Origin of the sequence: Arthrobacter tumbae, from assembly GCF_016907495.1 — a bacterium.
Classification (GTDB): Bacteria; Actinomycetota; Actinomycetes; order Actinomycetales; family Micrococcaceae; genus Arthrobacter_D; species Arthrobacter_D tumbae.
In genome coordinates this window covers 1,823,191-1,936,053 of the sequence record NZ_JAFBCC010000001.1, presented here as the reverse complement: position 1 = coordinate 1,936,053, position 112,863 = coordinate 1,823,191, and the positions used below count along the sequence as shown (strand labels likewise).

The 112,863-nt window shown below is 64.1% G+C and carries 114 protein-coding genes, 1 pseudogene and 2 riboswitches (2 of these 117 cut by a window edge); of the genes and pseudogenes, 52 read left to right on the top strand and 63 right to left on the bottom strand.

Going from position 1 to position 112,863, the window contains the following annotated elements:
• Both JOD47_RS09360 and JOD47_RS09355 read right to left on the bottom strand, forming a co-directional pair.
• A protein-coding gene (locus tag JOD47_RS09360) for an ABC transporter permease (RefSeq protein ID WP_239548056.1) crosses the window boundary here: on the bottom strand, positions 1-403 show its beginning. The gene continues 716 nt to the left of window position 1, outside the view; only the first 403 of its 1,119 coding nucleotides appear in the window; its start codon is at positions 401-403; its stop codon lies off the left edge, out of view.
• Positions 404-408: 5 nt separating this feature from the next.
• Complete coding sequence (locus tag JOD47_RS09355; RefSeq protein WP_204533789.1) at positions 409-1,341, bottom strand: ABC transporter ATP-binding protein; 933 nt, start codon at positions 1,339-1,341, stop codon at positions 409-411.
• 123 nt (positions 1,342-1,464) lie between these two features.
• Here JOD47_RS09355 and JOD47_RS09350 point away from each other — a divergent pair, with 123 nt between their 5' ends.
• Complete coding sequence (locus JOD47_RS09350; RefSeq protein ID WP_204533788.1) at positions 1,465-2,751, top strand: aspartate kinase; 1,287 nt, start codon at positions 1,465-1,467, stop codon at positions 2,749-2,751.
• A gap of 66 nt (positions 2,752-2,817) precedes the next feature.
• Here JOD47_RS09350 and JOD47_RS09345 read toward each other — a convergent pair whose 3' ends face one another.
• Together JOD47_RS09345 and JOD47_RS09340 are read right to left on the bottom strand one after the other, a co-directional pair.
• Positions 2,818-3,096 carry a hypothetical protein gene (locus JOD47_RS09345; RefSeq protein WP_239548055.1) on the bottom strand — a complete coding sequence of 93 codons (279 nt, stop codon included), beginning with the start codon at positions 3,094-3,096 and terminating at the stop codon, positions 2,818-2,820.
• Between the two features lie 138 nt (positions 3,097-3,234).
• Positions 3,235-6,309 carry a S8 family serine peptidase gene (locus tag JOD47_RS09340; RefSeq protein WP_204533787.1) on the bottom strand — a complete coding sequence of 1,025 codons (3,075 nt, stop codon included), beginning with the start codon at positions 6,307-6,309 and terminating at the stop codon, positions 3,235-3,237.
• Between the two features lie 353 nt (positions 6,310-6,662).
• Here JOD47_RS09340 and JOD47_RS09335 point away from each other — a divergent pair, with 353 nt between their 5' ends.
• The 6 genes and pseudogenes from JOD47_RS09335 to JOD47_RS09310 all read left to right on the top strand — a co-directional run.
• On the top strand, positions 6,663-7,589 hold the full coding sequence (locus tag JOD47_RS09335) for a 3-methyladenine DNA glycosylase (protein ID WP_307836249.1): 927 nt from the start codon (positions 6,663-6,665) through the stop codon (positions 7,587-7,589).
• A 52-nt stretch (positions 7,590-7,641) separates the two neighbouring features.
• Positions 7,642-8,223 (top strand): SSI family serine proteinase inhibitor, encoded by a 582-nt coding sequence (locus tag JOD47_RS09330; RefSeq protein WP_204533783.1) that lies wholly within the window; start codon positions 7,642-7,644, stop codon positions 8,221-8,223.
• Between the two features lie 172 nt (positions 8,224-8,395).
• On the top strand, positions 8,396-8,653 hold the full coding sequence (purS, locus tag JOD47_RS09325; RefSeq protein WP_204533782.1) for a phosphoribosylformylglycinamidine synthase subunit PurS: 258 nt from the start codon (positions 8,396-8,398) through the stop codon (positions 8,651-8,653).
• On the top strand, positions 8,650-9,426 hold the full coding sequence (gene purQ, locus JOD47_RS09320; protein ID WP_204533781.1) for a phosphoribosylformylglycinamidine synthase subunit PurQ: 777 nt from the start codon (positions 8,650-8,652) through the stop codon (positions 9,424-9,426). Before purS ends, purQ begins: the two co-directional genes overlap by 4 nt.
• A complete protein-coding gene (gene purL / locus JOD47_RS09315) occupies positions 9,423-11,711 on the top strand; it encodes a phosphoribosylformylglycinamidine synthase subunit PurL (RefSeq protein ID WP_204533780.1) in 2,289 nt (762 codons plus the stop codon). The genes purQ and purL overlap by 4 nt, the downstream gene beginning before the upstream one ends.
• 210 nt (positions 11,712-11,921) lie before the next feature.
• A pseudogene (locus JOD47_RS09310) lies at positions 11,922-12,212 on the top strand (DUF1304 family protein); the annotation flags it as partial.
• Here JOD47_RS09310 and JOD47_RS09305 read toward each other — a convergent pair.
• Both JOD47_RS09305 and JOD47_RS09300 read right to left on the bottom strand, forming a co-directional pair.
• A complete protein-coding gene (locus JOD47_RS09305; RefSeq protein WP_204533778.1) occupies positions 12,180-12,770 on the bottom strand; it encodes a DUF1990 domain-containing protein in 591 nt (196 codons plus the stop codon). The pseudogene JOD47_RS09310 and the gene JOD47_RS09305 sit on opposite strands and share 33 nt — an antisense overlap.
• Positions 12,763-13,158, bottom strand: a complete 396-nt coding sequence (locus JOD47_RS09300; RefSeq protein WP_204533777.1) for an MmcQ/YjbR family DNA-binding protein — start codon at positions 13,156-13,158, stop codon at positions 12,763-12,765. Before JOD47_RS09300 ends, JOD47_RS09305 begins: the two co-directional genes overlap by 8 nt.
• 58 nt (positions 13,159-13,216) lie before the next feature.
• Here JOD47_RS09300 and JOD47_RS09295 point away from each other — a divergent pair, with 58 nt between their 5' ends.
• Positions 13,217-14,041, top strand: a complete 825-nt coding sequence (locus JOD47_RS09295; RefSeq protein WP_204533775.1) for a DUF1206 domain-containing protein — start codon at positions 13,217-13,219, stop codon at positions 14,039-14,041.
• A 16-nt stretch (positions 14,042-14,057) separates the two neighbouring features.
• Here the strand turns inward: JOD47_RS09295 and JOD47_RS09290 are convergent, their stop codons facing one another.
• Genes JOD47_RS09290 through JOD47_RS09275 form a run of 4 tightly spaced genes read right to left on the bottom strand, consistent with a single transcriptional unit; the run spans position 14,058 to position 17,278 of the window.
• Positions 14,058-14,474, bottom strand: coding sequence for a CoA-binding protein (locus JOD47_RS09290; protein WP_204533774.1), 417 nt, complete (start codon positions 14,472-14,474; stop codon positions 14,058-14,060).
• A gap of 13 nt (positions 14,475-14,487) precedes the next feature.
• Positions 14,488-15,486, bottom strand: coding sequence for a GlxA family transcriptional regulator (locus JOD47_RS09285; protein ID WP_204533773.1), 999 nt, complete (start codon positions 15,484-15,486; stop codon positions 14,488-14,490).
• A 47-nt stretch (positions 15,487-15,533) separates the two neighbouring features.
• A complete protein-coding gene (locus tag JOD47_RS09280) occupies positions 15,534-16,313 on the bottom strand; it encodes an alpha/beta fold hydrolase (RefSeq protein WP_307836248.1) in 780 nt (259 codons plus the stop codon).
• Positions 16,314-16,324: 11 nt separating this feature from the next.
• The gene (locus JOD47_RS09275; RefSeq protein ID WP_307836247.1) at positions 16,325-17,278 is read right to left on the bottom strand and encodes an aldo/keto reductase; all 954 of its coding nucleotides are present in this window, start codon (positions 17,276-17,278) and stop codon (positions 16,325-16,327) included.
• Positions 17,279-18,240: 962 nt separating this feature from the next.
• On the opposite strand from JOD47_RS09275, the gene JOD47_RS09270 reads away from it, so the two are divergent.
• Positions 18,241-19,287 (top strand): D-2-hydroxyacid dehydrogenase, encoded by a 1,047-nt coding sequence (locus tag JOD47_RS09270; protein WP_204533772.1) that lies wholly within the window; start codon positions 18,241-18,243, stop codon positions 19,285-19,287.
• A gap of 24 nt (positions 19,288-19,311) precedes the next feature.
• On the opposite strand, the gene corA is transcribed toward JOD47_RS09270, so the two are convergent.
• From corA to JOD47_RS09250, 4 genes are all read right to left on the bottom strand, one after another.
• A complete protein-coding gene (gene corA / locus JOD47_RS09265; protein WP_204533771.1) occupies positions 19,312-20,328 on the bottom strand; it encodes a magnesium/cobalt transporter CorA in 1,017 nt (338 codons plus the stop codon).
• 114 nt (positions 20,329-20,442) lie between these two features.
• A complete protein-coding gene (locus JOD47_RS09260) occupies positions 20,443-20,715 on the bottom strand; it encodes a helix-turn-helix domain-containing protein (protein WP_204533770.1) in 273 nt (90 codons plus the stop codon).
• On the bottom strand, positions 20,715-21,206 hold the full coding sequence (locus JOD47_RS09255; protein ID WP_204533769.1) for a DUF2975 domain-containing protein: 492 nt from the start codon (positions 21,204-21,206) through the stop codon (positions 20,715-20,717). The genes JOD47_RS09260 and JOD47_RS09255 overlap by 1 nt, the downstream gene beginning before the upstream one ends.
• A 163-nt stretch (positions 21,207-21,369) precedes the next feature.
• Complete coding sequence (locus JOD47_RS09250) at positions 21,370-22,008, bottom strand: nucleoside/nucleotide kinase family protein (RefSeq protein ID WP_307836246.1); 639 nt, start codon at positions 22,006-22,008, stop codon at positions 21,370-21,372.
• Between the two features lie 59 nt (positions 22,009-22,067).
• On the opposite strand from JOD47_RS09250, the gene JOD47_RS09245 reads away from it, so the two are divergent.
• A complete protein-coding gene (locus JOD47_RS09245) occupies positions 22,068-22,736 on the top strand; it encodes a ThuA domain-containing protein (protein ID WP_204533768.1) in 669 nt (222 codons plus the stop codon).
• On the opposite strand, the gene map is transcribed toward JOD47_RS09245, so the two are convergent.
• Positions 22,733-23,509, bottom strand: a complete 777-nt coding sequence (gene map, locus JOD47_RS09240; RefSeq protein WP_204533766.1) for a type I methionyl aminopeptidase — start codon at positions 23,507-23,509, stop codon at positions 22,733-22,735. The two genes, JOD47_RS09245 and map, sit on opposite strands and share 4 nt — an antisense overlap.
• 96 nt (positions 23,510-23,605) lie before the next feature.
• Positions 23,606-23,703: riboswitch (SAM riboswitch) on the top strand.
• A 5-nt stretch (positions 23,704-23,708) separates the two neighbouring features.
• Between map and JOD47_RS09235 the strand changes: the two genes are divergently transcribed.
• The 12 genes from JOD47_RS09235 to JOD47_RS09180 all read left to right on the top strand — a co-directional run bounded on the left by JOD47_RS09235 (position 23,709) and on the right by JOD47_RS09180 (position 34,154).
• Positions 23,709-24,533, top strand: coding sequence for an ABC transporter ATP-binding protein (locus JOD47_RS09235; RefSeq protein ID WP_204533764.1), 825 nt, complete (start codon positions 23,709-23,711; stop codon positions 24,531-24,533).
• 127 nt (positions 24,534-24,660) lie between these two features.
• Complete coding sequence (locus tag JOD47_RS09230) at positions 24,661-25,689, top strand: aliphatic sulfonate ABC transporter substrate-binding protein (RefSeq protein ID WP_204533762.1); 1,029 nt, start codon at positions 24,661-24,663, stop codon at positions 25,687-25,689.
• Positions 25,689-26,600, top strand: a complete 912-nt coding sequence (locus JOD47_RS09225; RefSeq protein ID WP_204533759.1) for an ABC transporter permease — start codon at positions 25,689-25,691, stop codon at positions 26,598-26,600. Before JOD47_RS09230 ends, JOD47_RS09225 begins: the two co-directional genes overlap by 1 nt.
• Positions 26,591-28,525, top strand: coding sequence for an acetate--CoA ligase (gene acs, locus JOD47_RS09220; protein WP_204533757.1), 1,935 nt, complete (start codon positions 26,591-26,593; stop codon positions 28,523-28,525). Before JOD47_RS09225 ends, acs begins: the two co-directional genes overlap by 10 nt.
• A 171-nt stretch (positions 28,526-28,696) precedes the next feature.
• Entirely contained in the window at positions 28,697-29,455 is a 759-nt protein-coding gene (locus tag JOD47_RS09215) for a helix-turn-helix domain-containing protein (protein WP_204533755.1), read from the top strand.
• 135 nt (positions 29,456-29,590) lie between these two features.
• Positions 29,591-30,160: a small multidrug efflux protein gene (locus tag JOD47_RS09210; protein WP_204533753.1), complete on the top strand. Its 570-nt coding sequence runs from the start codon at positions 29,591-29,593 to the stop codon at positions 30,158-30,160.
• Positions 30,161-30,315: 155 nt separating this feature from the next.
• Positions 30,316-30,417, top strand: a riboswitch (SAM riboswitch).
• A gap of 4 nt (positions 30,418-30,421) precedes the next feature.
• Entirely contained in the window at positions 30,422-31,783 is a 1,362-nt protein-coding gene (locus tag JOD47_RS09205; protein WP_204533751.1) for an O-acetylhomoserine aminocarboxypropyltransferase/cysteine synthase family protein, read from the top strand.
• Positions 31,780-32,274: a CoA-binding protein gene (locus JOD47_RS09200; RefSeq protein WP_204533749.1), complete on the top strand. Its 495-nt coding sequence runs from the start codon at positions 31,780-31,782 to the stop codon at positions 32,272-32,274. Before JOD47_RS09205 ends, JOD47_RS09200 begins: the two co-directional genes overlap by 4 nt.
• Positions 32,275-32,374: 100 nt before the next feature.
• Positions 32,375-32,551, top strand: a complete 177-nt coding sequence (locus JOD47_RS09195; RefSeq protein ID WP_204533747.1) for a hypothetical protein — start codon at positions 32,375-32,377, stop codon at positions 32,549-32,551.
• Positions 32,552-32,554: 3 nt separating this feature from the next.
• Entirely contained in the window at positions 32,555-32,758 is a 204-nt protein-coding gene (locus JOD47_RS09190; protein ID WP_204533744.1) for a hypothetical protein, read from the top strand.
• A 128-nt stretch (positions 32,759-32,886) separates the two neighbouring features.
• Complete coding sequence (locus JOD47_RS09185; RefSeq protein WP_204533742.1) at positions 32,887-33,657, top strand: ATP-binding cassette domain-containing protein; 771 nt, start codon at positions 32,887-32,889, stop codon at positions 33,655-33,657.
• 98 nt (positions 33,658-33,755) lie between these two features.
• Positions 33,756-34,154 (top strand): hypothetical protein, encoded by a 399-nt coding sequence (locus JOD47_RS09180; protein WP_204533740.1) that lies wholly within the window; start codon positions 33,756-33,758, stop codon positions 34,152-34,154.
• Between the two features lie 450 nt (positions 34,155-34,604).
• Here the strand turns inward: JOD47_RS09180 and JOD47_RS09175 are convergent, their stop codons facing one another.
• On the bottom strand, positions 34,605-34,841 hold the full coding sequence (locus JOD47_RS09175) for a hypothetical protein (protein WP_204533738.1): 237 nt from the start codon (positions 34,839-34,841) through the stop codon (positions 34,605-34,607).
• Positions 34,842-34,909: 68 nt separating this feature from the next.
• Between JOD47_RS09175 and JOD47_RS09170 the strand changes: the two genes are divergently transcribed.
• Positions 34,910-35,197 carry a hypothetical protein gene (locus JOD47_RS09170; protein WP_204533736.1) on the top strand — a complete coding sequence of 96 codons (288 nt, stop codon included), beginning with the start codon at positions 34,910-34,912 and terminating at the stop codon, positions 35,195-35,197.
• On the opposite strand, the gene JOD47_RS09165 is transcribed toward JOD47_RS09170, so the two are convergent.
• The 3 genes from JOD47_RS09165 to JOD47_RS09155 all read right to left on the bottom strand — a co-directional run bounded on the left by JOD47_RS09165 (position 35,184) and on the right by JOD47_RS09155 (position 38,764).
• A complete protein-coding gene (locus JOD47_RS09165) occupies positions 35,184-36,443 on the bottom strand; it encodes an FAD-binding protein (protein ID WP_204533734.1) in 1,260 nt (419 codons plus the stop codon). The genes JOD47_RS09170 and JOD47_RS09165 overlap by 14 nt on opposite strands.
• Before the next feature lie 78 nt (positions 36,444-36,521).
• Positions 36,522-38,036 carry an L-arabinose isomerase gene (araA, locus tag JOD47_RS09160; RefSeq protein WP_204533732.1) on the bottom strand — a complete coding sequence of 505 codons (1,515 nt, stop codon included), beginning with the start codon at positions 38,034-38,036 and terminating at the stop codon, positions 36,522-36,524.
• Complete coding sequence (locus JOD47_RS09155) at positions 38,033-38,764, bottom strand: L-ribulose-5-phosphate 4-epimerase (RefSeq protein WP_204533730.1); 732 nt, start codon at positions 38,762-38,764, stop codon at positions 38,033-38,035. The genes araA and JOD47_RS09155 overlap by 4 nt, the downstream gene beginning before the upstream one ends.
• A gap of 176 nt (positions 38,765-38,940) precedes the next feature.
• On the opposite strand from JOD47_RS09155, the gene JOD47_RS09150 reads away from it, so the two are divergent.
• Positions 38,941-40,575 (top strand): xylulokinase, encoded by a 1,635-nt coding sequence (locus JOD47_RS09150; RefSeq protein ID WP_204533729.1) that lies wholly within the window; start codon positions 38,941-38,943, stop codon positions 40,573-40,575.
• A 29-nt stretch (positions 40,576-40,604) separates the two neighbouring features.
• Here JOD47_RS09150 and JOD47_RS09145 read toward each other — a convergent pair whose 3' ends face one another.
• A complete protein-coding gene (locus tag JOD47_RS09145; RefSeq protein ID WP_307836245.1) occupies positions 40,605-41,654 on the bottom strand; it encodes a LacI family DNA-binding transcriptional regulator in 1,050 nt (349 codons plus the stop codon).
• Positions 41,655-42,316: 662 nt separating this feature from the next.
• Between JOD47_RS09145 and JOD47_RS09140 the strand changes: the two genes are divergently transcribed.
• Positions 42,317-42,766 (top strand): GreA/GreB family elongation factor, encoded by a 450-nt coding sequence (locus tag JOD47_RS09140; protein ID WP_204533727.1) that lies wholly within the window; start codon positions 42,317-42,319, stop codon positions 42,764-42,766.
• Here JOD47_RS09140 and JOD47_RS09135 read toward each other — a convergent pair.
• Positions 42,763-43,419, bottom strand: coding sequence for a cyclodeaminase/cyclohydrolase family protein (locus tag JOD47_RS09135; RefSeq protein ID WP_204533725.1), 657 nt, complete (start codon positions 43,417-43,419; stop codon positions 42,763-42,765). The genes JOD47_RS09140 and JOD47_RS09135 overlap by 4 nt on opposite strands.
• A 75-nt stretch (positions 43,420-43,494) precedes the next feature.
• On the opposite strand from JOD47_RS09135, the gene JOD47_RS09130 reads away from it, so the two are divergent.
• Positions 43,495-43,953: a hypothetical protein gene (locus JOD47_RS09130; RefSeq protein WP_204533724.1), complete on the top strand. Its 459-nt coding sequence runs from the start codon at positions 43,495-43,497 to the stop codon at positions 43,951-43,953.
• On the opposite strand, the gene JOD47_RS09125 is transcribed toward JOD47_RS09130, so the two are convergent.
• The 5 genes from JOD47_RS09125 to JOD47_RS09105 all read right to left on the bottom strand — a co-directional run bounded on the left by JOD47_RS09125 (position 43,889) and on the right by JOD47_RS09105 (position 49,902).
• Entirely contained in the window at positions 43,889-44,875 is a 987-nt protein-coding gene (locus tag JOD47_RS09125) for an AEC family transporter (RefSeq protein WP_204533723.1), read from the bottom strand. The genes JOD47_RS09130 and JOD47_RS09125 overlap by 65 nt on opposite strands.
• A 40-nt stretch (positions 44,876-44,915) precedes the next feature.
• On the bottom strand, positions 44,916-46,244 hold the full coding sequence (locus JOD47_RS09120; protein ID WP_204533722.1) for an enolase C-terminal domain-like protein: 1,329 nt from the start codon (positions 46,242-46,244) through the stop codon (positions 44,916-44,918).
• The gene (locus JOD47_RS09115; RefSeq protein ID WP_204533721.1) at positions 46,241-47,887 is read right to left on the bottom strand and encodes an aldehyde dehydrogenase (NADP(+)); all 1,647 of its coding nucleotides are present in this window, start codon (positions 47,885-47,887) and stop codon (positions 46,241-46,243) included. The genes JOD47_RS09120 and JOD47_RS09115 overlap by 4 nt, the downstream gene beginning before the upstream one ends.
• Positions 47,888-47,937: 50 nt before the next feature.
• A complete protein-coding gene (gene kdgD, locus JOD47_RS09110; protein ID WP_204533720.1) occupies positions 47,938-48,885 on the bottom strand; it encodes a 5-dehydro-4-deoxyglucarate dehydratase in 948 nt (315 codons plus the stop codon).
• 132 nt (positions 48,886-49,017) lie between these two features.
• Entirely contained in the window at positions 49,018-49,902 is an 885-nt protein-coding gene (locus JOD47_RS09105) for a LysR family transcriptional regulator (protein ID WP_204533719.1), read from the bottom strand.
• Between the two features lie 156 nt (positions 49,903-50,058).
• On the opposite strand from JOD47_RS09105, the gene JOD47_RS09100 reads away from it, so the two are divergent.
• The 4 genes from JOD47_RS09100 to JOD47_RS09085 are packed head-to-tail and all read left to right on the top strand — an operon-like array spanning position 50,059 to position 53,640.
• Positions 50,059-51,063 carry a Bug family tripartite tricarboxylate transporter substrate binding protein gene (locus JOD47_RS09100; protein WP_307836244.1) on the top strand — a complete coding sequence of 335 codons (1,005 nt, stop codon included), beginning with the start codon at positions 50,059-50,061 and terminating at the stop codon, positions 51,061-51,063.
• A gap of 36 nt (positions 51,064-51,099) precedes the next feature.
• The gene (locus JOD47_RS09095; RefSeq protein ID WP_204533716.1) at positions 51,100-51,663 is read left to right on the top strand and encodes a tripartite tricarboxylate transporter TctB family protein; all 564 of its coding nucleotides are present in this window, start codon (positions 51,100-51,102) and stop codon (positions 51,661-51,663) included.
• 24 nt (positions 51,664-51,687) lie between these two features.
• Complete coding sequence (locus JOD47_RS09090; protein ID WP_204533715.1) at positions 51,688-53,202, top strand: tripartite tricarboxylate transporter permease; 1,515 nt, start codon at positions 51,688-51,690, stop codon at positions 53,200-53,202.
• Between the two features lie 36 nt (positions 53,203-53,238).
• Entirely contained in the window at positions 53,239-53,640 is a 402-nt protein-coding gene (locus JOD47_RS09085) for a universal stress protein (RefSeq protein ID WP_204533713.1), read from the top strand.
• Positions 53,641-53,807: 167 nt separating this feature from the next.
• Here JOD47_RS09085 and JOD47_RS09080 read toward each other — a convergent pair whose 3' ends face one another.
• The 4 genes from JOD47_RS09080 to JOD47_RS09065 all read right to left on the bottom strand — a co-directional run bounded on the left by JOD47_RS09080 (position 53,808) and on the right by JOD47_RS09065 (position 57,002).
• Complete coding sequence (locus JOD47_RS09080; RefSeq protein WP_204533711.1) at positions 53,808-54,071, bottom strand: glutaredoxin domain-containing protein; 264 nt, start codon at positions 54,069-54,071, stop codon at positions 53,808-53,810.
• A 177-nt stretch (positions 54,072-54,248) separates the two neighbouring features.
• Positions 54,249-54,950, bottom strand: a complete 702-nt coding sequence (locus JOD47_RS09075; RefSeq protein ID WP_204533709.1) for a FadR/GntR family transcriptional regulator — start codon at positions 54,948-54,950, stop codon at positions 54,249-54,251.
• A gap of 46 nt (positions 54,951-54,996) precedes the next feature.
• Positions 54,997-56,130, bottom strand: a complete 1,134-nt coding sequence (locus tag JOD47_RS09070) for an L-talarate/galactarate dehydratase (RefSeq protein WP_204533707.1) — start codon at positions 56,128-56,130, stop codon at positions 54,997-54,999.
• A gap of 65 nt (positions 56,131-56,195) precedes the next feature.
• The gene (locus JOD47_RS09065) at positions 56,196-57,002 is read right to left on the bottom strand and encodes a carbon-nitrogen hydrolase family protein (protein WP_204533705.1); all 807 of its coding nucleotides are present in this window, start codon (positions 57,000-57,002) and stop codon (positions 56,196-56,198) included.
• Between the two features lie 61 nt (positions 57,003-57,063).
• Between JOD47_RS09065 and JOD47_RS09060 the strand changes: the two genes are divergently transcribed.
• A complete protein-coding gene (locus JOD47_RS09060; protein WP_204533703.1) occupies positions 57,064-57,558 on the top strand; it encodes a DUF427 domain-containing protein in 495 nt (164 codons plus the stop codon).
• A 3-nt stretch (positions 57,559-57,561) separates the two neighbouring features.
• Here the strand turns inward: JOD47_RS09060 and JOD47_RS09055 are convergent, their stop codons facing one another.
• Positions 57,562-58,674 (bottom strand): alanine racemase, encoded by a 1,113-nt coding sequence (locus JOD47_RS09055; RefSeq protein WP_204533701.1) that lies wholly within the window; start codon positions 58,672-58,674, stop codon positions 57,562-57,564.
• A 101-nt stretch (positions 58,675-58,775) separates the two neighbouring features.
• Here JOD47_RS09055 and JOD47_RS09050 point away from each other — a divergent pair, with 101 nt between their 5' ends.
• Positions 58,776-59,513, top strand: coding sequence for a SurA N-terminal domain-containing protein (locus tag JOD47_RS09050; RefSeq protein ID WP_204533699.1), 738 nt, complete (start codon positions 58,776-58,778; stop codon positions 59,511-59,513).
• A gap of 111 nt (positions 59,514-59,624) precedes the next feature.
• Here the strand turns inward: JOD47_RS09050 and JOD47_RS09045 are convergent, their stop codons facing one another.
• Together JOD47_RS09045 and JOD47_RS09040 are read right to left on the bottom strand one after the other, a co-directional pair.
• Positions 59,625-60,914, bottom strand: coding sequence for an adenylosuccinate synthase (locus JOD47_RS09045; protein WP_204533697.1), 1,290 nt, complete (start codon positions 60,912-60,914; stop codon positions 59,625-59,627).
• 154 nt (positions 60,915-61,068) lie between these two features.
• Positions 61,069-61,638 (bottom strand): hypothetical protein, encoded by a 570-nt coding sequence (locus JOD47_RS09040; RefSeq protein WP_204533695.1) that lies wholly within the window; start codon positions 61,636-61,638, stop codon positions 61,069-61,071.
• Positions 61,639-61,841: 203 nt separating this feature from the next.
• Here JOD47_RS09040 and JOD47_RS09035 point away from each other — a divergent pair, with 203 nt between their 5' ends.
• Positions 61,842-62,693, top strand: coding sequence for a DUF72 domain-containing protein (locus JOD47_RS09035; protein ID WP_204533693.1), 852 nt, complete (start codon positions 61,842-61,844; stop codon positions 62,691-62,693).
• 149 nt (positions 62,694-62,842) lie between these two features.
• Here JOD47_RS09035 and JOD47_RS09030 read toward each other — a convergent pair whose 3' ends face one another.
• The 3 genes from JOD47_RS09030 to JOD47_RS09020 are packed head-to-tail and all read right to left on the bottom strand — an operon-like array spanning position 62,843 to position 64,220.
• Positions 62,843-63,625 carry a GAF and ANTAR domain-containing protein gene (locus tag JOD47_RS09030; RefSeq protein ID WP_204533691.1) on the bottom strand — a complete coding sequence of 261 codons (783 nt, stop codon included), beginning with the start codon at positions 63,623-63,625 and terminating at the stop codon, positions 62,843-62,845.
• Positions 63,622-63,891 (bottom strand): hypothetical protein, encoded by a 270-nt coding sequence (locus tag JOD47_RS09025; RefSeq protein WP_204533689.1) that lies wholly within the window; start codon positions 63,889-63,891, stop codon positions 63,622-63,624. Before JOD47_RS09025 ends, JOD47_RS09030 begins: the two co-directional genes overlap by 4 nt.
• Positions 63,888-64,220, bottom strand: a complete 333-nt coding sequence (locus tag JOD47_RS09020) for a hypothetical protein (protein WP_204533687.1) — start codon at positions 64,218-64,220, stop codon at positions 63,888-63,890. Before JOD47_RS09020 ends, JOD47_RS09025 begins: the two co-directional genes overlap by 4 nt.
• 363 nt (positions 64,221-64,583) lie before the next feature.
• On the opposite strand from JOD47_RS09020, the gene JOD47_RS09015 reads away from it, so the two are divergent.
• The 3 genes from JOD47_RS09015 (at position 64,584) to JOD47_RS09005 (ending at position 67,476) form a co-directional block, all read left to right on the top strand.
• A complete protein-coding gene (locus JOD47_RS09015; RefSeq protein ID WP_204533685.1) occupies positions 64,584-65,768 on the top strand; it encodes a N(5)-(carboxyethyl)ornithine synthase in 1,185 nt (394 codons plus the stop codon).
• Between the two features lie 41 nt (positions 65,769-65,809).
• Complete coding sequence (locus JOD47_RS09010; RefSeq protein WP_204533683.1) at positions 65,810-66,922, top strand: spore photoproduct lyase family protein; 1,113 nt, start codon at positions 65,810-65,812, stop codon at positions 66,920-66,922.
• Positions 66,923-67,002: 80 nt separating this feature from the next.
• Entirely contained in the window at positions 67,003-67,476 is a 474-nt protein-coding gene (locus JOD47_RS09005) for a cupin domain-containing protein (RefSeq protein ID WP_204533681.1), read from the top strand.
• Between the two features lie 78 nt (positions 67,477-67,554).
• Here the strand turns inward: JOD47_RS09005 and JOD47_RS09000 are convergent, their stop codons facing one another.
• The 3 genes from JOD47_RS09000 to JOD47_RS08990 are packed head-to-tail and all read right to left on the bottom strand — an operon-like array spanning position 67,555 to position 71,610.
• Entirely contained in the window at positions 67,555-68,706 is a 1,152-nt protein-coding gene (locus JOD47_RS09000; RefSeq protein ID WP_204533679.1) for a mannitol-1-phosphate 5-dehydrogenase, read from the bottom strand.
• Positions 68,706-70,823, bottom strand: coding sequence for a PTS mannitol transporter subunit IICBA (locus JOD47_RS08995; RefSeq protein ID WP_204533677.1), 2,118 nt, complete (start codon positions 70,821-70,823; stop codon positions 68,706-68,708). The genes JOD47_RS09000 and JOD47_RS08995 overlap by 1 nt, the downstream gene beginning before the upstream one ends.
• A gap of 58 nt (positions 70,824-70,881) precedes the next feature.
• Positions 70,882-71,610 (bottom strand): TetR/AcrR family transcriptional regulator, encoded by a 729-nt coding sequence (locus JOD47_RS08990; RefSeq protein WP_204533675.1) that lies wholly within the window; start codon positions 71,608-71,610, stop codon positions 70,882-70,884.
• Between the two features lie 66 nt (positions 71,611-71,676).
• On the opposite strand from JOD47_RS08990, the gene ptsP reads away from it, so the two are divergent.
• Both ptsP and JOD47_RS08980 read left to right on the top strand, forming a co-directional pair.
• Positions 71,677-73,362, top strand: coding sequence for a phosphoenolpyruvate--protein phosphotransferase (gene ptsP / locus JOD47_RS08985; RefSeq protein WP_204533673.1), 1,686 nt, complete (start codon positions 71,677-71,679; stop codon positions 73,360-73,362).
• A 91-nt stretch (positions 73,363-73,453) separates the two neighbouring features.
• The gene (locus JOD47_RS08980) at positions 73,454-73,672 is read left to right on the top strand and encodes a hypothetical protein (protein ID WP_204533671.1); all 219 of its coding nucleotides are present in this window, start codon (positions 73,454-73,456) and stop codon (positions 73,670-73,672) included.
• 29 nt (positions 73,673-73,701) lie between these two features.
• Here JOD47_RS08980 and JOD47_RS08975 read toward each other — a convergent pair whose 3' ends face one another.
• From JOD47_RS08975 to JOD47_RS08915, 13 genes are read right to left on the bottom strand one after another with little or no spacing between them, the layout of a single operon-like run.
• Positions 73,702-74,109, bottom strand: a complete 408-nt coding sequence (locus JOD47_RS08975; protein ID WP_204533669.1) for a putative periplasmic lipoprotein — start codon at positions 74,107-74,109, stop codon at positions 73,702-73,704.
• Positions 74,106-75,011 carry a cytochrome c-type biogenesis protein CcmH gene (locus JOD47_RS08970; RefSeq protein WP_204533667.1) on the bottom strand — a complete coding sequence of 302 codons (906 nt, stop codon included), beginning with the start codon at positions 75,009-75,011 and terminating at the stop codon, positions 74,106-74,108. The genes JOD47_RS08975 and JOD47_RS08970 overlap by 4 nt, the downstream gene beginning before the upstream one ends.
• Complete coding sequence (locus tag JOD47_RS08965; RefSeq protein WP_204533666.1) at positions 75,008-75,508, bottom strand: TlpA family protein disulfide reductase; 501 nt, start codon at positions 75,506-75,508, stop codon at positions 75,008-75,010. The genes JOD47_RS08970 and JOD47_RS08965 overlap by 4 nt, the downstream gene beginning before the upstream one ends.
• On the bottom strand, positions 75,505-77,442 hold the full coding sequence (gene ccsA, locus JOD47_RS08960) for a cytochrome c biogenesis protein CcsA (RefSeq protein WP_204533665.1): 1,938 nt from the start codon (positions 77,440-77,442) through the stop codon (positions 75,505-75,507). Before ccsA (JOD47_RS08960) ends, JOD47_RS08965 begins: the two co-directional genes overlap by 4 nt.
• Positions 77,439-77,855, bottom strand: coding sequence for a cytochrome c maturation protein CcmE domain-containing protein (locus tag JOD47_RS08955; protein WP_204533664.1), 417 nt, complete (start codon positions 77,853-77,855; stop codon positions 77,439-77,441). The genes ccsA (JOD47_RS08960) and JOD47_RS08955 overlap by 4 nt, the downstream gene beginning before the upstream one ends.
• 25 nt (positions 77,856-77,880) lie before the next feature.
• On the bottom strand, positions 77,881-78,555 hold the full coding sequence (ccsA, locus tag JOD47_RS08950; RefSeq protein ID WP_204533663.1) for a cytochrome c biogenesis protein CcsA: 675 nt from the start codon (positions 78,553-78,555) through the stop codon (positions 77,881-77,883).
• A 32-nt stretch (positions 78,556-78,587) separates the two neighbouring features.
• Positions 78,588-78,959, bottom strand: a complete 372-nt coding sequence (locus JOD47_RS08945) for a c-type cytochrome (RefSeq protein ID WP_204533662.1) — start codon at positions 78,957-78,959, stop codon at positions 78,588-78,590.
• Positions 78,956-79,375 carry a hypothetical protein gene (locus JOD47_RS08940; protein WP_204533661.1) on the bottom strand — a complete coding sequence of 140 codons (420 nt, stop codon included), beginning with the start codon at positions 79,373-79,375 and terminating at the stop codon, positions 78,956-78,958. Before JOD47_RS08940 ends, JOD47_RS08945 begins: the two co-directional genes overlap by 4 nt.
• A 1-nt stretch (position 79,376) precedes the next feature.
• Entirely contained in the window at positions 79,377-81,893 is a 2,517-nt protein-coding gene (ctaD, locus tag JOD47_RS08935; RefSeq protein ID WP_204533659.1) for a cytochrome c oxidase subunit I, read from the bottom strand.
• Positions 81,894-81,895: 2 nt separating this feature from the next.
• On the bottom strand, positions 81,896-82,999 hold the full coding sequence (coxB, locus tag JOD47_RS08930; protein ID WP_204533657.1) for a cytochrome c oxidase subunit II: 1,104 nt from the start codon (positions 82,997-82,999) through the stop codon (positions 81,896-81,898).
• A gap of 11 nt (positions 83,000-83,010) precedes the next feature.
• A complete protein-coding gene (locus JOD47_RS08925) occupies positions 83,011-83,400 on the bottom strand; it encodes a cupredoxin domain-containing protein (protein WP_204533655.1) in 390 nt (129 codons plus the stop codon).
• Entirely contained in the window at positions 83,397-85,169 is a 1,773-nt protein-coding gene (locus tag JOD47_RS08920) for a GMC family oxidoreductase (RefSeq protein WP_204533654.1), read from the bottom strand. The genes JOD47_RS08925 and JOD47_RS08920 overlap by 4 nt, the downstream gene beginning before the upstream one ends.
• 1 nt (position 85,170) lies before the next feature.
• The gene (locus tag JOD47_RS08915) at positions 85,171-86,100 is read right to left on the bottom strand and encodes a gluconate 2-dehydrogenase subunit 3 family protein (protein WP_204533653.1); all 930 of its coding nucleotides are present in this window, start codon (positions 86,098-86,100) and stop codon (positions 85,171-85,173) included.
• 134 nt (positions 86,101-86,234) lie between these two features.
• On the opposite strand from JOD47_RS08915, the gene JOD47_RS08910 reads away from it, so the two are divergent.
• Positions 86,235-88,115, top strand: coding sequence for a bifunctional copper resistance protein CopD/cytochrome c oxidase assembly protein (locus JOD47_RS08910; protein ID WP_204533652.1), 1,881 nt, complete (start codon positions 86,235-86,237; stop codon positions 88,113-88,115).
• Between the two features lie 5 nt (positions 88,116-88,120).
• On the opposite strand, the gene JOD47_RS08905 is transcribed toward JOD47_RS08910, so the two are convergent.
• Complete coding sequence (locus JOD47_RS08905; RefSeq protein ID WP_204533651.1) at positions 88,121-89,254, bottom strand: glutathione-independent formaldehyde dehydrogenase; 1,134 nt, start codon at positions 89,252-89,254, stop codon at positions 88,121-88,123.
• Between the two features lie 486 nt (positions 89,255-89,740).
• A complete protein-coding gene (locus JOD47_RS08900; protein WP_204533650.1) occupies positions 89,741-90,475 on the bottom strand; it encodes a GAF and ANTAR domain-containing protein in 735 nt (244 codons plus the stop codon).
• Positions 90,476-90,862: 387 nt separating this feature from the next.
• Between JOD47_RS08900 and JOD47_RS08895 the strand changes: the two genes are divergently transcribed.
• A complete protein-coding gene (locus tag JOD47_RS08895; protein ID WP_204533649.1) occupies positions 90,863-91,642 on the top strand; it encodes a hypothetical protein in 780 nt (259 codons plus the stop codon).
• A gap of 162 nt (positions 91,643-91,804) precedes the next feature.
• Positions 91,805-92,440 (top strand): hypothetical protein, encoded by a 636-nt coding sequence (locus tag JOD47_RS08890; RefSeq protein WP_204533647.1) that lies wholly within the window; start codon positions 91,805-91,807, stop codon positions 92,438-92,440.
• 28 nt (positions 92,441-92,468) lie between these two features.
• On the opposite strand, the gene JOD47_RS08885 is transcribed toward JOD47_RS08890, so the two are convergent.
• The 4 genes from JOD47_RS08885 to sigK all read right to left on the bottom strand — a co-directional run bounded on the left by JOD47_RS08885 (position 92,469) and on the right by sigK (position 96,188).
• Positions 92,469-93,854, bottom strand: a complete 1,386-nt coding sequence (locus tag JOD47_RS08885) for an MFS transporter (RefSeq protein ID WP_204533645.1) — start codon at positions 93,852-93,854, stop codon at positions 92,469-92,471.
• Positions 93,855-94,043: 189 nt separating this feature from the next.
• Entirely contained in the window at positions 94,044-94,466 is a 423-nt protein-coding gene (locus JOD47_RS08880; protein ID WP_204533643.1) for a DUF3151 domain-containing protein, read from the bottom strand.
• Positions 94,466-95,485, bottom strand: a complete 1,020-nt coding sequence (gene fbaA, locus JOD47_RS08875) for a class II fructose-bisphosphate aldolase (RefSeq protein WP_204533641.1) — start codon at positions 95,483-95,485, stop codon at positions 94,466-94,468. Before fbaA ends, JOD47_RS08880 begins: the two co-directional genes overlap by 1 nt.
• Before the next feature lie 97 nt (positions 95,486-95,582).
• A complete protein-coding gene (sigK, locus tag JOD47_RS08870; RefSeq protein WP_239548053.1) occupies positions 95,583-96,188 on the bottom strand; it encodes an ECF RNA polymerase sigma factor SigK in 606 nt (201 codons plus the stop codon).
• A gap of 171 nt (positions 96,189-96,359) precedes the next feature.
• Here sigK and JOD47_RS08865 point away from each other — a divergent pair, with 171 nt between their 5' ends.
• A complete protein-coding gene (locus tag JOD47_RS08865; protein ID WP_204533639.1) occupies positions 96,360-96,869 on the top strand; it encodes a MarR family winged helix-turn-helix transcriptional regulator in 510 nt (169 codons plus the stop codon).
• Here the strand turns inward: JOD47_RS08865 and JOD47_RS08860 are convergent, their stop codons facing one another.
• Entirely contained in the window at positions 96,870-97,514 is a 645-nt protein-coding gene (locus JOD47_RS08860) for a TrmH family RNA methyltransferase (protein ID WP_204533638.1), read from the bottom strand.
• Between the two features lie 69 nt (positions 97,515-97,583).
• Between JOD47_RS08860 and JOD47_RS08855 the strand changes: the two genes are divergently transcribed.
• Positions 97,584-98,363 carry an HAD-IIA family hydrolase gene (locus tag JOD47_RS08855; protein ID WP_204533637.1) on the top strand — a complete coding sequence of 260 codons (780 nt, stop codon included), beginning with the start codon at positions 97,584-97,586 and terminating at the stop codon, positions 98,361-98,363.
• Positions 98,363-99,085 carry a tyrosine-protein phosphatase gene (locus tag JOD47_RS08850; protein ID WP_204533636.1) on the top strand — a complete coding sequence of 241 codons (723 nt, stop codon included), beginning with the start codon at positions 98,363-98,365 and terminating at the stop codon, positions 99,083-99,085. The genes JOD47_RS08855 and JOD47_RS08850 overlap by 1 nt, the downstream gene beginning before the upstream one ends.
• A gap of 30 nt (positions 99,086-99,115) precedes the next feature.
• Here the strand turns inward: JOD47_RS08850 and JOD47_RS08845 are convergent, their stop codons facing one another.
• Positions 99,116-100,114 carry a thioesterase domain-containing protein gene (locus JOD47_RS08845; RefSeq protein ID WP_204533635.1) on the bottom strand — a complete coding sequence of 333 codons (999 nt, stop codon included), beginning with the start codon at positions 100,112-100,114 and terminating at the stop codon, positions 99,116-99,118.
• Positions 100,114-100,677: an orotate phosphoribosyltransferase gene (gene pyrE, locus JOD47_RS08840; protein ID WP_204533634.1), complete on the bottom strand. Its 564-nt coding sequence runs from the start codon at positions 100,675-100,677 to the stop codon at positions 100,114-100,116. The genes JOD47_RS08845 and pyrE overlap by 1 nt, the downstream gene beginning before the upstream one ends.
• 377 nt (positions 100,678-101,054) lie before the next feature.
• Between pyrE and JOD47_RS08835 the strand changes: the two genes are divergently transcribed.
• On the top strand, positions 101,055-101,759 hold the full coding sequence (locus tag JOD47_RS08835; protein ID WP_204533632.1) for an endonuclease domain-containing protein: 705 nt from the start codon (positions 101,055-101,057) through the stop codon (positions 101,757-101,759).
• Positions 101,760-102,073: 314 nt separating this feature from the next.
• Here JOD47_RS08835 and JOD47_RS08830 read toward each other — a convergent pair whose 3' ends face one another.
• Both JOD47_RS08830 and JOD47_RS08825 read right to left on the bottom strand, forming a co-directional pair.
• Positions 102,074-103,012, bottom strand: a complete 939-nt coding sequence (locus JOD47_RS08830; RefSeq protein WP_204533630.1) for a sugar phosphate isomerase/epimerase family protein — start codon at positions 103,010-103,012, stop codon at positions 102,074-102,076.
• Positions 103,013-103,463: 451 nt separating this feature from the next.
• Entirely contained in the window at positions 103,464-104,672 is a 1,209-nt protein-coding gene (locus JOD47_RS08825; RefSeq protein WP_204533628.1) for an ROK family transcriptional regulator, read from the bottom strand.
• Between the two features lie 341 nt (positions 104,673-105,013).
• On the opposite strand from JOD47_RS08825, the gene JOD47_RS08820 reads away from it, so the two are divergent.
• The 7 genes from JOD47_RS08820 to JOD47_RS08790 all read left to right on the top strand — a co-directional run.
• Positions 105,014-105,997 carry a sugar phosphate isomerase/epimerase family protein gene (locus JOD47_RS08820; RefSeq protein ID WP_204533626.1) on the top strand — a complete coding sequence of 328 codons (984 nt, stop codon included), beginning with the start codon at positions 105,014-105,016 and terminating at the stop codon, positions 105,995-105,997.
• Positions 105,998-106,105: 108 nt separating this feature from the next.
• The gene (locus JOD47_RS08815; RefSeq protein ID WP_307836243.1) at positions 106,106-107,323 is read left to right on the top strand and encodes an inositol-3-phosphate synthase; all 1,218 of its coding nucleotides are present in this window, start codon (positions 106,106-106,108) and stop codon (positions 107,321-107,323) included.
• Complete coding sequence (locus tag JOD47_RS08810) at positions 107,320-108,213, top strand: SCO3242 family prenyltransferase (protein ID WP_204533622.1); 894 nt, start codon at positions 107,320-107,322, stop codon at positions 108,211-108,213. The genes JOD47_RS08815 and JOD47_RS08810 overlap by 4 nt, the downstream gene beginning before the upstream one ends.
• Positions 108,210-109,721, top strand: coding sequence for an EboA domain-containing protein (locus tag JOD47_RS08805; RefSeq protein WP_204533620.1), 1,512 nt, complete (start codon positions 108,210-108,212; stop codon positions 109,719-109,721). Before JOD47_RS08810 ends, JOD47_RS08805 begins: the two co-directional genes overlap by 4 nt.
• Positions 109,708-110,586, top strand: a complete 879-nt coding sequence (locus JOD47_RS08800) for a TatD family hydrolase (protein WP_204533619.1) — start codon at positions 109,708-109,710, stop codon at positions 110,584-110,586. The genes JOD47_RS08805 and JOD47_RS08800 overlap by 14 nt, the downstream gene beginning before the upstream one ends.
• Positions 110,586-111,710, top strand: a complete 1,125-nt coding sequence (gene eboE, locus JOD47_RS08795) for a metabolite traffic protein EboE (RefSeq protein WP_204533618.1) — start codon at positions 110,586-110,588, stop codon at positions 111,708-111,710. The genes JOD47_RS08800 and eboE overlap by 1 nt, the downstream gene beginning before the upstream one ends.
• Before the next feature lie 62 nt (positions 111,711-111,772).
• Positions 111,773-112,863 carry the 5' portion of an alkaline phosphatase family protein gene (locus JOD47_RS08790; RefSeq protein WP_204533617.1) on the top strand. Its footprint extends 331 nt past the window's final position, so 1,091 of the gene's 1,422 nt are visible here — the first part of the coding sequence; the start codon lies at positions 111,773-111,775; the stop codon falls past the right edge of the window.

Genomic DNA, 112,863 nt, shown 5'->3' with positions numbered 1-112,863 from the left:
GTGAGCTCAGCGCAAGAAACCCCAGTGACGCAACCCAGGACGCAAGCCACTTACCCCACAGGATCTGCCCCGGCGTGAGCAGCGTGATCTGGAGAATGGCAAGGGTTCCCCCGGTCCTGTCGCCATTGATTGCGTTCGCTGAAAGCCCGGGCGCCACCAGCAGGCCAAAAAGCAGGACAAAGCCGACCACCAGGTCAAACAGGAACGGACCGGCGCCGTCCATGGTCGCCGTCGTCAGTGTGGCGAGCAGGAAGACCAGACCGATCACAAGGAACCAGACGGCCATCACGATGTACCAGGCGCGGCCGCGCAGCCGCTGCTTCATCTCCAGCCCGAAGATGGTGCGCACTCCCGCCACGTAGCCAAGGCGGTGCGTGTTCTCCTGCAGTGGCTGAGTCTCCATGGTGCTCATTGCCGCTCCGTATCCAGGCTCATGTAAGTTTCTTCGAGGGCGCCGCCCGCGGGCGCAAAGGCGGTGACGACGACGTCCGCCAGGATGAGCGTGCGCAGCAGCCACGCTGCCTGTTCGGTGCTGCTGAGCAGCACCTGGTACTCGACGCGCCGGGAATCGCCGCGCTCCTCGAACACGACGCCGTGGCTCGCCAAGGCGTCGGCGAGCGCCCCCATCGGTTCGGCCTGGATGCAGTATCGGCGCAGCTGTGTTCCTGCCTCATCCAGTGTCTGGCTCTTCACGGATTCGCCCCGGTTGACGAAGACTGCGCGGTCCGCGATCTCGTCCAGTTCCGACAGGACATGGCTGGAGACGACGATCGTCTTGCCTTCTCCTGCCAGCCGCCGGAGCATGATCCGCAATTCCACCCGGGAACCCGGGTCCAGTCCGGATGCCGGCTCATCCAGCAGGAGCACGTCCGGATTGTGAATAAGTGCCCGGGCCAGGCTCAGCCGCTGCTGCTGGCCGCGGGACAGCACCCTTGCGGGGGCGTCGGCGTAGTCGCTGAGCCGGACTTCCGCGAGCAGTTCAGCGGCGCGGTGAGCCGCCGCCGTCGGGTTCAGTCCGTAAAGGGCACCGACAGTGGTGAGGATTTCGCGGGCTTTGAGGGATTCCCAGACGCCCAGCGTGTCCGGCATCCAACCGACTTTGCGGCGCACTGCGGCGGTATCTTTTCCCGGGTCCGATCCGCCGACGGATAAAGTACCGGCATCCGGCGCCAACAGCGAAGCGAGGATCAGCAGCAGGGTGGTCTTCCCGGACCCGTTGGGTCCGATCAGCGCTGTCACCTCTCCCGGCGGCGCCTCGAAATCGATGTTCCGGACGGCAGCAACCGAACCGAAACTTCGTTGAATACCTTTGGCAATGATTCCCCCATACCCATTGGTCATGAGCCGACACTAGCAAGGCACGCCGACATCCCGGCACAATTCGACTTCCAATTGGGTGAGCCGAAACCAAACAGTTAACATTGTGTGCGGTTACCGGTGGTTCATCCAGAAGCGAGCGTGCGCATGGCCCTCATTGTTCAAAAGTTCGGTGGCTCGTCCGTGGCGGACGCCGAAGGCATTAAACGCGTTGCCAGGCGCGTCGTTGAGACGCAGGCCGCCGGCAACCGGGTCGTCGTCGTCGTTTCCGCCATGGGCGACAGCACCGATGAGCTGCTTGATCTGGCAGAGCAGGTCTCTTCGTCCTCCAATCCACGGGAAATGGACATGCTGCTCAGCGCCGGGGAGCGCATCTCCATGGCGCTGCTGGCGATGGCCATTCACGAATCCGGATCCAGCGCACAGTCCTTCACGGGTAGCCAGGCCGGCATGATCACCGATGCCATCCACGGCAAGGCCCGGATCATCGCCGTCTCCCCTCATCGCATCAAGGCGTCCATCGACAAGGGCGACATCGCGATTGTCGCCGGATTCCAGGGAATGAGCCAGGACAGCAATGACATCACCACTCTCGGCCGCGGCGGTTCCGACACCACTGCCGTTGCCCTCGCGGCGGCCCTGAAGGCTGACGTCTGCGAGATCTATACCGACGTCGACGGCGTGTACACGGCAGATCCGCGCGTGGTCCCTGCCGCGCGGAAAATCTCAACCATCTCCAGCGAGGAAATGCTTGAGATGGCAGCCTCGGGAGCAAAGATCCTTCACCTGCGGTGCGTGGAATACGCCCGCCGCTTCGGTGTTCCGCTGCACGTCCGCTCATCCTTCAGCCAGCTCGAGGGGACCTGGGTGCTGCCCAACCCCGATGACACGATCAAGATTCAAGAGGGAGAACCCTTGGAACAGCCCATCATCTCCGGTGTTGCCCATGACCGGTCAGAAGCGAAGGTCACGGTGGTCGGCGTGCCGGATATCCCCGGCAAGGCAGCGGAAATCTTCGGGATCGTTGCAGGCGCCCACTCAAACATCGACATGATCGTCCAGAACGTTTCGACGCACGGTTCCGGACGCACGGACATTTCCTTCACCCTGCCGATCGTTGAAGGCGCAGACGCCCGCGCGGCATTGAAGACCGCCCAGGCGGCTGTCGGCTACGAGAGCGTCGAGTATGACGAGCAGATCGGCAAGCTGTCGCTCATCGGCGCCGGCATGCGCTCGAATCCCGGCGTCTCCTACAAGTTCTTCAAGGCACTGTCCGACGCCGGTGTGAACATCGACATGATCTCCACCTCCGAGATCCGTATCTCGGTAGTCACCAGCGCAGACCTGCTCGACACGGCGGTGCGCGCGGTGCACGCCGCATTCGATCTCGACGGAGAGGCCGTCGCCACCGTCTATGCGGGCACAGGTCGCTAACCCGCGTTGATTCGTCAGGACACGCCCCTTATGGGAAGCCAAACGGGGCGTTTCCTGCCAATTCAACTAGTCGTCGGTGTGAAGTACGGGTTTGGTGAAATAGTCCTTGTACTTCTGGACCGGTTCGGTCCGGCGCACTGTCTCGTGGTCCGGATGCCGTCGAACGGCGTAGTGATGCCCGTCGGAGTCCACCTCGACGTTGAGTTCGGCGAGTTCAGCTTCTGAAGCCGTCTCGAACTCGTCATGTCGGTGCTGCACGGGCCCATCGAGGTCGTCCCTGTCTGCGGGACCAAGGAAAATTGATGCCGGGTTTCTGATCCAGCGGCGCCGATTTCTCTCAGCCATGGGTATCGCCTTCTCTCTGCGGCTGGTCGAGTACCCACAGCTTAAGTCCGTCCGGGGCAAAAAGAGCGGGTATCACGCAGAAATCCCCCGCACCGTTACCAGTGCGGGGGATTCGCTGTGCTTTCCTACCGGCGAATGTTACTTGCCGTTTGTCGGAGTGGCGTCCCCCTCAGGGGCGGTGCGCAGCTTGTCTGCATCACCGGTCGATGACACTGCCGTCGGTGCGGCCACACCGTCAGCGCCTACGGCAACCGAAACGAACGTTACGGCGGCGGATCCTTCGTAGGTTACGCGGCCCACGTAGGAGCCCGGCTCAAGTCCGTTCCAGTTCAGCGTGACCTCTCCGGACTCGCCGTTGGCCAGCTCAAGCGGATTGGGCGTGAGCGAGGCGTTTCCTGCGTCGGCGCCGAGGATCGCAGCATCGAAGGTTCCGGCAGTTGCCCGACCATCGGGGCTTGCGAAGAGGTTGACGATCACCCTGTAGGTACCCGGAGTCGGATTCTGCAGGTTCAGGCTCTCACTTGCCGAGCCGGTAGCTGCTTGATAAACAATCTGATTGCGGGAGTTGACCACGAAGAAGTCGAAGTCCGCAGTCGGATCGGCAGAGACAACGGACAGCTTCGCAAACGGGGTGCCCTGAGGGATAGTCAGGTTGGTCACGTAGTTTGACGCGTTCGTTGAGAGGGACAGTCCTCCGCCATTCGGGACCAGTGAGAAGTCTTCACTGGTTGCCTTGGACAGACCGAGAAGCTCCATGGCTATCGGGGCGTTCGAGCCTGAGGTTACGGGAATCTGTCCGCTGCCGTCAGGGCCCTCGGAGGTGAAGGACACCTCAGAGGGGGCCTCTACCGACTGTGGTCGCACTGCAACCGGCGAGGTTACCGATTCCTTCTTGCTCTGCCAGGTCAGTGAGCCCTTTGCGAACTGGCCGAGGGCTGCACTCTCATTCTCGAACGTCACCGTGAAGGTCTGGGTTTCGCCCGGCTTGGCGAACTTCAGGACCGATGGGGAAACCGTCACGTTCACACCGGGCACATTGGCTGATGCGGTGTAGGTGCCCGGCTTCACACCGGTGACCGTACGGGTGACGGTGACCTTGCCGGTCAGGTTACCGACGGCGAAGGACGGAACGTTCATGTCTTTGGCGTCGATGCCCTCGAGGCCATCGACGTCCGCGTAGCCGGTTCCCTCGACAAACTGCAGGTATTCGCGAATACCGGCGTCGTAGATCAGGCCTGGATTGAGCACGCTGGTGGGGTCCACCTGGCCTGCACCGGTTGCGAAGACGTCGCCGTCAACGCCGCCTTCCGAGTTCTTGACAGGGGTAGCGGTGGTCATCATCGCGGACTTGACCGCGGCGGGCGACCACTGCGCGTTCTCGGCGAGGATAAGCGCGCCGACACCTGCAACATGCGGAGAAGCCATCGAGGTTCCGGAAAGGAATCCGAACTCGTCGCCGCCGGTACCGATGGGGGAAACACCTGCGAGAACAGCAACGCCGGGAGCGGCGATGTCCGGCTTCAGGAGGTCCGAGCCGGTGGCGAGCAGCGGACCGCGTGAGGAGAAGCCTGCGATCTGCGGGACAGGAGGCAACGGTTCTCCGGTGGTGTCCTCGGGTACCAGCGCAACCTTGATGTCTGGGTTGGCCGCAACCTTGTCCTTGAGCGCGAGGCTCTGGGGAGCATTGACGTGCACGGTGGGTACCGAGTGCTTGTCCGTGTCCATGGAGGAATCGGTGAGGTTGACCAGGATCATGCCGATGCCGCCTGCACGGAGAACTTCAGCGGACTTGGCAACGCGATCAAAGACGCCGCGGTCACAGACAACGATCTTGCCGGTCACCAGTGCGGGGTCGAGCGAGTCGGGGCCACACAGGTCAGGGCTGACCCCGCCTGCTGCAGCCGCGTCGGTGCTGAGAACCACCGGGCTTGCGGGGACGCCGGCGTTCATAATGCTGGCGCCGCGGAACTTGGTCCCGTCGGAGAACTCGGCAGTGCCCTGAAGCGCGTGGCTGAAGGTGCTCGCTGCAACGGTGGTCACCCAGGGCGCTCCGTGGTTGACGGTGCTGGCGGTCGGGCCGGAGTTGCCGGCCGAGGCTGCCACGAAGACGCCTGCGGAAGCTGCGGAAAGGAATGCCAGCGATACAGGATCGGTGGTGGTGGTTGCACTGCCCGAAATCGAGTAGTTCAGTACATCAACGCCGTCGAGGATCGCCTGATTGATGGCAGCGACGGAAGAAGATGAGTAGCAACCGCCGGTTGCCGCATCGTCATCAGCCCAGCAGACCTTGTAGACCGACAGCTTGGCCGCAGGAGCTACGCCCGCAGACACACCGAAGTCGCGGCCGTCGACGGTCTGCGTGACGCCGCTGTTGCCCGCGGCGGTGCTGGCCGTGTGGGTTCCGTGGGTGTCGACGTCCACCGGGGAGAGAAGTTCCTCCGGTGCACGATTCTCTTCGTCAACGAACCGGATGAAGTCGTCTGCGAAGTACTGTGCCGCGAGGACCTTGGAGTTGCACTCCTCGCCGGTGAAACCTTCGCCTGCCTGGCACTCACCGAGGAAGATTGAGCCGTCTGCCTTCAGCATGGCGATCTGGCCATCGGCGTTGAGATACGGAACGCCGACCTTTGGCTTCGCATTGCCCTTGAGCGGCTGCACTTCCTCGCCGGCGAAGAACGCGCTGTCCGGCGCGTACCCGGTGTCGATGACGCCGACAACGGTACCGGCCCCGGCGTTCTCCTCACCGCCGAACTGGGTCTTCCAGGCTCCCTTTTTACCGCGGAGCTCAAGGATGTCCATGCTTGAGTAGTCGTCCGGCGCGTTTTCAACGTCAGGAGCGACCATGCGGACGTTCGAATCCTTGGCGAGTTCAACCGCCTGCTCCGACGTCAGCTCGGCGCTGAAGCCGTTGAGCGCCGCGGCGAAGGAGCGGTTGATTTCGACGCCCTCCTCGGCGGCCACAGCCTGCTGCTTCTGCTCGAGGTGCTTCGTGTACTTCTGGAAGTCCTTCTTGCCGGTGAGCTTCTCACCCTTCCCCGGCTTGGTGGCTTCGATGCCGGGCACACCGCCGTCGTATGTTGCCGCAGGCTCTTCATTGAGCACAACGATGTAGCGGCCGTCCGGGTAGTTGCTGGGATCCACTTTCTTGACCGGCTGGATCTGCTGGGTAGCAGTAGGACCAGCAGGTGCTGCAGCGGCGGGTACCGCTGTCATGGAGCCAAGAATCAGTGGGAGGCCAAGGACGAGAGCTGTAGCTCCACGCAATCCACCTGCCCGCGGATTCCTGTGTTGGGGGTCTTTCACGCGAGGGTACCTTTCATCGAGAACGCGCCCGGACCTGCCGGGCTGAAAGCAGCTGGTGTGGGGCTGTGCCCTGAGTCACAACCGAGCCTCACATAGGCTACCCCCGAGTAACGTCCTCTGGTCGCCATCCTGAGCAGAACCTGCCGGTAAACAGAGACTTCGAGCAAAATCGGGATTTCATAACGTTCGTTCATTCACTTCGGTCAGCAGGAATGATATAGAACCGTTGCTTGAGGACATCAGGTGATAATGGGAGGGTGCCTGTGACTGTCCTTGCCCCGGATGAGTGGGAGCCCCGTGCGCTCGCCCACGCCGAGCGCGCACGCGCCTACACGGAGCCGTACCTGCGTCGCCGCGCGCAGCAGCGCAAGCACCCGGTGGAGGATTTCCTCTTCACCTACTACACCCAGAAGCCCGCCCAGCTGCTGCGGTGGCATCCGGGAGCGCATACGGTCCTGACCGGACCGGCCGCCGTCGAACGCGCCGGCTGGAAGTTCTACCGCACACTCACGGTCGAGGAGCGGCAGCAGCTGGAACTGAACGACGACGACGGCGCAGTCACCGTGGATCTCGCCGCTTTCCTGGATGCGCGGCGCGAGGCGGTGAACTTCGCGGGGATCATCCTGTCCGGAACGGCTGCCCGACCTGCGCAGCTTGGCTGTTTCGGACTGCATGAGTGGGCCATGGCGTACAAGTCGGAGGACAACTCGATCCGGCACGAGTACCTGGACCTCCGGCTTGGTTCCACCGGGACGGACGCGGTGGTCGAGGCGAACCGCATCCGGTGTACCCACTTCGACGCCTTCCGCTTCTACGCACCTCAGGCGGTTTCGCTGAACGAACTTCAGCCGACCCGCACAACGCAGCGGACCCTCGAACAGCCCGGCTGCCTGCACGCGAACATGGACCTCTACAAGTGGGCCTACAAGCTGGTGCCTGCGCTTCCGAGCGAGCTCGTGATGGACTGCTTCGAACTCGCCTGGCGGATCCGCATCATGGATATGAAGGCATCTCCCTACGATCTCGCCGAGTGGGGCTACTCTCCGATCGCCATCGAAACGGCTGCGGGTCGGGCAGACTATGTGCGGGCGCAACGTGAGTTCTCGGCTGAATCCCAGCTAAAGCGTGCACAGTTAAGCGAGTACATCAATCAACTTCAGCCGGGGTTCCAACCCGGCGTCGGGCGCTGAGCGCGGGGCCAACCTGCCGACAGGTGCATCGAGGGTAACAAGGAGGTTTCCCATGGGACTGGCACACGGCACTGCCGTCAGGATTGCCTGCGCCCTCACCGCGACTGCGCTTTCGGCGGTCGTGGCAGGATGCGGCGCAGCTGGTGTTCCCGGTACCGAACTGACCGCCGCCCCTCCCACGTCGACCAGCACCGAATCAGTGGAACCGTCCTCGTCGCCAACAGCCACGGAGAGCAGCATGCCAGCAGATTCACCAAAGCCCACACCCAGCCTGCCGTCGGATCCTGACGCTGTCGGTACCGCCATGCTGGCCATCAGCATCAAGCCCACCCCCGAGTCGCAGCCAACCGAGTACTTACTCGAATGCACTCCGGACGGCATCGGCGAAACCACTACGGTGCCCAACCCGGAGGCCGCGTGTGCGGCAGTCAAACGCCTGGGCGCTGCCTTCTTCAACGCGCAGCCGGATCCCAACCAGATGTGCACCCAGCAGTACGGCGGCCCGCAGACGGCAACCGTCAAGGGCACCGTCGACGGACACCGCGTCTATGCGTCCTTTGCTGCCACTGACGGGTGTGAGATTGCCCGGTGGAATGCCCTCGAAACGATTCTCGGCGCTGCCGGCGCACAGTAGTCCCGGGCTGACGGGCCCGAGTTCCGGCCCGGTAGGTTCGGCCGGTAGAATGGGCTGGCAAGCTCGCGGAGCGCTGGAACAGGCTGTGGACCTCCAAGCGTGAGACGGCACCCGTCGGGCATCTGCATTTAACCGCATTTTCGCAGTGCCCACACTTCACAGGAGTTGCCGGATGCCCCGGATCGTTGTTGACGTCATGCCCAAACCTGAAATCCTCGATCCGCAGGGCAAGGCCATAGCCGGCGCCCTTCCCCGTCTCGGGTTCACCGGCTTCGCTGAAGTGCGGCAGGGAAAGCGGTTCGAGTTGACCGTTGAAGGCGATGTTACGGAAGAAGTACTGGAAGCCGCCCGCAACGCCGCGGCTACCCTGCTTTCAAATCCCGTGATCGAGGACGTGACGCGCGTCGAGGTCATCGAGGACGCACAGTGACCGTCGAAACTCCGCTGATCGGGCATTCGAATGCCGAGGTCGTGGATTCAGGACTTTCCGGCGTCCGCGTCGGCGTTGTCACCTTCCCCGGTTCGCTCGATGATCGCGATGCCCTCCGGGCAGTCCGCCTCGCAGGAGGCACCGGCGTCGCGCTGTGGCACGGCGACCATGACCTCAAGGATGTCGACGCCGTCATCATCCCCGGCGGTTTCTCCTACGGTGACTACCTGCGCGCAGGCGCAATTTCGCGTTTCGCCCCGCTGATGGAGCAGATCACCGCGGCCGCCTCCGGCGGTTCGCTGCCCGTGCTGGGCATCTGCAACGGCTTCCAGGTGCTCACCGAAGCACACCTGCTGCCCGGATCCATGGTCAAGAACAACCACCTGCACTTCCTGTGCAAGGACCAGCGCCTGAAAGTGGAGAACAGCTCGACGGCGTGGACCTCGTCCTACGCCGAGGGCAGCGAGATCGTGGTTCCACTGAAGAACCAGGACGGCCAGTTCGTTGCCGACGAGCGCACCCTTGATGAGCTTGAGGGTGAGGGCCGCGTGGTCTTCCGCTACCTGGGCGGCAACCCCAACGGCTCACGCCGCGATATCGCCGGCATCACCAATGAGCACGGCAACGTCGTAGGCCTCATGCCCCACCCGGAGCACGCGGTGGAGGCGGGCTTCGGCCCTGACTCCTCCGCTCTCGGTGAGGTTGAGGTCCGCGGCGGCGTGGATGGACTCGGCATTTTCACCTCGGTACTGCAGAAGCTGGTTAACAAGTGACCACAGAGACAACCTCCAAGAAGTTCAATATCGACACGGTCGCGCATGCCGAGCAGACTCCTGAGCAGCCGCTCCCCTGGGCTGAACTGGGCCTGAAGGAGAACGAGTACCTGCGGGTCGTCGAGATTCTCGGGCGCCGGCCGACCGCTGCTGAACTGGCCATGTACTCGGTCATGTGGAGCGAGCACTGCTCCTACAAGTCCTCCAAGGTGCACCTGCGCCAGTTCGGCGACAAGGTCACCGAAGCCATGAAGGAGCACCTCCTCGTCGGGATCGGCGAGAACGCCGGCGTCGTCGATATCGGCGACGGCTGGGCGGTGACCTTCAAGGTCGAATCCCACAATCACCCCTCTTTCGTGGAGCCCTACCAGGGTGCGGCGACCGGCGTCGGCGGCATTGTCCGCGACATCATCTCGATGGGCGCCCGTCCTGTGGCGGTCATGGATCCGCTGCGGTTCGGAGCGATCGACCACCCGGACACGCCGCGACTGGTGCACGGCATCGTGTCCGGCATTGGCGGGTACGGTAACTCGCTCGGCCTGCCGAACATCGGCGGCGAGGTGGTGTTTGACTCCGTCTACCAGGGCAACCCGCTGGTCAATGCCCTCGCGGTAGGCGTGCTTCGCCACGAGGACATCCGGTTGGCCAACGCGTCCGGCGTCGGCAACCGCGTGGTGCTCTTCGGTGCGCGCACGGGCGGCGACGGCATCGGCGGCGCCTCGGTGCTGGCATCGGAGTCGTTCGATTCCTCCAAGCCGTCGAAGCGACCTGCCGTGCAGGTCGGCGACCCGTTTGCCGAGAAGGTGCTGATCGAGTGCTGCCTTGAGCTGTTCAAGGCCTCAGTAGTGGAGGGCATCCAGGACCTCGGCGCCGCCGGAATCTCCTGTGCCACCTCCGAGCTGGCCTCGAACGGTGACGGCGGCATGCACGTCGAACTCACCAGCGTGCTGCTCCGCGACCCCTCATTGACTCCCGGCGAGATCCTCATGTCGGAATCTCAGGAACGCATGATGGCCGTGGTCACTCCCGAAAACGTCGCCGCGTTCGAGGCCATCATGGACAAGTGGAACGTCGAATACTCCTGGCTGGGCGAGGTCACGGACACCGGACGGCTGATCATCGAGTGGGCCGGCGAGAAAATTGTCGACGTCGACCCCCGCACCGTTGCCCATGACGGCCCGGTCTACGAACGCCCGTACTCCCGCCCCGAGTGGCAGGACGGCGTGCAGGCAGACACCTTCAGCGCCGAGCCTCCTGCGGATCTTCGCAGTGCTGTGCTGGAACTCATGGCGTCGCCGAACATGTGCTCCAAGGACTGGATCACCAACCAGTACGACCGCTACGTGCAGGGCAACACCGCCCTGGCCATGCCGGATGATGCCGGCGTGGTCCGCGTCGACGAGGAAACCGGCCTCGGCATCGCGCTCTCTACTGACGCCAACGGCCGCTACTCCTATCTCAACCCTTACGACGGCGCCCGCCTGGCTCTCGCCGAGGCCTACCGCAACGTCGCTACCTCCGGTGCGAAGCCACTGGCGGTCACTGACTGCCTCAACTTCGGATCTCCCGAGGACCCCGAGGTCATGTGGCAGTTTGCCGAGTCGGTTCGCGGTCTCGCTGACGCCTGCCAGGAACTGGGCGTACCGGTGACGGGCGGCAACGTCTCGCTGTACAACCAGACCGGCGGCGTGGCCATTCACCCCACGCCGGTCGTTGGCGTGCTGGGCGTGTTCGACGACGTCGCCCGCCGTACCCCGTCCGGCTGGCGTGAGGACGGGCAGGCCATCTACCTGCTCGGCACCACCCGGAATGAGCTCGACGGGTCCGAGTGGGCCAACCTGCGCGGCCACCTCGGCGGGCAGCCCCCGGCACTGGATCTCGGCGCTGAAAAGACGCTCGCGGCGATCCTCATCAACTCCTCACGCGACGGCATGATCGATGCCGCACACGATCTCTCCGAGGGCGGGCTCGCCGCTGCGCTGTCCGAGGCCGCACTGCGCTTCGGTGTTGGCGCGCGGATCGCGATCGACGAGCTCTGCGAGCGCGACGGAATCGACGCGTTCACCGCGCTGTTCAGCGAGAGCCAGGCCCGCGCCGTCGTCTCCGTCCCCCGCTCGGAGGAAGTGCGGTTCAACGACATGTGCGCCGCACGGAATTTCCCGCGCACCCGGATCGGCGTTGTGGATGTCGAGAGCGAGGCACTCGACGTGCAGGGTCACTTCACCCTCCCGCTGACGGAACTGAGAGAAGCACACCAAGCCACGCTTCCGAAGCACTTCGCGTAAGCCTTCGGGCGAGGGCCGATATGGCAGGGCACCGGTGTGTTTCACGCCGGTGCTCTGCCATATCGTTACGTGTACTGTCCATGGGGAGAGCAGCCCAGCAGATAGGGTTGATCCATGACATTTCCGCTGTTCAGTGCGCTTTTCGCCATGATTGCGGGTCTGTTGCACGTATACATCTTTGTGCTCGAGAGTGTGCGTTGGCGCCACCCGTCCGCATGGCGAAAGTTCGGGATCGTCTCTCAGGAACACGCCGACATCATCCGCCCCATGGCGTTCAACCAGGGCTTCTATAACCTCTTCCTTGCTGCCGGTGTGATTGTGGGCCTGGCCCTGTCCGGCACCCTGGTCGGGTACGGCATGATCGTTCTCGCGCTGGCAGTGATGGTGCTCGCGGCCGTGGTGCTTGTGGTGACCAACCGGACGCTGTGGATTGCCGCGCTGGTGCAGGGTGCCCCTCCCCTGATCGCGCTACTGACCCTGCCGATGGTGCAGCAGGCCTGAAGCTGCTTCCCCTGGTTCCGCTGCCAGCTGGCGGGCAGCATTGAGGTACCAGCGGGTAGCGAGTTCCTGACAGAAGCGTGCAACGGGAGCACCGAGACGGTAGAACCAGTTCGCATGCCGGCTGTAGGCGTGCAGTTCAAAGAACACCGAGCCGTCCGCATCCAGCACGGCAACAAAACTCTCTTCGCCGGTCTCCGGATGACCCGGCAGGGTGGCGTAGGCAAAGCCGGCCCGACGGGCGCCGCCGCTCAGGCGGGCGCCGTCGTCGTCGTTGGTTGCGTTCACTTCCTCCACCCACACCACTTCGCACGGCGCATGGAGGCGAAGGTTGCCCGCTCCGAACCCCACCACCACGGTGCCTCCGACGGCGGCACGCGGCTCCGCCGTGATGCGCAGTTTGGAGCGGCGGTGGAGTTCGAAGGTGAGGATTCCCTCGGCCAACCGGCGGTACGCCGCTTCCCCGGTGCCCACACGGATACGGTGACGCATAGGCCGGAAGCCTGCCGGCCACGCGCCAGACTGCGTCCAGCCGATTGCTGTGTGGGTGATGTCAGGCATCGCTGCCCCGTGTCAGCCGGGACCAGCCGAGTGAGTCGCGGTCCTTCTTCGGGAGTGCTGCCACCACGAGGTCGTAGGAGTCCTCAATCATGTCGCGGAGCATGTCATCGGGAAGGGATCCGGTGCAGTCCACGCCGTTCCAATGGGTCTTGTTCATGTGCCAGGCTCCGGTGATCTCGGGGTGTGCAGCGCGCAGCTGTTCGGCGAGGTCAGGCTCGCACTTGAGGCTGATGGACAGGGCCGGTGATCCGAAGTCCGAGAGTGCGAACATCTTCGCCGGACCGCCCGGAGCGTGCACCTTGAAAACGGAGGCGTCCGGGCCGAACGGGAAGTCCTCGAACGTGCCGGGAAAGGCCAGACACGCCGCCCGAAGCTGTTCTGCATCCACGTAGTGAGCGTACAGCGAAGCGGTGACACACTAGAGGGACCACGATCAAGGAGTGCACATGGGAGAAGTGAGCCGACAGGCGCGGAAGGCTGCAGACGGAGCCGAAGACGCCTCCGATTCCAAGCCGTTCATCATCGCTGCCCGTGCAGGTTATATCGCGGCAGGCCTGCTGCACATCCTCATCGGCGTCATCGCCCTCGGAGTCGCGCGGGGAGGGTCAGGCAGCGCGGACCAGAACGGCGCGATGGCCTCCCTTGCCGGCACTCCAGGCGGTGGGATCCTGTTGTGGGTGTGTTTCATCGGCTGCGCTGCTCTGGCGCTGTTCCTGCTCAGCGAAGTGCTCTTTCCGCCGAAGCGTCTCAACAGCAAGGACAAGATCACCTACCGCCTGAAGAACGGCGGCAAGGCCGTCGTCTACGCTGCGATCGGTGTCGCGTTTGCACAATACGCAATGGGCGGAGGAGGCGGCGGTTCATCCACCCAGTCCACCAGCGCCGCCCTGATGGCAAACCCGGTTGGAGCGGCACTGCTCCTTGCAACCGGCGTCGGTATCCTCGCGGTTGGCGGGTACTTCGTCTACAGCGGCGTCACGCAGAAGTTCGAGGAGAATCTGTCGGGCAAGCCCTCCGGTTCGGCTGGCAAGGCCGTCACCATACTGGGCACCGTAGGTTACGTGGCCAAGGGGATCGCCCTGGGAGTGCTGGGTATCCTTCTGGTCATCGCAACGGTGCGGAACAATCCGGAGGAGTCCACGGGGCTGGACGGCGCACTGAAATCACTTCAGGAGCAGCCCTTCGGGGTGTGGATCCTCGGTGCCGTTGCGCTGGGGCTGATTGCCTATGGCGTCTTCATGATTGTGCGGTCCCGCTACCAGCGCATGTGACGCTGGGTCTTCCTGCTTACAGCCCCAGCTTCGGCGCCTCGATGGCGGGGCAGGTGTTCATGACAACCTCCAGTCCGGCATCCGCCGCACGCTGGGCTGCCGCCTCGTCGATCACTCCGAGCTGCAACCAGACCGCCTTGGCGCCCACTGCGATCGCATCATCGACTACTGCGCCCACCCGTTGGCTGTTCACGAAGCAGTCGACGACGTCGATCTCCCCCGGCACGTCGGCCAACCGCTTGTAGCCGGTGCGGCCATAGACGTCGTCGCCTTTCAGGCTGACCGGAACAACGTCCATTCCGAGTTGGTCGATCAAAAAGCGCGAAACCCCCATTGCGGCCCGCCGCGGATTGTTCGAAAGCCCGACGACGGCCCAGCGCGCAGGGGTGGTCAGGAGCCGCTTGATGGTGGCTGGATCATTGGAGTGTGGCATGAGGGGCTCCTTCTCAGGCGGGCTGCAGGTTACGGGCGTCAGGATTCTGCGCAGGCGCCGGATGCCCGCGGAATGTTCTCCGATAAGCGGCCGGTGACGTGCCAAGTGCACGCTGGAAGTGATGGCGCAGGAGTACCGCCTGCCCGAAGCCGGTCTCGCGGGCGATGGTTTCGATCCCGAGGTCGGATTCCTCCAGCAGGGTCTGCGCGCGAAGGATCCGTTGCGCTGTGAGCCAGGCCGCCGGCGTCGTGCCCGTTTCCGCCTTGAAGCGTCGTGCGAAGGTTCGTTCCGACATGTGGGCGCGGGCCGCGAGGGCGCTGACGGAGTGTTCCTCGTCGAGGTGTTCGTCCATCCAGACGAGGATGTCCTCGAGGGTGTCGCACTGTGCCACGGAGATGGGACGGTCGATGTACTGGGCCTGCCCGCCGGCGCGGTGGGGCGGGACCACCATGGAACGGGCGATGCTCGTGGCCGCGGCGGCTCCCAGTTCGGTGCGCACCAGGTGTAGGCAGGCGTCGATTCCCGCGGCTGTTCCGGCGCTGGTGATGATGGTGCCGTCCTGGACGTAGAGCACATTTTCGTCAACGTGGATCTCCGGGTATTGCTCGGCCAGCCGATGGGCGTGGAGCCAGTGCGTGGTTGCCCGGCGGCCGTTGAGGAGTCCCGCTTCCGCCAACGCGAAGGCTCCGCTGCAGACCGACAGGACCCAGGCTCCGCGCTGGTGGGCCGCCTGAAGGGCCGCGTGCACTTCCTGTTGTCCCGGTGCATCGATTCCGAACGGCGGCATGATCACCAGATCCGCTGTTTCGAGAGCTGCGAGGTCCTGCTCCACGGAAATGGAGAAACCCAGGCCCGTGGGAACGAGGCCAGGTGAGGGCGTGCAGATCGAGAAGTCGAAGGCCGGTATGCCCACGCCGCGCGTGGAGCGGTCAACACCGAACACCTCGCACGCGACCCCGAACTCGAAGGGCGTCACTCCCGGAAGCGCGACGACGACGACTTTCTTCAGCATGCACCCAGTGTGGCAGGTTTACGGCCGATAGTTAAGATCCAGCCACGCTAGAGATGCGGTGCCTTGCGGGCGACGAACCGTCGGATCCAATCGACCGTTTCGGGGTGGTCGAGGTGGAAGCCGTGCCGTCCATTCACGATCTTGACCAGCATGGAGTGCGGAATGAGTTCACGAAGGGCCAGCGCGTTGTCCAGCGGGGTGAGCGGATCGTTCGTGCCATGAAGGATGAGCGTCGGCGCCTGAACGGAGCCCAGGAGGTTCCGCGCGTCGTGCTCTGTGCTTGCACGGAAGTGCCGGCGTTTGGCCTGCTTCGATGCGCGTGACGTGAAGAAGGTCCGCACGGCCGAGCTGTGCGCGGCTGCCCAGTCCGCGTCGAAGAAGAGCGGTTCAAGCTGGGCTGGGTCTCCGCTGGTGAGCGCCCGGGTGGCATCGGGATCACGGTTCTTCCCAAGGAATCCGCCCGCGGAGGTGGCTGCGAGAATGAGGGCGCCCACCCGGTCCGGATGGTCGATCGCGAGCCACTGCGCAACGCGGCCGCCCATCGAGTGCCCATAAATGTGTGCCCGTTCCACACCGGCGGCGTCGAGGATGGCCAGGGCATCGGCGGCGAAGTCCCTGGTTCTGAGGTGTCCGGTGGGGCCGTCGTCGCTTGTGCCGACCCCTCGATGGTCAAAGCGGATGACCTGGAATGTCTCGGCCAGGCTGGGAACGATCGGTTCCCAGCCTGTCAGCGCCGTGGCCTGGCCGGCAATGAGCAGCAGCGGACTTCCGGAGCCGTCCGACCGCCAAGCCAGACGGGTGCCATCCGCTGTAGCCGCGAAGTTCACGGGCCGACAGGTCAGTCGGTGATGTTCGACGGCGGTGTGCCCAGGTTGTCCAAATCCTCCCAGAACGACGGCGGCACTTCCGTTTGCCGCGCTTGTTCGAGCTGGTCGATGCGCTTCGCTGATGAGATGCCGACGATGGTGGAGTCAACCAGAGGTGAGCGCAGGGAGAAGTGGAGTGCCGCCGTCGGGAGGTCGATTCCGTGTTCGGTACAGAGATTCTCGACCCGGGCAACCCATTCGAGTAGTTCCGGCGGCGAATCGGTGTAGGCGTAGGTGGCACCGCTGGCTGACCCGCGGGCGAGGAGTCCACCGCCGAAGGGGGCAGCGTTGAACACACCCATTCCCCGCTCCACTGCCTCTTCGATGAGCGGAAGTGCGCTTCGGTCAACCAGCGTGAACCGGTTGTGGGTGAGGAGGACGTCGAAGGCTCCGGTGGCGACGTACTGCCGCATCAGGCTGACTGTTCCTGCGGCGATGCCAATGGCATCGACCAGCCCCTCTTCCTTGAGTTCGAGCATTCCGGCGATTGCACCGCCCGGTGCTGCCGCCTCTTCGAAGGTGATGGAGTAGGGGTCATGCAGGTGCAGCAGTTGAAGCCGGTCCACGCCTAGCCGCTCGCAGCTCTCCTCGAAGGACTGCCGGACGCGGTCGCGGTCAAAGGAGCCGGTTTCGGGGTCCTGGTCAGCCTTGGTCACAACAAACCGGCCCTCGGCCGCGCCGCCGTTGGCCAGCGCCAGGCCCAGAACTGCCTCACTTCGGCCCTTTGCGTAGTTGTTGGAGGTGTCGATGAGTGCGTAGGGACCGTGCAGCATTCCCTGGGCAAGTTCGACGGCGGCCGCCTCATCACGGTCCCCGGAACTGGTTCCGGCGCCAAGTGATGAGGTGCCGAGCGTGATGGGACTCGTCACGAGGCCGGTACCGCCCAGCGGCCGGGGATCGACGGGGTGTTGGATCTGTTCAGGCACAGTGTCTCCGTTTCACGGGTCGAGGTGTTTGGCTGGGACTCTGCTTAGGAACTTACCGCGAGTTCGGTCCAAGTGGTTCGCCCAGCAGCGCGAGCTCGTATGCACACACCATTCGCGTGCTACTTATCGGGATTGACAAACCCACCTTTCGTCGCCTGCTAGGTTGAAAAGGTCGAGGACGTATGGGGAGGACGATGAATCGATTTCGGAGGACAGTAGCCGCGTGCGTGGTGGCTTTGGCGATGGGGCTGTCAGGATGTACTTCAAGTACGGGAGCGCCGGAGGGGGACGCGCTCCCCGCACTCGAGGCAGTAAGTGAGGATAATCCGTCCAGCCTCGAAGCCGTTTTTAGTAAATCGCCGCAGTCCATCGACGCGCCAGACATCCTCCGCGAAGCTATGCCGCAGTACCAGTGGGATGGAGCCCGAGCATTGGGTTCCATTGACGGGTTCGGTCTATGGGCGCTCCAGGGTAAGGAAGAGGTGTGCCTGTTTTTGGCACGGGGTTATGGTCCGGGCGGAGGATTTGTGTCTGCTCAGAGTTGCTCCTCAAAAGCAAGCTTTGAGTTGGGCGGCATCAAACAAGCCGCCACTCTAGACGGCAATCACCTAGAGATCTGGTTAGTCCCTGACGGCTACCCACAAGCCGCGGATGAGCGGGATCGGCCGTCGCAGAATGTCTTGGTGCGTCGCTAGCATTAGTCATCACGATGGAATAACTATGGCCTGGACTAAGCAACTCGGGGGTTCCGTTAGATCGCGGCCGCTCTTAGATTCGAATTGTGCTCGCGCTCGGCGGGCGCAAAATCGATATGGCCATTCTTGGGGGAAAAACAATGGCCATCGCATAGGAGCCGAGCCCATCTATTTCGTGGAACTCGTCAAACGACAAGGACCCGGGTGAAGAATCTTTGTCGGTGAGGTCACATATGCTTCCGTAAGAACCCCGTCGACTGGAGAACCGTGGCCGAGCTTCGCGTCTTTGTACCCACTCCCCTACCCGAACCGCTCTGCGAACTGATCGAAGAGCTGGAGCCGCGCATCGAGTTGGTCCGGGACCAGTCGCTGCTGCCTCCTCAGCTCTACGCGGGCGACCATCAGGGCGCCAGGGACTTCCGGCGGACGCTATCGCAACAGGCAAAATACGAGCGCCTCATTGACAGCGCGGAGGCCCTCTATGGCGTGCCCGGCCAATCGGGGCAGGAGTTGCGCCGCACTGCCCGCGCCAACCCGCACCTTCGGTGGGTCCACACCACTCCCGCAGGTGGCGGCAGCCAGGTGAAGGCGGCGCAGCTCACTCCCGACGAGCTTGAGCGCATCACGTTCACCACCTCAGGCGGCGTGCACGCCGAACCGCTGGCCGAGTTCGCAGTGTTCGGCGTCCTTGCCGGCGCGCAGGGCGTGCCCCAGTTACTGGAGGATCAGCGCAACCGCGTCTGGGGAGCACGGCGCCCGGTGCCGCTGGTGGCAAACCAGCGTGTCGCCGTCGTCGGGCTGGGCGGAATTGGACGCGCGGTGGCGCGCAAACTGGGTGCGCTGGGAGCCGACGTCGTGGGTGTGCATCGACGCGACGTCGACGCAGATGGTGTCTCGGGAATCGTCCCGCCGGAGCGCCTTGGCGCTCTTCTTCCGGACGTTGACGCCGTGGTGTTGTGCCTGCCCGCCACCGAATCGACCCGCCACATGCTCAGCCGCGAGCTGTTGGAACAGGTGAAGGAGGGCATCACCGTGGTCAACGTCGGCCGAGGTGTCACCGTGGATGAGGAAGCGCTCATCGGGGCGCTCAGGGACGGGCGGGTCGGTTTTGCCGCGCTCGACGTTTTCGAACAGGAGCCGCTGCCGGCTGACAGCCCGCTGTGGGGACTTCCGAACGTCTTGGTAAGCCCCCACAATGCAGGAACGTACGAGGAAGAGGAACGGAAGATCGCCGAGCTCTTTGCGGAGAATGCCCGGCGGCTCCTCGACGGCGAACCGCTCCTCAATGTTGTTGACACTGTGGAGTTCTACTAGGCGGGAGTCTGGCCCTGCGGGGTCCTACAGCCATTTCTTTCGTTTGAACGTCAGATACAGACCGACACCCATCAGCAGCATCAGCGCAAGCGCGAAGGGGTAGCCCAGCGGCCAGTCCAGCTCAGGCATGAAGTCGAAGTTCATCCCGTACACCGTGCCGACCAGCGTGGGCGCGAAGAGGATAGCTGCCCAGGAAGAAATCGCCTTGACCTCCTCGCTCTGCGCCAGGCTCGCTTCGGAGAGGTGCCGCATTTCCTCGTTCTGCCGTTGCGTCACGAGGCTCGCATGGACCGAGAGCGCGTTCTGCAGCAAGATCCGGAAGGAGTCGATCCGCTCGATGATGCGCAGCACGTGATCCTGCACGTCCCGCAGGCGGGGCTGCAGTTCCGAGTGCATGTCGTGCTTTTCGGAGTCCGCCAGGAGCGCATCGAGCATCGGCCGCAGCGGATGCGTGGCGCGCTGAAAGCCGATCACTTCGCGGGAGAGGTCATAGATGCGGCGTGCTACGTCAGGAGCGGAGCTGAACAGCTCGTCCTCGATCTCGTCGATGTCGTTCTCGAGACCCGCGACGACGGGCGCGTACTGGTCGACGACCTCGTCAAGGATTGCGTAGAGCACTGCCTGGGGTCCGAGTGCGAGTAATTCGGGCCGTGCTTCGAGTCGCGTTCTGACCTTCGCGAGGTTGGGCGATTCAGCCTGGCGGATCGTGACAATGAAATCGGGCCCGACGAAGACGTGCAGTTCCCCGAACTCCACCATTTCCTCGGCATCGAGATACCTGGCTGGCCGGAGGACCGCGAAGAGGGTTTCCCCGTAGCGTTCGAGCTTGGATCGCTGATGGCCGTGCATCGCATCCTCGACGGCGAGTTCATGCAGCGCGAACTCCTCCGCCACCCTCTGAATTTCAGCATCATCCGGCCGGTACAACCCAATCCAGGCCATTCCGCCGTGATCACGCTTGAGTTCAAACGTCTGGTCCAGATTCTCCGGGTTGGCGGTCCGTTGGCCGTCCACATACACGCCGTTGTCAACGATGGCCACCGTGCCGTCCTTACTCTTGTCCGCCGCACTCCGTCCGTCGGAAACGGGGCTTAGGCGAGTTTCTCACAGCATCGCTGGCCGCTGCGGCACCCCGCCCCGATCCGGCGGTTGCGGTCAGCGTGAGCCGTTTCCGCCGTCGTCGTTGTTGCCGTCTTTGCCGTCGTCGTTGCTGTCCGCGGAGCTTCCCCGCTCCCAGCGCAACACGTCTCCGGGCTGGCAGTCCAGAATCTCGCAGATTGCCTCCAGGGTGGTGAAGCGGACGGCTTTGGCGCGGCCGTTCTTTAGGACAGCCAGATTGGCCGGGGTGATGCCGATGCGTTCAGCCAGCACACCGACGGGCATTTTGCGTCTGGCCAGCATCACGTCGATGTCCACGATGATGGGCATCAGATGACCTCGTCGAGTTCGTCGCGCAGGTGTTTCGCTTCTGCGTCCCGCGCTACTGCCTGTGCCAGCAGCATCCGCAGGACCAGCACGATCAGCGCGACACCACCGATCAGGAGCGACGCACCGCAGGTGAGCAGGATGACCCCCGGAGCAATTTCGCCCGGGGCCAGCAGAACCGCAAGACCGAACACCAGGACCGACGCGGCGGCAATAGCGCCGAAGATGATGTCGACATACCGGAACGCTCCGTTGGAGAAGACTGTGCCGCTGCGCACCATGGCGAGCAACTTCCAGAGGCAGACGGCGCTCACCTGAACCGTCAGGATACCGAACACGACGATCGCGTTGAAAGTGATGCGCAACCCGGTAGGCACGCCCGACTCCTCAAGGTCCGTGGAGAGCAACGGCACCATCCAGAGCTGGATGAACAACGAGCCCGCAATGACCAGCGCGATGACGGCCTGCAACGCGAGGACGGCGAACTTTCCCATGTGGTTCTCCTTCGATTGATTTACGAGGAGAATATATCGATAAACAATAGGTGGTCAAGCTCGTCGCTGCCCTGACGCACCAGAAGTGCCGGTGATGTGCAGGATCGTGGTGACATCCCCACGATCCTGCCAATCCCCGGCACCTTTGTTGGACAGGGGCCGCCTACTCAACCCGAACCACCAGGTCCGCCCTGCTCTTCGTCGCCTCGATCAATCGGGCGTTCGACTCATCAACCCGCTCGACCCACTCCGCCGCCGCGGCGTGACTCTTTCCGAACAGGATGTGCCGCTGGGTCAGTCGTTCCAGCCGTCGCTCTTCGTCCTGCTCGCAGTACCAGACCTCGGTGCACTGAGCCCGAACTTCGCGCCAGCCGGGACGGTCAAGCAGCAGGTAGTTGCCCTCCGTGATGACGGTGCGCACCGACGGATACACGGGGATGACGCCGGCCATCGGCTGCTCAATGGTGCGCTCGAAACCCGGGGCATACACCGCAGAATCCCGCGGTTCCCTCAGTCGCTTCAAGAGAGCAGCGTAGCCGTACGCGTCGAAAGTCCCGGGCGCTCCCTTGCGCTCCAGAAGACCCAGGCGCGTCAGCTCCTGGTCGGACAGATGGAACCCGTCAAGCGGAATATGTGCAAAGCGCTGCTGCTCCGGGTCAGATTCGTCCCGGTTCAGCGAAGCCTTCAACTGCTCCGCCAAGGTCGTCTTGCCGACTCCCGGTGCGCCGACAATTCCAATAACAACGACGGACTGCCGCGCCGACATCCGCTCTATTCGATCAACCAGTTCCGGCAGGGTCACCGTGCCATCCTGACACGGTGCCCGGGCCGAGAGCGCCGTTCATGGGCAGAATGGTATCCATGACAACTGCACTCATCCTGAGCGGTACCGGCCGGTACGCGGATCCCTGGCACCCGTTCGCGGAGACTTCCGGCGCAGTCGCGGACCTGCTCCGCGGTCAAGGACTCACTACGGAAACAGCCGACGACGTCGACACCACCCTTGAGGGCTTCGGGGACTCCGCTGCCTGGCCGGATTTGCTGGTAGTGAATGTCGGCCTCCCGCGGGACGGCGGAACCTCCCCCGGTACGGATGCCGCCAGTGCCGGCTTGGACGCCTGGGTGGCCGGTGGCCGTCCGCTGCTCGCCCTGCACTCGAGCGCCACGAGCTTTGTCGATTCCGCGTCCTGGGAGGAAGCGCTCGGCGGACGATGGGTACGCGACGTTTCCATGCACCCGAAGTACGGCACAGCAAACATACTGCTCGAGGGCTCCTTCCCCGTCGGTATTCCGGACTTCACTGTCGACGACGAACGCTACAGTTGGCTGCGCACCTCACCGGACGTCGTCGTTCACGCCCGCCACGAACACGAAGGGCACCTGCACCCATTGATGTGGTCGCTGGAGCGACAGGTTGCAACCGGATCGGCACGAAGCTTCTATGACGCACTCGGCCACGACGCGGCGTCGTACTCTTCACCGGAGCACCGCGAACTGTTGAAGCGCGCGGTTGACTGGCTGCTTGGCTAGGTTCCTTTCGGCAGGGTGAGGATTTCCGCGCCGTCGTCGGTGATCGCGATGGTGTGCTCACTGTGCGCGGTCCGGCAGCCTGTAGCGCTACGGAGCGTCCACCCGTCGGCGTCCATAGCCAACGTTGCAGTGTCCGCCATGACCCACGGCTCCAGCGCCAGCAGAAGCCCCGGGCGCAGGACGTATCCCCTGCCGGGCCGTCCAGTGTTTGCCACGTGTGGGTCCTGGTGCATTGTCGACCCGACGCCATGACCCCCGAATTCCGTATTGATCGGATATCCCGCTGCACTGAGGACTGAACCGATGGCAGAGGAGATGTCGCCGATACGCGCGCCCGGTCTGGCGGCGGCAATCCCTGCAGCCAGTGCACGTTCGGTGGCATCGATCATCGCAACGCTCTCCGCCGGCTCTGACTCGCCAACGATGAAGCTGATAGCCGAGTCTGCGACGATTCCGCGCTGGGAGACGGCGAGGTCCAGGGAGAGCAGGTCGCCGTCGGCAAGCGAGTAGTCATGGGGCAGGCCGTGGAGCACGGCATCATTGACGGACGTGCAGATATAAGCGCCGAACGGCCCGCGCCCGAACGGCGGCTCATAGTCGACGTAGCAGGACACCCCGCCTGCCTCAGCGATCATCGCTTTGGTCCACTGGTTGATGTCCAACAGGTTTGTCCCGACCGTGCTGCGGCTCTTCACCGTCTGCAGGATGTTGGCGACCAACGCGCCCGCTTCCTTCGCCCTGGCCAACTCGCTCGGATTCAGAATTTCAATCATGTAGATGACCCTCTCACGCAGCCGATGTCCGGATGGACCACTGCTTTGTTACGACACATATTGCGCCGGCCCCAGGTAAAGGCGTTTAGTGGAATTCCACCATCCCGAGCGGCCGAGAGACCTGGATCGTTGACGCCGCAGCAACCCTTACCTGCTTGCAGGAGAACGGGTGCTACTGCCAGGAGCGATGGAGTCATACATGAGCACCGTTCTTCGAGCGCACCGTACCCAGGCCACTTCCACCGAGGGCAACCAGACACTGCCGCTGACTTTCTCTTCGCTGACCCGAAGTTTCGGGAGCGGTAGCGAGCAGCACGTGGTGCTTCGCGACATCGACCTCGAGGTTGCAGCAGGTGAGGTTCTCGCCATTGTGGGCGCCAGCGGTTGCGGGAAATCGACCCTCCTGCGAGCCGCGGCAGGGTTGGACGCACCCACCAGCGGCGCAGTACTCATCGACGGCACTGCGGTCGACGGGATCGACCCCCGCTGTGCCGTCGCCTTCCAGGAACCCCGTCTCCTCCCCTGGCTCTCGCTGCGGGACAACATCGCAATCGGTCTGCCGAAAGGAACCAGCTCGGCGGCAGGCAAGGCCAAGGTGGAAGAGCTCCTTGGCCTCGTGGAACTGGGCGGCTTCGCCGGTCACCGGCCCCGCGAAGTGTCCGGAGGCATGGCCCAGCGGGCATCGCTGGCGCGTGCACTGGCACGCAACCCGGGTGTCCTGCTCCTCGACGAACCCTTCGGCGCTCTCGATGCCCTGACGCGGCTGAAGATGCAGGACCTCCTGCTGCGTATCCACCAAACCACTCCGACCACGGTCCTGCTGGTCACCCACGATGTCGACGAAGCGCTACAACTCGCCGACCGGGTGATCGTCCTCGCCAAGGAACCGGACCTCCAGGGTGCAACCATCAGCCGCGTGCTGGAGGTTCCGGGTGACCGTCCGCGGGACCGCGGCTCAGCCGAACTTGCCGCGCTACGCAGTTCGCTGCTGAGCAGCCTCGGCGTCGACAGCCACCAGCACTAACCGCGCACCTGCGGTTAGTCCGCAGAGCCGCATCCCGGCGCGTGTGGCGCCCAAACGTGCCGCCACCGCGCCGATACCCCAGAACACAACGCATACCGTCCCCACGCATTCTCCGAAAAGGATCACCATGAAGAGCACAGCCCGTATCCAGATCGCCGCCACAGCCGCCATCGCGGCCCTGACCCTCAGCGGCTGCGTTGCCGGCGAGAACGCCGACGGGTCCGTCGGCGAAGCAGCAGCCCAGACCGGCGGAGAACTGACGGTCGACTTCGCCACCTACAACCCGCTCAGCCTCATCATCAAGGACCAGGGCTGGCTCGAGGCCGAGTTGGAGGACGAGGGCGTCACCGTCACCTGGGTCCAGTCCGCCGGTTCGAACAAGGCCAACGAACTGCTCCGCGCCGGTGAAGCTGATGTTGCCTCAACGGCCGGTTCGGCAGCGCTGATGGCCCGCGCCAACGGCTCACCCATCAAAACAATCGACATCTACTCCCAGCCCGAATGGTCCGCACTGGTCACAACGGCGGACACCGGCATCGAATCGGCCGAGGACCTTCGCGGCAAGTCCATCGCCGCCACCAAGGGCACCGACCCCTACTTCTTCCTGCTCCAGTCACTGGCCGAGCACAACGTTGACCCGAGCGAAGTGACCATCCAGAACATCCAGCATGCCGATGGCTGGGCCGCGCTCAACACCGGCTCGGTGGACGCCTGGTCCGGCCTGGACCCCATCATGGCCGCAGCCGAAGAGGACGGCGCCGAGCTGTTCTACCGCAACGTGGACTTCAACACGTACGGCTTCCTGAACGCCACCGAGTCCTTCCTCGAGGAAAGCCCGGAACTGGCACAGGCAGTGGTCAACGCCTATGAGAAGGCACGCCAGTGGGCTCAGGAAAACCCTGAGGAGACCGCGGCGATCCTCGCCGAAGTTGCGGGCATCGAAGAGTCCGTCGCAACCAAGGTCATCACCGAACGGTCCAACCTCGACGTCAACGGAACACCCGGCCAGGCCCAGTTGGACGTGCTCGAGGTGGTCGGCCCCATGTTCGTCGAGTCCGGTGACGTCGCCAGCCAGGAAAACATCGACGAAGCCCTCTCCACGCTTCTCGATGACACCTACGCAACCAACGCCGATCCGTCCGCTATTGGAGAGTAATGAGCAATCCCTACCTCACCGGTAACAGCACCGTGCCGGGCGGCGTCGGCACCGGCCCCGCTTCGGTTCTCTCGCCGAAGGGGACGAACTCCCCGAACGGGACAAACCAGAACGACGACGACGGCCAGGGCAGCGCACTTCCCCGCCGCAAGCCGCGAGGCAAGGCAGTCGCCAAGCTCGGACTGGGACTCATTGTCCCGCTGGCGCTGTTGGCTGCCTGGCAACTGGCCGCCGTCGTCGGTTTGATCAGTCCGGTCACCCTGCCTGCCCCTACCGCTGTCTTCGAGGCTGCCGTGGACCTGATCCAGCGCGGGGAACTGCGCATCCACATCGCCATTTCGACGCAACGCGTGGTCATCGGCTTCCTGATCGGCGCGATCGCCGGCCTCGCTGTCGGAGCGTTTGTCGGCCTGTCCCGGTGGGTGGACACCCTGTTCTCGCCGACCATCGGCGCCATCCGCGCCGTCCCGTCGCTGGCATGGGTTCCGCTGTTGATGCTCTGGGTGGGGATCGGTGAGGATTCGAAAGTCATCCTCATCTCCATCGGCGCTTTCTTCCCGGTGTTCACCACCGTTGCCATGGCGTTGCAGCACGTGGACAAAAACCTGGTCGAGGCAGGAAGGGCGTTCGGCCTGAACGGCCTGAGGCTGTTCACTACGGTGCAGCTGCCTGCGGTGGTCCCCTCGGTGATTTCCGGTCTGCGGCTGGCGCTCGCGCAGGCGTGGCTGTTCCTGGTGGCGGCTGAGCTCCTGGCGTCCTCGATGGGCCTCGGCTTCCTGCTGACCGATTCCCAGAACAACGGACGGGTGGACCGGCTGCTCCTGGCAATCGTGCTGCTGGCAATCCTCGGCAAGCTCACGGACGCGATTTTGGGTGTTTTCGAGAAGTGGGCTATCCGGAAATGGGCATAAGTGCCGTAGAACGCCCACCTCAAGCGGATCTTCGCACCGAGGAAGAGCGAATCGCTTTCTGGGAAGAACAGGCTCGCAGGCTCAGCTGGTCCTCAGAGTGGCATACGGCGCACACGTTTGAACCGGCACGGCCTCAACCCGACGGCGAGCTGTCGGTGCCGCGCATTGAGTGGTTCGCGGGCGGCACGCTGAATGCCGCGTACAACTGCGTGGACCGGCACGTCGCTGCAGGGTTGGGCAACAAACCCGCCCTGTTCTTCGAGGGCGAGCCCGGAGACCGGCGCACGGTCACCTACGCCGAGCTCCAGGACGAGGTCTGCCGGGCCGCTAACGCACTGACCGCCCTGGGAATCGGCAAGGGCGACCGCGTGGTCATCTACCTGCCCGTGCTGGTGGAGACCGTCGTCGTGACCCTGGCCTGCGCGCGGATCGGCGCTGTCCACTCGCTCGTCTTCGGCGGGTTCTCCGCCGAGGCGCTGCGGTTCCGGGTCGAGGACACGGGTGCCAAGCTGCTGGTGACCACCGACGGGCAGTACCGGCGCGGCACTGCGGTGCCGGTGAAGGACACCGTTGACGTCGCCGTCGATGGTGACAACGCGATCGAGCATGTGCTGGTGATCCGACGGACGGGCAGCGAGATTGAATGGCACGAGGGCCGCGACGTGTGGTGGCACGACGCCGTCGCCGCCGCCTCCTCCGTGCACGAGGCACAGGCGTTCGACGCCGAGACGCCGCTGTTCATCATGTACACCTCCGGCACCACGGGGAAGCCCAAGGGCCTGGTGCACACCACTGGCGGCTACCTGACGCAGGCGTCGTGGAGTTACGAGTTTCTCTTCAGTGACCCGGATCCGGCCAAACGAGGCGACGACGTCCACTGGTGCACCGCGGACCTCGCCTGGGTCACCGCCCACACCTACGAGATCTACGGTCCGCTATCGAACGGCGCCACCCAGGTGATCTTCGAGGGCACACCGAACACCCCGCATCCCGGGCGGCACTTCGAAATCATCGAGCGTTACGGCGTGACCAGTTACTACACGGCGCCCACGCTGATCCGCTCGCTGATGGGCTGGTTTCCCGACGGCGTTCCCTCCTCCTACGACCGCTCGTCCATCAAGGTCCTCGGCACGGTCGGCGAGGCCACTAATCCTGAGGCGTGGCGCTGGTTCCGCGAGAACGTCGGCTCCGGCACCGCGCCCGTCGTGGATACCTGGTGGCAGTCGGAAACCGGCGCGACCGTCCTCAGTCCACGCCCAACCGACGCCTCCTTCAAGCCGGGCTGCGCCTCTCGCGCCCTGCCCGGTGTGAGCACGCGCATCGTGAACGACGACGGCGGGCCAGTCAGTCCCGGCGAGCAGGGCCTGATCGTGGTGGACCGCCACGGTCCGGCGATGGCCCGGACGGTGTGGGGTAACCCGCAGCGCTACCTCGATTCCTACTGGCGCAAGTTCGCTGCGCAGGGCTGGTTCCTTGCCGGTGACGGCGCCAGATACGACGACGGCGGCGACACCTGGATCCTCGGCCGTGTGGACGACGTCATCAATGTCTCGGGCCATCGGCTCTCCACGATCGAGATTGAATCGGCGCTGGTGTCGCATCCGCGGGTAGTCGAGGCGGGCGTTTGCCCGGTGGCTGATGCGGTGACGGGGCATGCGATCGCTGCGTTCGTCGTCGTGCATGGCGGTGTCGGCACTCCGGCGTTCGAGCAGGAATTGAGGAACCACGTAGCCAAGGCAATCGGGCCGATTGCCAAGCCGCGCGCCGTCGTCGTCGTAAGTGACGTGCCCAAGACGCGCTCAGGCAAGATCATGCGGCGGCTGCTGACCCAGCTGTACGAGGGCACGCCGCTCGGTGACACCACCTCGCTGCAGAATGAAGGGTGCGTGCCGCGGATCGCGGACGTCCTCGCCGCCCGAAACTAACGGAACTTTTGCGCGCGTCCGGTGGGTTCGACGGTGGTTGAATCCACCGGACCTGCAAAAAATTTCGCGGGTTTAAAAGACCATTCAGAAATCTGCTTGACTGTGCCCCGAGGTCATGGTTTCCACTGGTATCAGTCGGCAATTCCGCCGGCTGGACGAGAGGAGCAGAGCGTGGCTTGGAGCACCCGCCAACTGGCGGAACTTGCGGGAACCACGGTCAAGGCCGTTCGCCATTACCACGAGCTCGGTCTTCTTGATGAGCCGCCGCGGAAGTCCAACGGCTACAAGCAGTACGGCGTTGCGGAACTGGTGCGGCTGCTGCAGATCAAGCGGCTGGTGGACCTCGGGGTGCCGCTGGCGCAGGTCGCCTCGGTGGGCCGGGCCGACGAGCAGCCCGATGAAGCCCTGCGCGTGATCGACGCGGAGCTGGCTGCAACCGTCGAACGGCTGCAGCGGGTGCGTGCAGAACTCGCCGTTATTCTGCGCCACCGGGCACCCATCGATCTCCCCGCAGCTTTCAGCACGGTGGCAGAAGGACTCTCGTCTCAGGACCGGTCGATGCTGATGATCTACTCGCGGGTGTTCGACAAGACCTGGCTGGACGAGCTCCGGAACCTGATGCTGAATGAGCCGCGCACCAGCGTGGATGCGGAGTTTGACGCGTTGCCCGCTGACGCGGACCGGGCGACCCGCCGGCGCCTGGCCGAGCAATTGGCGGAGGCCATCCGTCGACAGTATGAGATCTACCCCGCCCTGACTGATCTTCAATCCCACACCTCACGTGGAGCTGAAACAGCGGAGAGTGCCGTGACCCTCGCCCTGCAGGAGCTCTACAACCCAGCCCAGCTGGAGGTGATCTACCGGGCCGACCTTATTGCCCGGGATGCCACGGATGACCGTTTCGACGCCCTCGACTCCCACGGTGACTGACCTCTCCTAATATTCCCTTTCAACCTCACACCCCTTCTGCCGATCCCGCTTTTGCCGTCCGTCGTCGTGCCCGACGCCGGTCCATACCGCTATGCCCTTTGGCGGCCAACAACCCTATGAAGACAAGGAAGAACAATGTCCAACCCCTACGAAGGCCTGCAGGATTTCGTGGCCACCGTGCCGGAACTGATTCAGCCGCTCATCATCGCCGCCGCTGCGGCCGTGCCCTACATCGAAGGTGAGGGATCGGCGGCACTTGGCATCATCGCCGGCGTCAATCCCTTCGTTGCTGCGGTCGCGGGCGCGGCCGGCAACATCATCTGCGTGGTGCTGGTGGTGCTGCTCAGCTCCCGGGTCCGCGAGGCTGCCGTCGCCCGCCGAACCCGCAACGCCACCGGGGCCGGGGCCGGGGCCGGGACCGGGACCGGGACCGGGACCGCGACCATTCTTACTGAGGAGCAGACGACGCCGGAGCCTCAGTCCAAGGGCCGGCGCCGGTTGGGACGGTGGCTGGTCCGCTTCGGTGTGCCCGGGGCCAGTCTCCTTGCGCCCCTAGCCCTGCCCACCCAGTTGACGGCTGCAACCTTCGTCGCCTCGGGAGTGCGGAAAGGCTGGGTGATCCTGTGGCAGATCATCGCGATCGTAATCTGGACCGGCCTGGTGGCCGCCGCCGCAACGGGCCTGCTCACCGTGATCACCGGCTAGTCAGGGACGGCCCGGCCCTACTAACGGAAGTTCTGCGCAGGTCCGGTGGGTTCAACCGCAGTTGAACCCACCGGACCTGCGCAGAACTTCCATCGCGGTGGTAACCGCCGGCAACAATCTTGGAGCGCAGCCCATACAGCTGGGATGATCGAAGGTGACCATCCCGAGCGGCACGAGAGATCTGGCTCATTGACGCCGCAGCAACCCTCGCTCGTTCTTCGAGAACTCAAGGGTGCTACTGCCAGAAACGATGGAGGAATCATGGGCACTGACCGCACCTTCGGCTTCCGCACCCGCGCGCTGCACGCCGGCGGAACCCCGGACGCCACACATGGTGCCCGGGCTGTCCCGATCTACCAGACCACGTCGTTCGTGTTCAAGGACACCAACGACGCCGCCAACCTCTTCGCGCTGCAGAAGTACGGCAATATCTACTCGCGCATCGGCAACCCCACGGTAGCGGCCTTCGAGGAGCGCATCGCCTCGCTTGAGGGCGGCATCGGTGCGGTAGCAACGGCGTCCGGCATGAGCGCCGAGTTCATCACCTTCGCCGCGCTCTGCCAGGCCGGGGACCACATCGTCGCGGCAGCCCAGCTCTACGGCGGCACGGTCACCCAGCTCGACGTGACGCTCCGCCGGTTCGGCATCGAAACAACGTTTGTTCCGGGCACCGATCCGGCCGACTACGCCGCAGCCATCCAGGACAACACCAAGGCGGTCTTCACGGAGATCATCGCGAACCCAAGCGGTGAAATTGCGGACATCGCGGGGTTGGCGAAGGTAGCGCACGACGCCGGAGTCCCCCTGATCGTCGACTCCACCCTGAGCACGCCCTACCTCATCCGCCCGCTCGAGCACGGCGCTGACATCGTGATCCACTCGGCCACCAAATTCATTGGCGGGCACGGCACCACACTGGGCGGGGTCATTGTCGAAAGCGGGCGGTTCAACTGGGGCAACGGCAAGTTCCCCACCATGACCGAGCCGGTGGCGTCGTACGGGAACATCCAGTGGTGGGCCAACTTCGGCGAGTACGGTTTCCTCACCAAGCTGCGTACGGAACAGTTACGGGACATCGGACCGTCACTGTCGCCGTCGTCGGCCTTCCAATTGCTGCAGGGTGTCGAGACGCTGGCGCAACGCGTCGACGAGCACGTGGCGAACGCACAGGCCGTTGCCGAATGGCTCGAGAAGGATCCGCGCGTCGAGTACGTGAACTACGCGGGGCTCCCCTCGCACGTGCACCATGAGCGGGCGAAGCAGTACCTGCCGCAGGGCCCCGGCTCAGTCTTCAGCTTCGGCGTCAAGGGCGGCCGGGAGGCCGGGCAGAAGTTCATCGAGGCCCTCCAGTTGGCGTCCCACCTCGCCAACGTCGGCGATGCCCGTACCCTGGTGATCCACCCCGGGTCCACCACGCATCAGCAGCTCTCCGCCGAACAACTCGCAGCGGCGGGCATCCCGGAGGATCTCATCCGCATCTCCATCGGCCTTGAGGATCTGGACGACATCCTGTGGGACCTCGACCAGGCACTCGAGACCGCTGTTGCCGGAACATCCGAGCACCTCGAACAAGCGCTGGACGTCAGCGAAGAGGAAATCGCTGCAGAGGGAGTAAAAGCATGAGCACGCAGGACCGCACCTGGGAAGGCCCTTCGGCTCCCGAACGCCTGAACATCCTTCGCAACGCCAAGTCGATCGCCATTGTCGGTGCCTCGGACAAGCCGTCACGGGCGTCGTACTTCGTGGCGACGTACCTGCAGTCGTCCTCGCCGTACCGGCTGTACTTCGTGAACCCGACCGCCACCGAAATTCTCGGGCAGCCGGTGTACAAGTCTCTGGCGGACCTGCCGGAACAGCCCGATATCGTCGACGTGTTCCGTAAGCATGATGACCTCCCCTCGGTTCTCGAGGAATCCAAAGCTGCCGGCGCAAAAACGCTGTGGCTTCAGCTGGGTTCCTGGCACGAGGAAGTGGCGCGGAACGCCGAGGCTGCCGGCATGAACGTGGTCATGGATCGCTGCGTGAAGATCGAGCACGCGCGCTTCCATGGCGGCCTCAACCTGGCCGGCTTCAACACGGGCGTTATCTCCTCGAAGCGTCAGGTGACCGCCTAGCACCACGGCGAGTGGGACTCGCTTGAACGTGGCAGTAAGTTATCGATAGTGGTCTTTTCTGCCACTGTTGTGCTGCGGTGGTCCGGAGGACGATCAAGGTATGGAAATCGTCGTCGTACTGGTTCTGCTGGCCGCACTCACCGCGGCGGTCCTCCGCGTCGTTATTGCTGACGGCAGGGGGCACACTCCGACAGTCCGCTCACACACGGGCTGGGGAGATTCTGCTCTGCCAAGCCGGTCCTACTCCACCTCCAACTCCACGCCGGAAGGTGTGTGAGTCATGGAACTGCTCCTGATCCTCGGTGCGACCGTTGCCGTGTTCGCGTACATCGGGCGGACTTCGATGCCGGCGTCGGAGCGCCTGCCGCTCTCGTCCTGGCGCATTTCCGACGTCGCCCGGAACGCCTGGCTCGGCCTGATCGTGTGCGCGGCGCAGACTCCATTGGACCGCACCATGGAAGAGACGTTCCGCCCGCGCCCGTGACATGCCGTCCGTAATGTTTCGAGACATATCCCCGCGGTGGCTACGAGCGGTCCAGGCCCCGCTAGGTTAGGGGTATCACTGGCGGGCAGACGGGGCTGCCCCGCCACCTGGATGCTATGGAGAAACCGATGAGTCCCAGCACGGTTCCACCCCCTCATGCCGCAGTGAAGCGCGCTTCCATGCCGTTGCCCGTCTCCTTTGTGAGCCTTCACGCCGAGGGCTTGCGGGATGTCAATCTGGAGATTCGTGCGGGTGAGGTGCTTGCCTTTGTGGGCGCCTCGCCCGAAACACCCTCGCCCGGCACGGAGAACCTTGTGGGGACAGAGAACGACGGCGCCTCCCGCCTGCTGCGTGCAGTCGCCGGTCTTGATCATCCCCAGTCAGGATCGGTTCTGGTCGGCGGGGAACCTGTTCGCCGGACCGACGACCGCTGTTCCTGGACCCCCAGGGACGCCGCTCTGCAGCCGGCCCACTCGCTGCAGGCGAACCTCGCGCTCGGGCTCCGCAAGAGTTCCAGCGCCAGTGAGGGCAAGGCGAAGATCGCTGAACTTCTCGACCTCGCGGGCCTGCATCGCTTCGCGAAGCTGCTGCCGACCGAGGTCACCGCTGAGATAGTCCGCCGGGCGGCACTGGCGCGCGCTTTGGCCAGCGGACCGGGCGTCATGCTGCTGGACAACCCGTTCGCCGCCGTCGAGGGCGCTGCCCGCACCGTGCTGCACAACGTGCTGCAGACCCTTCACCGCGCCCTTCCGACCACCGTCCTCCTGGCGACCAACAGCATGGAAGAGGCGCTCCGGCTCGCCGACCGTGTGGTGGTACTCGGCCGATCGGCCGCCGAAGACGTCACCGGAGCCCTTTCCATCCGCGAGATCCGGAACGGCCAGCGGAAGCAGCGCTGAGGTTCGGTTAGCGTTTTGCCTCCCTGTGGATAACCAATGTCACCACGGACCGTTGCTCGATACTGTCGATTCTCAGGCACATCGAGAACGGATCCAGCATGAGTACCGACAGTCCTCACCCTCCGCGGGTAGAAGATTTCTCGCCGCCATCGCGCACATGGATAGCACGGCGGATCTTTGGCTACTGTGCGCCCCTGCTTGTCCTGACCCTCGCAGGGATGCTGCATTATTTCTTCTCCAGGTTTCCGGAGGAGGGCGGCGCGATGGATGTAGCAGCGCTCTACTCTGCCCTGCTCATCGTGCCGGCATTTCTTGTGGCGGCGGCCGGCTGGGCATGCGCAGCATCCACCCGAGGAAATCCCGCCTCGAAGCTCGGAAAACTATCCGCGAGGTTGAACGGCATCTTTGCGGCCGTCCTGCTCATTCCGGGAGTCTTCGCCCTCCCTTATTTCGCTGCGGTCGTGCTCCACCTACTGTCGCGGGCGCTTTTGGGTTGACACCATCCTTTGAAACGCGGATTCACCTCCGCACAGGTCCATTACTGATTGTGTAACCCGACATTCTGATCAATACTGGAAAGTTATCAGCACACTGACGGTCAAGCAATCGGCCCTTCATCATCAAGCGGGCGCTAGCCCGCGTAGAGCTGTACCGCGTATTCGACCGGCAGCGTTGGGAGAATAACGTGCATAGCACTAAAGACTGGTTCAGATATACCGCAGGGGTTGCACTGATCATCGGTGCAACGCTTACCGCCGCTCCGCCCGCCAGCGCGGATCACACCTCGGATTCTGATCCCTCCCCGTCCGCTCAGGCCACGGGGTCCGACATCGGGCCGCCGTCTGACACGGAGCCTCGGCGGAATCGTGGTGGCGATGATGACGGTGATCGTGATGCGCCAACGCCGTCGCCACAGCCGACCGCGCCACCGACAACCGCGCCACCGATTAATGAGCCTTCGCCGATACCCGAACCCGCTCCGCCAGCCAAACCAACTCCAGAACCGCCGGCTCCAGCCCCCGACCCCCACCCCGCTCCCGCGCCGCCCGCCAAACCGACTCCAGCGCCACCCGCCCCGCCTGCTCCAGCCCCCGAGCCCGAGCCAGATCCAGATCCAGATCCCGCTCCGGCTCCGCCGCCCCCGCCAGCACCGGCACCTCCACCGCCCCCGCTAGCACCAGCACCAGCACCCGTCCAGATCCCTCAGCAGTTCATACCTCCCGCACCGCCCGCGCCAGTGCTGACCGTGCCGATGCAGATCGTCCCGGCCGAGCAGCCAGCGCCAAAGGAAACGGAAGAGGCAGAACCCGAAATCGCCCCATTCGCCATGCCGCCCTATGCCTGGGCGCCCATGTACGTGGAACCGACAGAGTCACCCGCTCCGGCCACACCGGCTGCCGAAAGCGAGTCGCCGGTGGTGGCTGCAGCAAGCTCCCCGCCGGTGGTGGGCATCAGCGCTGCACTGATGATCCTTTTGGCCGCCGGCCTGGTTGTGCTCGGAAGACGCTCCCGCGGACCGAAGGGGGTCAGCGGCCCATAACGCTTGCGGTGAACGGGTTAGCGAATATCCCTTCGGGGTCCAACCGTTTAGCCAGGATCCGGAAGTCCTCGAGCCGTGGATACAGGCGGTCGAAGTCGTGCGCTTCGGCAGTAAACACTTTTCCCCAGTGGGGCCTCGCCGAGAACGGTTCCAGTGCGGCCTCGAGGGTGGGCAACAGTGCCTCGACGGCAGGCTGGTCCTGGACCCAGGTGAAGTGCAGCCCCACGGCATCGGTCCCGTAGCTTGAGCTGAGCCACAGGTCGTCCGCGGCAACGGTCCGAATCTCATTCACCTGCAGGAGCGGCACAATTTCCGCGCTGAGCTCCCGGACGGCACGAATGGCGTCAACGGCGTGCTCGCGGGGAACCAGGTATTCGGACTGAAGCTCCACGCCGTTGCTCGGTGTGAAGTCCAGCTTGAAGTGAGGCAGCCGGTTGTACCAGGGACCGGCCACACCCAACTGCGGAGTGCAGCCAATGGCCGGCAGCCCGGGCAGCGGGTGGCGCTCATCATCCGCAGCCGCCGCGCCGAACAGAGTCTCCTCAAGGGGCGCATCCCGACCGGGGCGGCGCTTCACCCATACCGAGTCGGCCACGTCCGGATCCCGCCAGGTGGTGAAGACGCTGACGCTGTATGCGGCGCCGGTCACGCCGTCGAAATCCTGCAGCAGGTTCTCCAGCGGAAGCCGCTCGTAAACCGTCTGCTCAACCTCGAAAGCCGGCTCGATTGTCAGCTCCAGACTGGTCACAATACCCAGCGCCCCGAGGTTGATCACCGCACCCTCGAAGTCCGGATCTCCAGCGGAGAAGCGCGCCACCTCGCCGCTGCCGCTCACCAGCTCCAGCCCGACGACGGCGGCAGCCAGACTGCGGTTCCGCTTGCCTGACCCGTGGGTCCCCGTAGCCACAGCCCCTCCCACCGAGATGTGCGGCAAGGACGCAAGATTCGCCAGCGCAAAGCCTTCCCGTTCCAGTTCCCGCGCCAGCTCTCCGTAGCGGATCCCCGCACCGACAGTCACGGTCGAGCGGTCCCGGTCGACCGTCACCGGACCGGTCAGAGCCGCCGTCGACAGCAGCTCAGCCGTCCCGTCGGCGATGCCATTGAAGGAGTGCCGTGAACCCAGTGCACGGATGGATGACGCACCGGCGATGATCCGGCGCACCTCGTCCACCGACGTCGGCTCATGCAGGATGGAAGCTCCATAGGCGAGGTTCCCCGCCCAGTTGGTGCCGGCGTCGTTCGCCATCAGGTTCTCCTCGCGTGAGTTGGCAGGACACGCCCCTAATGGAGACCCATAAGGGGCGTGTCCTGCGAATTGAACGGGCTAAAGCTTCTGCGCCAGCCGGTAATAGGCCGCGTTCCACCGTAGCTCGCGCTGGAACTCCCGCAGCGTCGTCGTGCTGTCGATCCGCAGGAGTTCGGTTCCGGCGATGTCGGCAAAGTCCTCGAACACATCCAGCCCGACGGCGGTGCTCATCACCGTATGGTGCGCAGCACCCGCGCTCAACCAGGCCGCTGCGGACGTCGCCAGATCCGGCTGCGGCTTCCAGACGGCGCGCGCCACCGGCAGGTTGGGCAGCGGCGCGTCCGGCGGAACGACCTCGACGGCGTTGGCAGTGAGGCGGAAGCGGTCGCGCATGTCGGACATGGCGATGACGACGGCGTCCCCTGAGTCCGTATCGAACACCAGCCGAACGGGGTCCTCCTTGCCGCCGATCCCCAAGGGGTGCACCTCAAGGGTGGGCTTCGACGTGGTGAGCGTGGGGCAGATTTCCAGCATGTGCGCGCCGAGGATCTTCTCCTCCCCAGGGACCAGGTGGTAGGTGTAGTCCTCCATCAGCGACGCGCCGCCGGGCAGGCCGGCGCCCATCACCTTGGCTGCGCGGACCAATACCGCGGTCTTCCAGTCGCCCTCGGCGCCGAAACCGTAGCCGGCGGCCATGAGCCGCTGAACAGCGAGCCCCGGAAGCTGACGCAACCCGCCAAGGTCCTCGAATGTCGTCGTGAAGGCGCCGAAGGAGCCGGCTTCCAGGAACGACTTCAGGGCCAACTCCTGCCGCGCGCCGTACCGGAGTGATTCATGGCGGTCACCTCCGCGCCTCAGCTCAGGAACGACGTCGTAGGTCTCCTCATACTCGGCGACCAGCGCGTCGATGTCCGCGTCCGACTGCGCGTCCACCACCTCGACCAGTTCGTTGACGCCCCAGGTGTTGATGGAGACACCGAAGCGCAGCTCCGCTTCCGTCTTGTCCCCCTCCGTGACTGCGACGTTGCGCATGTTGTCGCCGAAGCGGGCGACCTTGAGCTCGTGCACGGCGGCCCAGCCCGCGGCTGCCCGTGACCAGGTGGCGATCTGCGCGGTCACGGCGGGATTCGACACGTGCCCGACGACGGTCTTCCGCGCCACGGACAGGCGCGTCTGGATGTACCCGAACTCGCGGTCGCCGTGCGCGGCCTGGTTCAGGTTCATGAAGTCGAAGTCGATGTCCGCCCAGGGCAGCTCGACATTGATCTGGGTATGGAGGTGCAGCAGCGGCTTGCGCAGGGTGTCGAGGCCGGCGATCCACATCTTGGCGGGACTGAACGTGTGCATCCAGGCGATGACGCCGATGGTCTTGTCGCTCGCATTTGCCTCCAGTGCCATCCGGCGGATCGAGGACGAGTCCTTCAACGTCGGCTTCCAGACCACCTTGACCGGTACGTCGGAGGCGTCGATCATCTTCACGATCTGCTGGGATTGCTCAGCCACCTGGCGGAGAGTGTCTTCGCCGTAGAGGTCCTGGCTTCCGGTGAGGAACCAGATCTCGTATTCATCCAGGGAGGTATTGAGGGTTGTCACAGTGCGGCTCCGGTTCCTGCGGGCGTGGACTGCCCGTACACGTTTTGATAGCGGTCAAAAAGGGATTCAATGTGGTGCTGCTCGATCGGCAGCGGATCCCCGAGCTGACGGGAGATGTGAATGGTGCGGGCAACGTCTTCGAGCATGACGGCGGCCTTGACGGCGTCGCGCGCATCCTTGCCGATGGTGAACGGCCCGTGGTTCTGCATCAGGACGGCGCGGGAGCGGTGTCCCGTCAGGGTTTCGACGACGCCGCGGCCGATCGAATCGTCGCCGATCACAGCGAACGGGCCCACGGGGATCTCTCCGCCGAACTCGTCAGCCATGGCGGTGATCACGCACGGGATGGACTCGCCGCGGGCAGCCCACGCCGTCGCATAGGTGGAGTGGGTGTGCACCACTCCCCCGACGCGCGGCATGTTCCGGTAGACGTACGCGTGGGCGGCGGTGTCGCTGGAGGGCGAGCGCTCGGAGCCCGGCGTTCCTTCAATAACGTTGCCCTCGAGGTCGCACAGGATCTGGTTTTCGGGCGTCAGTTCGTCGTAGTCAACGCCGCTCGGCTTGATGACGAAGAGGTCCATTCCCGGGACACGTCCGGAGACATTCCCGCCCGTCCAGACCACCAGGTTGTAGCGGACCAGCTCTGCGTGCAGCTTGGCCACCTCCCGGCGGACGGCGTTGATGGCGTCCAATTCACGATCTGAAAAGGACCCGGCGGTGCTAGCCATGCGGTGACCATCGCTTTCAAGTAGGCGGCCCGGTGGAGTGTATTGAACTACCAATGTGACCGTTCACACTATATGCTCGACGTCACGTTCACTGTCAAGCATCACCGCATCCGAACACTTCGTCAGCGAAGAAAAGCGCGCGGATCAATGACGCCCTATCCGAAGGAGATCTGTTCATGACCGACCCCAAGGACGTTATTGCCGGCGGCCGGGCCAGCCTCGGGATCGAGCTCGGATCAACGCGGATCAAGGCGTGCCTGATTGGAGAGGACCCTTCAGTGGTTCTGGCTGTAGGCAGTCAGGACTGGGAGAACAAGCTCGTCGACGGACTGTGGACCTACTCTTTGGAAGCGGTCTGGACGGGCATCCAGGCCGCGTACGCGGACCTGGGCGCCGACGTCGAACGCCGTTTCGGCACACGGCTGGAGAGACTGGGCGCCATCGGTGTCTCAGCGATGATGCACGGTTATCTCGCCTTTGACGACGCCGACCGACTCCTCGTTCCCTTCCGCACCTGGCGCAACACCAACACGGGACCGGCGGCGGCGGAGCTCACCGAACTCTTCGGCGTCAATATCCCGCTGCGGTGGTCGGTTGCACACCTGCATCAGGCCGCGCTCGGTGGTGAGCCGCACGTGGCTCAGGTTCGCTCCATCACCACCCTCGCCGGCTATGTGCATCGTGAGCTGACCGGGCGCAACGTCCTTGGCGTCGGCGATGCGTCCGGAATGTTCCCCATCGACTCCCGTACCAGTAATTACGACGCCCAGCTGCTGTCCCGCTATGACACCCTGGCAGCCAAGACTGCGCCCGGCCTGAAGCTTTCTGAGATCCTGCCCGACGTACTGGTGGCTGGCCAGCCGGCAGGCGAGCTGACAACCGCCGGCGCCGCCCTCCTTGATCCAACAGGCGGTCTCCAACCCGGCGCCCTCCTGTGCCCGCCTGAGGGTGACGCCGGCACCGGAATGGTGGCAACGTGCTCGGTTGCCCCCCGCACCGGCAACGTCAGCGCCGGCACCAGCATCTTCGCGATGGTGGTACTCGAACGTCCGCTTGAGCGCGTACACCATGAACTGGATCTGGTGACAACTCCCTCCGGCAACCCGGTAGCCATGGTGCATTGCAATAACGGCGCCAGCGAGCTCGCCGAGTGGGTAGGGCTCTTCTCCCGCTTCGCGGCGGCCTCCGGAGCTGTGTCGGCGTCCGGCGCTTCGCTTGAACCGGATCAGGTCTTCGACGCGCTTTTCCGTGAAGCGCTCGACGGCGCACCCGACGCCGGCGGCCTGCTCGCCTACAATCACCTTGCCGGCGAACCAATCGCGGAAATCAGTGAGGGTCGGCCGTTGTTCCTTCGGACGCCCGACAGCGAATTCACACTGGCCAACTTCATGCGCGCCCAACTTTACGGAGTGTTCGGCACCCTCGCCCTGGGCATGCGCGTCCTCGCCGGTGAGGGCGTTGAACTGGACCGAATGTTTGCGCACGGAGGTATGTTCCGCACGGCAGGCGTGGCGCAGCGCTTTCTCTCGGGCGCTCTCAACGCGCCGGTCTCCGTCGCGGCGACCGCGTCCGAGGGCGGCCCCTGGGGCATGGCGGTGCTCGCTTCCTACGCATCGGCCAACGCCGCAGGCAATGAGCTCAACCTGGACGCCTACCTCCGTAAACACGTCTTCGCCAGCGCGGAATTCGAAACAACCGAACCCGACGCCGCCGACGTCGCCGGCTTCGCAACGTACCTCGACCGCTACCACAGGGGTCTCCGCGTGGAGCGCGCCGCTATTGAAGCCCTGCCGGCGAATGCTCCCGCATAAGTAATCGCGGTGTGCTTTCGTGAAAAGTGCTAGCTGGGCGCTGCGGTCGACCGCCGAACTATCAGTTCGGGCACAACGGTCCGCGGTGCGTTCTGGGCGGGCACTCCCAGTTGGGTGAGCAGGTGTGCCACGCAGCGCCTCCCCAGTTCGGCGAAGTCCTGGCGAACCGTCGTGAGGGGTGGGGCGAAATGCCGGGCATCAGGCACGTCGTCGAACCCTACGATGCTGATGTCCTCAGGTACCCGGAGACCGCGGTCGCTGCAGGCATGCGTGACCCCTAGCGCCATCTGGTCATTGGAGGAGAAGACTGCGGTAGGCGGGTCAGCCGCAAGGAGCTCCCGGCCTATCCGGAAACCGCTGTCGGATGTCCAGTCACCGGCGACAATCCATGACGAATCCAAACCCCAGCCCGCCATTTCAGTGCGAAATCCCCGGATCCGCTCCTTCGACTCCACCCAGCCATCGGGTCCCGCAACATGCGCGATGCTCCGGTGACCCAACTCCAGCAGATGTCGGGTTGCAAGCCGGGCGCCGGCCACCTGATCCACCGAGAGTCCGTGATCGTCCGCTGCTGATGTCGAATGCACCGTGACCATGGGCAGCTTGACGGGCAGGTGAGCAAGCTGGCGAAGGGTAGCTTCCTGCGGCGCCAGGACGATGAGTCCCTCAACTGCGTGATCGACAAGCCGCCCCAGGGCTTCTTTGAAAGCGGTCTCTTCAAGGGAGGTGAGCGTCGCCGTATCGACAAGGTACCCGGCACTGGAGGCTGCAGATTCGATTGCAGCCCTTGTCGACGCCGGACCGAAGTAGGTGCCGTCTGTCACCAACACGCCGATCATGCCGGAGCGGCTGGTCACCAGGGACCGCGCCGCGCGGTTGGGGCGGAACTGGAGTGCTTCCATCGCGTCAAGAACCCGCTGCCGCGTGCTCTCGCGCAGGCTCGGGTGCCCATTGATCACCCGCGAGACTGTCTGGTGGGAGACCCCGGCCGCCTTCGCGACGTCGCGGATATTCGCGGAGCGGCTGCGCGCGGGCGGCTGCCCGGCAGACGACGGCGTCGGTTCACTGTTCACGGTCACACAGGAAACGGTACTTGATCAGGGAAACCCTCCCCGGAAATAAGTCAGTCAATCCGCGCGAATCCGTCCGCCCGCATCACGCCTACAAAAGTTCTGCATCCATACACCGGGCGGTGAAAAGGAAATTTCACGACAATTTCCAAAAATATAAGTACATTCCGCGAAGCTCGGTTTTCCGACGCAGAAAATCCGGCTCAGGAAAACCACCGAACTATTTACAAGGCAAATCAGAGGCACCCCGCTTACGCACTATCTTCACCAACCCGTGGGAGGAACGTCGGTAGGTGGAAGGCGTGAGCAGGACGCCTCTGAAGCTTCAACTACCGCTGGTTCTTACGGGGCTTGGCAAACAGCGATTCACTGGACTCTGCCTTTGCCCTCTTCTGCGCTCGCTTTTCAAGGATGGACTTTCCTTGTTTCTTTGCGCCGACACTCCTGGGAGACTTTCCTGACACGGGATCACCGCCTTCCTCATCAATACCCAGAACCATACCCACTTATATTTTTAAAGCCAGTCCTGACGCTGTAGAAGAAATCCGCAGCCCTCACGATGGCCGGAATTGCTATAAAACAGGAATGAGCTATGCTCAAACATTCATCACCGTCCCGGGCCCTGTTCACTCGGTTCTTCCGGTGGTGCCCGCACGTATTCGAGGAGTGAAATGCTGCATTCAGTTGCCCCCGCTACCTGGCTCACGCAGGATGCCTACGCCCGCCTGAAGAGGGAACTGGACAGCTTGCTCAATGCACGGGTACGGCAGGAAGAATCCAGCCAGCGGATGGCCACGGAATCGCGGATCAGGCAACTGACAGCCCTGCTCAAGAACGTGAACATTCATTCGCCCGCAGATGACGGGATCGTGGAGCCCGGCATGCTGATCGAGGCCTGCATCGACGGGCAACCCGAGGTGTTCCTGATGGGAAGCCGCGTCATCGAGGGAACAGAGGAGCTGAACGTTTTCAGTGAACAGAGCCCTTTGGGTGTAGCCATCCGCGGTTTGCGGCCCGGAGATGTCACCTCCTACACCGCTCCCAACAAGCGGCAGGTCTCCATCTCGATCATCGCTGCCACTCCATACACGGGACCTGGCCAGGCAGGCGGCCAGCGTTAGGCAGTGTCGGTAGGCGCGGCACGGTGGTCCACGGCAGCCGTCGCCTGATCGATCCGCACAATTGCGGCATCAAGTTTCTCGACGGCCGCCCAGAGACGGGGTTGCTGCTCGCGGACCTGCTCGAGCGTGAGGCCGGAAGATCTCAGCGTGGCCAGATCGAAGCTGACATTCGTTCGGGCTCCCGTCACGGCCGCCCGCAGTGCGCCGAAAGCCACAACGACGTCGGCTATCAGCGCCCTATTGCCGTTCTCCGCCAACCAGGACAGGTCAGCGATCGCAGCAACGGCGTGATCGCCCAGCGTTGCTGAGGACCTCGCGGCACCCAGTGATGCCTCGCGGATGGCCTGGTCGCGTTCGTCGCCCTTTTCCAACCGGAAGGCTGCGCCGAAGGCCCGCGAAGCTGACGCGTCATCATCGGCCAACTGCAGGGCAGTTCGACGAAGTTCCTGGGCTCGAGCGTGCAGGTCCTCAAGCTGGTCCCGCTGCTCAGCCCCGGCGTCGGTATACCCCGCAACCATGGAGGTCAGCGATGCTGCAATGGCAAGCATGACGCCCGCTCCAGCGCCGCCGCCCGGCGAGCCGACGGACTTCCCCAGGGCTCGCGTCCATTCCTCGACTGTGGAGCCGTGGGTTGTGATTTCTGAATCAGCCATGAAGCAAGTCTGTCGCACAGCACGTACGCGTGGAACGGAAACCACGATGTCAGAGCCGGCTTCTATGCTGACGTCATGCTTGCGAAGGATCCTCACATCGTCGCCTCGTGGGTGGCCGGGACCGCCATTCGTCACGCAACCACACGGCCCTTCGACCTGGGCAGCGCCGTCAGTGAAATCAGGACTATTCACGGTGTCAGCCCGCAGGTCCTCGCGGAGGTCGCCGGAATGTATCTGGGATCGATCGAGGGCAAACCGACCAGCAGCTGGTCGCATCCCCTGGTAGCGCAGATCTGCTTTGAAGCCGGCGCCGACCTGTCCCTCGTGCCTGCCGCAATGAAGCGCGCACGCGGCCGGTCAAAGGTTGTGTGGCCCGGCATCACGCTGCCGGATGAGTCCGTATTGCACGCAGCGGCAGAAAAAGAACCCCTCTGCGCCCCGGGGCAGCACTCCCGGCAACGGCGCGCGCTCAGCCCAGCAACACCGCCACCAGCAGTGACGCCGGCAGCGCCAGCAGCGAACTCATCAGAATGATGTCGCGGACCAGCGTGACCTTCAACCCGAACTGGGCGGAGAACAGGAACACGTTCTGCGCGGTCGGCAGAGCCGCCATCGCCACCACGCCGAGCAGCGCTGTGCCCTCAACGCGGAAGAGATAGTACGCAACCGCCCACGCGATGACCGGCATCAGCGCGAGCTTCACTACGCTCCCGAGCACGACGTCGGCACGGAGGCTCCGCTGTGCCAGCGGCTTCTGTCCCCGGAGACTCATACCGAAAACCATCAGCAGCAGCGGGATCGACGCCTGGCCAAGCATCTCCAGCGGAGTCCAGATGATCGGCGGCAGCGTGAGCGAGGTGGCGGCGAACAGCGCCCCTGCGGCTGTCCCGAGAGTGACGGGATTGGCCACCGAGCGCAAGACCGTCCGCGCAAGCGTCGGTGAGCTGCGCGGAGACGTGGAACCACCGGCCGAGCCGGGCGACAGCGATGAACCGGCGGAGCTTGTCTTCCTGCCGCACCAGGCGAAGATCGTGAGGAAAACCGGCGCGATCACCAGCAATTGGGCCAGCAGCACCGACACCACGGGGGCTGAACTGCCCACCGCATAGAGTGCAATCGGGATGCCGATGTTGCCGGCATTGACGTAGCAGGACGCCATCGCACCCACCGCGGTCTGTGCGGCCGCGCGCTTGAGGATGAAGCGGCTGAACAGCGCATAGACAGCGGCGGTTCCGGCGGCAACAATCAGCGCAATCGGCGTGTAGATGCTCAGGACTTCAGCCAGCTCGGTCTCGGCGAGCAGGATGAACATGAGCGCCGGGTTGGTGATGTAGTAAATCACCGGCGTGAGGCCCTCCTGCATGGCCCGGGTGCGGGTTGGGAGGAGGATTGAGGCGGCAATGCCAACGCCAACCAGCGCCAGGACAATGCCGAACCCGAGGAGAACCCCCTCCACGAACCCTCCTGTTCACATGTCGATTCCTACGGACCCTGCACTACCGGACCAGGCAGGGCCTCTTCGGGTCGAACGTCCACTCGGAGATCAGGTACTGCATGGACGCAGCGTCATCGCGGGCGCCCAGACCGTGCTCAAGGTAGAGCGCGTGCGCTTCCTCGAGGCGGCTGCGGTCCAGCTCGATGCCGAGTCCGGGCGCGTCCGGCACCCTGATCTCGCCGCCACGGATCTGCAGCGGATCGGTGGTGAGCCCCTGCCCGTCCTGCCAGATCCAGTGCGTGTCCATCGCCGTGATCTCGCCCGGTGCGGCAGCTCCCACGTGGGTGAACATGGCCAGCGAGATGTCGAAGTGGTTGTTGGAGTGCGATCCCCAGGTCAACCCGAACTCGTTGCACAGCTGCGCCACCCGGACCGAGCCGGCCATGGTCCAGAAATGCGGATCAGCGAGCGGGATGTCCACGGCGTTGGTGCGAACGGCGTGAGCCATCTCCCGCCAGTCGGTCGCGATCATGTTGGTCGCTGTCTTCAGCCCGGTTGCGCGGCGAAACTCCGCCATGACCTCACGGCCGGAGAACCGCCCTTCGGCGCCGCAGGGGTCCTCGGCGTAGGCCACGACTCCCTGCATCCGCTTCCCCAGCCGGATGGCATCCTCCAGCAGCCAGCCCCCGTTCGGATCGAGCGTGATCCTCGCGTCCGGGAAGCGTTCCTTGAGCGCGGCGACGGCGTCCACCTCGTCATCGCCTGCATGCACTCCGCCCTTGAGCTTGAAGTCCGCGAAACCGTAGCGTGCCTGCGCTGCTTCGGCCAGGCGGACGACGGCGGCAGGCGTCATCGCTTCTTCCCGCCGGACACGCTCCCATTCGTCAGAGGAACCCTGCTCGCGCAAGTACGGCAGGCCCGTGGAGTCCGGGCTTCCCACGTAGAAGAGGTACCCCAGCATCGGCACCGCGTCGCGCTGCTGGCCGTCGCCGAGGAGCTCGGCAACAGGAACGCCGAGGAACTGGCCGTGCAGGTCCAGCAACGCCGACTCAATCGCGGTGACCGCATGGACCGCTGTGCGCAGGTCGAACGTCTGGAGTCCGCGGCCGCCGGCGTCACGATCAGCGAACGCAGCGGCGACGACGCGCAGGAGGCTGCGGAAACGCGCTACCGGCTTGCCCGTCAGCAGCCGTCCTGCTTCCACGATGGTGGAGCGGATCGCCTCCCCGCCGGGAACCTCACCGAGCCCGGTCCGTCCATCGGAATCGGTAATGATGACGACGTTGCGGGTGAAGAACGGCCCGTGCGCTCCCGAGAGATTGAGCAGCATCGAATCGTGCCCGGCAACCGGGACAACCTCGACGACGGCGATGGTTGGCTGGGCGGTCACGCGTCCTCCCCGGTGGCCTTGACGGTTGAACCGCTGCCCTCGCCCTCCGTTGCCGGCACTACCGTGCCGTCAATCCGGCGGTTCAGCTTCCAGGGATTGCCGTCCCGGACGGCAGCGGGGCGGAGCAGCTCAGGGATGTTCTGATAGGCGACCGGCCGCAGGAAACGCTCGATCGCGAGGGTACCGACCGACGTCGTCCGAGTATCCGAGGTCGCGGGGAACGGGCCGCCGTGAACCATCGCGTGGCCAACCTCGACGCCGGTGGGCCAGCCGTTGGCGAGGATGCGGCCAACCTTGCGCTCCAGGACGGGCAGGACGCCGGCCGCGGTGTCGTAGTCGGACCCGGTGAGGTGGAGGGTGGCGGTCAGCTGCCCTTCGAGGCGCTTCGCGGCCGCAACCAGCTCCTCTGGAGAGGAGTAGCGCACCACGAGGGACGCGGCGCCGAAGATCTCTTCGTGCAGCACGGGGTTGTTCAGGAACGTTTCCGCCTGGGTGCCGTAGACAACCGGTGCGGGCGCGTTCTCGGTAGCCCCGTTTGTCCCCTGGGCGACCAGCTCGACGCCGTCCTGCGAGCCGAGCGCTTCAACGCCTGCGGTCCAGGAGTCCGCGATTCCGCGGGTGAGCATGGTTTGTCCTGCCGACGGTGCGAGCGCACGGGTGACTGCGGCAAGGAAGTTGTCGCCGGCGTCGCCGGTTGGCACGAAGACCAGGCCCGGCGAGGTGCACAGCTGTCCGCTGGACCCGGTGACAGAGGTGACATACGCGGTGGCAAGCCCGTCGAGATCGTCCTGCAGCGCACCCTCGAAAAAGATCACCGGGTTGATGGAGCTCATCTCCGCGTACACCGGAATGGGCTGGGTGCGTGCGGCAGCTGTTGCCATCAACGCTGTGCCGCCGGAACGGGAGCCTGTGAAGCCGACCGCCTGGATGACCGGATCCGAGACGAGGGCCTGGCCGATACTGGCACCGGGACCGTAGATGAGGGAAAAGACGCCCGGGTGGAGACCGGCGTCGTTCACTGCCTCCGTGATGGCGCGGCCAACCAGCTCGCTGGTGCCGGGGTGGGCGTTATGCGCCTTGAAGATCACCGGGCAGCCGGCGGCGAGCGCCGACGCAGTGTCACCGCCGGCAGTGGAGAAGGCCAGCGGAAAGTTACTCGCACCGAAGACGGCGACGGGACCGAGGGGCACCTTTCGCTGCCGGATGTCCGCGCGCGGCATCGGCGCGCGGTCGGGCTGCGCAGGATCGATCCGGACGCCGCGGTGATCGCCCTGGCGAACCACCGAGGCGAAGAGGCGCAGCTGGCCGGTGGTGCGGGCCAGCTCACCGCGCATGCGCGGTTCCGGCAGGCCCGTCTCGAGCATGGCGCGGGCAACGATCTCCTCACCCGATGCTTCGATGCGGTCTGCGATGCTCGCCAGGAAGGACGCATGGGTTTCGGGGTCGAGGTTGCTGAAGGAGCCGAACGCTTCCTCCGCGGCGGAGGTCGCTTCCCTGAGCTGTGTCTCGTCGATCAGGGAGTAGCCGGGCTCCAGCGTCTCATTGGTCGCCGGATTGAAACCGTTGACGGTCTTGCCGCTACCGGCAATTCCCTGCCCTGCGATGATGGAGTGACCCTGAAGTGTGGCGTGCTGCGTAGGCATGAAAGCTCCTTACGGATGGTGTCCGGTGGGTTGTTCTACGGATAGTGCGTTCAGGCGTTGGTGAGCGCGGCGGGTGCAGGACGGATACCGGCGGCGTCGATGAGCGCCCCTAGGTCAGTAAGATCAGCCTCCGTCAGGTTCTGCAGCGGCGGGCGGACGCCGCCGACATCGCGGCCGACGACCTTCAGCCCACCCTTGACGATCGAGACGCCGTAACCTCGCACCCGGTCGCGGATGTCGAGGTAGGGCAGCACAAAGCGCTGCAGCTTCTCGGTGACCGCTGCGTGGTCCTGCCTCCGGACGTCGCCATAGAACTCAAGCGCGAACTCGGGAACGAAGTTGTACAGCGCCGAAGAGTAGGTGCTCATTCCCAGCTGCAGCAGCGGGAGGGCGAAGGTCTCGGCGGTGGGCAGGCCACCCAGGTAGAAGAGCCGGTCCCCGTTCCTGGCGTAGACCTTCGTGAGGTGCTCGATATCACCGACGGCGTCCTTGAAACCAATGAAGTTCGGGTGGCGCTCAGCGAGGCGGGCAACGGTGTCCGCCGAGTAGATGGCGTTGGCGCGGTTGTAGACGATGACGCCGATCGAGGTCGCGGAGCAGACGGCGCTGACGTGGGCCAGCAGCCCCTCCTGGTCGCACTCGGTGAGGTACGGCGGGAGCAGCAGCAGGCCCTCGGCGCCGGCAGCTTCGGCGTCCTGAGCGTTCTGGATAGCCTGGGCAGTGGAACCACCTGCGGAGGCGAGGACAGGCACCTTGGTGCCGACCTCCTCAACGGCCGCGCGGATGACCTGCGCTGCTTCTGCCGGCGTCAGGCTGAAACCCTCACCGGTACCGCCGGCCGCGAAGAGACCGGCGACGTCGAAGCTCGCCTGCCAGGACAGGTGCTGCCGGTAGGCGTCCTCGTCCACGGCCAGCTCGGGCGTGAAGGCGGTGACCGGGAAGGACAGCAGGCCGTCCTTCAGCTTCTGGGCGAGTTCATGGGGCGCGTACTGGGCCACGATGCATCTTCCTTAGGGCAGATCGCCGCGAACGGCGAGGGGTGGTGCTTTCTTGGTGGATTACCTCAACCGTAGGAAGTCAGGTGATGCCTGTCCAAGCCCACTTTTGTATGGATTGATGCCCTGCGGGTATCAGAGGTCCTTGGTGCGGATGACCTCAAGAAGTCTGCCCAGGGCCGGATTACGCAGCTCCCTGCTCCAAATGGCATACAGTTCGACGGCGTCCGGTTCAATATCCGCCAGCCTCAGGTAGGAGACGCCCTCCACGCCGAGCAGGCTCGTCGACTCCGGCACGAAGGCCACTCCCCGTCCGGCAGCTACCAGCGCCACCATCGTGAGGACCTGGCTCACCGTATGAACTACGTTGCCGTGCTCCACGGGGATGGAGCGAACCACCAGGTCGTAGAAGTACCGGGCTTTCGTCGGAGAATGCATGATCAGGGGCACACCCTTGAGGTCCGCCACCGTCAACGAGCGGTTCAGCTGATCAAGCTCGTGCCCGGAGGGGACAGCCAGCAGGAGATCTTCGGTGAACATCAGATGGGACTCGAAGAGGTCGGCGTCGAAAGCCGGCCGTGCGAGGCCAAGGTCCAGGTCGCCGTCGATAATCGCTGCCAGCTGCTCACCGGTGACGAGCTCCTGAAGCTCCACATCGACGTCGGGCAGTTCCGTTGCGATCTCGGTCAGCAGCGGTCCAAGCAAACTGAAGCCGGAGGCGGCCGTGAACCCGACCCGCAACTGTCCGGACTTGCCGGCCGCGATCCGCTGCGCCGTCCTTGGTGCGCGTTCAGCGGCGACAACCAACTTCCGGGCTTCGACGAGGAAGGCGCGGCCGGCAGCAGTAAGGGACACTTTCCGGTTATCGCGCAACAGCAGTTCTACGCCGACGCTGCGCTCCAGTTTCTGGATCTGGCGGCTTAGCGGGGGCTGGGTCATGTTAAGGCGTTCGGCTGCCCGCCCGAAGTGCAGCTCTTCGGCAACGATGACGAAACTGTGTGCCTGATCGAGAGTAAACATGATGCCTTCCGGGTATCACTTCATGCATATGTTGGCTTGGACATGCATCATAGCCGCTCCGTACAGTCTTCTCAGGGCCGAGCCGTGAGTGCCATCACATCTTTGCTCCAGGCCTGTAGCCGAACAACGCCGTTCCTGAATGAGGAGTACCAACTCGTGAAAGCATCACTTACCCGCCGCACCCTGATCACAACCACCGCAGCTGCCGGCGTTCTCGCCCTGTCAGCCTGCGGCGGAAACGTGGCCGGGGGCAGCGCCGAATCCGGCGAAGCGTTTCCAAGCGGCCCCATCACCCTCACTGTTGGCCAGGACGCCGGCGGCTCGACCGACCGCATCGCACGTGCGATTGCCGATGGCATGGCGGAGGACCTCGGCATAGCCGTGCCCGTAGTGAACAAGGCCGGAGCCAACGGCGCGCTGGCCACCAAGGAGGTCGCCGCCATGGAGCCCGATGGCCAGAACCTCATCCTCCTCAACGCATCGTTGATCACCATCACATCCCTCACCGTTCCTGAAGGTGAAGCCGTCACCCTCGATGACCTCGACGTCATCAAGGGCCTCTCCCAGGACGACTACGTATTGGTCGCAAGCAAGGAGTCAGGCTTTGAGACCCTGGCCGACATCCAGGAGAGCAGCGATCCGCTGAACTTCGGCACCACCGGCGTCGGCACCGGTTCGCAGCTGGCCCAGGCAGTCCTGTTCGCACAGGCCGAGATTGACGGAACCGCTGTACCGTTCGATTCAGGTTCACCGGCACTCACCGCCGTCATGGGTGACCAGGTTGCCGTCTCCACCATTCAGCTCGGCGAAGCCCTTCCGCAGATCGAGGCGGGCACCGTGACTCCGATCGTTACGTTCGCGAAGGAGCGCAACGAGTTCCTGCCTGACACTCCGACCGCCATCGAGGAAGGCTACGAGGTTCCGGTTTCGCAGTACCGTGCGCTCGCTGCACCGAAGGGCCTTTCCGAGGATGCGAAGGCGCGGCTGGTTGAGTCCGTCGAAGCCACCCAGGCCACCGAGTCGTACCAGGAGTTCAACCAGGAAAACATCCTTGCCCCGTGGGAAGTAACCGGGGAAGAGGTCGTCGAAGAGTGGAACGCACTCGCAGAGCAGTACAAGGCGCTGATTGAGGAATACGACATCTCGCTCTCCGGCGAGTAATAGCCTCACCTACCCAGGCCGAGACCATCAGCTGAAATGAGCATTGCCATGAACCGGAAGCGCGACTACGAAGCCGAGAGTGACTCCACGGACGTCCTCGGCGCACCGGACCTGACGCCGGAGGAACTCGCCGCCGAATGGGCGGCAGACTCCGCGCCGCCGTCGGGCTCGATCGCCAACCTTGCCGCCTCACTGGTGGCGGCCGGCGTCGGCATCGCAGGCATGGTCATTGCCGTAGGTCTCGGCCTGGGCACACCGGGGGAGCCACGTCCCGGCACGTGGCCGTTCATCATCAGTCTCATCATCACCGTCCTCGCCCTCGCGCAGCTGATCATCGGCCGGCGCGGGGGTGTAGATGGCGAGAAGTTCTCCCCGCTGTCCCGGATGGCGGCCTTCGGTTTCGTCACGCTGTTGGGCATGGTGTGGCTGATGCCGGTCATCGGATTCGAGATTCCGGCACTGCTGCTGTGCTTCGTGTGGATGAAGTTCCTCGGCGGCGAGACCTGGCGTTCAGCCACTCTCTATTCAGTGCTCGTTGTGGCAGCCTTCTACGCCATCTTCATCCTCGGACTGGGGACGTCGATCCCCCACCTGTTCTAAGCACCGAGAGCCAAAGGATTCGCCATGGACTTCTTCAACCCGGTTCTCAACGGCTTCGGCGTCGTTCTGGACCCGCAGAACCTTCTCTACTGCCTGATGGGCGTGGTGATCGGCATGCTCATCGGCGTGCTGCCCGGCCTCGGTCCCGCAGCAACCATCGCCATCCTGCTGCCCCTGACCTACGGCATCGACCCCGTCACCGCGATCATCATGCTCGCCGGCATCTTCTACGGTGCCCAGTACGGCGGAACCATCACCTCCGTTCTCCTGCGGCTTCCCGGCGAGGCGAGCTCCGTGGTGACCGTGTTTGACGGTTACGTCCTCGCGAAGCAAGGCAAAGCCGGAACCGCCCTGGGCATCGCCGCCATCGGGTCGTTCATCGGTGGAACGGTCGCCATCATCGGCCTCACCTTCCTGGCTCCACTGGTAGCCAGCTTCGCGCTCGACTTCGGCCCGCCGGAGTACACCGCCCTCGCCCTCGTCGGCATCCTGCTGGTCGCAACCATCAGCGGCGGAACCAAGATCAAGGCGCTCATTGCCGCCGCAGTCGGCCTGTTGCTGGCGACCGTGGGCCGCGACGTCTTCACCGGCGCCGAGCGCTTCACGTTCAGCAACCTGAGCCTCGCAGACGGCATCGACTTCGTGCCCATCGCCATGGGCCTGTTCGGCATCGGCGAGATCCTCTACAACCTTGAGGAACGCCACCGCGCGGTCAGCGCGCCGGCGAAGGTCGCCAACGTGTGGCCCTCCCGCGCTGACCTCCGCAAGTCCTCCGGCGCGATCGGCCGCGGCTCCGTCCTGGGCTTCTTCCTCGGCATCCTTCCCGGCGGCGGCGCAACGATCTCCTCCATGGTTTCCTACGCGGTCGAGAAGAAGCGGGCCAAGGACCCCTCCCGTTTCGGCAAGGGCGCCGTCGAGGGCGTGGCAGGCCCGGAGACCGCCAACAACGCAGCCGCCACCAGCTCCTTCATCCCGCTGCTCACGCTCGGCATCCCGGCGAACGCCACCATGGCCATCATCTTCGGAGCACTGCTGATCCACGGCATCACGCCGGGGCCTCAACTTATTTCCGAAGACCCGGAGCTGTTCTGGGGCGTGGTGAACTCGATGTACATCGGGAACATCCTGCTCCTGATCCTGTCCATCCCGCTGGTGGGGCTGTTCGTGAAGATCCTCCGGGTACGGGCCGCCATCCTCGCGCCTATCACGGCGCTGATCACCATCCTCGGCGCGTACACCATCCGCAACTCGATGTTCGATGTCCTGCTCGTGGTGCTCTTCGGCGCACTCGGCTACCTGATGAAGAAGTTCGGCTTCGAGCCAGGGCCGCTGGTTCTGGCGTTCGTGCTCGGTGAGCTCCTCGAGTCGAACCTCCGCCGCTCACTGTTGGTGCTCGAAGGCGACGTTTCGGGCTTCCTCACCCGACCCATCTCAGCCACCCTGCTGGTGATCTTTGTCCTGGTAGCAGTAGGCCCCATGATCAAGTCCGCTCTGGCTCGCCGCCAGCGCGACACCACCCGCGTCAGCGCAGATTCCTAATCCCAGATTCTTGATCGCACATTTCTAGGAGAACTTATGAGCATCATGGTCGGCTACGTGCCCACCCCTGTCGGCGAAGCCGCAGTTGCCGCAGCAATCACCGAGGCGAAGCTCCGCGACGAGGAGTTGCTGATCGTCAATTCCGTGCGCGAGGGCTCCCGCGTGGACAAGTCGGTTGCCAGTGACGAGGATCTCATCCGGCTTCAAAAATCAGCCGACGACGCCGGGATCACCGCACGCGTCCTTCGCCCCTCCCACAGGGATGACCTTGCGGATGAAATTCTCGAGCTCGCGGTCGAACACGACGTCTCGCTTATCGTGATCGGGCTTCGCCAGCGCACGCAGGTGGGGAAGTTCATCATGGGTTCGCACGCGCAGCGGATCCTCCTGCAGGCGGACCGCCCGGTGCTCGCGGTTAAGCCGGACGGCCGGGACTAGCTAGTCGAGCAGGTTGCCGAGCCAGCTGCCGACGAGGTTCAGGCCGGCTCGCCGCCCATTTCGTGCAGGTTTGCCGGATCGGTAACCCGAATGCACGGCATGTCGCCGGAGACGCGCCGGTAGCTGCTCCCGAACCTGCACGGAATCGTACGCGGGCTCGAAATTAGCTAGCCGAGCAGGTTCAGCTCGCGGAGCTTCGCCTCAACGTCAGGGTTGCTCGGTTCGACCTGGTGCGCGCCGTCCGGGTACACCACAACTGGAATGTTGGTCCGGCCCGAGATGCTCTTCGCTTCCTCAGCAGCATCCGGCGTTTCAACGAGGTTGATGTACTCGTAGCTGATGCCGAGCTCGTCCAGCTGCCGCTTGGTACGGATGCAGTCCCGGCACCAGTCGGCCCCGTACATCCGGATGGTTTCTGGGTTTGTGGTCATTGAACAATCGTACGTCCGAGGCCATCCTGCGCTTCGGCATTGCGGTCGGTCAGTGCCCATCACCGATCTGTTCCGCGCAGGTTTGACGAGCGGGAGCCCCGGAAGCACGGCGTGTCGGGAGGGACACGCCGTCGACGGATTCAAACCTGCGAGAAATGGCACGCAATCCCGCTACGTCTACCCCTGCCCGGATTCTCCGCCCAGCCGGGACCGCGAGTTCGCCAGGTGGAGGCGCATGGCAGCGGCGGCGGTCAGAGGATCCCCTGCAGCTATCGCGTTGCGCACCGCGGCATGCTCGAGAGCGACGCGCTGCAACCGCTCTGACTGGCCGCCGTCGTCGGCTGGTTCGAGACGCTCCGGCGGCATCGCAATCATGGCCGGCCCCAGCGACAGCAGCGCGTCAACGAAGTAGAAGTTTCCGCTGGCCTCGGCCACGGCCCGGTGGAAAGCGAAGTCGCAGGAGACGGCCGTCGCGGCGTGGTTGCCGGCGGCGTCGAATGCCGCGAGGGCGTTATCCAGCGCAGTGACCATCGCCGGAGTGGCGTTACCGGCGGCGAGCGCAGCGGCTTCGCTCTCGATGCCCCCGCGAAACGCCAGCAGCGCGCGCCGCTCCTCCAGGGTACGGGGCCGCCGCATGCCGCCCGTCGAGTCTTCGTCCGGGGACGGCGGGGTCAGCGCGAAACTGCCGCTCCCCCGCCGGGTATACACAAGTCCCTCGGCCTGGAGCCGGGATACCGCCTCCCGCACCACCGTGCGGCTGACACCGAACTCGCCGATGAGCGCGCTTTCGCTCGGCAGCTTCTCGCCGGAGGGGATAGTGCCGTCCACGATCCGACGGCGGAGGCTGTCGACGAGCGAGACGGCCAACGTTTGCTTCATGACGTTAATGCTGACACGCCGTTACGGCTGCCAGGCACGGCGGGCGTCAGCGCGCACCGAACTCGACGCTGTCCGTGGTCCACGCCCGCGCCTGGTCGCTGAGGGTCACGCCCAAGCCTGGACGGTCGGGGACGATCATGCGACCTTCACTGGTCTCGAGCCGCTCGTTGAACAGCGGGTCCAGCCAGTCGAAGTGCTCAACCCACGGTTCGCGCGGATACGCGGCGGCGAGGTGCAGGTGGATCTCCATGGCGAAATGCGGCGCGAGGTCGAGGCCCGCCTGGTCCGCCAGCGTGGCGAGCCGGAGGAACTGGGTAATGCCGCCGACGCGCGGCGCGTCAGGCTGGATGATGTCGCAGGCGCGGGTGGCAATGAGCCGCTCATGCTCCGCGACGGACGCGAGCATCTCGCCCGTGGCGATCGGAGTATCAAGTGCCAGTGCCAGCGCTGCGTGCCCTTCGGCGTCGTACGCGTCCAGGGGTTCTTCAATCCAGACCAGATCGAACTGCTCAAGCTTGCGGCCCATGCGCAGGGCGGTCGCGCGGTCCCACTGCTGATTCGCATCCACCATCAGCGGCACGTCGGGGCCGATGTGCTCGCGGACGGCTGCAACGCGGCGCAGGTCTTCGGAGGAGTCCGGCAGGCCCACCTTGATCTTGATGCCGCCGATGCCCTCCGCGAGCGACTGGGTGGCGCGCTCCTTCACCTCATCGATCGAGGCGTTGAGGAAGCCGCCGGAGGTGTTGTAGGTGCGCACCGAGTCCCGGTGGGCACCGAGCAGCTTTGCGAGCGGGAGCCCGGCGCGCTTCGCCTTCAGGTCATACAGCGCGATGTCCAGCGCTGCGAGCGCCTGGGTGGCAACACCGGAGCGGCCCACGGAAGCGCCGGCCCAGAGCAACTTGTTATACAGCTTGGCGATGTCGTTGGGATCCTCGCCGATCAGAATCTCGGCAACTTCCCGTGCATGCGCATACTGCGCCGGGCCGCCCGCCCGCTTCGAGTAGGAGAACCCGAGGCCGGACACGCCCTGCTCCGTGAGGATCTCCGCGAAGAGGAAGACCACCTCGGTCATGGGCTTCTGTCTGCCGGTGAAAACCTTGGCATCGGAGATTGGCGTGGCCAGCGGCAGCGTGGCGGTGGAGAGTTTGACGTGGCGGATCGCGTCGGGCGTGTAAGTCATCACGGGGACCTTCGGAAGAGCGGATCGGATAACTTATAGTACAACCCGTCAACTTGTCCTACAAGCTAGTGCCCCTCGACGATTTCCTCGTTCCGCGCAAACCGGCGGTTCCGCAACACCGGCAGGAACTCGCGCACCTCCTCGATGCGCTTCCGGTTCACGTCGGCCGTGACCACGCCCTGCTCCTCGTCATTCAGGAAGACCTGCGGAACCCCCATCGGGTCAAGGATTGCCGAGTGCCCGATGGTGTGCGCCGACGACGTCCCCGCCGCCGCGATCCACACCGTATTCTCGATGGCCCGCGCGCGCAGCAGCGTCTCCCAGTGCTCGATCTTGTGGTCCCCCTTGAACCACGCGGCAGGAACCAGCACGACGTCGGCCCCACGGTCCGCGAGCGCCCTCGCCTGCTCCGGGAAACGGAGGTCGTAGCAGGTCATCAGCCCCACATTCAGCGCACCGACCGGCACCACGGTGATTCCGCCGTCGCCCGGTTTGATGCGCTGCGACTCGGAGTAGCTGAACGCGTCGTAGAGGTGCAGTTTGCGGTAGGTATCCACAATCCGCCCGGTGGCGTCGATCAGCACCAGCGTGTTGTAGGGGCGTTCCTCGCCGCTGGACTCATACCCGCCGGCAACGACGGCGATCCCCAGTTCCGCTGCCAGGAAAGAGAGTTGCTGCACGAAGACGGACCAACCCGCGTCCACAGCAGCAGCGAGCGCGCCCTCGACCTTGCCGATCGAGAACATCGACTCCTCGGGGAAGACGATCAGCTCCGACCCGTCCTCCACAGCCTGGCGCGCGAGCTCCCGCATGGTCGCGACGTTTGCGGAGACGTCCCCGCCCGGCCTGAATTGTCCAACACTGATCTTCATCGCGGCCCTTTCGGGTAGGAAGTGGAACTGTTTCAAGGGTACCGAAGAGTAGCGTGGCGCTATGGGTATCAACAGAGAGAAGCCGGGGCCGGGCCAGGAGTCTGTGTGGGACTACCCGCGCCCACCCCGCGTGGAGAACCATCCGGGCGTCGTCGTTCTTGAGTTCGGCGGTCAGGAGATCGCACGGACCAACCGAGCCCTGCGCGTGCTGGAGACGAGCCATCCGCCCGTCTTCTACGTGCCGGAAGCGGATTTCGCTGCCGGCACGCTGCACCAGGTGGAGGGAACCACCTGGTGTGAGTTCAAGGGTGCGGCCACCTATTACGACGTCGTTGCCGGCTCAGCACGCGCGGAACAGTCCGCCTGGACGTACCTTCAACCCACGGCCGGCTTTGAGCAGCTGGCCGGAACCATTGCCGTGTATCCGGGGCGGATGGACCGTTGCCTCGTCGACAATGAGGAGGTCCAGGCCCAGCCCGGAGACTTCTACGGCGGCTGGATCACCTCGAAGGTGGTCGGTCCCTTCAAGGGCGCACCGGGCACCTGGGGCTGGTAGCGCTCAGAACTGCGGGTGCCACAGCTCCGTCGAGTTGCCGTGCACCGCAAGCGCCGTCCGCCACCGGTCAAACACCGAGCACGGGTGGGAAATCCCGAGGTCAACGGTGTCGCCGACCTGCAGCGATCCGGCGCTATCCACCCCCGCATGGTGGTCAAAAAGCCGAACGACGACGCCGGTCGGCTCAGCCAGCGCAATGCCGTCCCGGTGGTGTGCCACGAGGGTGGGCAGGCCGGCGTCGTACGCCAACTCCCGCTTCCCCGCGCCCAGGATCGCCCGCCCCTCTTCCGGCACGGAGAGTACGACGGCGCGCACCACCGCCGCGGCCCGCAGACCCGGCAGCGGGGAGACATCCGCGTAGGTGCCGTGGTCATGAATGACATAGCAGCCGGAGCGCAGCACGCTCAGCGCTCCTTCCGGAAGGAATTGTGCCGCCCGGTCCTGGAAGGCCGATCCGCCCACCGAGAACAGCGGCCGCTCAACCTCGAACTGGTCACGCAGCGAATTGAAGACCTCCATTGCCGTCCGGCAATGCGCGTCGATCACCACCAGGTTCTCCGGGGTCCTCACATTCGGGGCGATCCCCTCGTAGGCGCTAATGCCCGCGAGGCGGAGGCCGCGGGCGTTCATCACCGCAGCAGCCAGAGCGGCAGCTTCGGCGGCGGCCCGGATGCCGGTGCGTCCGCCCGGGATACCGACGTCGAGCAGCACGAACAGCTGCCGGTCTGTGTCCTCGAATCCGCCGGCGAGGGCTGAAACGGCAGCCGAAGAGTCAACCAGGCAATACACCTCGAGGGACGGATTGACTTCCAGCAGCCGGCGCAGCTCATGGACGAGCGGCGGGAAAACCACCTCGTTGGCAATAAGGATCCGCCGGGCACCCCAGCCAACGGCGTGGGCTGCCTGCGCCGGCGTCGCGACCGTTACCCCCCAGGATCCCGGGAGCTGCCGCTGGACTATTTCGCGGGTCATCGTTGTTTTGATGTGTGGAGCCAGCACCATGGAATGCTCGGCCGCCCACTGCTCCTTGAGTGCAATGTTGGCGTTAATGGCATTCACATCAAGCAGCAGTTGCGGGAGGCTGGTCAGGTGCAGGTCGGCGCTGAAGGTCGGCATCTTGCGCATCCTACCGTCCAGCATCCACTCAGCCGATGCCGAGCCCACACACATCGACGGTTGCTAGAGTCTTACGTCGGTAATCAACATGAGGAGAGTCCGTGAAGAAGAAGTTGCTTTTGAGCGTTGTCCTGGCGGGCTCGCTCGCCTTCGCGACTGGCTGCGCCGGTAACACCGAGGCAGAGCCTGCACCGAGCGAAAGTGCAGCGAGCGCCCCGGCCGAAGCCCCCACCCCTGACCTTGAAGGGATTCCCGACGTCGTCGCCACCGTCAACGGCACCGATATCACCAAGGAAGAGTTCACCACCTCGTATGAGGGTGCCTTCCGGAGCATGTCCATGCAGTCTCAGGTGACTGGTCAGGAAGTCGACCAGGAACAGCTGAGGACGCAGACGCTCGACAACCTCATCGGCAACAAGCTCCTCATCCAGGAAGCTGACACCCGGGGAATCGAGGCCAGCGAGGAAGCGGTCACCGCGACAACGGATGAGCTGGTTGCGTCAAACCAGTTTGCCTCTGCTGACGAGCTCTTCGCGGCGCTTGAAGAAGAGCAGGGCATCACCAAGGAGGACGCCACCTCGCAGATCGAGTCGCAGGTCCGCCTCGACGCGCTGCTCGCGGAGGAAACCGGAGACACCGCGCCCACCGAGGAGGAGCTGAAGGCCGCCTACGAGGAGGCCAAGGCGTCCGGTGCAGCCGCGCAGGGCGCGGAGATTCCACCATACGAGGAAGTAAAGCCCCAGCTGGAGCAGCAGGTCACGGACCAGAAGAAGTCCGAAGCGGCACTTGCGCTGGTGGAGAAGCTTCGTGGCGAGGCCGACGTCGTCAGTAATCTTTAGAGTTCACGCCTGCTTCTGAGCGCCGGAGCCGGCCGGGCGCTGCAGAGCAGCCGCAACAGAGAATAGCCAGGTCCCCACAAGGGGGACCTGGCCATTTTTTTGTAGGTGGAGCTAGCCGCCGATGAGGTCGTTGATCACAATCGTCTGGTCGCGGTCCGGGCCAACGCCGATGGCAGAGAACCGGGCACCGGATATCTTCTCGAGCGCCCGCACGTACGCCTGTGCGTTCTCCGGCAGGTCCTCGAGAGTCCGCGCACCCGTGATGTCCTCGGTCCAGCCGGCGAAGTACTCGAAGATCGGTTTGGCGTGGTGGAACTCGGTCTGCGTCATGGGCATCTCATCGTGGCGGACGCCGTCCACGTCGTAGGCCACGCACACGGGAATCTGCTCGATCCCGGTCAGAACATCAAGCTTGGTCACGAAGTAGTCCGTGAACCCGTTGACGCGCGCAGCGTGGCGGGCCAGCACGGCGTCATACCAGCCGCAGCGGCGCGGCCGGCCGGTGTTCACACCGAACTCGCCGCCGGTCTTCTGCAGGTAGATGCCCATGTCATCGAACAGTTCGGTGGGGAAGGGCCCAGCGCCGACCCGCGTGGTGTACGCCTTGATGATGCCGACGGCGCGGCTGATACGGGTGGGCCCGATGCCCGATCCCACCGATGCTCCACCCGCGGTCGGGTTGGATGACGTCACGAACGGGTAGGTGCCGTGGTCCACGTCGAGGAACGTGGCCTGGCCGCCTTCCATGAGGACCACCTTGCCGGCGTCGAGCGCTTCGTTGAGCACGTAGGTGGAATCGATGACCAGCGGGCGCAGCCGGTCGGCGAAGGAGACGAAGTACTGGACGATCTCCTCGACCTCGACATCGCGCCGGTTGTACACCTTCAGCAGGAGTTCGTTCTTCTGCTTCAGTGACCCCTCGACCTTCTGGCGCAGAATCGACTCGTCAAAGACGTCCTGCACGCGGATACCGAGGCGCGCCACCTTGTCCATATAGGCCGGGCCGATGCCGCGCCCAGTGGTTCCGATGGCCCGCTTGCCGAGGAAGCGTTCGGTGACCTTGTCGAGGACCTGGTGGTAGGGGGCAACGAGGTGTGCGTTGGCGGAAACGCGCAGCTTCGACGTGTCAGCACCGCGTGCCTCCAGTCCGTCGATCTCCTGGAACAGCGCCTCGAGGTTGATGACGCAGCCGTTGCCGATGATCGGGATGGCGTTGGGGCTGAGAATGCCGGCCGGAAGGAGCTTGAGCTCGTACTTCTCACCGCCGACGACGACGGTGTGCCCGGCGTTGTTGCCGCCGTTTGGCTTCACGACGTAGTCCACGCGCCCGCCGAGCAGGTCTGTGGCCTTGCCTTTGCCTTCATCGCCCCATTGGGCTCCGACGATCACGATTGCTGGCATGGGATCCTCCCCCATCATTTGGCGGCGAAGTGCGCGCCGCGTGCCGCGCGAAATATGCCGCCGTGCATGAGAATGCCCCAAGACTCGCAGTGAATCACGCAAGAAGTCCGGGGCTCTTACCACCCAAGTTTAGCGGACAACATAAACGGGAACGCTAGAAGAGGTCAGAGCTGTTGATGAACCCGACGATCATCGCCGTCCACCAGCACGTTTGCGAAATACCAAGGCAGATCAGCAGGTGTACCCGCATCCCTCCGGGAACGTCACCGAACCGGGTCCCTGCCGGCATGGAATTGAGCCGGCGCATGCACGGGATGAGGAGGATCCCGTTGAGCATCAGCACCAGCACCGCGGAGACCTTGATGATGGTCAGTGGATTATCCATGGCCGGGTTGATCAGGGCGCCGGTGACCAGCAGGCCGGCGAGCCCACCCCAGATGATGGGCATGGCCGCGGACTCTATCCGGCTGGTTTCAACCAGTTTCCGCCGGGAGATCAGCCAAAGGAAACCCACCCAGTCGACCAGCAGGACAGCACCGAACGCCGCGACCAGGGAGATGGTGTGCGCAACCAGAGCAACCTTCGCGACTCCGGAATCAACCTCGAGCAGGGCGCCGATCGTGACGGACAAAATCCAGGCTGCCGTGGCGCTGAGGGCAAAGAGCGCGATGTGCGGGGGCGAATACGTAGTACGCAGGGCAACGCTTGGCAGGGCGGAATCCATGATCTTCAGCTTCTTGTGGGTGCGACGCGGGTCGCGGCGGAGGTAAGGGAACTGGTGTCTCCGACTCCTTTCACGTCGGCCCCCAACAGTGAACTGAGGACTGCATCTTACGCCCGCCGCAACTGCCCCAACAAGGACAATTGCCTCTGCCAACTGTCCGCACCACTGGTGCCGCAAGCGCCGCGCGGGGTAGCGTTCGCCCCATGTCGGATTCACAGGCCCGAGCCCGCTGCGGCATCTCCGGCTGGCGGTATGCGCCCTGGCGCAAGTCCTTCTACCCGGCCGGTCTTGCGCAGCGCCTCGAGCTTGAATATGCCTCGTCCCAACTCAGCACCATCGAGATCAACGGGACCTTCTACTCGCTTCAGCATCGCGACAGCTTTGTCCGCTGGCGCGACACCGTGCCGGGCGGTTTCCGGTTCTCTGTCAAGGGCCCGCGCTACATCACGCACATGCTCGGACTGCGAAACGCCGAGACGGCACTGGCCAACTTCTTTGCCTCCGGAGTCCTTGCCCTCGGTGAGAAACTCGGACCGGTTCTCTGGCAGTTGCCCGCCACCCGCCGCTTCGATCCGGAACTCCTGGATACCTTCTTCTCCCAACTCCCTAGAACGACGACGGCGGCCGCCTCCCTCGCCCGCGGCCACGATGAGCGGCTCACGGACCGCGACTGGGTCACGACCGACGCGGACCGGCCGATTCATCATGTGCTCGAGCCTCGGCACGAGAGTTTCGGCAGCGAGGAATGCTACGAGATTCTGCGACGTCACGGCGTCGGGCTGGTGGTGGCGGACTCCGCCGAAAAGTGGCCTCAATTCCGGGAGGTGACCGGCGACGTCGTCTATGTGAGGCTGCATGGCAGCACCGAGCTCTACACCAGCGGCTACACGGACGCGGAGCTGGACGAGTGGGCCGAGCTGTGTGAGGGCTGGCTGTCAGGGCGCACCTCTGCTGACGAGCGCGGCCGTGACGTTTACGTGTATTTCGACAATGATGTGAAGGTGCACGCCCCGTTCAACGCGATGGGTCTCGCTGAGCGGCTGGGCAAGAGCTAACCCCAGAACGACGACGGCGTCTGCTCGACGATCGACTCGTGAGCATCCGGCCTCACTCCCTCACGAAGAACTGGCCACAAGGCTTTCGCCCTGTGACCAGTTCCACTCAGGGCTGACTGCTTAACCCTGCGGCTGGCGGCCTGTGCGGCCTATTTCAGGGGCGGGAAACTGCCTCCGGATATCTGCGTTGGAATGTTGTGGTGTTCGAAGTGCGTCGCCGGTGTCGAGTTTGCGTTGTGGCCAGCGACGATTTGACCGGCGAGGTCCCGTAGTTTGACGTTGCGGTGTGAGGAAGCTTTCCGGAGGACCGCGAAAGCCTCTGTCTGGGTGCAGCGGTTCTGGGTCATGATGATTCCTATTGCGATGTCGATGGCGGTGCGTGATTCCATCGCCGTGATCAGGTCTTCAGCATGTTCACTGTGTTGCGCGATCCGCACCGCCAGGCGTAGCGATCGGGACGCTTCGCTGGCATAGGATTTCGCTCGTCCTATTGCGTCATCTGTAAATTTGTTCGCCTTGTCCGAGTAAAGATTCAGTGCGGCGTTAGCCTCACCTGCAAGATCGAAGGAGACGGCGAGGATGGAACGCATCCCGTGACCGCTGATTGCGTGCATGTATTCGGGCCAGCGTTGTTCCAGGCGTACGTCCCGGACTTCCACGATGCTCTGCTCACGTGCGGCGCTCATACAGGGCCCGTCGTTGAAGCTGTACTGAATTTCGTCCATGTTGCGGGCGTATTCACTGCTGCTGGCCACGGTCGCCGCTTTCCGGTTACGTAACAGTGTGATTCCACAGAGCACCTGTGCGCCGTCGGTAAGAGAGGTCACCGCATGCCGACAGAGCTGGTCCAGGAACTGGCTCACGTCCGTAGAGTCAAGGACGGCATCTTGAAGGTGATCGATGGTGCGCGAAGTGGTCGGATCGCTGCTCATTCCGCCTGACGCCGATCCAGTTCCTCACTCAACGCCTCATAATTCATCCTCGCGGCACGGGCTGGTACGGGCTGATCAAGTTCCACGAAAGCTTCATCGCACAACCGGATGATGTCGGCCGTGTCCAGCCCGCAAAGATCAGCGGAGAGGAACGCGAGCTCTTCTTCGTCGAAACCTCTCAGATCGAATTCACCGAAATGGGAAGCGCTGTCGATTGTGAGCATGCCGGGCCCTTCGACGGTGGCACCGATCGGCGGCTGGCTCATGCTGCCACCTCCTCTACCTGTGAACTGTAGAACAGTGCCGGGCACTCAGGAAGGGCGGCTGGAATCTGCACCCTGAATGCATCGGAAGGCGCCGTGTGAGCTGGCACCGCGGTGAGCGCTCGTTCCAGCAGGTCGATCGAATTGGCATCGATGTGCCTGGCGCCGGTGAGATCTACGGTGACTGACAAGCCGCGGATCAGTGAATGAGCACGCCGGGCGATGGGCAACAACGCGAAGTAGTTGGTTTCCGTGAGGCATCCGTTGACGGCGAGAACCGCAGCCGTGCGGTCAACATCGAGGCGGACAAGAACACGCAGTTTGTGATCCATGAGAAGACTCCACAAGATGACGATCCTGTGGCCCGCTGCTGGACCAGAGAATGAACTCTGCGGCCCACTTCTGAACCAGAAAAAGTGTAAGCGGATTCGAACCAGTTAGGCAAGCTAGCAAAAAGGTTTCCCTTGCCTGGCGGGCTCATGCCGGAGTCAGGGCGGTCCACGCGTCGGTGGTGCCGACGCATGCCCAGTTCGAGTTCACCAGGGTGAGCAGAGAGGTGTGCACCGTCTTCGCGTCAACGGGGTCCGCGTCATCGGCGAGGTTGATCGCGCCAGGTGGGCTCCCGCAGTTGCATTAGGCCCCTGCCTGTAACGTTCAAAGTCAGGAACCCCTTCGGTTCCGCTACAGGAGCGATCATGGCCGATAAGTCCCCCCGCCAAGCAGCATCCAAGACCGATCGCCTCACCCTCGGCGTCCTTTCCAACACCCGAAAACCTGATGAGCGGCGCCTGCCGATACACCCCCTGCATCTGAATCGCATTGCCCCCGAACTCCGGCAGCACATGATCCTGGAGGAAGGGTACGGGGAGCGCTTCGGTGTTTCGGACTCCCATCTGGCACCCCTCGTCGGCCGCATCGCGCCACGGGAGCAACTGCTGGCGGCAGCCGACGTCGTGCTCCTACCCAAACCACAGCCCGAGGACCTTACCGACCTCCGCGATGGGCAGATCCTCTGGGGGTGGCCGCACTGCGTCCAGGATCGAGCCATCACGCAGCTGGCTATCGACAAGAAACTCACGCTGATCGCCTTCGAGGCCATGAACCACTGGGCCGGCGACGGCGGCTTCGGCCTGCACGTGTTCCACAAGAACAACGAACTGGCCGGCTACTGCTCCGTACTGCACTCCCTCGCGCTGACCGGCGCCACCGGGGACTACGGCCGGAGGCTGAGCGCCGTCGTCATCGGCTTCGGCGCGACGGCACGCGGGGCCGTCACCGCCCTCAATGCCCACGGGATCCATGACGTCCAGGTCCTGACCAACCGGGGAGTGGCCGCCGTGGGGTCACCCATTCATTCGGTACGGATTGCCCAGTTCGACCACAATCATGAGGCACCGTTCCTCAGCGAGGTCATCACCGAACGCGGGAGGGTGCCGCTGGCGCCGTTCCTCGCCGAAAGAGACATCGTGGTCAACTGCACGCTGCAGGACCCCAACGCACCGTTGACCTACCTGCGCACCGAGGACCTGGACGCTTTCCGGCCTGGCAGCCTGATCGTCGACGTTTCCTGCGATGAGGGTATGGGCTTCAGTTGGGCGAAGCCCACGACCTTCGCCGAGCCGATGTTCACGGTGGGCGACCACATTGACTACTACGCGGTGGATCACAGCCCCTCCTACCTCTGGAATTCCGCCAGTTGGGAGATCAGCGAGGCCCTGCTGCCCTTCCTGGAAACCGTGATCACCGGCCCAGCGGCCTGGTCACAGAACGAGACCATCAGCCGCGCGATCGAAATCCGCGAAGGCGTGGTCCTGAACCCGGACGTACTGCAGTTCCAGCAGCGGGAACCGGACTACCCACACCTCCCACTGTCTGTCTAGAGGACGGAACACACCAGCCCTCCGCGTTGTTGTACAGAGTGATGACGACGGCATACCAGGAACTGGATCTGACCACTGTTCCTCCTACGCGTTTGTGGGTTCCCAAACACGTGCTGATCACGCAGGCCGCAGCCGATCTGCCTCACACCGCCGAGATAATCCGGCGGTGTGAGGTTGCCGGAGTGGATGACATCCGGGTCTTGCCCGGCAACGCCCTCACGGGCCTGCGTGGCGCTACCGAGCGCGAAACCTACGCATCCGCTAAAAACACTCTCGCGGTGGTTGTCGCCCCTCCGAGCACCCTCAAGCCCCAGCCGATTCCGCCGAGCGCCGATTGGCGGATTGACCTTGCCAGGGGTTGCCCTGCGCACTGCCAGTACTGCTATCTCGCCGGTTCCCTGCAGGGTCCGCCGGTCACCCGTGTGTACGCCAACCTCGACGACGTACTGAACGGCATACGCACCCACGCCGGCAGAGGCTCCGTTACCAGCGGCACCCTCGAGCGTGGTGGCGAGGGCACGACGTTCGAGATGTCCTGCTACACCGATCCACTCGGAATTGAGAGCGTGACCGGATCGCTCGCTACCGCAATCTCCCGCGTCGGCTCCGGCGAGCTCGGAAGCGACGTGTCGCTGCGCTTCACGACAAAGTTCGACGACGTCGGCAACTTGGTGACACTGGATCACGGACGACGCACCCGGATCCGGTTCTCGGTCAACGCTGCAGAGGTCGCGAACCGTTTCGAAGGGGGAACCGCACGAATGCCTGCGCGGCTCGCCGCCCTGCGCGCGGTCGCGACGGCCGGCTACCGGGTGGGTCTGACGATCGCCCCCATCATGCCCGTACCCGGTTGGAAGGAGCAGTATGGCGCGCTGCTGAATGATGTCTCCGAGGCAGTCGACGGCATCAGTGACCTCGACCTGACGGCCGAAATTATTACACACCGCTTCACTCCGGCGAGCAAGGAAGTGCTGCTCGGGTGGTATCCCAGGACCAGGCTCGAGATGGATGAAAGTGCGCGGAGCCAGAAGCGTTCCAAGTTCGGCGGAGTGAAGTACGTGTACCCAAAGCAGACCATGACCGAAATGCGCGATTGGTTCACCGAGGAGTTGCAGCGACGCCTGCCTGCTGCCCGGCTTCTCTACTGGACCTGAGGCTGAGATCGCCCTTCCCAGGCAGTGGGTGGCCCGCCCACGCTCTGGCGGTCCTCGGCGAGATGGTCAAGGATGGATTTATGGACATCACTGACAACGGACCGAACCCCAACGCGTTCAACATTGAGGACGCCACAACGGAAAACGCCGCCTATCGCCGCGTCGCCTGGACGGGCAAGCACCTGCAGGTAACCCTCATGTCAATTGAGCCCGGCGGTGCAATCGGCCTCGAAGTGCATCACGGCACCGACCAGTTCCTGCGTATCGATGCCGGAAAGGGCCGCGTGAAGATGGGACCGTCGAAAGACGACCTCTCCTACCAGCAGGATGTCGGGGACGGCTGGAGCATTCAGGTACCCGCCGGAACCTGGCACGACGTTGAGAACACCGGGGATGAAGCGCTCCGCCTGTACACCATCTACGCGCCTACCCACCACGCGCAGGGCATCGTGCAGAACACGCCGGATGACGCCGAGAAGGACGAGGACCAGGGCAAAGACGAGCCGCCGAGCTGGGTTGAGGAAGTCGATACCAAGGGTGAAGAGAGCGCCTGAGTCAGCGCACCCTCAAGAAGAACGACGACGGCGCCGCACCTCTGATGAGGTGCGGCGCCGTTTCGCTGTGCTCAGGACTCAAACCAGCGCGCTCTGCCGCTCCCCCACAAGCTTCAGCACATCCGGGAACAACGGATGGTCCGATGAGAGCCCGGTGATCTGTTGAGTAACTTCGGCTGCCTCTGAGGACCGAAGGAGCTGCTGTAGCTCAACCGCTTCGGTGTCAGCGGCATCATCGAACCGCAGCGCGGATGCGATCGTCTTCAGTAGCGCCTCGGGGCGGGTGCCCCGCTCGGCGAGTTCGGCGGCCGGACCGATGAACCGCTCATTCCGGCTGAGCTTACGCAGGGGCGCGCGCCCCACCCGGTTCACAGTGTCCGGAAGGTGCGGGTTGGTGAAGCGGCCCAGGATCTTCTGCACGTAGGCTTCCTGTTCCCCCTCATCGAAGCCGTGCTTGTTCACGAGGAGCTGCTTGGTTTCCCCGAGCACGGCGCGAACGTCCGCGGCGACTGACGGGTCAGCCATGGCCTCGGAGATCTTCTCCAGTCCCGCCTGGTACCCGAAGTAGGCCGCCGATGCGTGACCGGTGTTTACGGTGAACAGCTTCCGCTCGATGTATGGGCCGAGCCGGTCCACGAACATCGCCCCCGGAATCACCGGCGGGTTTTTCCCGAACGGCGTCCGGTCGATCACCCACTCGTAGAAGGTCTCCACCGTCACGTCGAGGCCCTGGCCGGGCTCCTGGTTTGGGACAATGCGGTCCACCGCAGTGTTGGCGAAGACCGCGCTGTCCGCCAGGTTTCCGCCGGCCTCATCCCAGGACGCCGCAACGAACTCACGAAGGATGTCGGTCGCATTGATCGCGTTCTCACAGGCCATGACCTGCAACGGGGCGGAGCCGCCGGCACGTGCGGCTATGCCCTTCGCGATCACCGGAGCCACGAACTTCAAGACGTGCGGCCCCACCGCCGTGGTCACAATGTCCGCAGACGCGATCTCTTCGACCAGCCGGCTCTCCTCCGTGTTGGAGTTCACCGCCCGGAAGTTGTCAACCGTGTGCACCGCCGGCTGCTCACCCACCTCGTGGACGCGGTAACTGTCCGCGCCCGCCAGCTCGCTGATGAGCGCGTCCGCGACATCCGCGAACACCACCTCATAGCCGGCCTGGTGGAGGAGCAGCCCAACAAAGCCGCGCCCGATGTTCCCTGCTCCGAAGTGGACTGCCTTCACTATGCGTTGACCTTCCGGAAGATTTCGAGGATCTCCTCAGCCGAGGTCGCTGCCTCCAGCTGGGCCACCTGCGCCTTATCCGTGAAGACCTTCGCGATGGAGGACAGGATGTGCAGGTGCTCGTTGTTCACCCCGGCCACACCGACCACGAACTTGACCTCCTTGCCGTTCCAGTCGATTCCCTCCGGGTAGCGGATAAAGGACACCGCGGACTTGCGGATGTGGCCCTTGGCCGCGTTGGTGCCGTGCGGGATCGCCAGGAAGCTGCCCATGTAAGTGGACACGGATTCCTCACGTTCGTGCATGGCGCGGAGGTAGCCCTCATCCACTGCGTCGCGGGCCAGCAGCAGCTGCCCTGCCTCGTCAATGGCTGCGTCGCGGGAGGTCGAGGAACCGCTGAGCACAACGCTCTCGGCAACCAGGATGTCCGACGTCGCTTCCTCACCGTGCGCCGACGCTCCGGCAGCGTGTGCGCCGGCTCCACGGGAGTCGGAGGACGTGCCGCCGACTGCCTCTTCCGCCGCGTTTCCGCCCGCATGCGCTCCGGCGGCGTGCGCGCCGCCGAACGATCCGGCATCAGCATCCGAGCCGGCACCGCTACCCGCCGCATCATCCGCATCCACCCGGTCGCTGCGGCTTTCCTTGACCAGATCAACGATTTCCTCATACCGCGGACTGTTCATGAAGTTGTCCACGGAAACGTGCACGGCACTGGAGGTAGCGGGCTTGGCCCGTTCCGTCAGGTCCTGGTGCGTCACCACGACGTCGTAGTCGTCACGCAGATTGGCAATCGAGGCATTGGTGACCTTGACGTCCGGGTAGCCGGCCGCCTTGATCTTGTTCCTCAGCACCGATGCGCCCATGGCGCTTGAGCCCATTCCGGCGTCGCAGGCGAAGACGATGTTCTGGATCGGTCCGGCCATCACGGCAACGTTTCCGCCACCGGTCAGGTTGGAGGCGACCGAGCTCTTCTTGCCCTTCATGGATTCCATCCGCGAGATGGCGGCCGCAAGACCGCCCTCATCGCCGTCGTCGTCCTTCTGCTTTGAAGTCTTCAGGATCACCGAGGCAACCAGGAAAGACACAGCGGTCGCAAGGATCACCGAGAGAATCACACCGAAGTAGCTGTCTCGGGCGGTCTGGGCGAGTACAGCGATGATCGAGCCGGGAGCGGCAGGAGCAACCAGGCCGGAATTGGTGACGGCGAGCGTCGCGATTCCGGTCATACCGCCGGCAATGGCGGCCAGGATCAGCAGCGGGCGCATCAGGACGTACGGGAAGTAGATCTCGTGGATGCCTCCGAGGAAGTGGATGATTGCAGCTCCGGGAGCGGATGCCTTGGCAATGCCGCGGCCGAAGAACATGTACGCCAGCAGGATGCCGAGGCCCGGGCCGGGGTTTGCTTCGAGGAGGAACAGGATGGACTTGCCATCCTCCAGCGACTGCTGGACACCCAACGGGGTGAGCACGCCGTGGTTGATGGCATTGTTGAGGAACAAAACCTTGGCAGGCTCGATGAAGATGCTGGTCAGCGGCAGGAGTCCGTTGTTCACCAGGAACTGGACCACGTTGCCGGCGGCCGTGCTGAACGCCTCGACCATCGGGGAGATGCCGTAGAAGCCGATCAGCGCGAGCGCTGCACCCCAGATGCCGGCGGAGAAGTTGTTGACCAGCATTTCGAAGCCGGGCTTGATCTTGCCGTCCCAGATTCTGTCGATCTTCTTCATGGTCCAGCCGCCCAGCGGGCCCATGATCATGGCGCCGATGAACATGGGGATGCCTGCGCCGACAATCACGCCCATAGTGCCGATTGCACCCACGACGCCGCCACGGACGTCATAGACCATCCGGCCGCCGGTGTAGGCGATCAGGAGCGGCAACAGGTAGGTGATCATAGGCCCGACCAGGCCGATATTCGGGTTGCCCTCCGCATCAGTACCGAAGCCGCCCAGCTCCGCAACCGGAAGCCAGCCCGCTTCAATGAAGAGCGCGGTAATGAGCCCCCAGGCAATGAACGCACCGATATTGGGCATGATCATGCCGGACAGGAACGTCCCGAACTTCTGGACGCCGACGCGCATGCTGCCCTTGGGCTTCGCAGCTGTCTCTGTTGCCATGTGATTTCCTAACCGTGAGTCCCGCGTCAGCGCAGGATGGTCCGATAGATGTGGAGCACTATGTGGTGGAACTGGTTGAGATCCGGTGGAGCCACTCAAGGAAGAGCTTGAGTTCGGAACTGGACAGCTGATCGGAGTGCGACGACTGCAGTGCTGCATTCAACGCAATCGCAGCCACCACGACCGACGACTTTCCGGAGGTTTCGTTCCCGTTCTGCTCCGCCTGATCCGAGGCCACCGCGAAGATCATGGCGTCCCGGGTCATGGTGGACAGATCGAGGTTCCGGTCAACGACAGCTTCTGCGATCAGCATGAGCGTTACTCCCACGTTGGCCGCCAGGATGCTCCTGGCCGCCTCCCGCGGCTGAACGCTCAACTGGCCGGCAGCAGCGGCCTTATTCAGCATCTCCTCCATGAGCGCCTCGGCATCTGCAACGATGGCCGGGCGGCTTTCCGGGCGGATATTGCCGAACATCACCAAATAGAGCTCCGGCTGGTTGAGCCCGAATTGCACGTGGTTGTCCCACATCCGCCGGATGTCCACCAGCGGCTGCCCGGACGGGGCGAAATCTCTCTCGCCCGCCACATACTCCTCGAAACCAGCTGAAACCACCGCATCGAACAGGCCCTCCTTGTCACCGAAGTGGTGATACAAGGTGGGCGCGCTTACCCCCGCCAACTGAGTGATCTGGCGGGTGGAGACGGGAGCTCCAGCAGAGTTGGCCAGCAGTTCTGCGGCTGCACGCAGCAGTCTCATCTTCGCCGGTGGCTGGCCTTCGAAACTCATGGCCGCTAGCCTAGCACCTATAGCAACGCTATATGAACTGCGTCACAAGGAAAACGAGGACCTCCAGTGCAGAACTTTCAAGGAGTAGGCGTCAGCCCGGGTCGAGTGATCGGACCGGTCCGCCAGATGCCCAAACCCGTCAGCGAACCTCCGGCCGGGGAACCGCTGCCCGACGGTGTCAGCGCCGAGGAGGCAACGGCGGAGCTGAAATTGGCAGCGACGGCGGTCCACGACGAACTCAAGGCGCGTGCCGAGCGCGCGTCAGGTGACGGCAAGGCGGTCCTCGAAGCAACGGCGCTGATGGCCAGGGACACGATGCTGCTCAAAGGCGCCGGAAAGCTGATCGCCAAGGGAGTCTCCAACCAGCGGGCCGTCTGGGAGTCCGCCGCCTCGGTCTCCGAAATGCTGCACAACCTCGGCGGGTACATGGCCGAACGCGCAACGGACGTCCTCGATGTCCGTGCCCGCATCGTCGCCGAGCTCCGCGGCCAGGCAGCGCCCGGCATCCCCGCCTCCGCCACACCGTTTGTCCTCGTCGCCGAGGACCTTGCGCCGGCCGACACCGCCACGCTGGATCCCGCCACCGTCCTCGCCCTCGTCACCTCGGGCGGCGGCCCCCAGTCGCACACCGCGATCATCGCCCGCTCCCTCGGACTGCCTGCCGTAGTGGCAGCGCCCGGTGTCGACGACCTGCCCGACGGCGCGGAAGTCTACGTCGACGGCGCGGCCGGCGCGCTGATCGTTGAGCCCGGGGATGCGGAACGCACCGCTGCTGCCGCGTGGGAGGAAACAGCTTCGCTGCTGGCTGACTTCGACGGCCAGGGCACGACGGCGGACGGCCACCTGGTGCCCCTCCTCGCCAATGTGGGAGGTGCGAAGGACGCGGTGGCGGCCGCGGCGCTCGGCGCCGAAGGAGTCGGCCTGTTCCGGACCGAGTTCTGTTTCCTCGAGCGGGACAGCGAGCCGACGGTCGACGAGCAGACCGCAGCCTATCAGGGCGTCTTCGACGCTTTTCCCGGCAAGAAGGTGGTCCTCCGTACGCTGGATGCCGGAGCGGACAAGCCGCTCCCCTTCCTCACTGACGCAACGGAGCCCAACCCGGCGCTCGGCGTCCGCGGCTACCGCACGGACCTCACCTCGCCAGGGGTGCTGCAGCGCCAGCTTGAGTCGATCGCGCGCGCTGCTGACCGGTCGGAAGCGGATGTGTGGGTCATGGCACCCATGATTTCGACGGCGGACGAGGCGGCGAAGTTCGCTTCCATGTGTGCCGACGCAGGTTTGAAGACGCCCGGCGTGATGGTGGAAGTGCCGTCTGCCGCGCTGACCGCGGATGCCATCCTCCGCGAAGTGTCCTTCGCGAGCCTCGGAACCAACGACCTCACGCAGTACGCCATGGCGGCGGATCGCCAGTTGGGCCCCCTTGCCGCGCTCAACACACCCTGGCAGCCGGCCGTGCTGCGGCTGATCCGCCTCTCAGCGGAAGGCGCTGCCACTGAAGGCAACGCGAAACCGGTGGGAGTCTGCGGTGAGGCGGCAGCGGATCCTGCCCTCGCCGTCGTACTGGTGGGTCTGGGCGTCACCACGCTGTCCATGACCGCTCGGTCCCTGGCCGCGGTGGCGGCCGTGCTCAAAACTGTGACGCTGGAGCAGGCGCAGGAACTGGCGCAGCTTGCGCTCTCCGCGCGCACCGCTGAAGATGCCCGGAGTGCCGTGCGCGGCAAGCTTCCGGTGCTGGAAGACCTCGGCCTCTGACCTGCCACCCTGCCCCGGCGGCGGTCTTGACGGGGACCGCCGCCGGGGCATAGGAATCAGATGTCACCTATTGCATACGCGAGGAGCGATCATGAGCGAAAGCACGTCGGACGAGCCGCAGGAGATCAACGAGGACCTGCCGGGTGCTCCGCCGGTTGATCCGGATGTACAGTCCGATCCCGCCGCCGACGCCAGCAACCAGGGCGACTGGACCGGCGAGGGTGGGGCAACGCCGTCGGGTGCTGCAACTGAGGCCGCGGATGATGACCGGCCGGCCAACGAGGAGGACGGGCAGGGCGGGGAAAGCTGACGACGCGGACGCGGATCTGCTCGCTCACCTCAACTGTTGTTTCGGCTGGTCTGAACGGACTCCCTGACCGGGATCGTCGTGCTCATTCCTTGGTCGTGGTGCCCGGTGAGCGTGCAGATGAGCTTCAGCTCTTCACCGGCACGCGCGGAGACTGAAAGTTGGTGCTCACCACCGGGAGGAAGAACGGGCGTAGCCCATTTACCTCCCTCGCCGATCACGATAAGGTCATGCCTGGTTGCCCCGGCGTTGGTCACAGTGATCACGACGGTCCCTTCAACGGCCTGCACCGGACCGGTTTCGATCGACCACTCAGTCAAACCGACGCTCAGCTCACTGCTTGGCTCCTGGAGTTCACCGCCGGTGCCGGACGTTGCGGCGCAACCTGCAAGCACCGCGCAGCACAGAAGCGCGCCGATTACGTTGAGCAACTGCCTCATGGGTTCACCTCCCGGACGGTTTCGATCAGTTTCCGGACATCATCCGCGGACGGATGACCGTCATTCAACACAAGGAAGCGTTCGAGCAGTTCCGCCCCGCCCGGATTCCCGCTTCGTGCCTGCAGCGTCCCGAGCAGCAGCAGCGACGGCGAATGGTCCGGCTTTTGTTGCAGGTTCCTCTCGAGGTGCGGCACAGCGGACTCGGGAGCCCCCGCACGCACGAGCGCCGAGGCCTCCAGATAGATGATTTCCACATTGTATGGATCAAGCCGCGCTGCCGTGGCGTACTGCACTGCGGCTTCACTATGCCTATCCTGCCTCTGGAGTTCGCGTCCGTAAGCGAGATGAAGGCTTATGTCTCCCGGCGCATCGGCAACAGCCTGGGACAGCAAAGATTCAGTGTTGTCAGTTGGCTCCGCTGACCCAGCCTGGAGAACGCTTCCTCCCTGGGGAATTCGCCACGCCAGTACCGCTGCGGCAATGGCCAGCACGGCGGCAAGAGGAATCCATCCTGACCGATTTCTAGCCTGCCGGAAAAGGCACCATGCCGCACATCCGATCAGCGACGCTGGAAGCAGCCACATCAACAGCCCCGTGCCTGCCATCGGTGGTTCAAGCAGCACGCCAGGCCCGTACCGGTCCGCGAACCACTGGCGGATCTCCTGTGGCGACTTACCCAGCTCAATCTGCTCCGAGATACTCATGCGCATCGCCGCAGCAACCGGAGCCGTCGAATCGGCTACGTCCTCGCCGATGCAGGTCAGGCATTTGAGGGTTTGGGCGACTTCCCGGGTGCGCTCCTCCAGGGATCGTTCGGGGGCGGTGAAACCCGCGAAGACAAGGCCGGCAAGGGCGAGCAGCCCTACGCAGCCAAGGGCCAGGCGATACCACGGGCGTGTCATCGCGCTACCTCCGGAATAACGACGTCGTCAATCCACTCCTGCGTCACCGCACCGAAGTGGCGGGCTACAACGGTGCCGTTCCGGTCAATGACGAAAGATTGCGGCAGCGCTGACACTCCCCAGTCAACCGCGATTGTGCCATCAGCGTCGACGACGCTGGGGAAGCTGGGCCGTTCCTCCTCGATGAACTGGTGGGCGGCGTCGGGGTTGTCGCGAAAGATCAAGCCGAGTACGAGGAGTTCGTCGGGGTCATACTGCTCATCGACGGCTGAGAGCACCGGCACTTCATCCCGGCAGGGGCCGCACCACGAAGCCCAGACCGACACGAGCACTACCGCACCTCGATGCTCCTCAACGTTCCACTGCCGCCCGGTCAGGTCAGGGCCGGCCAGTGAAGGCGCCGGATATGGATCCTGTTCCGGGACGCCGGTTGTGCAGGAGGTGCACAGGGAAATCAGCAACAGAGGGATCAGGGTGACAATTCTGCTGCGGCTCATGATCCCGCTCCCTTGGAAGCGTGCGGCTTCAAGGAGACTTCTGGTGGCGGACTGTTCTGCCTCCTGCGACTGCCCGGCAGCGCAGCCACGGCGGAGCCGGTCACCACCAGCAGCCCCGAAACCCAAAGCCAGGAGATGAGGGGGTTCACCGTCAGCCGCAGATGTGCGCTCCCTTCGGAAGGATCAACGTTGAGCAGGGTGACATAGACGTCCCGGAAAGGTTCGGATCTGATTGCCGGTCCGGCCAGAACCGTTCCCTGCTGTTCATACCAGCGCAATTGGGGTTCGACTATCCCCAGCGGTTTCTCGCCATCCCCCAGTAGAACGCTGGCTTCGGCAATGCTTCGGCGCCCGTCGTCGAAGCGTTCAACCGTGATGAGGGTGGCGCTGGTGCCCTGCGTTTGAAGGGACTCGCCGATAAGGACGGTCTGCTCCGTGGTGGTGGCCTGACCCCCGGCAACCACCGCAACTGCTCCTACTGCGAATCCAAAATGGGCGAGGAGGGCTCCGATCGACCGTAGGCTGCGCTTCGCTGGGGTGGAGCAGCGTCTCACCAGGTCGGCGATGACGAATCCCGCAATCCCGGATGCTATTGAGAGCCAGAGGTCACTTGTTGTGAAGGCAGTGATTGCGACCACCGCGGCAGAGCAGATGGCGGGCAGCTTCAGCGCCTGCACCAGCTCGGCCCGGCCGAGCTGACGCCAGCGCAGGAGCGGGGCAAGCGCCATGGACAGCAACAGCAGCAGCGCCAGCGGCGCGATGGTGCGTGCATACCAGGGCGGACCGACGGAAACCCGCTCTCCGGTCACCGCGAGCATGGCGGTGGGAACCACCGAACCCAGCAGGATGATTCCGGTGATCAGTACGAGCAGGATACGGTTCACCAGCACGGCGGTCTGGCGGCTGACCAGTGGGGCATCCGACATACTGCGCCGGAGAACCCTGCCGGCCCTTGCCGCGTTGATGATCCAGGCGCCTGCTGCCAGCGCCAGGATGAGGAGCAGTGCGGGGCCCAGTGGCGAAGTGCTGAAGGCATGGATGCTTTGAACGACGCCGGACCTCGTAAGAAAAGTGGCGAGCAGCACGAAAGAGAACGCTGCCCCTGCGAGCACGATGGACCACAGGTACCATCCCGCTGCTCGCGTACGTGGACCGATGGAGTGCAGGAGAGCCGTGGCCAGCAGCCACGGCATCAGGGACGCGTTCTCTACTGGGTCCCAAGCCCAGTACCCGCCCCACCCAAGGACGGCGTAAGACCACCATGCGCCAAGCAGAATCCCGGCAGTTAGTGGAATCCAGGATCCGACGGTCCAGGCGTACACGCTCCGCGCCCACAGTACGCTCGAGGAACGGTCGCGCGGCGCCGCGAAGGAGAGCGCAAACGGTACGGCCAGTCCAGCGAATCCCAAGTAGAGCAGCGGTGGGTGGATACCCATGGCCGGGTGGTCCTGCAGTAGTGGACTCGGGCTGCCGTTGAGCTCCCCTGTTGCGGCGAAGGGGTGGGCGATCAGAACAACCAGCCCGAAAGCAGCTACCAGCCCGCACAGCACCCCGCTCGCAATCGGATCATCCTGAGAACCGGACCGTGTCCGGCGGGCTATGAAAAGTACCATTACTGCTGCGAGGGTCAGCAGCCACAGCATCAACGACCCTTCCATGGCAGACCAGAGCGAGGTGAACCTGTAATAGGTGGGCAGCCCCGGTTCGGTGACGGTGGCAGGATAGTTCAGCCCGGTTCCGCCCTGGAGGAGGGCAAATTCCATCAGCGCAACGGCCCCGAGGATGAAGACGAGCGACAGATAGGAGGCCCCGCGGGCACCTGCACTCACGCGCGTTGCCTGAAACCTCTTTCGCGCGGCTGCCGCCCACAACAGCATGGCAACGAGGGCAGCCGCGAAGCTCAACACCAGCAGCCCGGTTCCAATAACGCTCACAGTGTTCCCTCAGCCGGGGCCCGGTATTCATTCGAGTGCCGCAGCAGCAACTCCTCACCCAACAGGACGCCGTCGGATCGCCACGTTCCTTCGATCACGGCGCCTTGGCCTTCCTGCACGATTGCCGGAAACCTGCCCTGGTACACCACGGTGATCTGCGTTGCGCCGTCGCTGAGAAGAAGGGTGGATTCGGCGTCTGATTGCTCGATCGATCCCGCAAGCACCAATCCTCCGACACGCACCGATTCGCTCGCTACGACGTCGTTGTGCACGATCTCGGTCGGTGTCCGGTAGTAGACCATGCCATCGCCGCCCGCAAGGCTGGCAACCATGGTCAGGGCACTGGTCGCAACCACCAGGATCACTGCGCTGATTTTGCGGCCGCGCGTCCATACGAAGCGCTTCCCGGTCATGCTGCGGCCGTGTCTGTAGAAAGCATCACTGAAGAGCACGCTCGCTCGTCGAGCCCCGGTGCAGCGCGCTGTGCTGGTTCACGTCAACTGACCCTTCAGCCAGCCCCCGGGTTCTCAGCGCGATGGCCATCAGGGCGAGCATCGTGAACGCCAGAACGGCGGCGCCCAGAGTGAACAGCATGGTGGCGTCCATCGGTGGATTCAGTTGCGGCGCGAGGATGGTGGGCGGCTGGTGAAGCGTGCGCCACCACAGGACGGAAAAATGCACGACCGGGACTATGGCGAAGCCGATGACACCGAGCACGGCCACGCCGGGCGCCCCGCGTTCCTCATCGGCAAGCGACCGGGCCGCCAGATAGATCGTGTACACCAACCCCATGGCCACCGTGCTCAGGACGCGCGCGTCCCAGGCCCACCAAGTTCCCCAGGTCAAGCCGCCCCACAGGCTGCCGGTCGCCAGCGTCAGCGCGGTCAATGCCAGTCCCACCTCAGCCGCGGCCCGCGCAACATCGCTTGACCGCCGAAACCGGGTGAACAGCACGCCCAAGCTGGCGAGCAAAACGATCAAAAAGCCCAGATAAGCCGTCCAGGCCGCAGGAACATGGAGGTACATCAGCCGCTGCGCGTTGCCCTGCACTACGTCCGGCGGAGCAATGAAGGCCCCGAAGAGCAGCGCTGTGAGGGCGACGACGGTTGTCACCGCTCCGAAGGCGAAACGCGCCCGGCGCCTCCTCACTGGTCGTACAGGAACGCTGCCATGTCCCTGGCGTCCTGTTCGGTCACGCCCAGATTCGGCATGACGGTTCCGGGCGCTATCTGATCTGGGGCGCGTAACCATTGCACCAACTCCTCAGGTCGGTTGGGAATCTGACCGGCGATGTAATGACGGCGGTCGAAACCGTCAAGATTCGGGGCTATGTCATCGTTGTCGACGCTGGCGACTCCCGGGATTGCGTGGCAGGAGGTGCAGCCGTAGAGCTGGACCGCTTCTTGCCCCCGTTCGGGATCCCCGCCTACGATCTGCCGCGGCTGTTGCGGCGGTTCGGCACAGCCTGCCACCACGACGGCGAGAAATAGGGCTACGACGGCGAATGACGGTTTCATGCTGCGCAAACCTCCAAGACCAGTGGATTGATCCCGATGAGAATGATGCCGAATGCAAACATGATTGCGAGCAGCGCACCGGTATAGCCAAGGAACGTGGCTGCGCCTGAACCATTGGATGCAGGGACGCGTCTGGCGGCAACGAAGCCCGCCAGACCAGCTGCAACGGTCACCAGCAAAAGCACTATGTTGAGGACGATGATCAGAACCCGCACAGTTTCCGTCGGGGCCGGAGCACCTGCACTCGCGGCGGCAGTACACACGAAGTCCTCGATGGCATAGGACAGCCCCAGGGACAGCAGCCATACGACCGGCGGCGTCAGAGCAGCAACAGTCGCGACCGGCAATGGTTCGCGCCACCGCTTGCCCTGCTCTCTGCGGCCCCTAACTGCAGTGGAGGTACCCTCGCGAGCCATCTCAAATCACCAGTAACGGCAATAGATCCGTGGTGACCCACACGATCACCCAGGTAAGCGCGCTGCAACCCCATACGATCGCGGCATGCTGCAGCAGGATGGCAGGGCGCCCGTCATGTTCGTGCCGCACGCGTGCAAGAAGTGCGACGCCGGTTGAACCGAGCGCGCCAACCGTGATCAATGTCTGGGCGGCCAGCAGGGTCCAGGCAGCTGAATCGTAAGCGTGTGCCATCGGATCCAGCCCGCTGCCGAACCAGGCGATTGGAAGCAAAGTCACCGCAACCAATCCGGAAGCCAGCGTAATGATCACCGCAAGAAATTGAGCCCTTCTCACCTTCGGATCCGTCCGGTGACGCTCGTCCCCGCCACGGCGGGAACCCCACCATGAGGCAGCCAGGCAGACAAGCAAAGCCAGCGCTATGAAGCTGAAAAGCACGGGCCGGCCAACCGCGCCGCCAAGAGGCCACACCGGCGCATTGACCTGAAGAAAGAGCGTTGAGGCGGCCAGGGTGCCGATGGCGACCAGGAAGATAATTCCCGTGGCAGCGGCAGCCCACCATCCGATGGATCGGGACCCCGGCGCCTCGAACGGGTACTTGCCTTCAAGCGGCTCGAGATTGTGTTGGAGGTGCTCGGCTTCATTCCGCCAGGCCCAGCCGGCAAATCCAATGACGGCGACAGCCACTCCAACGAACGCGAACGCATACCACTGCCCCAGCAGTGCGACAGCGATCAGGGCGAACCCGACCGCGGGCACCAGCGGCCAGATGGTGGGGCCCGGAATGAGGGCGGCGCCATCGGGTGTCGCGTTGATGACGGTGGTCATCGGGGTGGCACGGAAGTGCTGTGGCGCCCGATTGAACGCCGCGTCGATCGACTCTCTGTGTGGATGTTCACTCGGCGGGTCCCACCCCGGATGCCGGCTGTTCACCACCGGGATGGCGGGCCAGTTCTCCGACGAAGGCGGCGACGACGTCTGCCATTCAAGTGAGTCACCGCCCCAAGGGTCGTCCGCCGCCTGCCGACCGCGCAAGTGGGAATGAAGCAGGTTGACAGTCAGTACCAGTACCCCGCTGGCGAGGATGAACGCACCAACCGTGGACAGCAGGTTCACGGTGTCGAGGCCGAGTTCGCGCTCATAGGTGTATACCCGTCGGGGCATACCCCAGAGCCCGGTGAGGTGCATGGGAAAGAAGGTGACGTGAAACCCGATGAAGACGAGCCAGAAACTCAGATAGCCGGCCCGTGTGGAGTATTCCTTGCCGGTGAACTTGGCCCACCAGTGATGCAGTGCCGCGAAGACCGGGAAGAGCATTCCGCCGATCAGTACGTAGTGGAAGTGTGCAACCACGAAGTAGGTGTCGTGGACCTGCTGGTCAAACGCAACGGACGCCACCATGACGCCGGTAATCCCGCCGGCGACGAACGTCACCAGGAATCCCAGTGAATAGAGCATCGGCACGGTCAGCCTGGGCTTGCCCAACCAGAGGGTGGCAATCCAGGCGAACACCTGTAGCCCTGAAGCGAGAGTGATCGACATGCTTGCTGCCGTGAAGAATGAGAGTGTCAGGCTGGGCAGGCCGGTCGTATACATGTGGTGCACCCATAGCCCGAGGCTCATCACGGCCGTCGATGCGATAGCCACGACCACGAGCGCGTAAGCTGCGAGCGGATGCTTCGAATGGACCGGAATAATGTGGCTGATGATGGCTGCGCCCGGAAGGAACATCACATAGACCTCTGGGTGCCCGAAGATCCAGAACAGATGCTGCCAGAGCAGCGGACTGCCTCCTGCGGAGGTGTCGAAAAAGGCCGTACCAATAGTGCGGTCGAGCTCAAGCAGCACGGAGGCGACGATCAGCGGGATGAAGGCGACAATGATCATGAAGGCCACCGCGAGCATGGTCCACGCGAAGATCGGCATCTTGTTTAGAGACATGCCGGGGGCCCGGTTGCGCAGGATGGCCACGCCGATTTCTATCGCTGCGCCGACAGCGGCCAGCTCTGCAAGCGTCAGTCCGAAAAGCCAGAAGTCCATCGCTTGATCGGAAAATTCCGGCCCGCTTAGCGGCACGTAGGCAAACCAGCCGGCGTCCGGCACCAATGCGAAGAGGTAGCTCGAGTACAGGATGATGCCACCGAGGAGATAGCACCAATAGTTGAACGCGTTGTATCGCGGAAACGGCAGGTCCCTGCAGCCGATCATGAGCGGCAGCATGTAGCTGGCCAGGCCCTCGAGGAACGGCACCGCAAACAGGAACATCATGGTTGTTCCATGCATGGTGAAAAGCTGGTTGTAGGTCTCCGCGCTGAGGAAAGTGTTTTCAGCTTCTGACAGCTGCACGCGCATGAACAGTGCCTGCAGCCCTCCGACCAGGAACAGCACGAAGGCGGTGACCATGTACCGCACGCCGACGTTCTTGTGCTGAACGACGCTGAAGAAGCCCCGCAGGCCCGGTGGGTTGGACCAGATCTGGTCGAAGCTGTCCTTGGACAGCGGCTGGGTCGAGGCCGCCATCGCTACTCCAGGCTTTCGAGATAGGTCAGGAGCGCCTGTAATTCGTCTCCGTCAAGGTCTGTTCCGGGCATCAGTGCACCCGGCTTGATGGACTGGGGGTTCAGAATCCACCCGGCGAGATTGCCCCGGTCATTCGGCAGTACGCCCGCGGCAAGGGTTTCCCTGCTGGCGAGGTGCGTCAGATCCGGCCCCGCCTCGCCGGCGGCCGCTGTGCCGTTGATGGCGTGACAGTAGACGCAGGAGGAAGACATGAACACTTCGCGGCCCCGCGCGAGTACTTCACTTTCCTCCACCAGCGGTGGTTCGTCCGTCTTGGCAGTTGGAAGGGTGGGCGGCTCGGCTGTTTCCCGCTGAGCCGAGATCCAGCCCGAGAATTCCTCCGGTTGATGCGCTACCACAACAAACCGCATCTTTGCGTGCTGCTCGCCGCAGTACTCCGAGCATTGGCCCCAGTAGATGCCCGGCTCGTCCGCTTCGAGCCAGATGGAGTTGGACCGCCCGGGAATCATGTCCATTTTTCCGCTGAGCTCCGGCACCCAGAAACTGTGGATGACGTCACTGGAGTTCACCTGCAGCTCCACGCGCTCCCCGACCGGGATGTGGATCTCGTTCGCGGTGATGACGTCAAGTCCGGGGTAACGCACTTCCCACCAGTACTGATGCCCGGTCACCTCCACGACAGTGCCGTCGCCCGCCTCGTTCGGATCGATATCCCGGAGGACAATGGTGGAAACGGCAGTCACGATCAGGATGACGACGGCGGGAACGATCGCCCCGGCGAAAGCAACGATCCAGAGGGTCTGTGCCTTGTTTCCGCGGCTACGAGCCCAGGAAGGCCCCTCGCCGGTTGCTCCGTAGCTGTCCTCGCCCTCGGTCGTCTGGTCAACGTCCTCGCGGCTCCGCCGCCGCACAACCGCAACAATGGTGGCTACGGTGACGAGGATCCACACGATGCTGCCCAAAATCAGCATCAGAAGCCAGAGACCGTGGACGGACTCCGCACGCGGCCCTTCCGGGTTGAGGATCGACTGTTGCTGGCGAGCGCCATCACATGCTGTCAAAAACACCAGCAGGTAAAGCGAGGCTGCCAGGGTTCGAACGTTCAACCAGGCCAGCCTCATGGCGACTCGACCCGGATAGTGCCGTAGCTGCGCTGTCCGTCGCCCTGTTTGGTCCAGTACAGATAGTTCCCTTCGACGTCGAGCGTCTGCGCGAAAGTTCCACCCGGTCTCAGCAGTGCCGGCTCCCACGGTTGAAAGCCTTCCGGCACCGCCGGTTCGCTGGCGATGACGGACCTGTCCGTCGTGACGACATGCTGCCAGGCGCCTTCATTGCGCCACCGCACTTCTGTTCCGGGCGGAACCACCACGGTTGCTGGTTCGAACATGCCGCCGTCAGGTCCGTCGTCGTAAATTTGGACGAGGGCTGTCGACGCACCGCCGCCGGCGCTGCAACCGGTCAGAGTCATGGCCAGGAAAGCGGCGGACAGCAGGCGGCCGGCCCTCATGTGAGCAGCTCCCCCGGCGCTTTGAAGTAACGGTCGCGAATGGCTTCCGCTGCCCGGTATGCCAGTGCGCCGACTGTGCCGCTGGGATTGGCGCCGGGGTTCTGCGGAAAAAGTGCAGCACCTGTGACGAACACGTTGGGCGTGTCCCAGACCTGGCCGTAGCCGTTGGTCACGCTGTTCCCGGGGTCGGTCCCCATGATGCAACCGCCAGTGGCGTGGGTGCTTTGGTAGACGTCGTAGCGGTAAGGCGCAAGTTGCCGCGTGACGGTGGTGCGGTCCGCTCCCATCGCCTTGATCATCTCCTCACTGCGGTTCGCGAGGAAGCGGTACATGTTCCGCTCGTTCTCACGCCAGTCGAACGTGATGCGCAACAGCGGAAGCCCCCAGGCATCGGTGAAACGAGGATCAAGGTCGCAGAAATTGCCCTCGTAGGCAGGGCTTTCGCCCTCGATGCCGATGCTCCCGACGCTGTCCCAGCTCGATCCGAGGGTCTGTTTCCACTCTGCTCCCCAGCGCCGGTCGGTGAGGCCCTCGAGCAAATTCTGAGCCGAGCTGATCGGCTCACGCTGTCCCGCGGACGGATACATCCTTGCGCCGCCGATGAAGTCAACATCCGAGTGATCGAAGTTGTCGGCGTTGTAGTCGAAAACCTGCGGGATGGTGCAGCCGTTACCCATATAGAAGTTGAACCGTTCGTTCTCCCACAAACCGCTGGCAGGGTTCTGGGCCAGCTGATAGGTGTAGTTGCGGCCAACGCGACCACGGTCATTGCCGACGCCGTCCGGATGGGCCTTGCTGCGTGAGAGAAGCAGGTTGCGTATGTTCTCCAGTGTGTAGGCCGAAGTGATGACCAGCTCCGCCGGCTGGAAGAATTCGTTCCCATCTGCGTTCACGTAGCGCACGCCGGTCGCACGGCCGTCGTCGTCGGTTTCGATGCCGATCACATGCGAACGGGTGCGGACCTCATAGCGGCCGGTATCCAGCGCCGGCGGTAACCATGTTGTGAGCGGGCTGGTTTTGGCGCCGACTTCACATCCGTATCTGGTGCAGAAGCCACAGTAGAGGCAGCCTGCCCGGACGTTGCCGAATGGATCGGTGTAACCCTGGGACAGAATGCCCGACGGCGTGGGGAAGGGGTGCAGACCCAGCCCTTGCACCGCTTCGTGGAACAGATTGCCGAAGGCGCTCTGTGCCAGCGGAGGATTCGGATAGGGCCGCTGCCGCGGTCCTTCGAAGGGGTTGCCTCCCTCGAGGATCCGGCCGTTGAGGTTTCCTGCCTGACCCGAAACTCCCATGTCGTACTCGAGAGCATCATAGTGGCGCTCAAGGTCCAGGTAGCTGAATGGCCAGTCCTGGACGGTCATCTCATCCGGGATCTTGTCCGCTCCATAGCGCTCGATGTGATGCGTCCGGTAGGCGAAATCGCTCGGTAGGAAACGCCAGGTCAGGGCCGTCCAGTGCACCATCGACCCGCCGAGCCCCTGACCGGGGTTGAAACTGCCGTACTGGCGCATCGGTAAGGCCGGAGCGTTCTCGTTCGGGCGCCAGGTCCAGGAGACCTGGTTGAGGTCCTGCATCAGTTCGTACCGGTTGTTGAAACGGAGCGAGTCGTGGTTGTGGGCGAAATCCGGGTAGGTCCACCGGGCTGCACCCTGCTCAAGGGAAACCATGGTGTGGCTGGTGGATGGCAGGATCAGGGCAGCGAGAATGGACGCTGTCATGCCTCCACCGATCGTGACAATGTCTACCGGATCGTTCTGCACCACCATCTCAACCGTCCCTCACGCCGCTGCGGGGCTGTTCGAGTGCCTCGGGCACTTCATGGGCGTGTCTATCAGGGTTCATCGGGGTCAGGCCATCCAGTGGCTGCGGATTGCGTCTCGTCCCGATCAGCATCTCCTGCGGCGAATAGGCGCGCTGGGGACCGGGATAACCGATCAGCGTCCACCCGACCAGATCCTTGTTCCCGCCGTACAGCGGATCCGAGAACATCCCCTCGATGGTGTCTGTCCGCAGCGTGCTGAAGAACCCTCCTGCACCGGATCCTCCGAATGCCGCGGTGGCAGCTCCCTCCTCTGCTTGCTCACTGCCTTCGGCGTCGCCTTCTGCGCGTTGCTGGATGGTATCGAGCACTTCGAGAATGGAGTCTTGTTCCTCAGCAGCGAGGTCGGCGAACTCACTGCCGTATCTGGAAACCGCGTAGTCATTGAGTGATTGCAGGCCGTCCCGATACTCAGTCTGTGGAGTTACACCGGACTGATACCCGTATCGGTACAGCTGATCCTCGGGAACCACGAGGTCGCCGTCGGCTGTGCTTTCGAAAGTGCCGCCGTCGACCACCTCGACGAAAGGTCCCTGAATGAAGGTCGGTTCAGCGAACGATTCAAAGGACGCCAGTTTCGCGTCGATGTAGAACGGCACCCCCGCCTCGATGGCGCCGGGATCGGACTCGTCACCGGGGATAAGCCGTGCGGTGATCGCTTCGACCGTCCGCGCCTCGGATGCTGTGAAGAAACGGTAGGCAGGTACGCCCGTCTGTTCCGGGGGCGCTGGGGGGAGGAATTGCTGGGGAGGCGGCCGGGTTTCGGTACCCGCAGTGCACTGCACGAGGAGGAAGCCGCCGAAGAGGGAACCTGAGCTGATGAATGCGCGCCTCGAAATTTTCCGGCCCGGTGGTGCGGCTTCTTCCGGTTCGGCCATCAGCCATCCCCTTCATCGAGTCGATCTTTCACGATTCGCGCGATACCTCAGTTAGCTTACTGTTTCCTGATAAGGGCATCAACCTTCCCTCCGAAAGGCTGCGCATGTACTCCGCCTGGAAACGCGCGAGCAGAATGCTGTTGAAACAGCGGCGCCATGCCCGCCGCTGGATCCTGCTGGGATTGCTCACCGGCGTCCTTCTTGCGGCGCTGCTTCCAGTAGTGACGACGTCAGCACCGGGCAGCGACGCCGCCCTCGGCAACTATGTAATCCCTGCGACGCGCTTCATTCTGCATGCGTCTCTCCTTACCGCAGTTGGTCTCCTGACGACCGTCTTTCTTCTGCCCTCCACGCACCGAGGCGACGATGCAGTCGTCACCCTGTCTAACGGCGCCGCGGCGACGGCGGCGTTCTCGTGCCTCACATCACTGATATTGCTGGTATTGATGCTGAGCAACGTGCTTGGGCCCCCTCTAACCGATGCCGTCAACCTGGAAACGATGCAGCAATTCCTCAGGGAGTTGCCGTCGGCGTCGGTGCTCCTCATTCAGGCCGTACTGCTGGCCACCGCTTCCCTGTGTGCCTGGAAAATCCGAGCCAGGCGGGGAGTGCACACCGCACTTTTCCTTGCGATGGCCGGGGCGGCTACCCTTGCACTGGGCGGACACTCAGCAGCAGCACCCAACCACGTCCTGGCCACCCTCAGCTTGATCGGGCACATAGCGGCAGCCGCACTCTGGGCCGGAGGACTGCTGGGGCTCGCATGTCTCGCGTATTTAGGCCCTGGCCTCCTGCGACCGGCCATCCCGCGCTTCAGCTCGGTCGCGCTATGGTGCGTCATCGTTGTCGGGATCAGCGGGACCACCAACGCAGTGCTGCGGGTTGGTTCCCTGGAGGGGCTGTTCAGCTCCAGCTACGGCTCGATCCTACTGCTGAAAATCAGCGCCTTCCTGGTGCTCATCGCCTTTGGCGTCATTCATCGCCGCCGTCTGATTACGGAGCCACTCACCACCCGGCGGAAGTTTCTTCGCCTGGTGGTTGCTGAACTGGCTGTGATGGCCGTGGCGTTTGGCCTGGCCGCCGCGCTTTCTCAGGCCAACCCACCTGCGGCGCACGGTTCGGTCCCCGACCTCGCACCAGCGCAAGCGCCAACCTTCCTCCGGCTGTTTGGCACATTTCATCTGGACGCTTTCGGCTTACTGACCGCTTTGACCGCCAGTGCGCTCTATCTGGCTGCCGTCATAAGGCTTCGACGCCGGGGCGACAAGTGGCCTATGCGGCGAACCGTGGCGTTCTCCTGCGGAATTGTATTTCTGGTTGTGGTCACCTGCACAGGAGTGGGGCGCTATGCCCTCGCAACATTCAGCATGCACATGGTGCAGCACATGGCGTTGAACATGGTTGCACCGCTTTTCCTGCTGCTAGGGGCACCGATGACTCTTGCACTGCGGGCGCTTCGGCCACCCGCCCGGAAAGCACTGCTGAAGGCAATCGAGTCCACTCCTGTCCGGCTCGTCACACACCCGATTATCACGACGGCAGTCTTCATCACCAGCCTGTATGCGCTCTACTTCACGCCGCTCTTTGAACTGGCAATGAGCAACCATTGGGGGCATCTGGCGATGCAGGCTCATTTCCTGCTCTCAGGCCTGCTCTTCTTCTGGTTTATCCTCGGCATTGATCCCGGTCCTCGAAAAATCAGCTACGCCCCCAGGGTTCCTCTCCTGCTTCTGGTGATGCTGGCGCACACAGTCTTCGCAATGGTGCTGGTGTTCGGCAACTCAGTGCTGGGAGGCGGTTACTTCGCGAAGCTGGAGATACGGTGGCGGCCCTCCTTGCTGGAGGATCAGGCCCTTGGTGGTGCACTGGCATGGCTGTTGGGCGAGTTGACGACGGTTGCCGTCCTGGCCTGGATCATTCTTCACTGGTTTGCGGCGGCGGACCGCTCGGATCGCGCTGCTCTCCGGGGTGATAGATACCGCGCGGCCAAAGTGGACGTCAAGCCAAACCCATGACCGTTTCAGGGGTGGAGGAGGACCTTGGTATATCCGTCTTCGCGCTTGTCGAACTTCGCGTACGCATCAACTGCGTCGTCGAGGGAAACCTCGTGGGAAACGATCCAGGACGGCTTGGACTTGCCCCGGATGATGAGGTCACGCAGTTCCCGGTTGTATTTCTTCACCGGGCACTGCCCACCCATCAAACTGATGCCCTTGGTAAAGGCTGCGCCGTAATTGAAAGCAATGCGTCCTTGCTTGGCCAGATCGTTGGTGGCGCCGGGGTCTTCCGGAACATAGACTCCGACGACTCCGATATGCCCGGTGGCACGGACCACTTTCACGAGGTTGTCGAGCACCATTTCCGGATGTTCCTCGCCGGTGTGGTCGTGTGCCTGATAGCCGACGGCTTCAATTCCGCAATCGGCCCCGAACCCGTCGGTTCCTTCCATGATCGCTTCGGTGGGATCCGTGTCGGCGAAGTTGATCGGGGTTGCACCGATCTCTTCGGCGAGGGCGAGCCTGTCGGGTTCCTTGTCCACAATGAACACCTGGGAGGCGCCTTTGAGGAAGGCGCTGTGGGCTGCCATGAGGCCGACCGGGCCGGCACCGAAGACCGCGACGGACTTCCCGGGCGCGACCATCGCCATTTCAGCGCCGTGGTACCCGGTGGGAAGGATGTCCGAGAGCATGGTGAAATCAGATTCATTCTCCTTACCCTCGGGAAGCTTCAGGAGATTGAAGTCGGCCCACGGTACGCGCAACAGCTCGGCCTGGCCGCCCCAGTAGGGGCCCATCATCGGGTACCCGTATCCGGCGCCCGGCTGGCCCGAGGGGTTGGCGCGCAGGCAGGCGGAGGTGTATCCGTTGTTGCAGTTGCGGCAGGTGCCGCAGGCGAGATTGAAAGGAACGGATACCCGATCGCCGACGCTGATGCGATCCACGCCTGGTCCGACTTCTTCAACGATTCCCATGTTCTCGTGGCCCAGGACCATGCCTGCGTCCAGATCCGCCCGACCTTCATACGGGTGCAGGTCCGAACCGCAGATATTGGCGGTGGTGATGCGGATGACGGCATCGAGTGGTCCCTCGATTTTCGGGTCCGCGACGTTTTCCACGCTCAGTTCGTAGGGGGCCTTGAAGACTACTGCTTTCATTGCTTGCTCCTTCTCGTCGTGAACTGTGGGTATCGCAGCCGATCCGGGACCGGGGGGCGGGAATCGCGCGAACATGGCAACTTTTCGAAAGACAGCGGACAAAGCTGGACGTCAGCCCAACACAGCGTCAGCGGACTCATCAGCGCCTTCTATGAGAAAACTGTAAGCATGCTGAGCAATATTAATCTAGAGCCCCTCCGGAAACCGCCGCTCCTGGGGCACGCTTCGCTTCAGCAGTCCCGCCCCTACATGTGGAACCAAGCCGCGATGAACTTCCTTTCCAATTAGGCCCCGAAGGAGCGGTCACCTGCAGAAAGGCGCATCAGGGCCCGCCACTTGGAACTGGCCACAGGTTTGTCCTGTGACCAGTTCTGTACAGGGCTGACTGCTCAACCCTGCCACTTACGATTAAAGCCAATTGCGATTAGGAAGTGGTGTTACTCGGAGGTCGAATGAACCTTCCGGGGGTACCCGCGCTCGATGTTGTCAGTGGTCGAAGTGTGTTGCGGGCTGCGAGTTTGCGTTGGCGCCGGCGACGATCTGTCCGGCGAGGTCACGTAGTTTGATGTTGCGGTGTGAGGAGGCTTTCCTCAGGATCGTGAACGCTTCGGTTTGGGTGCACCGGTTTTGGCACATGACAATGCCGATCGCGATGTCGATGGGGGTGCGTGATTCCATCGCCGTTATCAGGTCGTTGGCGCGCTCACTGTGTTGGGCGATCCGCACCGCCAGGCGGAGAGACCGGGAGGCTTCACTGGCATAGGCGTTTGCTCGTTCTATCGCTTCGTTAGTGAATTTGTGCGCGGTGGCTGAGTACACGTTAAGAGCCGCCTTCGCATCGCCAGCCAGGTCGAAGGGGACAGCGAGGATCGAGTGCAACCCGTGCTCGGAGATGGCCGCGACATATTCCGGCCAGCGCTCTTCCCGGCGTACGTCCGGGACTTCGACGGTGAGTTGCTCACGTGCGGAGGTCAGACAAGGCCCGTCGTCGAAGCTGTACTGAATTTCGTCCATCTTGCGGGCGTATTCGCTGCTACTGGCCACGGTTGCGGCTTTCCGATCGCGTAGCAAGGTGATGCCGCAGAGCACCTCTTCCCCGTCGCTGAGTGAGCGCACCGCATGCTGGCAGAGCTCATCGAGGAATTGGATCACGTCCGAGAAATCCAGGACGGCGTCTTGGAGATCGTCGTTGGTGCGCGCATCGGTGAGATCGCTGCTCATTGCAGGTGCCCCGGTTCTGTCGTGCCAGATCGGCATCAAGGGATGATTTCCATGCCCGGAGCACCAGCAGGCATGCTAAGGGGATGAAAAACTAGCAACCATGTCGGCGTAGCTAGAGGCGGCCGTCTGCTAAACCTAACCGCTAGCCTACCGGCTCACCCCCGGTCACTGGCGCACGCGTATTAAGAAGCACCCGCACGGAGCGGAGAGCGCAAGAGCCTTCTGATGTAACGAAGGAGTAACGATAAGCTAGCTTTCTATCTGACCCATGGTGATTCATGGCATCGTCGATCGCAGGGGGAAGCCCCACTCGCCGCACTACATCTGGAAATTCGTCTATGTGCGATTCGAGATTTGACCGCAGAATTCTATGAGGAGGTAACTCTGATGAAGAAGAAAGCACTACTGATCGCCCCAGCCGTCGCTCTTGGTCTGACCACAATGGCCGGCGCTCCGGCGATGGCCGACCACGCCGCCGGTTCCTACTCCACCACGTTGAATCAGCTCAACAACAGTGGTGCGTCAGGCACGGCCTGGATTGACGTAAACGGCACCGAGGCCACGGTCACCATCGAAACGTCCGGTTTGGCCGAAACCTTCATGGATGGGCCTTACCCGCACGTGCAGCACATTCACATCGGAGCACAGGGTGCATGCCCAACTATGGCCGATGACGCCGACGGTGACGGCGTTCTGAGCACCCCGGAGGGCCAGCCTGCCTACGGCATGATCGGGACCACCCTCTCCCTTGAGGGCAGCACCGGCCCCGAAGCCGGTACTGATGTCACGGTTGCACCGTCGGGTAGCTCCTTCACCTATGAGCGCACCTTCGAGTTGAACCAGGAGACCCAGGACTCCCTGGCTAACGGAACCGCCGTTGTCGTGGTCCACGGACTGGATCCGGCAACCCAGCCGGCCGCAGCAACCGAGAAGATGAGCACTCTGCCTGGAGCCGAGTCGCTGCCGCTTGCAGCAACTGCCCCGGCTTTGTGTGGACCGCTGCAGATGCAGCCGGCCGGAGGCGCTGACACCGGTGTGGACGTCGCTGCAGCCGGTGAGACCGCCGGAACCACCGATGCCGGTGCGGTTGCGCTGGGCGGAGCCGGCCTGCTCGCCGCACTCGGCGGTGCATACGCTGTGCGTCGCCGCATGGTCGCCGGCCGCTAAGGATCAGCAACTTCTAGATCCTTCATGGTGCGAACAGCCGCCGCCCCCGCCTCCCGGCGGGGGCGGCGGTCGTTTATCGTTCCTAAACGGCTGCAGCTCTCCAACGCATTCTGGGCACCGCAGTTCTCTGCGTCCGCACGCACACCGTACATAATGGAAACCATGAGCGCCGAGACCGAACACTTCGTTGGACACATCGCCAGCTTGGGCACCACGTCGGGAGTGCGCATCGTGATCGGGATGTGGGGCGCGTCCCCCTACGGTGCGTTCACCGATGTGATGGTGCAGAGTGCCGAAGGAACGCGCACCTTGCTCGCTCCGACGTCGGCCGTTGCTGACTATGTGTCCGGAGCCTATTCCTTCGACATCGTGCGAACCGTTCCACTGACCGTCAGCATGGGCGAGGATTCGCTCGCCCTCGATGCCGGACCGCTCAGTGTCCGCGCGGAACTGGGCGAGTTAACCGCCGTCGGGCGCGTGCTCGGCCTGATTCCTGCTGTGATCGCCACTCACCCCCGCTGGCTGAGGGCCATCAATCCGATCTCCAAAATCATCATGCCCGGGGTGCGCACAGCGGGCACCACGAAGGACGGCCGCCGGCAGTTCTACGGCGTCACCGGCGCCCGCGTCATCACTGCCGCAACGGCAACGTGGGCGGGCGACCCGCTCGGCGAGCTCACGAGCGTCCGCCCCCGCGTACGCTTCGGGTTCAGCTCGGTGCCGAAGAAGCCGCAGGTGGTGGACGTGACGACGACGGTGCTGCCGCTCGCTGAGTCACCGGCAGTTTCCGGTACCTGATAACCGAGAAACTGCACTCGTGATGCCCCTAGCGGGCGGCTGACGCGTCGTTGGTGCCCGGGGTGTTGCGCCCGCGCAGGGAAAGGCCCGCAGTCTCAGGGGTTTTGATGAGCGCGAGAGCTCCGATCACACACGCCCCCATCATGTACATGGCCGGGACCAGGTTGTTCCCGGTGCTTTCCACGAGCGCTCCATTGACCACCGGGGCTGTTCCCCCGAATAAGGCCGTGGCCACGTTGTAGGTGATGGCAAAGCCGGCGAATCGAACATGGGTGGGAAACAGGGATGGGAACATCGCCGAAATGGTCGCAAGCTGCGGCAGGTACAGGAGTCCGAGAACCGCAAACGCGAGCAGGGCAAAGCCGAAGCCCAATCCCATCAGCATGTACATCGGCAGCGCCAGGACAAACAGCCCGATCAGGGAGAACCACCACATGGGCTTGCGCCCGATCCGGTCGGACAACGCTCCGAAGAAGGGGATCAGGGCCATCAACACGACCTGGCCGATGAGCAGCAGGGTGAAAGTCGCGTCCGCGTCCATGTCGATCGTGACCTGGAGGTACGTCGGCATGTACTGGAGGAACGTGTAGTTCACGACATTGAGGGCAATCACCAGTCCTGACATCGAGAGGATCGGACGCCAGTACTTGGTCAGCAGATCCTTCAGCGCCACGCCGGCTTTGGATTCAGTTTCACCCTTGGACTCCGCCTCCCGGAAGACGGGAGTGTCCTCAAGCTTGGTGCGGAGGTACCAACCGACCGCCCCCATCGGACCGGCGATGAGGAACGGAATGCGCCAACCCCACTCGGCCATGGCGTCTCCACCGATGATCACCTGGCACAGCAGAGCCACCAGGCTGCCCAGGGCAAACCCCGCGAGCGTGCCGAACTCGAGGAAACTGCCGTAGAAGCCGCGTTTCCTGTCCGGCGAGTACTCAGCCATGAAGGTCGCCGCGCCGCCATACTCTCCGCCGGCGGAGAACCCCTGGATCAGCCTCAGCAGAATCAGCAGCGCCGGGGCAAGGAAGCCCACGGCGTCGTACGTTGGCAGAAGTCCGATGCAGAAAGTGGAACCGGCCATCAACAGGATAGTCATTGCCAGGACTGACTTGCGCCCGATCTTGTCCCCCAGCGGACCCCAGAAGAACCCGCCGAACGGCCGCACCAGAAATGAGACGGCGAAGGTCCCTAGCGCCCAGACGGTTGCCTGGTCCCCCGGGAAGAAGATGGAACTGATGTACACAACCATCAGTCCGTAGATGCTGTAGTCGAACCACTCGACCCCGTTGCCGATGGCGGAGGCGCCGATCGCCTTCCGCAGTGTCCGCTTCCCCTCGGGGGTTTCGGAATCCGGAGTGGCGAATTCCCCTGCGTCCTGCGTGGGAGGTCCGGTTGTTCTCTCCTGCTCAGTCATGCGACTCCTTCAGGTGGAGGTGCCAGGGCGCCGGTGGACGTCCCGGGAGTTCACACGAAACTATGAGGTTTCCCGAGGCTGAGTCAAAACTGTCCCACCACCAAGGGAACTTTTGCGCAGGGCCGGCGACTTGCCGACGTCGTCAGCTCACCAGACCTGCGCAAAAGTTCCGTGTCCGACCAGCGGGAGCTAGGAGCCGGACAGCTCCTTGCTTGCCTCCGGGTCGGATTCGCGGAGGAATTTCGCGATGCGTTCCGCCTCGTCGATCTCGCCGATGGAGGCCGCCGCACGGCCAAGCGCGTTCAATGCCCGCAGGAAGCCGCGGTTCGGCTCGTGCGAGTACGGCACCGGCCCGGCTCCGCGCCACCCGTTCCGCCGCAGCGCATCCAGCCCGCGGTGGTAACCGGTGCGTGCGTAGGCGTAGGACTCGATGGTGCGCCCGTCGCCATACGCCTCATCGGCGAGGATGGCCCACAACAACGACGACGTCGGATGCTTGGCTGCCAGGTCGACAGCCTCCTCCCCAGCCGCCAGACGGGAGACAACATCCGGTTCCTCGGGAAGGAGCGTTGGTTCCGGGCCCAGGAGGTTCTTGCGGAATTCGTCGGACATCAGAGCTTCTTGCCTGCTGATCCGAGCGACTTGGCTGCCTCAACAACGCGGGCGGCCAGGCCGGCTTCTGCGGATGCACCCCAGACGCGCGGATCGTAGGTCTTCTTGTTGCCCACCTCGCCGTCGACCTTGAGGACTCCGTCATAGTTCTTGAGCATGTGGTCGGCCACCGGACGGGTGAATGCGTACTGGGTGTCCGTGTCGATGTTCATCTTGATGACACCGTAGGAAACCGCATCCGCGATCTCCTGGTCGGAAGAACCGGAGCCGCCGTGGAACACGAGGTCGAAGGGCTTGTCCTTTCCGATCTTCTGACCCACCTGCTCCTGGATGTCCTTGAGTATCTCGGGGCGCAGCTTCACTCCACCCGGCTTGTACACTCCGTGGACGTTTCCGAAGGTCAGTGCAGTGATGTAGCGGCCGTGCTCACCGGCGCCGAGGGCTTCGATGGTGGCCATCGCGTCCTCCACCGTGGTGTAGAGCTTGTCATTGATGGCGTTCTCGACGCCGTCCTCTTCACCGCCGACGGTACCGATCTCAACCTCGAGGATGATCTTGGCCGCGGCGGCGCGGGGCAGGATCTCCTTGGCGATCCGCAGGTTTTCCTCGAGCGTCTCGGCGGAGCCGTCCCACATGTGGGACTGGAACAGCGGATCCTCGCCGCGCTTGACTGCTTCCTCGGATGCAGCCAGCAGCGGCAGCACGAAGTCGTCGAGCTTGTCCTTGGGGCAGTGGTCGGTGTGCAGGGCGATGTTCACGTCATAGCTCTTGGCGACCTCGCGGGCAAAGGCCGCGAAACCGAGGGAACCGGCAACCATGTTCTTGACGGAGGCGCCGGACCAGTAGGCTGCGCCTCCCGTGGAAACCTGGATGATGCCGTCAGACCCGGCCTCGGCGAAACCCCGAATAGCCGCATTCAGCGTCTGGGAAGACGTCACGTTCACCGCGGGGTAGGCGAAGCCGCCGGCCTTGGCGCGGTCGATCATCTCGGCGTAACTGTCCGGTGTGGCGATGGGCATGGCAACTCCTCGTATGGGTTTCGGGCGACTCAAGGCTCACGAAGGGTAAGCCTCACTTCCGTCCCATCCTAACGAGGGCGGTAATTGCGCGGAAACCTTACGGCGCGAGTGACGAATACGGTTCGAGCGCATCCTTCAACCGACCGAGGCCGTCGCGGATCCGGGCCTTCACCGTGCCGAGCGGGGCTTCGAGTGCTTCCGCCACCTGCGCGTAGGTGAGCCCCTTGTAGTAGGCCATTTCGATTGCCTGTCTCTGCTTCTCGGTCAGTGTGCCGAACGCAGCCTGCACCGCCTGCGACTCGTCACGGGCAAGAACCGATTCCATGACGTTGTCAAAGGGCGTCAACACTTCCGAAGTGGACCACCTGGTGAGCCTGTTCCGATGGGCCTGCTCCGATCGGATCCTGTCCACCGCGCGCCGGTGCGCGAGGGTCATGAGCCACGCGATGGGAGATCCGAGTGCCGGCGAGAATTCCGCAGCCTTGTTCCAGACCTGGAGGAAGACTTCCTGGGTTACCTCCTCTGAGATGGCGGGATCAACGATAATCCTTCGAACCAGCCCGAATATGCGGGCACTGGTGAATCCGTAGAGAGAGGTGAATGCGCGTTCGTCGCCACGTCCCACCTGGGTCAGGAGGTAAGCGAGGTCCGGCTCTGGCAACCGGTCGACCGAAGTCAGCTCCTCCATCATCGTCATCGACATGAGCGGAATGGAGCGGCGGACCCGGGCGGTTGGGGAATTCTGATCGTCATGGCAGTACGTCCACTCCTGGTAACTAGTCCTTCCAGCAGTTCTACACCTTTTTCGCTAGGAAAACTATCTACATGCAAAACGTCCTTCAAGGTTAGCTAGCAAAATGCTAGGCTGACGGGCATGACCACTTTTCCGCAGGCTGTCGCCCCCACGGCGGGCACCGGAAGCGATCAGGCGGAGCCCGGAATCGACGTGCTCAATGCGCTCCGCGACTACCGTGCCTCCGAAACTGCCATGCGCCGCCGCACGCGCTCCTCCACAGGCATGGGTGAAACCGACTTTCTGGCGCTGCGCTACTTGCTCGAAGCACAGCGCGACGGCCTCGAGGTCAGCCCCAAGGCGCTCGCTGCCAGACTGGGAATCTCCTCCGCCTCCACCACGAGCCTCATCGACCGGCTGGCCCGGACGGGGCACGTTCGGCGGAAGCCGCATCCCCGGGACCGTCGGGCGCTGGTTCTGGAGGCAAGCGCCGAGCCGGACTGCGAAGCCCGCCGGACCATGAGCGACACGCACCAGCGAATGATGGATGTAGTACAAACCCTCCCATCGGAGGAAGCCGCCGTCGTCGTTGAGTTTCTTGTGCGCATGCGGGAGGCCGTCGACGAGATCGACGCCGACCAGCCGGGCTGACTACTGCGGAATGGTGTGCTGCCCAAAGACGTGGCGCCGCACCCAGCCGTGCATGGCGATGGCCGCTGCAGCCGACGCGTTGATCGACCGGGTGGAGCCGAACTGGGCGATGGAGAGGGTGGCATCTGCGGCGGCATGAACCTCGGGCGTGAGGCCCGGGCCCTCCTGGCCGAACACGAGGACGCAGTTGCGCGGCAGCTCGTACGTCTCCAGCGGCACGGAGTCGGGGAAGTTGTCGATACCTATCACCCTCAGACCCGCTGCCTGCGCCCACTCCACGAAGTCCTCAACCGTGGGATGGTGGCGCACGTGCTGGTAGCGGTCGGTGACCATGGCACCCCGGCGGTTCCACCGTCGTCGTCCGATGATGTGCACTTCACGTGCAAGGAAAGCGTTGGCCGTGCGGACCACTGAGCCGATATTCAGGTCATGCTGCCAGTTCTCGATGGCCACGTGGAAGTCGTGGCGCTTCGAATCGAGGTCGGCAACGATGGCGTCGTGCTGCCAGTAGCGGTATTCATCGACCACGTTGCGGGTGTCCCCGTGCGCAAGCAGCTCCGGGTCCCACTGCGGGCCGGACGGCCACACGCCCTCCCAGGGCCCGACGCCCACTGTTGCCGGAGCGTTTTCCACAGTTTCTTCCACCTCCCAAGACTAAGGTGAAAGACTGATCCCGGGTTTACGTACCCTCCAACGTCGTCACGGAAGAAGCGAATGCGCGAAAACGAACACATTGAGTGCTGGCTGACTGACATGGATGGCGTCCTGGTCCACGAGAACCAGGCCATCCCGGGAGCTGCCGAGCTGATTGACCGCTGGGTGGCAACCTCCCGACGGTTCCTCGTTCTCACGAACAACTCGATCTACACCCCGCGTGACCTGGCTGCACGCCTGAAGGCGTCCGGACTCGAGGTTCCGGAGGAGAACCTGTGGACCTCCGCGCTCGCCACCGCGCAGTTCCTGCGCGATCAGCTGCCCGGCGGGCGCGCCTATGTCATCGGTGAGGCCGGATTGACGACGGCGCTGCACGAGGCCGGCTTTGTCCTCACCGACCAGAACCCGGACTACGTGGTGCTCGGCGAAACCCGCACCTACTCGTTCGAAGCGATCACCAAGGCCATCCGTTTGATCCTCGAGGGCGCCCGGTTCATCGCCACCAACCCGGATACCACCGGCCCGTCCAAGGAGGGCCCGCTTCCCGCCACCGGTGCAATAGCTGCGCTCATCACCGCGGCAACCAACCGCGAGCCCTACATCGTGGGCAAGCCGAACCCCATGATGTTCCGCTCGGCGATGAACCAGATCGACGCGCATTCGGAGACCACCGCCATGGTGGGCGACCGCATGGACACCGACATCATCGCGGGCATGGAGGCGGGCCTGCATACGGTCCTGGTGCTCACGGGCATCACCAAGCGGGAAGATATCGATGCCTACCCGTTCCGGCCGGCGCAGATCGTCGACTCCGTGCAGGACCTCATCGAGCAGGTCTGATGGTCGGCATCCTCAACCTGCGGGACATCGCCGAACTGACCGCGGGCAGCGCCAACGCACCCGCCCGCGCCCGGGTCTACCGTTCCAGCCAGCCCTTCGGCTGGGATGCTGAGGCGACCATGGAGTTCCTGCACCGCCAGGGAATCGAGACCATCGTTGATCTGCGCAGCGAGCGCGAGGCCGGGCGGGTGCCCTGGCAGGTTGCGCACACCGCCGGCATCGACGTCATCGCCGCCCCTCTCGATCCGTCCGGGGCAGACCCCGCCGCCACCCTGCTTCTGAGGACGGCGGAGGATCTCGGCAACTACTACCTCAGCTGGCTGTCCGCCCGCCCGGACGCCGTCCTTGATGCGCTGCGCCCCATCGCGGAGGGGCGCACCACTCTCGTGCACTGCGCGGCAGGCAAGGACCGCACCGGGGTGATCACCGCCGTCGTACTGCTGGTTGCCGGAGTCGAGGACGAGCTGATCATCGAGGACTACGCCCACACCACCGGTGCACTGCCGCAGATCCTGCCGGCGCTCGCGGAGCTCTGGGCGGGTCAGCTGCCGGCGCACGATCTACCGAAGGACCTGCCGGTGATCCTGACGGCTCCGGCGGAGGCGATGGCCACGTTCCTCACCGGTTTGCGGCGGGAACACGGGTCCGTTGAGGACTACCTGCTGGGTGCAGGGATGGCGCCTGAGGACCTTCGGGCGCTGCGGGACTCGCTGCGCGCGTAATGCGTGTCCCGTGCGACGGATGCTCAGGAGCTAAAACATGCTCTTCGTTTTTCCGCCGGTGGGTATCGGGAGGAATTCCTGCTGCACTTCCCGCGTCACGGCCTGATAGATCAGCGGATTCCACTGCGGACTGGCGTGCGGCGGGAGCGCGCCCTCGGTAATGAGGTCTGCTGAAACCATGCTGTCGGGGAAAGCCGCCGCCCAGCCGGGTCGCGCCGTCGCGTAATCCACCGTGCCGTCATTCGGGTTGCCGATGAACGCCAGTTCAGTGCTGCTGCCCAGACCGAACCGGGCAATGTTGTAGTGGAAGATATACGACGCCTGGGACTGGATCAGCACGCTGGACGGCGCCAGGGGAGAGATCTGCTCAAGGGTCTGGTCAAGGATCTGCGACCAGGTGCGCTCGTCCTTGTGCACAATGCGCTCGGCCAACTCATAGCCGCCGCGAAGCACCGTGGGAACACGGTAGCCGGCCTCGTAAAGGTAGACCACGCCGTCGAACATTGCCTGGTCGATCACGTCGAACCGGCTGTGCGGGCTGGAGTCCAGCAGGATGAAGCGGACGTCCACGCCCACCTCCTGCAGACGGGACGCAACCTCGACAGCCACCATCCCACCGAAACTGTGCCCGTAGAAGTACAGGGTGTCGATCTGCTGCGTGCGGACGTAGCGCCGCAGGGAACCCACGATGGTGGAGATATCCAGGCCGCGGTTGGAATAGCCCATCACGGCCAGGCGTGCCCGCCGGCTGAGCACCGGGCGCAGCGAGTTCATGATCCAGACGCCCTCCTCCCAGCTCGTCTTGTATCCCGGGAACAGGATCCAGCGTGCGTTGGGGAAGGTGGCGTCCGCGTACTCATCCTTCACAGGAATGATGGCCAGTTCCTCGCGGGCTTCCTGGATCTGCCGCGTGACGAACAGGTCCGTGGCCAGCGCCAGTCCAAGCGCGGAGCCCGTGAGGAAACGCCGGCGCGACATGCCCTTCAGGCCATGCGCGTAGTTCAGGAGCCGCTCGGGATCGTTGGTCATTACTCCAGACCGAGTTCATCCTTGCTGAAAGCGAAGAGGTAGGGAACGCCGGCCTCCGACTCGATCCGCTCCTTGGAGCCGGTGTCGCGGTCCACAATGACAGCGACTGCCACTACATTGGCGCCGGCCTTGCGCACGCCCTCCACAGCAGTGAGCGCGGATCCGCCGGTGGTGGAGGTGTCTTCGAGGACGACGACGTCGCGGCCGGCGACATCCGGACCCTCAACCTGGCGGCCCATTCCGTACGTCTTCTGCGCCTTGCGGACAACGAAGGCGTCCACAGCGCGTCCGTCCCGGGCGGCGGCGTGCATGAGCGCTGTTCCCACCGGGTCCGCCCCCATGGTCAGGCCGCCTGCGCTCTGGAAGGTGATGCCGGCGTCGTCGAGAAGGCTTAGCATGACCTCGCCCACCAGTGCCGAAGCTTCATGATGCAGGGTCACGCGGCGAAGGTCGATGTAGTAGTCCGCCTCCTTGCCGCTGGAGAGCGTGACCCTCCCCCGCACCACCGCCAGTTCCAGGATGAGATCGCGGAGTCGGTCACGGGCGGTGGGGATGTCGGTCATAAAAATCAGTTTAGTAGGGGCTCACCGTGATGCCCGATTTCGGGGTCGGCGCGCGGCTGGCACTCGCTCGGCATGCCGATTCCTCGCAGGTCTCGCTCGTGAAGCCCCGATTACGCGGCGTGTCCGGCCGCAACACGCGCCTTCCGGCGGCAAACCTGCACGCAATCGGCTGCCCATCACCTCCTCCACATCGCTGGAGTTCCGCACATACGGCCGTTTTACGCACCAACGCTCGCTCGAATCGGTGCAATAGCAAGGTGGATGTTCTCAATGCCTTACGCCGATCAGGGTCCGTCGCGCGCACCGGAGACCTTCTCCGATGGGGTGCCACGCGCGGTCAATTGCGCGCGGCCGTTGACGACGGGACCTTGATACACGTGCGAAAGGGCCTCTATGCGCTACCCGACGCCCCCCGGGATTATCTGGCTGCGCTCCGGATGAACGCGCGGCTCACCTGCGCTTCGGCAGCAACCCACCATGGATTGTGGCTGCTCACGCCTCCCACCCGACTGCATGTGAGCTGCGTCGGCAGAAGTGGCGGCAGGTACGTGAACCACCAGTTCCGTACCGTCGATCCACACCACCGACTGCCCATCGTGGGGGTTGTCGACACCCTGCTTCATGCCCTTCAGTGCCTTCCAGCAGTCGATGCCGCCGTCGTCGTCGAAAGTTCGCTGAGGCGGGGAGACACTGTGAGGGCGTTCCTTGAGGAGCGGCTGCAGGGCAACCGGAACGGAAAAGCGCGTGCAGCCCTGGACCTGGTGACAGGATGCGGGGAATCAGCAATCGAGGTGGTGGCCCGGATCCTGTTTCGGCGTGCCGGCTTCAATTGTGAAACACAGGTGCGCATCGATGGAGTGGGCCGGGTTGATTTCGTTCTGGAAGGTTTTCTTGTGGTCGAGGTTGACGGGGACCGGTACCACTCAGACCGCGCGGCCCGGAACCGTGACAGGCACAGGAACAATGAGTTGATCGCGCGCGGTTACCTGCATCTTCGCTTCAGTTACGAAGACATCATGTTCAATCAGGACTATGTTCTTGACCGTGTCCGCGTGGTGCTGTCTGGTCGGGTGATTCGGTGAGCCACCGCCGAAAACGCCGATATCGCCCAGGTTGAGCGTTCACGAGCCAATGGCGCCGACGATTTCGTGCAGCTTTGCCGCCGCAGCAACCCCGTTTCACGGCGCGTCCGGCCGCGACACGCGCTTTCCGGCGGCAAACCTGCACAGAATCGCGCCCGGATCCACGGCACCGATCCGAAGGAGACTCCAGGAAGGCAAGCGGACGACGACGAAAGCCGGGCAGGTGCCTGGGAGACACCTGCCCGGCATTCACTGGACCGGAGAGCGCCGGACGGCTCTACTGAGAGCGTCGATCCGCTCTACTGAAGGCAGTGCTAGAAGCGGAGCGCGCGCAGGTAGTCGTAGCCAACCTCGGCGGTCTGCAGGGGCGTGACGTCCGGCTGGTCATTCTCGACGATGTATTCCTTCGGCGTGTGAGCGCGGAAGATGCGTGCAAAGTCGATGGTCCCGGTTCCGAGATCGGCGAATCCGCCGGCGGTGTCACGATCCTTCACGTGGTACTGCAGAACCTTCTGCGGCGCCTGCTGAATGGTGTCGATCGCGAACTGGATGGGATCCGAGGCCCCCACACCAACACCACCGGTGACAGCCCAGTACAGGTCAACCTCGAGGTGGACCAGCTTGGGGTCAAGGCGGCTGGTGAAGATGTCCCACGGGGTCACTCCGCCGCCGACGTCAGTGGTGAACTCGTGGGCGTGGTTGTGGTAGCCGTACTTCAGGCCGGCCTCGCGGGCGGCTGCCGCCTCCACATTCATCTGGTCCGCCCAGCGACGCCAGTCATCTCCGGAGGTTGAAGCCAGGTACGGCACGTTGATGTGTGTCTGGCCCAGCGTGACCGCGTTGGCAATCTTCGTCTCCAGCGCAGCGGAACTGCCGCTGATGCCGTCATGGCTCGACGAAGGGGTGATGCCGAGCGAATCAAGCGTTGAGCGCATCGCTTCCGCAGTGCGCCCGTACAGGCCGGCGAGCTCAACCTTGGTGTAGCCGAAATCGGCGAGGCTCGCCAGGGTCGCATCCACACCTGCGCCATTCATGATCGAACGCAGTGTGTACAACTGGATGCTGATGAGTCCGGGGGGAACTGGCCGGCCCTTCCTGGCACCGGGAGCGGCGATGGCAGCCGTCCCGCCGACGCCGGCGAGGCCTACACCCACGCCTACCGCTGCGGCTCCCCTCAGGAAACTGCGCCGGTCGACCCCCTTCTCCTCCAACGAACGACGAAGGGCGCCTGGGGCATTGAATCCGAAGCACATATGTTTGCCTTTCCTGGCACTGGATGCGTTCCTCCACCGGCTTTGGTGGGGAAGCATGCGAAGCTGCGGCGCAGCAATTGATGACGGAGCTCGCGGCTTGCACCGAACACGGCCGGGCAACAGGGCTGCCCACGGTTCGTTGCTTCACCCACAGCGTCTTCGCCGTGCGTTCAGCACTCCACCGTTGCCGTCAATCAGTAACAGACACGAGGGTGGCAGGAAGTCATGATGCTGCTGTGGACCGCTTTCGCTGACACAACTTCCCTGATTTCAAGCGCATTTGAGCCTGAAACCCAGCTAGGAAAGTGTTAGCTCTCCTACCTGGCCAGCTGGCGGCGACGCTGCCCGGAAAGGTAGTGCCGCCGTCGTTCGGGCTTGTTGTCCGAGACTAATTCGGGGTTTTGTTGTCTGTCAAGCAAAAGTCGTCGGGATGTAAAAAGAAGTGCGCGGGCTATCCGACCATGGAGCCGGACAGGCCGAGAACCATGGCATCGATGCGCTGAGGAGACATGGCATGGTGGATTGCCAGCATGCTGGCGCCAAGCACACCGGCGTCGAGCCCGGAACTGGACTGGACAATCTGCAGGTGCTGGGTGGCCAGGGGAATAGTGCGGGAGTAAACCACTTCGCGGATACCGGCAATAAAGTGTTCGCCCGTGAGAGCCATGGAGCCGCCGATGACGATGACCGACGGATTGATGAGGCTCACACAGGCGGAGAGCACCTCGCCCACATCCCTACCTGCCTGGCGCACGGCGTGCACGGCTTCGGTTGTGCCTGCGCCGACCAGCCGAACCACGTCTTCGCTGGTATTGGCTTCCAGTCCGAGAGCGCGCAATTTCGACGCCACAGCCGGCCCGGAGGCGACTGCTTCCAGGCAGTCCTTGTTTCCGCAGTGACAGGGCACTCCGCCGCCGTTGTGCACGCGAATATGGCCGATGTCCCCGGCCACACCGTCAGCACCGCGCTGCAGCATGCCGCTCGAGACAATGCCCGAGCCGATCCCCGTGGCGACCTTCACAAAAATGAGGTTGTCCACTGTGGGCCAGGCGACGTTGCGCTCACCGAGCGCCATGATGTTCACATCGTTGTCCACGAGAACCGGAACGTGGAAGTGAGCCTGCAGGTGGCCCGGCACGTCGAAGCCGTTCCAGCCGGGCATGATCGGCGGGTTGATTGGCCTGCCGGTCCGGTGCTCCACCGGACCGGGCACGCCGATGCCGATGGCGAGCAGGTCCTTCACCGCGCGCCCTGATTGTTCGAGCAGCTCGGTGCCCAGCTCCACAACCGCCTGCAGCACGACGTCGGGGCCCTGCGTAACTTCGATGGTCCGGGAGGCTTCACGCAGGCGGTGCCCCGTCAGGTCCGTCACGGCTACGTGCAGGTGCGAAGCGCCGATGTCCACACCGAGCACCACCTTGCTGCCGGCCTTCAGCGCGATGCGCGAGGAGGGGCGCCCGCCGGTCGACACGGCGTCGTCCACGAAGCCGACAAGGCCGAGTTCCATGAGCGCCTCGATACGCAGCGTGATCGTGGAACGCGCGAGGCCCATCTGCTCGGCGAGCTCAGTCCGCGTGCGCGGACGGCCGTCACGCAGAATCTGGAACAGCTCGCTCGCTCCGGAGGAACCAAGGCCATTGAAGCTACTTATGTCACTCATCGACTAATTACAGCACAGCTTTCGACGAAACGAATGGTCGGAGTGAGTATCCGCTGGGCGGCGGGGCATGCGGAGCCCAATCCGCACGGAAAGCCCATCTGCGCCCGTGGATTTCGCTGGAAGGCAACGTAATCCGCATTAGCCTTGCCCATTTCGATCTATCCTGCGCTTCACGTTGCGCGAATATATCGAGGGAGACACTACATTCGTTGTTCACCGCCATTAGTCGTGTTAGGTTCTTTGTGACCGGCGTCTCCTCCAAGGTTTTTCCAAGGACCTTCGAGTAGAGGAGCGATCCGGTCAGGCAGGTTACGAGGCAGCATCACTTCAAGGAGGAAGCTTTGATCAAGGACACTCACGCCGGCAGCACCCGCTCACGCCGGGGGGCTACCCGCAGGCTGGCAGGCGCCGCCTCACTGGCCATTGCAGCAACCGCTGTATTGACCGGGCCCGCCGCTGCGGCTCCCGCGTCCGGCAATGCGAACTCGGCAGCCGACTGTGCAGGCAAGAGCGTTCCGGCCAGCAAGATTTCGTTCCAGCTCTACAGCTACGCGGGCTGGCAGGGGGAGATTGGTACCGAGGCGATCCTCGCCGAGCTGGCCGAGATCGGCTACAAGAACGTGGAGCCGTTCGGCGGTTCCTACGAGGGCCGCACCGCCGAGGAGTTCCGCGCACTGCTCAAGGAGTACAAACTGAAAGCTCCGTCGGCGCACGGAAGCACAGCTGAAGCAACATTCGACCAGACCCTGGCGTACGCCAAAACCATCGGCCAGAAGTACACCGGGTCCGGCGGCTGGGCCGCACCCGGTATCAACAGGGATGGAACCAGCACCTATGCAGACGTGCTGGCCACCGCCGAGGCAATGAACCGTCTCGGCGAGCTCTCCGTGGAGGCAGGAACTGGCAAGCACTTCGGGCACAACCACTGGTGGGAGTTCACAACACTCGTTACCAACCCGGAGACAGGCGAGGAGACAACCGCCTACGAGGTGCTGCTGGCGAACACCGACCCCCGCTACGTCGCCTTCCAGCTGGACGTCTTCTGGGCATCTGATGCAGGGGTCAATGTAGTAGACCTGCTCGAGCGCCACGGTGACCGCATTGAACTGCTGCACATCAAGGACGGCGCCCTTCCCGCCGACACCCTCGGTTTCGAGAGCTTCCCCCTGCTGACCGACGTCGGCGAAGGGGACATCGAATGGGCGCCCATTCTCGACGCCGCCCAGGGCCACGTGAAGTACTACGTCATTGAACGCGACGGCGCCCCGGCTACCGCGGAGTTCGCCGAGGACAGCTTCAACTTCCTCACCTGCTACTCCTACTGACGCCCGGGATCCAGGCGGGCGGGCAACACCCGCCCGTCCGGATCGGCGTGAGCACTGCAACACGAAAGAACACAGACATTGGGTACACCAGCCGAAGGGGCCATCCGCGTGAGCGCCAACACTGAACCGACAGGCCGCAATTACGGGAAGACCGGGATCTGGCTCATCGGTGCCCGCGGATCCGTGGCAACCACCGCCACGGTGGGACTCGCTGCCATTTCCTCCGGTCTTGCTCCCGCCACGGGATGCGTCACGAACCAGGACTCTTTCACTGCGGTCCTGCTTCCAGACTTCGCCGACTTCGTGGTGGGTGGCCATGACATCAGCGGTGTCTGCATGGCCAAGCGCGCCGAGTCCCTCGTTGAATCGGGCATGCTTCCGCCCCACCTGCTCGAATCGGTCCGCTCCCAGCTCGGAGAAGCCGACCAGCGCGTGCGGCCGGGCTATGATCCCGCACAGCAGTCGGAGTCACAGGCCGACGTGGCCCGCCGGCTCGCGCAGGACATCACCGACTTCAAGCACGCCAACGGCCTGGACCGCGTCGTCGTTCTCGACGTCGCATCCACCGAAGCGCCCGTTGAACCGGTCGCCGAGTTCTCGAACATAGAGCTGCTGCTCGCCGCCCTGGAGGATCCGGCCCGCCGCGTGCTGCCGCCGAGCTCCGTGAGCGCCTACGCCGCAGTCCTCGCCGGCTCTTCCTACGTATGTTTCACACCCTCCACCGCTCTCACCATCCCGGCACTGCGTGAACTCGCCGCCCGGCACCGGGTACCGTCCGCCGGCCAGGACGGCAAGACGGGCCAGACCTGGCTGCGGTCAGTCCTCGCTCCCGCCTTCGCAGCACGTGGGCTTCGAGTTCTGTCCTGGGCGGGCACCAATCTGCTGGGCGGCGGCGACGGCGCAACCCTCGCCGACCCGCAGGCTGTTTCCGGCAAGCTTCAGTCCAAGAACCGCGGGCTGCAGGAGCTGACGGGAGGTGCGGTGACTCCGCTTCACATTGACAATGTCCAGGATCTCGGCGAGACGAAGGTGGCATGGGACCACATCAACGTTGAGGGTTTCCTCGGATCGCGTCTCACGCTGCAGACCACCTGGAGCGCCTATGACTCCATGCTGGCCGCCCCCATGGTCCTGGACCTCGCGAGACTGATGGCCCTCGCCCACGCTGCCGGAGAGGAAGGCCATGTCGACGCACTCGGATTCTTCTTCAAGGACCCCTGGGGCAGCGATGAGCATGCGTTCGCCAACCAGACCCGCAACCTCGTGGAGTGGGCGCAGACGGCAAGTGCCCGGCTCACAGCCGGTGGGAGCCTCGATCAACAGTGAGCGTCAACGACTACCTTGAACTGGTTCGCGCGCCGGCCGTGCTGACCGTCCTGGGCGACACCCTCGCGGGCGGTTCCGCCGCCGGGCAGGCACTGGGCGGCCGCCGGATCGCGCTGCCCCTGGCAAGCGCGTGCCTGTACGCCGGCGGAATGGCGCTCAATGACTATGCCGACCGCACCATCGATGCCCGCGAGCGCCCGGAACGACCCATCCCCTCCGGGAGGATCGGTGCCCGCAACGCCCTCACCACCGCAGTTGCACTGACCGTCGCCGGGCTGGGACTCAGTGCCGCAGGTGGGGGCAGGCGCGCCTTCACTGTCGGAGTTCCACTCGCCGCCTCCATCTGGACCTACGACCTGCTCGCCAAGAAGCATGCGGTCCCCGGCGCGCTCGCTATGGGGGCCTGCCGTGCCCTGGACGTCCTGATGGGCGCCGGTTCCGGGCACCTGCGCCCCGCACTCAGCGCAGCCGGCATCATGGGCGGCCACACCGTCGCCGTCACCCTCCTCTCCCAGGGCGAAGTCCACGGAACAACGACGACGACGGCGTCCGGCGCTGCTACGACCACCGCCCTGATTGCCGGTGCGGTGGTGGCCGGTACTGTGACCGCCCCCGGCATGAGGTCCCGCACCCGGATTTCCGCCGTGCTTGCAGCAACGGCGGTCTACGCCGGCCGGTGTGCTCCGGCGCAGGTGCGTGCTGCCGGCAACCCGGCGGCGAAGAATGCGCTTGAAGCCACGAAGGCCGGCATCCGCGCGATGGTCCCGCTGCAGGCAGCGCTCACGGTTCGCCATGGGAACCTGGCTGCCGCAGGGGTGCTGGCATCGGTGGACCTGTTCGGCAAAATCATGCGCGCACGCCCGAGGAGCAGGAAGTTGAGCGAATCATGACGGAATCACCCATGCCCTTCAGCCTGGGATACGGCACCAACGGTCTCACCGACCACCCCCTTCCCGTGGCCCTGGAACTCCTCGCCGAGCAGGGGTACGGCGCAGTGGCTTTGACCCTGGGGCATCCGCACCTTGACCCGTTCGCCGCAGACCTGGACGCACAGTTGCAGGCGCTGCGGGTGACGCTCAGTGAGCTGAACCTTCGCGTGGTCATCGAGACGGGCACCCGCTTCCTGCTCGACCCGCGCCACAAGCACCGCCCGGCGCTGGTGGACGAGGAGGCCGCAAGCCGCGTCGACTTCCTGCACCGCGCCGTCGACATTGCGGCAGCGCTGGAGGCTGAATGCGTCTCCTTCTTCTCCGGGGTGCTTCCGGAAGGAACTTCCCCTGACACGGGATGGCAGCGGCTTACCGAACGGGTGGCAGGCGTCGTTGAGTACGCCGCCGGGACAGGGGTCCTTCTGGCCGTGGAGCCCGAGCCGGGCATGCTGGTCGAGACGGTGTCCGACGCGCTGCACCTCCGGGCCGAGCTCGGCGATCCGGACAATCTGCGGATCACCGTGGACATCGGGCACTGTGTAGTCGTCGAACCTGACGGCGTGCGCGGCGCGCTCCTCCAGGCCGGGCCGCTGCTGGCGAACGTCCAGCTCGATGACATGCGCCCGCACGCCCACGAGCACCTGCCGTTCGGCGAAGGAACCGTGGATCTGCCTCTCGCACTCGCCACCCTGGCCGAGCTGGATTACCGCGGAGTGGCCGCCGTCGAACTGCCGAGGCACTCCTACGACGCACCGGGGCTCGCCGCCCGCAGCATCGCGGCACTCAGGGATGCTTGGACGGAATCCGGAACCAGCAGGGAATCGGAGCGCTGGCTCCAGGAGAGTACGACGGCGATAGCCGCCGATCCTTCCGCCCTCACCACCATCTTCGCTCAGGCTGGGCGCCGGCTGGGCCGCATGCCGCTGCGCCCGGACGCCGACCCCACCGGCGCACTCTTCGGCACCACCAGCGACTCCGCCCGGGGCCGGCTCCTCGGCCGGCTTGGTGAGCTCCTCCCTCCCGAAGAGCTGGCGCTGGCGCTGTCGGCACTCTACGACGGCGGTGACTCCGCGGAGCGCCGCGGTGTGCTTCGCGGCCTGGCAGCGCTGGCCACGCGCTCACCGAAGCTTCCGGACGTCGTCGTTAACGCAGGGCTGAGGCTCACCAGTGAGGCCCTGCGGACCAACGAAAGCGGTCTTGTTGCCGCCGCCGTCGGGCCGTTTGCAGCTGCCCATCTGGATCAGCACAGCTGGCGCCATGCCGTGCTGAAGCTGGTGTTCATGGGGGTCAGCCTCAGCGCCGTCACGGACCTGCAGGAACGTGCGGATGACGAACTTGCCCGGATGGCAGGCGACTTCGCCGCCGAACGGACAGCCGCCGGGCGTCCGGTCACGGACGACGTCACGCTGCTCCTGGGCTCCAGCCATTCGACCACTTCTCAGGGGGAAGCCAGCCATGCGCATCTTTGATCCTCACATCCACATGACCAGCCGCACCACCAATGATTACGAGGCGCTCTATGCCAGCGGCGTCCGCGCCCTCGTCGAACCCGCATTCTGGTTGGGGCAGCCCCGCACCAACGTCGGTTCGTTCCTCGACTACTTCGACTCGCTGCTGGGCTGGGAGCGGTTCCGTGCCGCCCAGTTCGGCATCCGGCACCACGCCACGATCGCCCTCAACCCCAAGGAGGCGAATGACCCGCGCTGCGTTCCCGTCCTCGAGGAGATCCCGCGCTATTTGGAGAAGGAGGGCGTGGTGGCCGTGGGTGAAATCGGCTATGACTCGATGACTCCCGCCGAGGATGAGGCCTTCAGCCGCCAGCTCGAACTGGCGATCGAGTATTCGCTGCCGGCCATGGTGCACACTCCGCACCGGGAGAAGCTCGCCGGCACGCACAGAACGCTCGACGTCGTCCGTGAATCCGGGGTGGCCCCCGGCATGGTGGTTGTGGACCACCTCAACGAGACCAACGTCGAAATGGTGAAGGACGCCGGTGCCTGGATGGGCTTCTCCATCTATCCGGACACCAAGATGGATGAGCAGCGCATGGTCGCCATCCTCAGCCGCTATGGAACCGAGCGTGTGCTCGTCAATTCCGCGGCCGACTGGGGCAGGTCGGACCCCCTGAAGACCTCACGCACCGCCAACGCGATGCTCGCGGCCGGATTCACGGCCGACGACGTCGACCGGGTGTTCTGGCGCAACCCCGTCGAGTTCTACGGCCAGAGCGGCCAGCTGATCCTCGACCCGATCCCCGGCTTCGACGCGGCAGACCTCCCCGACGCCGCAGCGGGCTTCGAGGGAAACTCGGTCCTGCGGGGTGCCCGCGCCTGATGCTCCTCTCCTACTGCACCAACGTCCATCCGGCCGAAGATCTCGACGGCATGGTCCGGCAACTCCGCGAGTACTCCGGCCCCATCCGCCGGAAGGCCGGCCTGGACGTTCTCGGTGTGGGGCTCTGGCTTCCCGCCGGACTGGCGCGCCGGCTGGCCCGGAGTGCAGATGACCTGGCGACGCTTCGCGAGGTCCTGACTGCGGAGGGGCTTCAGCTGCACACGATCAACGCCTTTCCCTACGGCGGCTTCCACAACGAGGTGGTCAAACTCGGCGTCTACAAACCCACGTGGGCCGAGCGGGAGCGGCTGGAGTACACCCTCGACTGCGCGGAGGTCCTCGCGGCGCTCCTGCCGGACAACACGGCCGGCTCGATCTCGACCCTGCCGCTTGCCTGGCGAAACCCATGGACACAAACCGACGACGACGACGCCACCTCCGCTTTCGCGGAACTGAGCTTCCGCTTGCGGGAACTTGAGGAGCGCACGGGAAAAACTGTCCGCATCGCCGTCGAACCGGAACCTGGGTGCGTGCTCGATACTGTTGACGACGTGGTCGGCTGGCTGGGAGCACGGATTGATCGCGGCGTTGATCCCGAGTACATCGGCCTGTGCGTGGACACCTGCCACCTTGCGGTTTCTTTCGCGGACCCGGCGGACGCGATCAGCCACATCGAAGCGGCGGGCCTGCGGGTCGTGAAGATCCAGGCGTCAGCAGCCCTCCATGTTCCCGACCCCTCCAGTGCCGCCGCCCGTGCAGCGTTGAGAGCCTTCGCTGAACCCCGCTACCTTCACCAGGTGCGGGAGCAGGGCGAGTACGGAATCCTGGCAGCCGATGACCTGACAGAGGCCCTCGACACTCTGCCGGGACAGGCCCCCTGGCGGGTGCATTTCCACATCCCGCTCCATCACATCCCCTCCGCCCCGCTGGAGACCACGGCCGCTGTGCTGCGACAGACCGTCGCGGAGGTTTCCCGCAGGCACTACGGCCGGGAAGTACATCTGGACATCGAAACCTATACCTGGAGCGTCCTGCCCGGAGGGCAGGTCGGCATCGTCGACGGAATCGCCGCCGAGATCGGGTGGGCGGAGTCCCACCTCCTCGCGGCAGCACCGGCGTCGTAAGCGCTGCCGGGAACACACCCGGCACTGATCCGTTTGAGTAAGACAACTGCAAGGGAAGAACCGTGAAACCAGTACTGCTGCTGGATGTTGTGGGGCTGACTGCCCAGTCCCTTCGTTCCATGCCCCGCCTGACCAGACTTGCGGCGCAGGGATGGTCGTCCGAACTTGCGACGGTCCTGCCTGCGGTGACCTGCACCGTCCAGTCCACCATGCTGACCGGGCTGGCTCCCGCCCAGCACGGGGTCGTTGGGAACGGCTGGTACTTCCGGGAATTGGGAGATGTGTACTTCTGGCGCCAGCACAACAAGCTGGTCACCGGCGAGAAGATCTGGGAGACCGCACGGCAGCAGGACCCGGGGTACCGCGCGGGCAATATCTGCTGGTGGTACGCCATGGGAATGTCCACCGACCTCACCGTGACTCCCCGGCCGATCTACCTTGCGGACGGCCGCAAATCGCCCGACGCGTATGTGCGTCCCCCCGCCCTGCATGACGAACTGGTGGGCCACTACGGCGAATTCCCGCTCTTTCAGTACTGGGGGCCCACGGCGGCAATCCAGTCGACACAGTGGATTGTGAATTCCACCCGGCACGTCCTGCGGAACCAGGCCCCGAATCTCCTGATGGCTTACCTCCCCCACCTTGATTACGATCTCCAGCGGTTCGGACCGGATTCTCCGCAGGCGGCCCGGGCAGCAGCCGAGCTGGATGGAGTTCTCGCTCCCCTGCTGGACGAAGCCGAGGCCCGGGGTTATGCGGTTATTGTGGTGTCCGAGTACGGCATCGAGGAAGCGCGCAAGCCGGTGGACATCAACCGTGTGCTGCGCCGGGAGGGCCTGCTCGAGGTCTATGTGCAGGGCGCCCGGGAGCAGCTGGACCCGTGGACGTCGCGGGCGTTCGCCGTTGCCGACCATCAGGTTGCCCACGTGTATGTCTCCGATCCGGCGGACATAGAGCGCGTGGCTGCGATCCTTCGCGCGACCGACGGGGTGGACGAGGTCCTCGACCGCAAGGCGCAGGGCCGTTACGGGCTCGACCATGAGCGGTCCGGTGAGCTGGTTGTGATCGCGGAGCCAGGTGCCTGGTTCACCTACTACTTCTGGCTGGACGATGACCGGGCGCCCGACTACGCACGCGGCGTCGACATCCACCG

Coding starts and splice junctions, on each gene's coding strand:
- JOD47_RS09200 (WP_204533749.1), top strand. CDS start 31,780: ATGAGCACGCAGGACCGCACCTGGGAAGGCCCTTCGGCTCCCGAACGC.
- JOD47_RS09080 (WP_204533711.1), bottom strand. CDS start 54,071: ATGACCACAAACCCAGAAACCATCCGGATGTACGGGGCCGACTGGTGC.
- JOD47_RS09075 (WP_204533709.1), bottom strand. CDS start 54,950: ATGAAGCAAACGTTGGCCGTCTCGCTCGTCGACAGCCTCCGCCGTCGG.
- JOD47_RS09135 (WP_204533725.1), bottom strand. CDS start 43,419: ATGGCTGATTCAGAAATCACAACCCACGGCTCCACAGTCGAGGAATGG.
- JOD47_RS09150 (WP_204533729.1), top strand. CDS start 38,941: ATGACCGACCCCAAGGACGTTATTGCCGGCGGCCGGGCCAGCCTCGGG.
- JOD47_RS09065 (WP_204533705.1), bottom strand. CDS start 57,002: ATGAAGATCAGTGTTGGACAATTCAGGCCGGGCGGGGACGTCTCCGCA.
- JOD47_RS08900 (WP_204533650.1), bottom strand. CDS start 90,475: ATGAGCAGCGATCTCACCGATGCGCGCACCAACGACGATCTCCAAGAC.
- JOD47_RS09170 (WP_204533736.1), top strand. CDS start 34,910: ATGCAGATCGTCCCGGCCGAGCAGCCAGCGCCAAAGGAAACGGAAGAG.
- JOD47_RS09260 (WP_204533770.1), bottom strand. CDS start 20,715: ATGCCCATCATCGTGGACATCGACGTGATGCTGGCCAGACGCAAAATG.
- JOD47_RS09165 (WP_204533734.1), bottom strand. CDS start 36,443: ATGGCGAACGACGCCGGCACCAACTGGGCGGGGAACCTCGCCTATGGA.
- JOD47_RS09155 (WP_204533730.1), bottom strand. CDS start 38,764: ATGGCTAGCACCGCCGGGTCCTTTTCAGATCGTGAATTGGACGCCATC.
- JOD47_RS08965 (WP_204533666.1), bottom strand. CDS start 75,508: ATGAGCCGCAGCAGAATTGTCACCCTGATCCCTCTGTTGCTGATTTCC.
- JOD47_RS09230 (WP_204533762.1), top strand. CDS start 24,661: ATGAAGAGCACAGCCCGTATCCAGATCGCCGCCACAGCCGCCATCGCG.
- JOD47_RS08825 (WP_204533628.1), bottom strand. CDS start 104,672: ATGAGTGACATAAGTAGCTTCAATGGCCTTGGTTCCTCCGGAGCGAGC.
- JOD47_RS09330 (WP_204533783.1), top strand. CDS start 7,642: ATGGGACTGGCACACGGCACTGCCGTCAGGATTGCCTGCGCCCTCACC.
- JOD47_RS08980 (WP_204533671.1), top strand. CDS start 73,454: ATGAGCGAAAGCACGTCGGACGAGCCGCAGGAGATCAACGAGGACCTG.
- JOD47_RS08995 (WP_204533677.1), bottom strand. CDS start 70,823: ATGGCAACAGAGACAGCTGCGAAGCCCAAGGGCAGCATGCGCGTCGGC.
- JOD47_RS09025 (WP_204533689.1), bottom strand. CDS start 63,891: ATGAGCCAGCCGCCGATCGGTGCCACCGTCGAAGGGCCCGGCATGCTC.
- JOD47_RS09355 (WP_204533789.1), bottom strand. CDS start 1,341: ATGACCAATGGGTATGGGGGAATCATTGCCAAAGGTATTCAACGAAGT.
- JOD47_RS09060 (WP_204533703.1), top strand. CDS start 57,064: ATGGGTATCAACAGAGAGAAGCCGGGGCCGGGCCAGGAGTCTGTGTGG.
- JOD47_RS08885 (WP_204533645.1), bottom strand. CDS start 93,854: ATGACTGAGCAGGAGAGAACAACCGGACCTCCCACGCAGGACGCAGGG.
- JOD47_RS09055 (WP_204533701.1), bottom strand. CDS start 58,674: ATGCCGACCTTCAGCGCCGACCTGCACCTGACCAGCCTCCCGCAACTG.
- JOD47_RS08925 (WP_204533655.1), bottom strand. CDS start 83,400: ATGAGGGCCGGCCGCCTGCTGTCCGCCGCTTTCCTGGCCATGACTCTG.
- JOD47_RS09040 (WP_204533695.1), bottom strand. CDS start 61,638: ATGGATTCCGCCCTGCCAAGCGTTGCCCTGCGTACTACGTATTCGCCC.
- JOD47_RS09090 (WP_204533715.1), top strand. CDS start 51,688: ATGGACTTCTTCAACCCGGTTCTCAACGGCTTCGGCGTCGTTCTGGAC.
- JOD47_RS09140 (WP_204533727.1), top strand. CDS start 42,317: ATGCTGCATTCAGTTGCCCCCGCTACCTGGCTCACGCAGGATGCCTAC.
- JOD47_RS09210 (WP_204533753.1), top strand. CDS start 29,591: ATGTCCAACCCCTACGAAGGCCTGCAGGATTTCGTGGCCACCGTGCCG.
- JOD47_RS09205 (WP_204533751.1), top strand. CDS start 30,422: ATGGGCACTGACCGCACCTTCGGCTTCCGCACCCGCGCGCTGCACGCC.
- JOD47_RS08905 (WP_204533651.1), bottom strand. CDS start 89,254: ATGAAAGCAGTAGTCTTCAAGGCCCCCTACGAACTGAGCGTGGAAAAC.
- purS (WP_204533782.1), top strand. CDS start 8,396: ATGCCCCGGATCGTTGTTGACGTCATGCCCAAACCTGAAATCCTCGAT.
- JOD47_RS09180 (WP_204533740.1), top strand. CDS start 33,756: ATGAGTACCGACAGTCCTCACCCTCCGCGGGTAGAAGATTTCTCGCCG.
- map (WP_204533766.1), bottom strand. CDS start 23,509: ATGATTGAAATTCTGAATCCGAGCGAGTTGGCCAGGGCGAAGGAAGCG.
- JOD47_RS09035 (WP_204533693.1), top strand. CDS start 61,842: ATGTCGGATTCACAGGCCCGAGCCCGCTGCGGCATCTCCGGCTGGCGG.
- JOD47_RS08805 (WP_204533620.1), top strand. CDS start 108,210: ATGACGGAATCACCCATGCCCTTCAGCCTGGGATACGGCACCAACGGT.
- JOD47_RS09295 (WP_204533775.1), top strand. CDS start 13,217: ATGGGAGAAGTGAGCCGACAGGCGCGGAAGGCTGCAGACGGAGCCGAA.
- JOD47_RS09290 (WP_204533774.1), bottom strand. CDS start 14,474: ATGCCACACTCCAATGATCCAGCCACCATCAAGCGGCTCCTGACCACC.
- JOD47_RS09225 (WP_204533759.1), top strand. CDS start 25,689: ATGAGCAATCCCTACCTCACCGGTAACAGCACCGTGCCGGGCGGCGTC.
- JOD47_RS08945 (WP_204533662.1), bottom strand. CDS start 78,959: ATGAAACCGTCATTCGCCGTCGTAGCCCTATTTCTCGCCGTCGTGGTG.
- JOD47_RS08890 (WP_204533647.1), top strand. CDS start 91,805: ATGAGCGCCGAGACCGAACACTTCGTTGGACACATCGCCAGCTTGGGC.
- JOD47_RS08855 (WP_204533637.1), top strand. CDS start 97,584: ATGCGCGAAAACGAACACATTGAGTGCTGGCTGACTGACATGGATGGC.
- JOD47_RS09235 (WP_204533764.1), top strand. CDS start 23,709: ATGAGCACCGTTCTTCGAGCGCACCGTACCCAGGCCACTTCCACCGAG.
- JOD47_RS09340 (WP_204533787.1), bottom strand. CDS start 6,309: ATGACAGCGGTACCCGCCGCTGCAGCACCTGCTGGTCCTACTGCTACC.
- JOD47_RS09030 (WP_204533691.1), bottom strand. CDS start 63,625: ATGAGCAGCGATCCGACCACTTCGCGCACCATCGATCACCTTCAAGAT.
- JOD47_RS09015 (WP_204533685.1), top strand. CDS start 64,584: ATGGCCGATAAGTCCCCCCGCCAAGCAGCATCCAAGACCGATCGCCTC.
- ctaD (WP_204533659.1), bottom strand. CDS start 81,893: ATGGCGGCCTCGACCCAGCCGCTGTCCAAGGACAGCTTCGACCAGATC.
- JOD47_RS08915 (WP_204533653.1), bottom strand. CDS start 86,100: ATGGCCGAACCGGAAGAAGCCGCACCACCGGGCCGGAAAATTTCGAGG.
- JOD47_RS09350 (WP_204533788.1), top strand. CDS start 1,465: ATGGCCCTCATTGTTCAAAAGTTCGGTGGCTCGTCCGTGGCGGACGCC.
- JOD47_RS08975 (WP_204533669.1), bottom strand. CDS start 74,109: ATGAGGCAGTTGCTCAACGTAATCGGCGCGCTTCTGTGCTGCGCGGTG.
- JOD47_RS09010 (WP_204533683.1), top strand. CDS start 65,810: ATGACGACGGCATACCAGGAACTGGATCTGACCACTGTTCCTCCTACG.
- JOD47_RS09070 (WP_204533707.1), bottom strand. CDS start 56,130: ATGACTTACACGCCCGACGCGATCCGCCACGTCAAACTCTCCACCGCC.
- JOD47_RS09005 (WP_204533681.1), top strand. CDS start 67,003: ATGGACATCACTGACAACGGACCGAACCCCAACGCGTTCAACATTGAG.
- acs (WP_204533757.1), top strand. CDS start 26,591: ATGGGCATAAGTGCCGTAGAACGCCCACCTCAAGCGGATCTTCGCACC.
- JOD47_RS09190 (WP_204533744.1), top strand. CDS start 32,555: ATGGAACTGCTCCTGATCCTCGGTGCGACCGTTGCCGTGTTCGCGTAC.
- JOD47_RS08955 (WP_204533664.1), bottom strand. CDS start 77,855: ATGACCGGGAAGCGCTTCGTATGGACGCGCGGCCGCAAAATCAGCGCA.
- JOD47_RS09045 (WP_204533697.1), bottom strand. CDS start 60,914: ATGCCAGCAATCGTGATCGTCGGAGCCCAATGGGGCGATGAAGGCAAA.
- sigK (WP_239548053.1), bottom strand. CDS start 96,188: ATGTCGATGACGATGATGGAGGAGCTGACTTCGGTCGACCGGTTGCCA.
- JOD47_RS08800 (WP_204533619.1), top strand. CDS start 109,708: ATGCGCATCTTTGATCCTCACATCCACATGACCAGCCGCACCACCAAT.
- JOD47_RS09285 (WP_204533773.1), bottom strand. CDS start 15,486: ATGCTGAAGAAAGTCGTCGTCGTCGCGCTTCCGGGAGTGACGCCCTTC.
- JOD47_RS08865 (WP_204533639.1), top strand. CDS start 96,360: ATGACCACTTTTCCGCAGGCTGTCGCCCCCACGGCGGGCACCGGAAGC.
- pyrE (WP_204533634.1), bottom strand. CDS start 100,677: ATGACCGACATCCCCACCGCCCGTGACCGACTCCGCGATCTCATCCTG.
- JOD47_RS09185 (WP_204533742.1), top strand. CDS start 32,887: ATGAGTCCCAGCACGGTTCCACCCCCTCATGCCGCAGTGAAGCGCGCT.
- JOD47_RS08990 (WP_204533675.1), bottom strand. CDS start 71,610: ATGAGTTTCGAAGGCCAGCCACCGGCGAAGATGAGACTGCTGCGTGCA.
- JOD47_RS09245 (WP_204533768.1), top strand. CDS start 22,068: ATGACAACTGCACTCATCCTGAGCGGTACCGGCCGGTACGCGGATCCC.
- JOD47_RS09130 (WP_204533724.1), top strand. CDS start 43,495: ATGCTTGCGAAGGATCCTCACATCGTCGCCTCGTGGGTGGCCGGGACC.
- JOD47_RS08880 (WP_204533643.1), bottom strand. CDS start 94,466: ATGTCCGACGAATTCCGCAAGAACCTCCTGGGCCCGGAACCAACGCTC.
- JOD47_RS08970 (WP_204533667.1), bottom strand. CDS start 75,011: ATGACACGCCCGTGGTATCGCCTGGCCCTTGGCTGCGTAGGGCTGCTC.
- JOD47_RS09085 (WP_204533713.1), top strand. CDS start 53,239: ATGAGCATCATGGTCGGCTACGTGCCCACCCCTGTCGGCGAAGCCGCA.
- JOD47_RS09305 (WP_204533778.1), bottom strand. CDS start 12,770: ATGCCTGACATCACCCACACAGCAATCGGCTGGACGCAGTCTGGCGCG.
- JOD47_RS09255 (WP_204533769.1), bottom strand. CDS start 21,206: ATGGGAAAGTTCGCCGTCCTCGCGTTGCAGGCCGTCATCGCGCTGGTC.
- JOD47_RS09105 (WP_204533719.1), bottom strand. CDS start 49,902: ATGTTTACTCTCGATCAGGCACACAGTTTCGTCATCGTTGCCGAAGAG.
- JOD47_RS08830 (WP_204533630.1), bottom strand. CDS start 103,012: ATGTGCTTCGGATTCAATGCCCCAGGCGCCCTTCGTCGTTCGTTGGAG.
- JOD47_RS08940 (WP_204533661.1), bottom strand. CDS start 79,375: ATGGCTCGCGAGGGTACCTCCACTGCAGTTAGGGGCCGCAGAGAGCAG.
- JOD47_RS08910 (WP_204533652.1), top strand. CDS start 86,235: ATGCTGTTGAAACAGCGGCGCCATGCCCGCCGCTGGATCCTGCTGGGA.
- fbaA (WP_204533641.1), bottom strand. CDS start 95,485: ATGCCCATCGCCACACCGGACAGTTACGCCGAGATGATCGACCGCGCC.
- JOD47_RS09195 (WP_204533747.1), top strand. CDS start 32,375: ATGGAAATCGTCGTCGTACTGGTTCTGCTGGCCGCACTCACCGCGGCG.
- eboE (WP_204533618.1), top strand. CDS start 110,586: ATGCTCCTCTCCTACTGCACCAACGTCCATCCGGCCGAAGATCTCGAC.
- JOD47_RS09020 (WP_204533687.1), bottom strand. CDS start 64,220: ATGGATCACAAACTGCGTGTTCTTGTCCGCCTCGATGTTGACCGCACG.
- JOD47_RS09115 (WP_204533721.1), bottom strand. CDS start 47,887: ATGCCTACGCAGCACGCCACACTTCAGGGTCACTCCATCATCGCAGGG.
- JOD47_RS08845 (WP_204533635.1), bottom strand. CDS start 100,114: ATGACCAACGATCCCGAGCGGCTCCTGAACTACGCGCATGGCCTGAAG.
- JOD47_RS08850 (WP_204533636.1), top strand. CDS start 98,363: ATGGTCGGCATCCTCAACCTGCGGGACATCGCCGAACTGACCGCGGGC.
- JOD47_RS08920 (WP_204533654.1), bottom strand. CDS start 85,169: ATGGTGGTGCAGAACGATCCGGTAGACATTGTCACGATCGGTGGAGGC.
- JOD47_RS08895 (WP_204533649.1), top strand. CDS start 90,863: ATGAAGAAGAAAGCACTACTGATCGCCCCAGCCGTCGCTCTTGGTCTG.
- JOD47_RS09345 (WP_239548055.1), bottom strand. CDS start 3,096: ATGGCTGAGAGAAATCGGCGCCGCTGGATCAGAAACCCGGCATCAATT.
- JOD47_RS09095 (WP_204533716.1), top strand. CDS start 51,100: ATGAGCATTGCCATGAACCGGAAGCGCGACTACGAAGCCGAGAGTGAC.